108 protein-coding genes (2 of these 108 running past the window's edge) are annotated in these 115,343 nt (G+C 59.7%); 67 read left to right on the top strand and 41 right to left on the bottom strand.

The window, feature by feature from the left end:
• The 46 genes from flgJ to JOE39_RS10935 form a co-directional block, all read left to right on the top strand.
• Nucleotides 1–858, top strand: the 3' portion of a protein-coding gene (gene flgJ, locus JOE39_RS11160; protein WP_024663992.1) for a flagellar assembly peptidoglycan hydrolase FlgJ. 396 nt of this gene lie to the left of the window's left edge; only the last 858 of its 1,254 coding nucleotides appear in the window; its start codon lies off the left edge, out of view; the stop codon is at nt 856–858.
• Nucleotides 859–868: 10 nt separating this feature from the next.
• Nucleotides 869–2,929 (top strand): flagellar hook-associated protein FlgK, encoded by a 2,061-nt coding sequence (gene flgK, locus JOE39_RS11155; protein WP_003391318.1) that lies wholly within the window; start codon nt 869–871, stop codon nt 2,927–2,929.
• A 13-nt stretch (nt 2,930–2,942) separates the two neighbouring features.
• Nucleotides 2,943–4,535 carry a flagellar hook-associated protein 3 gene (locus tag JOE39_RS11150; protein ID WP_017279332.1) on the top strand — a complete coding sequence of 531 codons (1,593 nt, stop codon included), beginning with the start codon at nt 2,943–2,945 and terminating at the stop codon, nt 4,533–4,535.
• Nucleotides 4,536–4,624: 89 nt separating this feature from the next.
• On the top strand, nt 4,625–8,197 hold the full coding sequence (locus JOE39_RS11145) for a glycosyltransferase (protein WP_210077367.1): 3,573 nt from the start codon (nt 4,625–4,627) through the stop codon (nt 8,195–8,197).
• Between the two features lie 114 nt (nt 8,198–8,311).
• The gene (locus JOE39_RS11140) at nt 8,312–11,218 is read left to right on the top strand and encodes a TIGR00180 family glycosyltransferase (RefSeq protein ID WP_024663994.1); all 2,907 of its coding nucleotides are present in this window, start codon (nt 8,312–8,314) and stop codon (nt 11,216–11,218) included.
• Nucleotides 11,219–11,525: 307 nt separating this feature from the next.
• A complete protein-coding gene (locus JOE39_RS11135; protein ID WP_010425391.1) occupies nt 11,526–12,452 on the top strand; it encodes a ketoacyl-ACP synthase III in 927 nt (308 codons plus the stop codon).
• 327 nt (nt 12,453–12,779) lie between these two features.
• Nucleotides 12,780–13,628, top strand: coding sequence for a flagellin domain-containing protein (locus tag JOE39_RS11130; RefSeq protein WP_003316798.1), 849 nt, complete (start codon nt 12,780–12,782; stop codon nt 13,626–13,628).
• Between the two features lie 72 nt (nt 13,629–13,700).
• Nucleotides 13,701–14,093 (top strand): flagellar protein FlaG, encoded by a 393-nt coding sequence (locus JOE39_RS11125; RefSeq protein ID WP_003316799.1) that lies wholly within the window; start codon nt 13,701–13,703, stop codon nt 14,091–14,093.
• A gap of 83 nt (nt 14,094–14,176) precedes the next feature.
• On the top strand, nt 14,177–15,628 hold the full coding sequence (gene fliD, locus JOE39_RS11120) for a flagellar filament capping protein FliD (RefSeq protein WP_003422158.1): 1,452 nt from the start codon (nt 14,177–14,179) through the stop codon (nt 15,626–15,628).
• A 123-nt stretch (nt 15,629–15,751) separates the two neighbouring features.
• Nucleotides 15,752–16,141, top strand: coding sequence for a flagellar export chaperone FliS (gene fliS, locus JOE39_RS11115; protein ID WP_003316801.1), 390 nt, complete (start codon nt 15,752–15,754; stop codon nt 16,139–16,141).
• A 24-nt stretch (nt 16,142–16,165) separates the two neighbouring features.
• Complete coding sequence (gene fliT, locus JOE39_RS11110; RefSeq protein ID WP_003391333.1) at nt 16,166–16,462, top strand: flagellar protein FliT; 297 nt, start codon at nt 16,166–16,168, stop codon at nt 16,460–16,462.
• A 179-nt stretch (nt 16,463–16,641) separates the two neighbouring features.
• Nucleotides 16,642–18,117, top strand: coding sequence for a transcriptional regulator FleQ (gene fleQ, locus JOE39_RS11105; RefSeq protein WP_003422160.1), 1,476 nt, complete (start codon nt 16,642–16,644; stop codon nt 18,115–18,117).
• A 122-nt stretch (nt 18,118–18,239) separates the two neighbouring features.
• Nucleotides 18,240–19,454, top strand: a complete 1,215-nt coding sequence (locus JOE39_RS11100) for an ATP-binding protein (RefSeq protein ID WP_016568598.1) — start codon at nt 18,240–18,242, stop codon at nt 19,452–19,454.
• The gene (locus JOE39_RS11095) at nt 19,454–20,869 is read left to right on the top strand and encodes a sigma-54 dependent transcriptional regulator (RefSeq protein ID WP_122336114.1); all 1,416 of its coding nucleotides are present in this window, start codon (nt 19,454–19,456) and stop codon (nt 20,867–20,869) included. Before JOE39_RS11100 ends, JOE39_RS11095 begins: the two co-directional genes overlap by 1 nt.
• Before the next feature lie 242 nt (nt 20,870–21,111).
• Entirely contained in the window at nt 21,112–21,441 is a 330-nt protein-coding gene (gene fliE, locus JOE39_RS11090; RefSeq protein WP_192874395.1) for a flagellar hook-basal body complex protein FliE, read from the top strand.
• Between the two features lie 15 nt (nt 21,442–21,456).
• Nucleotides 21,457–23,241, top strand: a complete 1,785-nt coding sequence (fliF, locus tag JOE39_RS11085) for a flagellar basal-body MS-ring/collar protein FliF (RefSeq protein ID WP_024682836.1) — start codon at nt 21,457–21,459, stop codon at nt 23,239–23,241.
• Nucleotides 23,234–24,250, top strand: a complete 1,017-nt coding sequence (fliG, locus tag JOE39_RS11080; RefSeq protein ID WP_003316807.1) for a flagellar motor switch protein FliG — start codon at nt 23,234–23,236, stop codon at nt 24,248–24,250. The genes fliF and fliG overlap by 8 nt, the downstream gene beginning before the upstream one ends.
• 15 nt (nt 24,251–24,265) lie before the next feature.
• Nucleotides 24,266–25,084 (top strand): flagellar assembly protein FliH, encoded by an 819-nt coding sequence (gene fliH, locus JOE39_RS11075; protein WP_003344005.1) that lies wholly within the window; start codon nt 24,266–24,268, stop codon nt 25,082–25,084.
• Nucleotides 25,074–26,432, top strand: coding sequence for a flagellar protein export ATPase FliI (gene fliI / locus JOE39_RS11070; protein ID WP_003391356.1), 1,359 nt, complete (start codon nt 25,074–25,076; stop codon nt 26,430–26,432). The genes fliH and fliI overlap by 11 nt, the downstream gene beginning before the upstream one ends.
• Before the next feature lie 6 nt (nt 26,433–26,438).
• A complete protein-coding gene (gene fliJ, locus JOE39_RS11065) occupies nt 26,439–26,888 on the top strand; it encodes a flagellar export protein FliJ (RefSeq protein ID WP_002554288.1) in 450 nt (149 codons plus the stop codon).
• An 84-nt stretch (nt 26,889–26,972) separates the two neighbouring features.
• Nucleotides 26,973–27,320: an STAS domain-containing protein gene (locus JOE39_RS11060; RefSeq protein WP_003344003.1), complete on the top strand. Its 348-nt coding sequence runs from the start codon at nt 26,973–26,975 to the stop codon at nt 27,318–27,320.
• Nucleotides 27,280–28,986 carry a fused response regulator/phosphatase gene (locus tag JOE39_RS11055; protein ID WP_010425377.1) on the top strand — a complete coding sequence of 569 codons (1,707 nt, stop codon included), beginning with the start codon at nt 27,280–27,282 and terminating at the stop codon, nt 28,984–28,986. The genes JOE39_RS11060 and JOE39_RS11055 overlap by 41 nt, the downstream gene beginning before the upstream one ends.
• A gap of 34 nt (nt 28,987–29,020) precedes the next feature.
• The gene (locus JOE39_RS11050) at nt 29,021–29,377 is read left to right on the top strand and encodes an Hpt domain-containing protein (protein ID WP_003316811.1); all 357 of its coding nucleotides are present in this window, start codon (nt 29,021–29,023) and stop codon (nt 29,375–29,377) included.
• 111 nt (nt 29,378–29,488) lie between these two features.
• A complete protein-coding gene (locus JOE39_RS11045) occupies nt 29,489–30,892 on the top strand; it encodes a flagellar hook-length control protein FliK (RefSeq protein ID WP_210077369.1) in 1,404 nt (467 codons plus the stop codon).
• A gap of 585 nt (nt 30,893–31,477) precedes the next feature.
• The gene (gene fliL / locus JOE39_RS11040) at nt 31,478–31,990 is read left to right on the top strand and encodes a flagellar basal body-associated protein FliL (RefSeq protein WP_003343996.1); all 513 of its coding nucleotides are present in this window, start codon (nt 31,478–31,480) and stop codon (nt 31,988–31,990) included.
• Nucleotides 31,991–31,999: 9 nt separating this feature from the next.
• A complete protein-coding gene (fliM, locus tag JOE39_RS11035) occupies nt 32,000–32,968 on the top strand; it encodes a flagellar motor switch protein FliM (RefSeq protein WP_003422170.1) in 969 nt (322 codons plus the stop codon).
• Nucleotides 32,969–33,029: 61 nt separating this feature from the next.
• Entirely contained in the window at nt 33,030–33,488 is a 459-nt protein-coding gene (gene fliN, locus JOE39_RS11030) for a flagellar motor switch protein FliN (protein WP_003316817.1), read from the top strand.
• Nucleotides 33,489–33,929: a flagellar biosynthetic protein FliO gene (fliO, locus tag JOE39_RS11025; RefSeq protein WP_003343990.1), complete on the top strand. Its 441-nt coding sequence runs from the start codon at nt 33,489–33,491 to the stop codon at nt 33,927–33,929.
• A complete protein-coding gene (gene fliP, locus JOE39_RS11020) occupies nt 33,929–34,681 on the top strand; it encodes a flagellar type III secretion system pore protein FliP (RefSeq protein WP_003316820.1) in 753 nt (250 codons plus the stop codon). The genes fliO and fliP overlap by 1 nt, the downstream gene beginning before the upstream one ends.
• Nucleotides 34,682–34,706: 25 nt before the next feature.
• Nucleotides 34,707–34,976, top strand: a complete 270-nt coding sequence (locus JOE39_RS11015) for a flagellar biosynthetic protein FliQ (protein ID WP_002554277.1) — start codon at nt 34,707–34,709, stop codon at nt 34,974–34,976.
• 6 nt (nt 34,977–34,982) lie between these two features.
• Nucleotides 34,983–35,768 carry a flagellar biosynthetic protein FliR gene (fliR, locus tag JOE39_RS11010; protein ID WP_011268436.1) on the top strand — a complete coding sequence of 262 codons (786 nt, stop codon included), beginning with the start codon at nt 34,983–34,985 and terminating at the stop codon, nt 35,766–35,768.
• Entirely contained in the window at nt 35,769–36,905 is a 1,137-nt protein-coding gene (gene flhB, locus JOE39_RS11005) for a flagellar biosynthesis protein FlhB (protein WP_046266994.1), read from the top strand.
• A gap of 214 nt (nt 36,906–37,119) precedes the next feature.
• Entirely contained in the window at nt 37,120–39,249 is a 2,130-nt protein-coding gene (flhA, locus tag JOE39_RS11000; RefSeq protein WP_003343980.1) for a flagellar biosynthesis protein FlhA, read from the top strand.
• An 11-nt stretch (nt 39,250–39,260) separates the two neighbouring features.
• Complete coding sequence (gene flhF / locus JOE39_RS10995) at nt 39,261–40,589, top strand: flagellar biosynthesis protein FlhF (RefSeq protein ID WP_003422173.1); 1,329 nt, start codon at nt 39,261–39,263, stop codon at nt 40,587–40,589.
• Nucleotides 40,590–40,704: 115 nt separating this feature from the next.
• A complete protein-coding gene (gene fleN / locus JOE39_RS10990; RefSeq protein ID WP_003343974.1) occupies nt 40,705–41,538 on the top strand; it encodes a flagellar synthesis regulator FleN in 834 nt (277 codons plus the stop codon).
• On the top strand, nt 41,535–42,275 hold the full coding sequence (gene fliA / locus JOE39_RS10985; protein WP_003316826.1) for an RNA polymerase sigma factor FliA: 741 nt from the start codon (nt 41,535–41,537) through the stop codon (nt 42,273–42,275). Before fleN ends, fliA begins: the two co-directional genes overlap by 4 nt.
• 256 nt (nt 42,276–42,531) lie before the next feature.
• Nucleotides 42,532–42,906 carry a chemotaxis response regulator CheY gene (locus JOE39_RS10980; protein ID WP_161420660.1) on the top strand — a complete coding sequence of 125 codons (375 nt, stop codon included), beginning with the start codon at nt 42,532–42,534 and terminating at the stop codon, nt 42,904–42,906.
• Between the two features lie 19 nt (nt 42,907–42,925).
• Nucleotides 42,926–43,711 (top strand): protein phosphatase CheZ, encoded by a 786-nt coding sequence (locus JOE39_RS10975; RefSeq protein WP_003316828.1) that lies wholly within the window; start codon nt 42,926–42,928, stop codon nt 43,709–43,711.
• Nucleotides 43,712–43,744: 33 nt separating this feature from the next.
• Complete coding sequence (locus JOE39_RS10970; protein ID WP_210077371.1) at nt 43,745–46,006, top strand: chemotaxis protein CheA; 2,262 nt, start codon at nt 43,745–43,747, stop codon at nt 46,004–46,006.
• Nucleotides 46,007–46,056: 50 nt separating this feature from the next.
• Complete coding sequence (locus tag JOE39_RS10965) at nt 46,057–47,217, top strand: chemotaxis response regulator protein-glutamate methylesterase (RefSeq protein ID WP_003391381.1); 1,161 nt, start codon at nt 46,057–46,059, stop codon at nt 47,215–47,217.
• The gene (locus JOE39_RS10960; protein ID WP_003316831.1) at nt 47,217–47,957 is read left to right on the top strand and encodes a flagellar motor protein; all 741 of its coding nucleotides are present in this window, start codon (nt 47,217–47,219) and stop codon (nt 47,955–47,957) included. Before JOE39_RS10965 ends, JOE39_RS10960 begins: the two co-directional genes overlap by 1 nt.
• Before the next feature lie 6 nt (nt 47,958–47,963).
• Nucleotides 47,964–48,851, top strand: a complete 888-nt coding sequence (gene motD / locus JOE39_RS10955; protein ID WP_003316832.1) for a flagellar motor protein MotD — start codon at nt 47,964–47,966, stop codon at nt 48,849–48,851.
• Between the two features lie 45 nt (nt 48,852–48,896).
• Nucleotides 48,897–49,685 (top strand): ParA family protein, encoded by a 789-nt coding sequence (locus JOE39_RS10950; RefSeq protein ID WP_003316833.1) that lies wholly within the window; start codon nt 48,897–48,899, stop codon nt 49,683–49,685.
• Between the two features lie 75 nt (nt 49,686–49,760).
• A complete protein-coding gene (locus JOE39_RS10945; protein WP_210077373.1) occupies nt 49,761–50,663 on the top strand; it encodes a CheW domain-containing protein in 903 nt (300 codons plus the stop codon).
• A gap of 57 nt (nt 50,664–50,720) precedes the next feature.
• Nucleotides 50,721–51,200 carry a chemotaxis protein CheW gene (locus tag JOE39_RS10940; RefSeq protein ID WP_003343961.1) on the top strand — a complete coding sequence of 160 codons (480 nt, stop codon included), beginning with the start codon at nt 50,721–50,723 and terminating at the stop codon, nt 51,198–51,200.
• Nucleotides 51,201–51,602: a DUF2802 domain-containing protein gene (locus JOE39_RS10935; protein ID WP_003316837.1), complete on the top strand. Its 402-nt coding sequence runs from the start codon at nt 51,201–51,203 to the stop codon at nt 51,600–51,602. It abuts the gene before it with no gap.
• A gap of 524 nt (nt 51,603–52,126) precedes the next feature.
• On the opposite strand, the gene JOE39_RS10930 is transcribed toward JOE39_RS10935, so the two are convergent.
• Together JOE39_RS10930 and fnr are read right to left on the bottom strand one after the other, a co-directional pair.
• Nucleotides 52,127–52,675: an adenine phosphoribosyltransferase gene (locus tag JOE39_RS10930; RefSeq protein ID WP_003316839.1), complete on the bottom strand. Its 549-nt coding sequence runs from the start codon at nt 52,673–52,675 to the stop codon at nt 52,127–52,129.
• A gap of 61 nt (nt 52,676–52,736) precedes the next feature.
• Nucleotides 52,737–53,471: a fumarate/nitrate reduction transcriptional regulator Fnr gene (fnr, locus tag JOE39_RS10925; RefSeq protein WP_003316840.1), complete on the bottom strand. Its 735-nt coding sequence runs from the start codon at nt 53,469–53,471 to the stop codon at nt 52,737–52,739.
• 152 nt (nt 53,472–53,623) lie between these two features.
• Here fnr and JOE39_RS10920 point away from each other — a divergent pair, with 152 nt between their 5' ends.
• Nucleotides 53,624–54,091 carry a hypothetical protein gene (locus tag JOE39_RS10920; protein ID WP_024662695.1) on the top strand — a complete coding sequence of 156 codons (468 nt, stop codon included), beginning with the start codon at nt 53,624–53,626 and terminating at the stop codon, nt 54,089–54,091.
• Nucleotides 54,092–54,105: 14 nt separating this feature from the next.
• On the opposite strand, the gene hemN is transcribed toward JOE39_RS10920, so the two are convergent.
• The 12 genes from hemN to ccoN form a co-directional block, all read right to left on the bottom strand.
• Nucleotides 54,106–55,488 carry an oxygen-independent coproporphyrinogen III oxidase gene (gene hemN / locus JOE39_RS10915; protein WP_003316842.1) on the bottom strand — a complete coding sequence of 461 codons (1,383 nt, stop codon included), beginning with the start codon at nt 55,486–55,488 and terminating at the stop codon, nt 54,106–54,108.
• A 95-nt stretch (nt 55,489–55,583) separates the two neighbouring features.
• Entirely contained in the window at nt 55,584–56,267 is a 684-nt protein-coding gene (locus JOE39_RS10910; protein WP_032662653.1) for a sulfite exporter TauE/SafE family protein, read from the bottom strand.
• Nucleotides 56,260–56,463: a cbb3-type cytochrome oxidase assembly protein CcoS gene (gene ccoS, locus JOE39_RS10905; protein WP_003391392.1), complete on the bottom strand. Its 204-nt coding sequence runs from the start codon at nt 56,461–56,463 to the stop codon at nt 56,260–56,262. Before ccoS ends, JOE39_RS10910 begins: the two co-directional genes overlap by 8 nt.
• Complete coding sequence (locus tag JOE39_RS10900; RefSeq protein WP_210077376.1) at nt 56,442–58,916, bottom strand: heavy metal translocating P-type ATPase; 2,475 nt, start codon at nt 58,914–58,916, stop codon at nt 56,442–56,444. The genes ccoS and JOE39_RS10900 overlap by 22 nt, the downstream gene beginning before the upstream one ends.
• A gap of 2 nt (nt 58,917–58,918) precedes the next feature.
• Nucleotides 58,919–59,455: a FixH family protein gene (locus JOE39_RS10895; RefSeq protein ID WP_003391394.1), complete on the bottom strand. Its 537-nt coding sequence runs from the start codon at nt 59,453–59,455 to the stop codon at nt 58,919–58,921.
• Nucleotides 59,456–59,465: 10 nt separating this feature from the next.
• The gene (gene ccoG / locus JOE39_RS10890; RefSeq protein ID WP_046266911.1) at nt 59,466–60,878 is read right to left on the bottom strand and encodes a cytochrome c oxidase accessory protein CcoG; all 1,413 of its coding nucleotides are present in this window, start codon (nt 60,876–60,878) and stop codon (nt 59,466–59,468) included.
• A gap of 58 nt (nt 60,879–60,936) precedes the next feature.
• Entirely contained in the window at nt 60,937–61,389 is a 453-nt protein-coding gene (locus JOE39_RS10885; protein ID WP_003391397.1) for a type II toxin-antitoxin system VapC family toxin, read from the bottom strand.
• Nucleotides 61,389–61,640, bottom strand: coding sequence for a type II toxin-antitoxin system prevent-host-death family antitoxin (locus JOE39_RS10880; protein WP_002554250.1), 252 nt, complete (start codon nt 61,638–61,640; stop codon nt 61,389–61,391). The genes JOE39_RS10885 and JOE39_RS10880 overlap by 1 nt, the downstream gene beginning before the upstream one ends.
• 125 nt (nt 61,641–61,765) lie before the next feature.
• A complete protein-coding gene (gene ccoP / locus JOE39_RS10875) occupies nt 61,766–62,743 on the bottom strand; it encodes a cytochrome-c oxidase, cbb3-type subunit III (protein WP_032662646.1) in 978 nt (325 codons plus the stop codon).
• Nucleotides 62,740–62,931: a CcoQ/FixQ family Cbb3-type cytochrome c oxidase assembly chaperone gene (locus tag JOE39_RS10870; RefSeq protein ID WP_003316853.1), complete on the bottom strand. Its 192-nt coding sequence runs from the start codon at nt 62,929–62,931 to the stop codon at nt 62,740–62,742. Before JOE39_RS10870 ends, ccoP begins: the two co-directional genes overlap by 4 nt.
• 5 nt (nt 62,932–62,936) lie before the next feature.
• The gene (gene ccoO / locus JOE39_RS10865; RefSeq protein ID WP_003391400.1) at nt 62,937–63,545 is read right to left on the bottom strand and encodes a cytochrome-c oxidase, cbb3-type subunit II; all 609 of its coding nucleotides are present in this window, start codon (nt 63,543–63,545) and stop codon (nt 62,937–62,939) included.
• Nucleotides 63,545–64,987 carry a cytochrome-c oxidase, cbb3-type subunit I gene (ccoN, locus tag JOE39_RS10860; RefSeq protein ID WP_003391401.1) on the bottom strand — a complete coding sequence of 481 codons (1,443 nt, stop codon included), beginning with the start codon at nt 64,985–64,987 and terminating at the stop codon, nt 63,545–63,547. The genes ccoO and ccoN overlap by 1 nt, the downstream gene beginning before the upstream one ends.
• 696 nt (nt 64,988–65,683) lie before the next feature.
• Between ccoN and JOE39_RS10855 the strand changes: the two genes are divergently transcribed.
• Nucleotides 65,684–66,373, top strand: a complete 690-nt coding sequence (locus tag JOE39_RS10855) for an alpha/beta family hydrolase (protein ID WP_024664925.1) — start codon at nt 65,684–65,686, stop codon at nt 66,371–66,373.
• Nucleotide 66,374: 1 nt separating this feature from the next.
• Here JOE39_RS10855 and JOE39_RS10850 read toward each other — a convergent pair whose 3' ends face one another.
• From JOE39_RS10850 to JOE39_RS10840, 3 genes are all read right to left on the bottom strand, one after another.
• Nucleotides 66,375–66,833 carry a hypothetical protein gene (locus JOE39_RS10850; protein ID WP_210077378.1) on the bottom strand — a complete coding sequence of 153 codons (459 nt, stop codon included), beginning with the start codon at nt 66,831–66,833 and terminating at the stop codon, nt 66,375–66,377.
• Nucleotides 66,834–66,925: 92 nt separating this feature from the next.
• Complete coding sequence (locus JOE39_RS10845) at nt 66,926–68,518, bottom strand: hypothetical protein (RefSeq protein WP_210077380.1); 1,593 nt, start codon at nt 68,516–68,518, stop codon at nt 66,926–66,928.
• A 52-nt stretch (nt 68,519–68,570) separates the two neighbouring features.
• The gene (locus tag JOE39_RS10840; RefSeq protein WP_024693130.1) at nt 68,571–70,451 is read right to left on the bottom strand and encodes a hypothetical protein; all 1,881 of its coding nucleotides are present in this window, start codon (nt 70,449–70,451) and stop codon (nt 68,571–68,573) included.
• A 769-nt stretch (nt 70,452–71,220) separates the two neighbouring features.
• Between JOE39_RS10840 and JOE39_RS10835 the strand changes: the two genes are divergently transcribed.
• Nucleotides 71,221–73,086: an autotransporter outer membrane beta-barrel domain-containing protein gene (locus tag JOE39_RS10835; RefSeq protein WP_210078644.1), complete on the top strand. Its 1,866-nt coding sequence runs from the start codon at nt 71,221–71,223 to the stop codon at nt 73,084–73,086.
• A 64-nt stretch (nt 73,087–73,150) separates the two neighbouring features.
• Here the strand turns inward: JOE39_RS10835 and JOE39_RS10830 are convergent, their stop codons facing one another.
• From JOE39_RS10830 to acnA, 4 genes are all read right to left on the bottom strand, one after another.
• The gene (locus JOE39_RS10830; protein ID WP_003422193.1) at nt 73,151–73,675 is read right to left on the bottom strand and encodes a hypothetical protein; all 525 of its coding nucleotides are present in this window, start codon (nt 73,673–73,675) and stop codon (nt 73,151–73,153) included.
• 749 nt (nt 73,676–74,424) lie between these two features.
• Nucleotides 74,425–75,990, bottom strand: a complete 1,566-nt coding sequence (locus JOE39_RS10825) for a PAS domain-containing methyl-accepting chemotaxis protein (RefSeq protein ID WP_003422194.1) — start codon at nt 75,988–75,990, stop codon at nt 74,425–74,427.
• Between the two features lie 91 nt (nt 75,991–76,081).
• Nucleotides 76,082–76,879, bottom strand: coding sequence for a CPBP family intramembrane glutamic endopeptidase (locus tag JOE39_RS10820; RefSeq protein ID WP_210077382.1), 798 nt, complete (start codon nt 76,877–76,879; stop codon nt 76,082–76,084).
• Between the two features lie 124 nt (nt 76,880–77,003).
• Nucleotides 77,004–79,748: an aconitate hydratase AcnA gene (gene acnA, locus JOE39_RS10815; RefSeq protein WP_003391410.1), complete on the bottom strand. Its 2,745-nt coding sequence runs from the start codon at nt 79,746–79,748 to the stop codon at nt 77,004–77,006.
• Nucleotides 79,749–79,940: 192 nt separating this feature from the next.
• Between acnA and rlmM the strand changes: the two genes are divergently transcribed.
• Nucleotides 79,941–81,014 (top strand): 23S rRNA (cytidine(2498)-2'-O)-methyltransferase RlmM, encoded by a 1,074-nt coding sequence (gene rlmM / locus JOE39_RS10810; protein ID WP_003422195.1) that lies wholly within the window; start codon nt 79,941–79,943, stop codon nt 81,012–81,014.
• A gap of 101 nt (nt 81,015–81,115) precedes the next feature.
• On the opposite strand, the gene JOE39_RS10805 is transcribed toward rlmM, so the two are convergent.
• From JOE39_RS10805 to JOE39_RS10785, 5 genes are all read right to left on the bottom strand, one after another.
• On the bottom strand, nt 81,116–82,576 hold the full coding sequence (locus JOE39_RS10805; RefSeq protein WP_024664918.1) for an aldehyde dehydrogenase family protein: 1,461 nt from the start codon (nt 82,574–82,576) through the stop codon (nt 81,116–81,118).
• 186 nt (nt 82,577–82,762) lie between these two features.
• Nucleotides 82,763–83,620, bottom strand: a complete 858-nt coding sequence (locus JOE39_RS10800; protein WP_032623894.1) for a GNAT family N-acetyltransferase — start codon at nt 83,618–83,620, stop codon at nt 82,763–82,765.
• Nucleotides 83,621–83,658: 38 nt separating this feature from the next.
• On the bottom strand, nt 83,659–84,843 hold the full coding sequence (locus tag JOE39_RS10795; RefSeq protein WP_210077384.1) for an FAD-binding oxidoreductase: 1,185 nt from the start codon (nt 84,841–84,843) through the stop codon (nt 83,659–83,661).
• A 13-nt stretch (nt 84,844–84,856) separates the two neighbouring features.
• Nucleotides 84,857–85,255 carry a RidA family protein gene (locus JOE39_RS10790; RefSeq protein WP_057445658.1) on the bottom strand — a complete coding sequence of 133 codons (399 nt, stop codon included), beginning with the start codon at nt 85,253–85,255 and terminating at the stop codon, nt 84,857–84,859.
• A complete protein-coding gene (locus JOE39_RS10785) occupies nt 85,245–86,381 on the bottom strand; it encodes a DSD1 family PLP-dependent enzyme (protein ID WP_003316872.1) in 1,137 nt (378 codons plus the stop codon). Before JOE39_RS10785 ends, JOE39_RS10790 begins: the two co-directional genes overlap by 11 nt.
• Nucleotides 86,382–86,477: 96 nt before the next feature.
• Between JOE39_RS10785 and JOE39_RS10780 the strand changes: the two genes are divergently transcribed.
• The gene (locus JOE39_RS10780; RefSeq protein ID WP_003391417.1) at nt 86,478–87,362 is read left to right on the top strand and encodes a LysR family transcriptional regulator; all 885 of its coding nucleotides are present in this window, start codon (nt 86,478–86,480) and stop codon (nt 87,360–87,362) included.
• Between the two features lie 110 nt (nt 87,363–87,472).
• Nucleotides 87,473–88,075, top strand: coding sequence for a recombination mediator RecR (gene recR, locus JOE39_RS10775; protein WP_003316874.1), 603 nt, complete (start codon nt 87,473–87,475; stop codon nt 88,073–88,075).
• Nucleotides 88,076–88,096: 21 nt separating this feature from the next.
• On the opposite strand, the gene JOE39_RS10770 is transcribed toward recR, so the two are convergent.
• Both JOE39_RS10770 and JOE39_RS10765 read right to left on the bottom strand, forming a co-directional pair.
• Nucleotides 88,097–88,420, bottom strand: coding sequence for an EscU/YscU/HrcU family type III secretion system export apparatus switch protein (locus JOE39_RS10770; protein ID WP_057445659.1), 324 nt, complete (start codon nt 88,418–88,420; stop codon nt 88,097–88,099).
• Nucleotides 88,420–90,048: a flagellar hook-length control protein FliK gene (locus JOE39_RS10765; protein ID WP_057445660.1), complete on the bottom strand. Its 1,629-nt coding sequence runs from the start codon at nt 90,046–90,048 to the stop codon at nt 88,420–88,422. The genes JOE39_RS10770 and JOE39_RS10765 overlap by 1 nt, the downstream gene beginning before the upstream one ends.
• A gap of 189 nt (nt 90,049–90,237) precedes the next feature.
• Here JOE39_RS10765 and ccmA point away from each other — a divergent pair, with 189 nt between their 5' ends.
• Genes ccmA through JOE39_RS10715 form a run of 10 tightly spaced genes read left to right on the top strand, consistent with a single transcriptional unit; the run spans nt 90,238 to nt 97,628 of the window.
• Nucleotides 90,238–90,879 (top strand): cytochrome c biogenesis heme-transporting ATPase CcmA, encoded by a 642-nt coding sequence (ccmA, locus tag JOE39_RS10760; protein ID WP_024682911.1) that lies wholly within the window; start codon nt 90,238–90,240, stop codon nt 90,877–90,879.
• On the top strand, nt 90,876–91,547 hold the full coding sequence (gene ccmB, locus JOE39_RS10755; protein WP_003417786.1) for a heme exporter protein CcmB: 672 nt from the start codon (nt 90,876–90,878) through the stop codon (nt 91,545–91,547). The genes ccmA and ccmB overlap by 4 nt, the downstream gene beginning before the upstream one ends.
• 54 nt (nt 91,548–91,601) lie before the next feature.
• Nucleotides 91,602–92,405, top strand: coding sequence for a heme ABC transporter permease CcmC (locus tag JOE39_RS10750; RefSeq protein ID WP_003391426.1), 804 nt, complete (start codon nt 91,602–91,604; stop codon nt 92,403–92,405).
• On the top strand, nt 92,402–92,578 hold the full coding sequence (gene ccmD, locus JOE39_RS10745; RefSeq protein ID WP_003344186.1) for a heme exporter protein CcmD: 177 nt from the start codon (nt 92,402–92,404) through the stop codon (nt 92,576–92,578). Before JOE39_RS10750 ends, ccmD begins: the two co-directional genes overlap by 4 nt.
• Entirely contained in the window at nt 92,575–93,042 is a 468-nt protein-coding gene (gene ccmE / locus JOE39_RS10740; RefSeq protein WP_003391427.1) for a cytochrome c maturation protein CcmE, read from the top strand. Before ccmD ends, ccmE begins: the two co-directional genes overlap by 4 nt.
• A 3-nt stretch (nt 93,043–93,045) precedes the next feature.
• Nucleotides 93,046–95,019: a heme lyase CcmF/NrfE family subunit gene (locus JOE39_RS10735; RefSeq protein ID WP_032660838.1), complete on the top strand. Its 1,974-nt coding sequence runs from the start codon at nt 93,046–93,048 to the stop codon at nt 95,017–95,019.
• Nucleotides 95,016–95,552, top strand: coding sequence for a DsbE family thiol:disulfide interchange protein (locus JOE39_RS10730; protein ID WP_096133175.1), 537 nt, complete (start codon nt 95,016–95,018; stop codon nt 95,550–95,552). The genes JOE39_RS10735 and JOE39_RS10730 overlap by 4 nt, the downstream gene beginning before the upstream one ends.
• Nucleotides 95,549–96,019 carry a cytochrome c-type biogenesis protein gene (locus JOE39_RS10725; RefSeq protein ID WP_003316886.1) on the top strand — a complete coding sequence of 157 codons (471 nt, stop codon included), beginning with the start codon at nt 95,549–95,551 and terminating at the stop codon, nt 96,017–96,019. The genes JOE39_RS10730 and JOE39_RS10725 overlap by 4 nt, the downstream gene beginning before the upstream one ends.
• Nucleotides 96,016–97,209: a c-type cytochrome biogenesis protein CcmI gene (gene ccmI / locus JOE39_RS10720; protein WP_096138645.1), complete on the top strand. Its 1,194-nt coding sequence runs from the start codon at nt 96,016–96,018 to the stop codon at nt 97,207–97,209. Before JOE39_RS10725 ends, ccmI begins: the two co-directional genes overlap by 4 nt.
• An 11-nt stretch (nt 97,210–97,220) precedes the next feature.
• Complete coding sequence (locus JOE39_RS10715; protein ID WP_003316888.1) at nt 97,221–97,628, top strand: lipoprotein; 408 nt, start codon at nt 97,221–97,223, stop codon at nt 97,626–97,628.
• Between the two features lie 58 nt (nt 97,629–97,686).
• On the opposite strand, the gene JOE39_RS10710 is transcribed toward JOE39_RS10715, so the two are convergent.
• Together JOE39_RS10710 and JOE39_RS10705 are read right to left on the bottom strand one after the other, a co-directional pair.
• Nucleotides 97,687–98,685 carry a sulfate ABC transporter substrate-binding protein gene (locus JOE39_RS10710; protein ID WP_016568561.1) on the bottom strand — a complete coding sequence of 333 codons (999 nt, stop codon included), beginning with the start codon at nt 98,683–98,685 and terminating at the stop codon, nt 97,687–97,689.
• 103 nt (nt 98,686–98,788) lie between these two features.
• Nucleotides 98,789–99,622, bottom strand: a complete 834-nt coding sequence (locus tag JOE39_RS10705) for an ion transporter (protein ID WP_024662275.1) — start codon at nt 99,620–99,622, stop codon at nt 98,789–98,791.
• A 541-nt stretch (nt 99,623–100,163) separates the two neighbouring features.
• On the opposite strand from JOE39_RS10705, the gene JOE39_RS10700 reads away from it, so the two are divergent.
• Nucleotides 100,164–100,706, top strand: coding sequence for a GNAT family N-acetyltransferase (locus JOE39_RS10700; RefSeq protein WP_044313275.1), 543 nt, complete (start codon nt 100,164–100,166; stop codon nt 100,704–100,706).
• Between the two features lie 20 nt (nt 100,707–100,726).
• Here the strand turns inward: JOE39_RS10700 and JOE39_RS10695 are convergent, their stop codons facing one another.
• Genes JOE39_RS10695 through JOE39_RS10675 form a run of 5 tightly spaced genes read right to left on the bottom strand, consistent with a single transcriptional unit; the run spans nt 100,727 to nt 105,780 of the window.
• On the bottom strand, nt 100,727–102,160 hold the full coding sequence (locus JOE39_RS10695; protein ID WP_024961084.1) for an efflux transporter outer membrane subunit: 1,434 nt from the start codon (nt 102,158–102,160) through the stop codon (nt 100,727–100,729).
• Complete coding sequence (locus JOE39_RS10690) at nt 102,157–103,041, bottom strand: HlyD family secretion protein (protein WP_210077386.1); 885 nt, start codon at nt 103,039–103,041, stop codon at nt 102,157–102,159. Before JOE39_RS10690 ends, JOE39_RS10695 begins: the two co-directional genes overlap by 4 nt.
• The gene (locus tag JOE39_RS10685) at nt 103,038–103,247 is read right to left on the bottom strand and encodes a DUF1656 domain-containing protein (protein WP_044313274.1); all 210 of its coding nucleotides are present in this window, start codon (nt 103,245–103,247) and stop codon (nt 103,038–103,040) included. Before JOE39_RS10685 ends, JOE39_RS10690 begins: the two co-directional genes overlap by 4 nt.
• The gene (locus JOE39_RS10680; protein WP_210077388.1) at nt 103,244–105,331 is read right to left on the bottom strand and encodes an FUSC family protein; all 2,088 of its coding nucleotides are present in this window, start codon (nt 105,329–105,331) and stop codon (nt 103,244–103,246) included. The genes JOE39_RS10685 and JOE39_RS10680 overlap by 4 nt, the downstream gene beginning before the upstream one ends.
• Nucleotides 105,328–105,780, bottom strand: a complete 453-nt coding sequence (locus JOE39_RS10675; RefSeq protein WP_096113160.1) for a MarR family transcriptional regulator — start codon at nt 105,778–105,780, stop codon at nt 105,328–105,330. The genes JOE39_RS10680 and JOE39_RS10675 overlap by 4 nt, the downstream gene beginning before the upstream one ends.
• Before the next feature lie 538 nt (nt 105,781–106,318).
• Between JOE39_RS10675 and JOE39_RS10670 the strand changes: the two genes are divergently transcribed.
• Nucleotides 106,319–106,987, top strand: coding sequence for a polysaccharide lyase family 7 protein (locus JOE39_RS10670; protein ID WP_016568558.1), 669 nt, complete (start codon nt 106,319–106,321; stop codon nt 106,985–106,987).
• Nucleotides 106,988–107,006: 19 nt separating this feature from the next.
• Here the strand turns inward: JOE39_RS10670 and JOE39_RS10665 are convergent, their stop codons facing one another.
• Both JOE39_RS10665 and JOE39_RS10660 read right to left on the bottom strand, forming a co-directional pair.
• Nucleotides 107,007–108,395: a heavy metal sensor histidine kinase gene (locus JOE39_RS10665; protein ID WP_096113159.1), complete on the bottom strand. Its 1,389-nt coding sequence runs from the start codon at nt 108,393–108,395 to the stop codon at nt 107,007–107,009.
• Nucleotides 108,374–109,063 (bottom strand): heavy metal response regulator transcription factor, encoded by a 690-nt coding sequence (locus tag JOE39_RS10660; protein ID WP_002554192.1) that lies wholly within the window; start codon nt 109,061–109,063, stop codon nt 108,374–108,376. The genes JOE39_RS10665 and JOE39_RS10660 overlap by 22 nt, the downstream gene beginning before the upstream one ends.
• 170 nt (nt 109,064–109,233) lie before the next feature.
• On the opposite strand from JOE39_RS10660, the gene JOE39_RS10655 reads away from it, so the two are divergent.
• The 3 genes from JOE39_RS10655 to JOE39_RS10645 all read left to right on the top strand — a co-directional run bounded on the left by JOE39_RS10655 (nt 109,234) and on the right by JOE39_RS10645 (nt 111,301).
• Nucleotides 109,234–109,839 (top strand): hypothetical protein, encoded by a 606-nt coding sequence (locus JOE39_RS10655; RefSeq protein ID WP_003427552.1) that lies wholly within the window; start codon nt 109,234–109,236, stop codon nt 109,837–109,839.
• Between the two features lie 74 nt (nt 109,840–109,913).
• The gene (locus JOE39_RS10650; RefSeq protein ID WP_003427555.1) at nt 109,914–110,534 is read left to right on the top strand and encodes a cytochrome b/b6 domain-containing protein; all 621 of its coding nucleotides are present in this window, start codon (nt 109,914–109,916) and stop codon (nt 110,532–110,534) included.
• Nucleotides 110,531–111,301 (top strand): molybdopterin-dependent oxidoreductase, encoded by a 771-nt coding sequence (locus tag JOE39_RS10645; protein WP_003344155.1) that lies wholly within the window; start codon nt 110,531–110,533, stop codon nt 111,299–111,301. Before JOE39_RS10650 ends, JOE39_RS10645 begins: the two co-directional genes overlap by 4 nt.
• Nucleotides 111,302–111,484: 183 nt before the next feature.
• Here JOE39_RS10645 and efeO (JOE39_RS10640) read toward each other — a convergent pair whose 3' ends face one another.
• The 4 genes in view from efeO (JOE39_RS10640) to efeU are tightly spaced (at most 29 nt apart) and all read right to left on the bottom strand, a layout consistent with a single transcriptional unit that may run on beyond the window.
• Nucleotides 111,485–112,309 (bottom strand): iron uptake system protein EfeO, encoded by an 825-nt coding sequence (efeO, locus tag JOE39_RS10640; protein ID WP_003427240.1) that lies wholly within the window; start codon nt 112,307–112,309, stop codon nt 111,485–111,487.
• Between the two features lie 29 nt (nt 112,310–112,338).
• A complete protein-coding gene (gene efeB, locus JOE39_RS10635) occupies nt 112,339–113,661 on the bottom strand; it encodes an iron uptake transporter deferrochelatase/peroxidase subunit (protein WP_024649333.1) in 1,323 nt (440 codons plus the stop codon).
• 19 nt (nt 113,662–113,680) lie between these two features.
• Complete coding sequence (gene efeO / locus JOE39_RS10630; protein ID WP_096113157.1) at nt 113,681–114,892, bottom strand: iron uptake system protein EfeO; 1,212 nt, start codon at nt 114,890–114,892, stop codon at nt 113,681–113,683.
• A gap of 8 nt (nt 114,893–114,900) precedes the next feature.
• Nucleotides 114,901–115,343 carry the 3' portion of an iron uptake transporter permease EfeU gene (gene efeU / locus JOE39_RS10625; protein WP_024662311.1) on the bottom strand. The gene runs 412 nt beyond the window's last position, so the window shows 443 of its 855 coding nt (coding positions 413–855); the start codon falls outside the window, past its right edge; it ends in the stop codon at nt 114,901–114,903.

Genomic DNA, 115,343 nt, shown 5'->3' with positions numbered 1-115,343 from the left:
GCTGCGCCAGCCAAGACCGGCCTGGCGACCAGTGTCTACCAGCGTCCGTTGTGGGCCACACGCTCGGTGGCTGCCGATCAGGCGGCGGCTGCGGCATCGGCGTCCGGAGAAGGGCGCAATGACATGGCGATGCTCAACTCGCGTCGTCTGTCCTTGCCCGCCAAGCTCACCGATCGCCTGCTGGCTGGCATCGTGCCTTCCGCTACAGCGGCGGTCAGCAACAGCCCGGTACCTGCTCGCGCGACAGCCGGCAGCACAGGCAACAACGGCGACTGGACTCTTGATCCGAACCTGGCACCCGCGCCGGAGTACGTGCGCTCCATGGCCCAGCCACCGCTGGCACCGGCCAAGCGTGCGTTCAGCAACGCCGACCAGTTCGTCGAAACCATGCTGCCACTGGCCAAGGAAGCCGCAGCACGAATCGGCGTCGACCCGGTCATGCTGGTGGCGCAGGCGGCACTGGAAACCGGTTGGGGCAAATCGATCATGCGTCAGCAGGACGGCAGCAGCAGTCACAACCTGTTCGGCATCAAGGCGGCGGGCAGCTGGAAGGGTGCCGAAGCACGCGCGATAACCAGCGAGTTCCGCGACGGCAAGATGGTCAAGGAAACGGCGGACTTCCGTTCCTACGATTCCTACGCCGACAGCTTCCACGACCTGGTCAGTCTGTTGCAGAACAACAGCCGGTATAAAGAAGTGGTCAATTCGGCCGATAAACCGGAACAGTTTGTAAAAGAATTGCAGAAGGCCGGCTACGCCACTGACCCGGACTATGCCAGCAAGATTTCGCAGATTGCGAAGCAGATGAAGAGTTACCAGACTTACGCCGCTGCAGCGGGCTCTTCCACGACTTTATAAGGTTTGACTCATGTCGCTGATTTCAATTGGGCTCTCAGGTATCAATGCCAGCAGTGCCGCGATCAACACCATCGGTAACAACACGGCCAACGTGGATACCGCTGGTTACTCGCGTCAGCAGGTGCTGACCACGGCGTCGGCGCAGATCGCTCTTGGTCAGGGTGTAGGCTACATCGGTACCGGCACTACGCTGTCCGACGTACGTCGCATCTACAACGGCTATCTGGACACCCAATTGCAATCGAGCACCGCCCTCAGCGCGGATGCAGTGGCTTATTCCGGTCAGGCCAGCAAGACCGATACATTGCTGTCCGACAGTGCGACGGGGATCTCCGTGCAGCTGGCGGACTTCTTCACCAAGATGCAGGGCATCGCCACCAGCGCCACGCAGTCGGCCGAACGCTCGTCGTTCCTGACCCAGGCTGGCGCGTTGAGCGCACGCTTCAACTCGGTGTCGTCGCAGTTGTCCACGCAGAACGACAACGTCAACACGCAGCTCGACACGTTCACCAAGCAGGTCAACGAACTGACCACCACCCTGGCGAGCCTGAACAAGCAGATTACACAAGCGTCGGCGGGCAACGCCACGCCGAACACCTTGCTCGATTCGCGCAGCGAGGCGGTTCGTAAGCTCAACGAGCTGGTCGGTGTGAAGGTTGTCGAGAACAACGGCAACTTCGACATCTATACCGGCACCGGACAATCACTGGTCAGTGGCGGCACGTCCTACAAGATGTCGGCCAGCCCGAGCCCGTCCGATCCGTTGCAGTACAACGTGCAGGTTGCCTACGGCCAGACCCAGACGGATGTGACCTCGGTGCTCACGGGTGGCTCGATCGGTGGTCTGTTGCGTTATCGCAACGAAGTGCTGGTGCCCGCGACCAATGAATTGGGCCGTACCGCGATGGTGCTGTCCGATCAGGTCAACAGCCAGATGAATCAGGGTATCGACAGCAAGGGTAACTTTGGTTCGAACCTGTACTCCAGCATCAACAGTGCGGATGCCATTACCCAGCGCAGCATCGGCAAAACCACCAACAGTGTCGGCTCCGGCAACCTCAACGTGACGATCGGCGACACCAGCAAGCTGACCGCCAACGATTATGAAGTGACGTTCAGCGACTCATCGAATTTCAGCGTGCGCCGCCTGCCCAACGGCGAGAGCGTGGGGGCCGGTTCGCTGGCTGACAATCCGCCCAAGCAGTTCGAAGGCTTCAGTGTGAGCCTCAATGGCAACACGCTGGCAGCCGGTGACAGTTTCAAGGTCATCCCGACACGCACTGGCGCGGCGGGGATTTCGGTGGCGCTGACCGATGCCAAGGACATTGCAGCTGCGGCGCCCCTGACGGCAACGGCGGGTAGCAGCAACTCCGGCACCGGTGGCTTCACTCAGCCGGTGCTGAACACCAAGTCCAATATATACGACAGCACCCAGACCGCTGACCTGCGTAATGCGCTCAAATCCTCCACCCCGATGAAACTGGTGATGGGTGCTGCGAATAGCAGCGGCGTGCAGAGCTACACCCTGATCAATGCGAGTGGCGGTGCGGTGCTTGACCAGAATGGCAACGCCGTCGGCGGTTCGATCATTCAGGGCCAGGCCAACACGGTCAAGTTGAACGTTGGCTACACTGACACTACGACGACGCCAAGCAGCAAAACCGCTTTTGAACTGCAAATGACTATCTCCGGCTCGCCGGTTGCCAATGACACGTTCAGCATTGGCATGACCGGTGGTGGCTCGTCCGATAACCGCAATGCGTTGGCGGTGGCAGGTCTGCAGACCGCCAAGACTGTCGGCGTCATCAACGGTGGTGTGGGCACCAGCCTGTCCGGTGCGTATGCAAGTACGGTATCTGTGGTAGGTACGTTGGCCAGCCAGAGCAAGAACGATGTGACCGCCACTGCGGCCGTGGTCAGCCAGGCCAAGTCGTCGCGTGATTCGGTCTCGGGTGTATCGCTCGACGAAGAAGCGTCCAACCTGATCAAGTACCAGCAGTACTACACCGCCTCTTCGCAGATCATCAAGGCGGCACAAACCATTTTCAGCACGCTGATCAACAGTCTTTAAGGAATCGTGAGCCATGCGTATCTCGACTACCCAGTTCTTCGAATCCACGAACACCAATTATCAGCGTAACTATTCGAACCTGAACAAGACCAGCGAAGAGGTCTCCAGCGGCATCAAGCTCAATACCGCGGGCGATGATCCGGTGGGTGCGGCGCGCGTACTGCAACTGGCCCAGCAGAACTCCATGCTGACCCAGTACGAAACCAATATCGGCACGATCAATACCAACGTTGTGACTACCGAAACGACCCTGACCAGCATCATCGACACGATGCAGGCTGCGCGTGAGCAGATCGTCTCGGCGGGCAGTGGCGCCTTTACCGACTCCGACCGTCTCGCCAAGGCTTCGGCGCTCAAGCAGTACCAGAGCCAGATTCTGGGCTTGATGAATAGCCAGGACCCGAATGGTCAGTACATATTTTCTGGTTCCAAGGCGTCGACGCCACCGTACGCGCAGAACGCTGACGGCTCTTACAGCTACAAGGGCGACCAGACCAGCGTCAATCTGGCGGTGGGCGACGGCCTGGTAATGGCCAGCAATACCACAGGTTTCGAGGCCTTCGAGCAGTCGGTCAACACCACCCGTACGTCTGCCACGCTGCTTTCGCCTGCAACCGATGACGGCAAGATCGGCCTCAGCGGTGGTCTGGTGACGTCCACTCCGACCTATAACGCCAGCTACCAGGGCGGCGAGCCGTACACGCTGACCTTTCTCAGCGGCACGCAGTTCAAGATCACTGACGCCAGTGGCACTGACGTGAGTTCCGATACGTCGTCGGGTGGCAAGTTTTCCCACGGCTCGTTCGATGCCCAGACGTTCACCTTCCGCGGCGTGGAAATGACCCTCAACGTCAACCTGCCAGCCGCTGACCGGGTCTCGGACGCTACCGCCGATGCGGCGCTGACCAATCGCAGCTACCAGCTGGCATCGACACCGGACAGTGTTTCCACCGCGCGCAGCGCCGGCAATACGTCAACGGCGACCGTCAGCAGCTCTGCCGTGGGCAATACCGCTGCGGACCGGGCCGCGTTCAACAATACCTTCCCGACAGAAGGCGCGATCCTCAAGTTCACCAGTCCGACCGATTACGACTTGTATGCTGCGCCATTGACCAGCAGCAGCAAGCCAGTGTCCAGCGGCACCATGACCGGTTCGACGGCCAATGCTTCAGGGGTGAACTTCAATATCAGCGGCACACCGGCTGCCGGCGACCAATTCATCGTCGAATCCGGCACACACCAGACCGAGAACATCCTGAATACGCTGACAGCGGCGATCAAAGCCCTGTCGACGCCCACCGATGGCAACCTGGTAGCTTCGCAGAATATGACGGCGGCGCTGAACTCTGCACTGGGCAACATGAGCAGTGCCATCGAACAGGCCTCTACGGCACGTTCCAGCGGCGGCGCGCGTCAGCTGGCGGCAACCGCCCAAGGCACGACCAACGATCTGCTCAAAGGTAACAACACCACTGAGCAAGGCACTTACGTAAACGCCGATATCGTCGAGGCGACCACCCGCCTGACATTGCAGAAAACCATGCTGGACGCTTCTCAGCAGGTGTTTACCATGCTATCCAAGTTGAACCTGTTCAGTCAGCTTTGAGTTCTGACGTTGAGCATCCGCCGTCTTTTTTCAGCGGTGAGGGGGGCCACTCGACTGATGGGTCCCCAGCCGCTCGCGAGTCAGTCATAGTGAATTCAGTCCCTCTCGTCAGTATTGTCATTCCCTCCCTCAATCCGCGTTTTTTCCGCGCAGCGCTGCAAAGTGCGCTGGACCAGGTCTACGACAATCTCGAAATCATCGTCTGTGATGATTGCCGTAGCGACGAGATCAAGGCGATTTTCGACGAACTGGTGGCTCCCGACAGCGACCGGGCCCGTTACCTGCGCAACCCTCAGCGCCTGGGGTTTCAGGGCAACCTGCTCAAGGGGCTGGAGCAGGCGAGCGGCGAGTACATCAAGTTTCTCTGTGACGACGACCGCCTCTATAACTACTGCATTGCGTATCAGGCGCAAACCCTTGATGCCTACAAGGACGTCCAACTCGTCGTCAGCAAGCGCCATCTGGTGGATGTCGATGATTATGTCTTGCCGGCCCGCATGGAAAACGTCGGCCTCGTGCCCTACGACGCCGTGTTCAAGGGCGAGGACATGCTGGCGATTTTCGAGCGCACGCCGCGCAATTATCTGGGCGGTTTCAGTGGTGCGCTGATGCGTCGCGCCGATGTCCAGGAGTACCTGCCGTCCATTGCGCTGCCGCAAGGTTTCGTCGCGCTGCTGGATTTCACGCTGTTTATCTGCCTGCTGCGACGCGGCAATCTGGTGGTGCTGCACAGTATCCAGAGCACCGAACGCCTGCATCCGGGGCGCTTCAGCAGTCAGGGCGATATGCACCAGAAAGCCACCACCGAATGGGGCTGGCTGAACGAAATGCTCAAGGCGCGTAGCGGCGAAGACGCACCGGCTCAGGGCTGGGTGCGTTTTCTGCCTCTGCGCCGCGCGCACGAAGAGCCGCGCGAGTGGGATGAGGTCGGCCTTTACGGGGTGATGGCTGGTCGCCAGGGCATCATGATGAGCCGCGTTGGCAGCAGCAGTGACAGCTATGCAGAGCTTTACGCCGAATGGCTGTCCTGCCGCCGGTTTTCCGAGCCGCAAAAAAAACTGCTGGAACAGCGCATCGTCAGTTGGGCCTGGCAGCCACGTATCGTGCCGGTGATCATCGATGCGGATGGCGATGCCGAGGCCCTCGATATCACCTTGCGCAGCCTGGCCGAACAGGACTATGCCGCAGACTCGGTGGTGGTGCTGACCAACGCCAGTGTCGACGATCCGCAGGTGTTGCGTTTTTCTCTGCAGCCGGACTGGGCTCGGCAACTGAACGAAGTATTGCCATTGCTGGACAGTGCCGACTGGGTCTACCTGTTGCGCGCCGGTGACCGGTTGACGCAGCCAGCGTTGTTGATTCTGGCCGAGCGTATCGCCCAGATCCCCGGGCTGCTGTGTGTCTACAGCGACGAAGGCGCGCTGGTCGAGGACGAGTCCAGAGAGCCGATTTTCAAACCCGGCTTCAACCTGGACCTGCTGCGTGCCTACCCTTATGTCGGGCGCACGCTGGCGTTCGAACGTCGAAATCTGCTCGACATGGGCGGTTTCGATCCGGCCTTCGATGAACTCGCCCCGCACGATGTGATCTGGCGTCTGGTCGAAGGGGCCGGGCCACAGAGCATCGAGCACATCGCCGAAGTGCAGGTCGAGTCGCGTCTGGCATTCGCTGACTGGCTGTCACTGCCTGGTGTCATCAAGCACAGCGAGCCTCTGGTTGCAGCCCACCTGTCACGGATCGGCAGGGAACACGTGATTCATCACGATCAGTTGCCGTTGCTCAATCGCATCGAGTACGTTCACCCGTCGCAGCCTCTGGTCTCGATCATCATCACCGCCAGGGATCAACTGGGCGCCCTGGAGCGCTGCATAGACAGTTTGCTCAGCAACACCACCTACCCGAATTACGAAGTCCTGATCGTCGACAACGCCAGCGAAAGCGCCGAAGCGCGGGCATGGTTCACGGCGATGAGTGAGCTGGGCAGCGACAAGTTGCGGATTTTTTCCCTGTCCGCAGCAGGCAGCGAGGCAGCCGCCCAGAATCATGCCGCCGGTCAGGCGCGTGGCGATTATCTGCTGATGCTCAGCGCCTATGCCCTGATCCATCAGGCGGACTGGCTGCAGGGGCTGATGCACCATGCCCAGCGCCCCGAGGTCGGGATCGTCGGTCCACGTATCCTCAATCCGCAAGGCAATATTCTGTACGCAGGCATGGTCATGGGCATGGATGGCCTGGCCGGTCGGCCGTTCATCAATTTCCCTGCAGGTGCCAGTGGCTACATGCAGCGCCTGCAATTGACCCAGAACTGGAGTGCGGTCAGCGGCAATTGCCTGATGGTGCGCAAGGAGGTGTTCGACGCCGTCGGCGCACTGGAGGCGGCGACCTTCACGCAGGGGCTGCAGGATCTGGACCTGTGCATGCGCGTCGGGCACGAGGGTTACCTGATCGTCGGTACCCCGGATTCATCGCTGGTACTGGCCGAGCCTGCTGCCGCCGAACGTAACGAGACGTCTCGTCAGGTACTCGACAACGAGCAGAAATCATTCTTCCAGAAGTGGCTGCCGAAGATGGCCAGGGATCAGGCCTACAACCCCAACCTGTACCTCAACGAGGCGCTGTCGTTCACTCTGGACCCTGGTCTGCTGGCGGGCTGGAGCCCGTTCTGCACCCGGCATCTGCCGTCCATTTTCGGTATGGCGGTCAACTCCTCGGCGGTGGGGCACTACCGGGTCAGCCAGCCACTGCTGGAGTTGATGGCGGCCGGGCGGGTGGTTGGCCGAATGACTTACGAGACCGCAACACCGGTCGAAATAGAGCGCCAGTCGCCGGATGTCATCGTTTTCCAGGGCCGTTACACAGAAGCCAAGGTTCCGGACATCGAGCTGGCGAAGAACTACTCCAGTGCCATGCGTATTTTCGAGCTCGATGACTATATCGCCGATGTCCCCGAGCGCAACGAGCACAAGCGCAATATGCCGGACAACATTGGCGCCATGCTGCGCAAGGGCATAGGCTTGTGTGACCGTGTGGTGGTATCGACTCACCCGCTGGCCGAGGCGCTGTCGAGCATGCACAGCGACATTCGCGTCGTGCCGAACATGCTGGCGACCCACTTGTGGAGTAACCTCCGGACCCAGCGTCGCAGCTCGGACAAGCCGCGAATCGGCTGGGGCGGCGGCACCAGCCATCGGGGGGACCTGGAGCTGATTGCCGATGTGGTGCGCGAACTGGCTGATGAAGTCGAGTGGGTGTTCTTCGGCATGTGCCCGGATCTGCTCAAGCCCTACATCCATGAGTTCCATCCAGGGGTCAGCCTGAAAACCTACCCGGCCAAGCTCGCCAGCCTGAACCTTGATCTGGCCTTGGCACCGCTGGAATTCCATATTTTCAATGACTGCAAAAGCAACCTCAGGTTGCTGGAGTACGGCGCCTGCGGCTATCCGGTGATCTGTTCCGACACCGAGGCGTATCGCGGCCATCTGCCGGCGACCCGGGTGTACACCAACAGCTCGGAAGAATGGTTGCAGGCGATCCGCATGCACTTGTCCGACCCCAATGCCAGCTACCGCATGGGCGACGAGTTGCGCGAGACAGTACTGCGTGACTTCATGTTGCGCGGCGAAAACCTGCAGTATTGGGCCAACGGCTGGTTGCCGGACTGATCCGATCCGTTTGAACACGCACCAGCGGGTTGTCCGCTGGCACGGTCACGCTACGCTCTTGCTTCAACGCCCGCTGCGGTTGAAGGCGCAATCGATTCGTTATAAGGAAAGATCATGCAAAGCCATTCGGGAAATGAACACACCGCTTTGAATCAGCGTCTGACCCTGCTGTTGATGGCCAGGGACCAGCCAGACTTCCTGCGCCGCGCCTTGAAGTATTACAGCCAGTTTCCGTGCACCCTCATAGTGGTCGATGCGTCAGCCCAGCCTGATGCGGAGATTGCCGGCACAGCCGGCCTGCATTACCTGCACAGTGACGCGCTGGCCAGTGCCAGCCTTGGCGTCAGGGTCGCCGAGGGGCTCAAGCAGGTGACCACGCCCTTCGTGGTTCAGGCTCCGGTCGACAGTTTTCTGCTGCCTGATGCACTGAGCGCAGCGCTGAGCTTTCTTGAGGCCAACCCCACCTACGGCGTCTGTCAGGGCTACAGCCTGAGCTATCAGGCGCAGGTCGGTCAGGTGGACTATTTCCGTCGCGATCGCAAAACCTGCGAAGACTATGCCGCGGATGACGCGGGTGAGCGGGTTCTGGGTTTCATGAGTGAAAGCCTGTCGCTGCTCAGCGCAGTGACGCGCACGGAGCTGGCGCAGCAGTGGTTCACTTCGGTTACCGATGACACCGAGCCGCACTGGCAGGAAATCGGCCATATGAACTATCTGGTTGCGGCGGCCCGCCTGCGCATCCTGCCAATCGCTTATGCACTGCACTTCACCTCGGGCAAGCAGGCCGAGCTACGCCATGGCGCGGCCATTGCCGCCGCCGTCAGGCACACTGATCCCAAGGCCAGGGCCGCCCGCGATGCGTTCGCCAAAAAACTGGTCGCGCTGCTCGGTGAGGGCTCGGGCTTCGACGGCGCGCAGGGCGAACAGAAGATTCAGGCCGGTCTTGCCGCCATGGGCGAGTGCCTCAAGACCCAGGGCTTCCAGGGCGATGAGAAAATCATCAGTGCGGTGTGGAATGTCGGCCTTGAGCAATCGGACGCGCTCTTCGAGCCTCGCCAGTTCGTCGAAATGCCGTTTTACAACCAGGCACTGTTCGAAGAGCTGGCCAGAATCGAATTCCTCATCCATCTGATGCCAGCGGGCCGTTTGCAGCTGGAAGGGCTGGAAGCAGCGCTGCTCAAGCAGGCCGAGTTGTTGCGCGAGCAGAGCAACCCGGACGCCGAGGCGCGCATCAGCCGCTTGTGGTACGCCTACGAAACCTACGCTTTCAACCTCGGCGTCGTGAAGAGCCTGATCGCGGAATTGATCAGCGGCAAAGGCAAGGACAGCGAAAAGCAGATCGAACAGGTTTCGGCGTGGAGTCAGCGTCTGCAGGCGGCATCCGCTTTCGACAATGGTCGGCTGCTCGATAGCATGGCTTCCGGTCAACTGCTCAACTGGCTCGATTCGCGCGATCCGGCGCCTGAGGCCCTCAAGCAGATCAGCGACAAGCTCGCCAGCAAACCGGCCGGGTCGCAGATCGGTATCCTGTTGCTGGACCTTGAGGCTGACGTATTCAAGCTGCAGTCCACGTTCGACAGCCTGATCAACAGTCATTACAAGGCCTTCAGGGTGGTGGTGTTCACCACCGGGGAATTGCCAGCAGTGACCACGCTGCACAATACCCTGCACTTTGTGAAAGTCACCGAAAGCAATTACGTCGACAAGATTAATCAGGTCGTCAAACAGTCGCCCAGCGACTGGCTGATGCTAGCGCAGGCCGGCGAAGAGTTCACCCGCAGCGGTCTGCTGCTGGCCAGCGCCGAGCTGATCGATGCGACGCAGTGCCGGGCTGTTGCAGTGGATGAGGTTCAGCGTCAAGCCAATGGCACGCTGGCCCCGGTGTTTCGCCCTGGTTTCAACCTTGATCTGCTGCAAAGCCTGCCAGCATTGATGGCTCGTCACTGGCTGGTGCGTCGCGAGTTGCTGGTCGAGGCGGGTGGTTACTCGCGCGAGTTTCCCGAGGCGCTGGAATTCGATCTGTTGCTGCGCTTGATCGAGCAGGGCGGCATGAGTGGCCTGGCCCATCTGAGCGAGCCGCTGCTGATCTGTGATGCGCCCGAGCTGAAAGACAATCCGGACGAACAGAAAGCGCTCAAGCGCCACCTTGGCAAGCGCGGTTATCAGGCTGAAGTCAGCTCGGCGCAGCCTGGCACCTACAAGATCGATTATCGCCACGCCCACCGGCCGGTGGTTTCGATCCTGCTGCACAGCCAGGACAACCTCCCCGAATTGCAGCGCTGCCTGCAAAGCATTCTGCAACGCACCCGCTATCAGCGTTATGAAGTGCTGATCGGTGACAACGCCAGCACTTCTGCCGAACTGTCGACCTGGCTTGACCGGCAGGAGCAGGTGTCGGGTCGGGTGCGGGTGTTCCGTACCGAACAGCGCATGAGTCCCGCGACCCTGCGCAATCTGATCAGCCAGGAAGCCGGTGGCGAATACCTGATCCTGCTGGATGCCGAAAGTCAGATCGTCAATGTCGGCTGGATCGAATCACTGCTCAACCAGGCGCAGCGCCCGGAAGTGGGTGTGGTAGGCGCCAAGCTGGTGGATGGCGAAGGCGCAGTGACTCAGGCCGGTCTGGTGCTGGGTCTGAATGGCGGTGTGGGTTCGGGGTTTGTCGGTGAGCCCAAGACCGCCACCGGCTACATGCAGCGTCTGGTGGTCGAGCAGAACTACTCTGCCGTGTCATCGGCCTGCCTGATGATTGCCAAGGAGCTGTACAACACAGTGGGTGGTCTTGATGAGGAGGCATTCGCCGAAGCGCTGGGCGATGTCGACCTGTGCCTCAAGGCTGCGCAAGCCGGCTACCTGACCGTATGGACGCCGCATGTGCAGGTGGTGCATTCCGGTGTGCTGCATGCCCCGCAGCAGGCGCGCGAAGCATTGATGGACAAGTGGTCAGCGCAGTTCGCGCAGGATGAAGCCTACAACGTCAATCTGGATCTCCACGGCAAAGGCTTCACTCTGGCCGTTTGAGTCGTTCACCCCCGTAAAACCGGCTGCTTCGCGGCCGGTTCGTCACTTTGAAGGCTTCTTCGCAGGAAGCTGCCGGCAAGCATCAAGTGCATGTTCCCTCGACGCAAATTATCCTAAAGCATGCACACGGGAGTGACCTGCGGGTCATAAAGTGCATCTCCACTGTATTGTTTTACAGGGAGCGACATGCGCCTGACTTGCTTTAACCTGCCAAGCGCCCTGAAAATGTCCGTAAATCACCCCTATTCGGTAGCGCCCCGATTTCGTCGGGACGAAAAATGACCTGTTTACTCATCGGGAAGCCATGATGATTGGCATTAAAAGCATAGCGAGCTACGTGCCTGTTGCAGGTGTTGATAACTACGCTCAAGGCGCCAGATTCGGCAAGGATGAAGAATTCATCCTTGGGAAAATCGGCTCCACCTTCCTGCCGCGCAAAGACGCCGGCCAGGAAACCTCGGATCTGTGCGTTGAGGCAGCCAACACGCTGTTTGCCAATAACCCGCAGCTCAAGCGCGAAAGCATCGATGTGCTGATCGTCGTCACCCAGAATGGCGACGAGGAAGGGCTGCCGCATACCGCAGCCATCGTTCAGGACAAGCTGGGGCTGTCGACCAACGTCGCTGCATTCGACATATCGCTGGGCTGTTCCGGCTATGTGTACGGCATTTATGCGATCAAGGGCTTCATGGAGGCGGCAGGCTTGAAAAATGGCCTGTTGATCACTGCCGATCCGTATTCGAAAATTGTCGATCAGGAAGACCGCAACACCACCATGCTGTTCGGTGACGCGGCGACAGCCACCTGGATGGGCGAGGGTGCCGAATGGCAGCTGGGCAAGGCGAAGTTCGGTACCGATGGTTCCGGTGCGCCACATCTGAAGGTCAGTAACGGCATTTTCTTCATGAACGGTCGTCAGGTGTTCAACTTCGCACTGTTGAAAGTGCCGGCGCATCTGCATGAGCTATTGGCCGAGTCGGATCTGACTCCAGACGATATCGATGCCTTCTGTATTCATCAGGGCAGTGCCGCGATCGTCGATGCGGTCGCGCGGCGCTTCGAGGACAAGCCTGAGAAGTTTCTCAAGGACATGGTCGAAACCGGCAACACCGTGTCCTCCAGTATTCCGTTGCTGATCGAAAAGCATGTGCTTGGCTCTTCGTGGAAGCGGGTCGCCTTGAGTGGCTTTGGTGTGGGACTTTCCTGGGGCTCTGCAATTATCTATAAAGACTGAGTTCGACTCGTCTTACAAAGAACGCCTGCGGATAACTCCCCGGGCGTTTTTAAATTAAACTGTGATCTCCGTCACATTTTGAACTTCGCTACGCAACACGCTTGCCTCACCCTGTTTCTCACTGTCATCAATTCCTCTCTTTTTCGTCGTGTGATTTTGCCCCAAACCCTTGTTTTATAAGGGGTGTCACGGTGATGGCAAAATATTAAAAAAAAACACTCAAGCAACCTGCCATCGCGACGATAACTATTACGAAGGTTCTCTAGGCACACCCGGCGCTTGCAGGGGCCGGAAGCCACGTAGTACCAAACCAACGAGGAATTCATCATGGCTTTAACAGTAAACACCAACGTAGCATCGTTGAACGTCCAGAAGAACCTGGGTCGCGCTTCCGACGCCCTTTCGACCTCGATGACTCGTCTGTCTTCCGGTCTGAAAATCAACAGCGCCAAAGACGACGCTGCTGGCCTGAACATCGCCACCAAGATCAACTCGCAGATCAAAGGTCAGACCATGGCGATCAAAAACGCCAACGACGGTATGTCCATTGCTCAGACCGCTGAAGGCGCGCTGCAAGAGTCGACCAACATTCTGCAACGTATGCGTGAACTGGCTGTTCAGTCGCGAAACGACAGCAACAGCGCTACTGACCGCGTTGCGCTGAACAAAGAATTCACTCAGATGAGTTCGGAACTGACCCGTATCGCCAACAGTACCAACCTGAACGGCAAAAACCTGATCGACGGTTCTGCCAGCACCATGACTTTCCAGGTTGGCTCCAACTCCGGCGCCTCGAACCAGATCACTCTGACTCTGAGCGCCAGCTTTGACGCAAACACCCTGGGTGTCGGTTCGGCAATCACCATCGTCGGTTCCGACAGTGCTGCTGCAGAGACCAACTTCTCTGCTGCAATGGCCGCTATCGACTCGGCTCTGCAGACCATCAACAACACGCGTTCTGATCTCGGTGCTGCACAAAACCGTCTGACCAGCACCATCTCCAACCTGCAGAACATCAACGAAAACGCCAGTGCTGCACTGGGTCGTATCCAGGATACCGACTTCGCTGCTGAAACTGCACAGCTGACCAAGCAACAGACCCTGCAACAGGCTTCCACCTCTGTTCTGGCTCAGGCTAACCAGCTGCCATCCGCAGTACTGAAACTGCTTCAGTAATAGCGGCGTGAGTTTTAGCGGGGGAGTACTTAACAGTGCTCTCTCGCTTTTTTACTTTCTGAGGTAATGGTCATGGATATGAGTGTGAAGTTGAACGTGACTTATCCGGCCGTTCTACCGGTGAGTCAGGCCCCTGTGCCGGATGCGTCGGTTGACAAGCCTGCTGATAAGGCGCCCGTCGAGCGCGTTGCCGCAACGGCCGAAAGTAAAGGCTCCGGTCTGCACAAGGATGATTCCAAGGACGATGCCAAAGTCAAGGCAGCCGCTGAGGACATCCAGAAGTTCTTTCACGAGGTAAAGCGCAATCTCGAGTTTTCGATTGACGAAGATTCTGGCAAAGTCATTGTCAAGGTCATTGCCAGCGACTCGGGTGAAGTGGTAAGACAGATTCCTAATGCAGAAATCCTGAAGCTGGCCGATAGCCTGAGTGATGCGAACAGTTTGTTGTTTCGCGCCAAGGCTTGAACACCGGTACGGTATTTGTTGCAGGTTGCCCGGTGCTTTGAAAGCGCAGGAAAGCCGGCGGCATTCTTGAAGGGAGAAGTAACATGGCAAGTCCAATTTCAGCTTCAACAGGCTTGGGTTCGGGCCTGGCGATCGGCAATATCGTGACGGTTCTTGTCGACGCCGAGAAGACGCCCAAGCAAAACCAGATCGACAAGCAAAGTGCCTCAACGACTGCATCGCTGTCGGGTGTCAGTCAGTTGACGTCTGCACTGGCTGCGTTCCAGAAAACACTGGACACCCTTGCCAGTTCCACCACGCCTGCCTTTCAGGGCTTTGCTGCTACGTCTTCCAATGAAGCGGTGGTCAAGGCCACAGCGGGCAACACGGCAGTCAACGGCACCTACGCGATCAACATTAGCCAGCTGGCAACGCCTTCGAAGGTGGCTACCGCCGCGCTGAGCTCGACGCAGGCGAGTGCTATTCCGAGTGGTACTCTGAAAATCACTCAAAATGGCACTGATTACAACGTGGCGATCGACAAGACCTCGACGCTGCAGGAAGTGCGCGACAAGGTCAACTCGACGCTGCAGGGTAAAGGCATCACTGCCAACATTATCAACGACAACAACGGTTCCAGGCTGGTGTTCAGTTCGACGACCACCGGCAAGGGCAGTGACATTTCGGTGACGGGGTCTTCCGGCCAGGAAGCACTTAACATTGATGGCACCAAGTTGATGAGTGCCTCGGGTACTGGCGCCGGTGCGATTACCGATGTCGCCAAGGACGCCGCATTCACGGTCGATGGCTTGAGTCTGACCAGCAAGACCAATACCGTGAGCACGGCGATTTCCGGTCTGACATTCGAGCTGGTCGCGCCCAGCGCTTCTGCTGATCCTTCGGCATCGACCAAGGTCACGGTAGCCACTAATACCGATGGTCTGAAAACGTCATTGCAGTCGTTCGTCGACTCCTACAACACACTGGTTTCTCTGGTGTCGTCGTTGACCAAGGGCACTGTCGACAGTCAGGGTAAATACACGGCCGCCGCGTTGACCGGCGATTCCACGCCGCGTGCGCTGCTGGCAACGATACGTGACCAGATTGCCACGGCTACGTCGAATGCCGGCTTGAGTTCCCTGTCGCAGTTGGGGATCAAGACTCAACAGTCTGACGGCAAGTTGACGTTGAGCACTACCGAACTCACAACAGCGCTGAGCGACAAGAAGCTGGGCAGCCAGATTCAGGCGATGTTCACCGGTGTGACCAATGCTGACGGCACCAGCTCGGGTGGCTTGATCGCACGCATGAACACTGCGCTTGAGCCGTATACGAAAGCCGATGGCGTTCTGGCTGGCAAGACCACCAGTCTTAATAAGGTGCAGACGCGACTGGCCAATGATCAGGAGGCGCTCAACCGTCGTATTACGACATTGACGGCAACCCTCACCAAGAAATACAACGCAATGGACCTGGTCGTCGGGCAGTTAAAGGCAACGGCTTCAAGCATTACTTCTATTTTTGAAGCGATGAACGCGCAGAAAAACGCCTCGTAAAACAACAGTGCAGAAGTACCAGGAACCCGACGCTGTGTCGGGTTCTTGCTTTTGGGCTAAAGTTTCTGCGCACTGCGTCGATAGCTTGAGTATCAGTATTCTGGATTTGTTACGAGGCCCATTATGAATCCGATGTTAGCGTTGCGGCAGTATCAGAAGATCGGCTCCCAGGCTCAGACCTCGGAGGCCAGTCCTCATCGTCTGGTTCAAATGTTGATGGAAGGTGGCCTCGACCGCATTGCTCAGGCCAAGGGCGCCATGGCGCGCAGGGATATCGCCAGCAAGGGCGTGCTCATCAGCAAGGCCATCGACATCGTGGGCGGCCTGCGTGAGGGGCTGGATCTGGAAAACTCGCCCAGCGATGCGCTGGTCAGGCAGGACAGCCTCTATCACTACATGATGACGCGTCTGGCGGAAGCCAACGCCCGTAATGATCAGAAGATGCTCGATGAAGTCGCCGGCCTGTTGATCACCGTCAAGGAAGGCTGGGACGCTATCGGCACCCTGCAATAATCTGCTGGCCTGAGGAGAACAATAATGAGTGCTGCGCTCAAGCGTATCGAAGAAACCCGCGAAGCCTTGGTAGGCGCGCTGGCTGATCGTGACTGGGAGGCTATCGTCAAGCTGGACCTGGCATGTCGCGAGTGCGTCGACGCGGTGGTCGGCGAAGCGCCCGACGACGAACCTGCACTGCGCAGCAACCTTGAGGAGTTATTGGGTGTCTACAGGCAACTGATTGATGTTGCAACCGGCGAGCGTCAAGCGGTTGTCGAAGAAATGACTCAAATCCAGAATGCGAAGAGCGCGACGAAGGTATACCATCTGTTTGGTTAATGTTTAATTGTCATTTTTATTGTTCGACAAGAATTTCGCCATAAATTTGACTGTGTCCGTTTTTTTGACTTAACTAGTGATGTTTACTATTTTCTGGCGTCTCAAGGTTTATACAGCTGAGAAAGCCAAGCTGCCCCCCCAATCATGGGCATTGAGTTGACTAGGGAAGTTGCTATTGCATGTGGCGTGAAATCAAGATTCTGCTAATCGATGACGATAGCCAGCGCCGCCGGGATCTGGCGGTTATCCTGAATTTTCTTGGCGAAGAAAATCTCTCCTGTTCCACTCAGGACTGGCAGCAGGTAGTCGGCTCTCTGGCGTCTCCACGAGAAGTACTGTGCGTACTTGTCGGTAGCGTAAATGCACCGGGCAGCCTGCAGGGGCTCCTTAAGACCATCGCGGCATGGGATGAGTTCCTTCCGGTGCTGCTGATGAGCGAAAATTCCTCTGTCGAATTGCCCGAGGATTTGCGCAGGCGAGTCCTCTCTGCCCTCGAAATGCCGCCCAGCTACAGCAAGCTGCTCGATTCGCTGCACCGTGCCCAGGTCTATCGCGAGATGTACGACCAGGCCCGCGAGCGCGGCCGTCATCGTGAACCGAACCTGTTCCGCAGTCTGGTAGGTACCAGCCGTGCGATTCAGCACGTGCGGCAGATGATGCAGCAGGTCGCCGACACCGATGCCAGCGTACTGATTCTTGGTGAGTCGGGGACCGGCAAGGAAGTGGTTGCGCGTAATCTGCATTACCACTCCAAGCGTCGTGATGCGCCGTTCGTGCCGGTCAACTGCGGTGCCATTCCGGCCGAACTGCTCGAAAGCGAGCTGTTCGGACATGAGAAGGGCGCGTTTACCGGCGCGATCACCAGCCGTGCCGGCCGTTTCGAGCTGGCCAACGGCGGCACATTGTTCCTCGACGAAATCGGCGACATGCCGCTGCCGATGCAGGTCAAGCTGCTGCGCGTCTTGCAGGAGCGCACGTTCGAGCGTGTGGGCAGCAACAAGACGCAGAGCATCGATGTGCGCATCATCGCTGCGACGCACAAGAATCTCGAGACCATGATCGAGCTGGGTAGCTTCCGCGAAGACCTTTACTACCGTCTCAATGTGTTCCCGATCGAAATGGCGCCGTTGCGCGAGCGTGTCGAAGACATCCCGCTGCTCATGAACGAATTGATTTCGCGTATGGAGCACGAGAAGCGCGGTTCGATTCGTTTCAACTCCGCCGCCATCATGTCGCTGTGTCGCCATGCCTGGCCGGGCAACGTCCGTGAGCTGGCCAACCTGGTCGAGCGCATGGCGATCATGCATCCGTATGGTGTGATTGGTGTGGCCGAGCTGCCAAAGAAGTTTCGCTACGTCGACGACGAAGACGAGCAGATGGTCGACAGCATGCGCAGCGAGATCGAAGAGCGTGTGGCGATCAACAGCAATACGCCGAATTTCGCCTCTGGCGCGATGCTGCCGCCTGAAGGGCTCGATCTGAAAGACTACCTCGGTGGTCTTGAGCAGGGCCTGATTCAGCAGGCACTCGACGATGCCAACGGTATCGTTGCCCGCGCTGCGGAGCGCTTGCGTATTCGTCGTACCACGCTGGTCGAGAAGATGCGCAAGTACGGTATGAGTCGTCGTGAGGGCGATGAACAGGCAGATGATTGACGCCGGTTTTTTGTGCCAAAAACCAAGCCCCTGATTTTTCAGGGGTTTTTTTTAGGCACGGGGATTGCTAAGTCTCTCTTAACACACCGTTTACTGACGGTTCGCCACGAGAGAGATGAATCATGTCCCAGGCCGCCCAACTGACTTCCGCCCTATCTGTTCAGGCTCAGTACTCCCCGGAACTGGAAAGTCGTCAGGGGCTTGAGCAGGCATTCTCGCTGTTCAATCAAATGTCGGCGCAACTGACCAATTCCTACGGCGTGCTTGAAGCGCGTGTTACCGAACTCAAGGGCGAACTGGCGCATGCCGGCGCCCAGCGTCTTCAGGAACTGGCGGAAAAAGAACGCCTGGCCAACCGCCTGCAGAATCTGCTTGATCTGTTGCCTGGTGGCGTCATCGTTATTGATGGCATGGGCGTCGTGCGAGAGGCCAATCCTGCTGCCATCGATCTGCTCGGGCAGCCGCTGCTGGGCATGCTCTGGCGTCATGTGATCAGCCGCTGCTTTGCACCCCGTGAGGACGATGGTCACGAAGTCTCGCTCAAGGACGGTCGCAGGCTCTCTATTGCCACGCGTTCGCTGGATGCCGAGCCGGGGCAGCTGGTATTGATCAATGACCTGACCGAAACCCGTCATCTTCAGGAGCAGCTGGCCCGTCACGAGCGCCTGTCTTCACTGGGGCGTATGGTCGCTTCTCTGGCGCATCAGATTCGTACACCGTTGTCCGCTGCGATGATTTACGCCAGCCACTTGACCGAGCGGGAACTGCCGGTGGAAACCCAGCAGCGTTTCGCCGCGCGGCTCAAGGATCGTTTGCATGAGCTGGAGCATCAGGTTCGCGACATGCTGGTATTCGCCCGGGGCGAGCTGCCGCTGACGGATCGGCTGACCCCCGGAGCTCTGTTTCAGGCGCTGCAAAATGCTGCTGCGACGCATGTTCAGGGCTTAGCGGTGCGCTGGCAGTGCGACAGTATCGATGGCGAGCTGCTGTGCAATCGCGACACACTGGTCGGCGCACTGCTCAATCTGATTGAAAACGCCGTCCAGGCAAGCGCTGGCCGGACACTGCTGAAAGTTCACGCCTACAGTCGCGGCAATGAGCTGCGGATCTGCTTCAGCGATAACGGCAGCGGCATTGACAAGGCTGGGCTGGCGCGCATCGGTGAGCCATTCTTTACGACCAAGACCACCGGCACAGGGCTTGGTCTGGCTGTGGTGACGGCGGTGTCGCGTGCGCATCAGGGACGCGTGCATTATTTGTCGCGGGTCGGCCGTGGTACCTGCGCCATTATCAGTCTGCCGTTGATCCCGGCTTCCAGTTCGACAGGTACTAACTGATGCCGATCAATGTGCTGCTGGTCGAGGATGATCTTTCGCTCCGGGAAGCGCTTGGGGAAACCCTCGAGCTGGCCGGTTATGACTATCAGGCGGTCGGTTCTGCCGAAGAGGCGCTAGTGGCCGCCGACGCACAGCCCTTCAGCCTGGTGATCAGTGACGTCAACATGCCGGGCATGGACGGGCACCAATTGCTGAGTCTGTTGCGCAGCCGGCATCCGCAATTGCCGGTGCTGCTGATGACCGCGCACGGCGCGGTCGAGCGTGCGGTCGATGCCATGCGCCAGGGCGCTGCGGATTACCTGGTCAAACCCTTCGAGCCCAAGGCGCTGATCGCACTGGTTGCGCGGCATGCACTGGGTCGTCTGGAGCCTGCCGAGCGCGACGGGCCGATTGCCGTGGAGCCCGCCAGTATCCAGTTGCTGAACCTGGCCAGTCGCGTGGCGAAAAGCGACTCCACCGTGTTGATCTCCGGCGAGTCCGGTACTGGTAAAGAGGTTTTGGCGCGTTTCATTCATCAAAACTCGCCCCGTGCCGATAAGCCTTTTATTGCGATCAACTGTGCAGCGATTCCGGACAACATGCTGGAAGCCACGTTATTCGGTCATGAAAAGGGTTCGTTTACCGGCGCCATTGCGGCGCAGGCCGGCAAGTTCGAGCAGGCTGACGGCGGGACGATCCTGCTGGACGAGATTTCCGAAATGCCGCTGGGGCTGCAAGCCAAATTGCTGCGTGTGTTGCAGGAACGCGAAGTCGAGCGCGTAGGGGCGCGCAAGCCGATCGTTCTGGACATTCGCGTCGTGGCGACCACCAACCGCGATCTGGCGGGCGAAGTAGCGGCGGGGCGCTTTCGTGAGGATCTGTTTTATCGCCTGTCGGTATTTCCACTGGCATGGCAGGCGTTGCGTCAAAGGACTGCCGATATTCTGCCGTTGGCCGAGCGGCTTCTGGCCAAGCACGTCAATAAAATGAAGCACGCGCCGGTTCGTCTTTCTGCAGAAGCGCAGCAGTGTCTGGTGAGCTATCCATGGCCCGGGAATGTGCGGGAACTGGATAACGCAGTACAGCGGGCCTTGATTCTGCAGCAGGGCGGGGTGATTCAGGCGCAGGATTTCTGTCTGTCCGGGCCGGTTACCAGCTTGCCTGTTGCCGCACCCGCCGAGGCTGCAGCGGCTGTGACCGTCACTACCGTGGCGGAGAACGCAGGGACCGGCGTTAGTCCGGAATCTGCCGGCGCGCTGGGCGATGACCTCAGGCGTCATGAGTTTCAAATGATCATCGACACCCTGCGTTCTGAACGGGGACGTCGCAAGGAGGCTGCGGAACGCCTGGGTATCAGCCCACGTACATTGCGTTACAAGCTGGCGCAGATGCGTGACGCTGGAATGGATGTGGAAGCCTATCTGTTTGCCACATGAAGGAAGCACACTGATTGCCGTTCCCGATCGGCGGTCACTGAATATTTTTGCTGTGATGCAAGTCTGAAATACACCCGACGCCCCGTAAATAAGGGCGATTCGGCGTGATCTCGTGTCAAGTGACATGATGCACTTATCTGGTGTGGCAAATAGCCGCCATCTAGCTGGCATCGTTGTTGCTATACCTTCTGTACCCGCTGAATCAGTGTCAAAAATTTGCGGGCCTTACGAGAGATATGTCCATGAGCCAAGGTGTTGAATTTAATCGCTTGATGTTGGATATGCGGGCCATGCAGATGGATGCGATGTCTGCGCCCAAGCCCGTGTCCGGTGTGCAGGAAGCCGGTGCCAGCAGCTTCGCTGACATGCTTGGTCAGGCCGTCAACAAGGTCGCGCAGACCCAGCAGGCTTCCAGCCAGTTGGCCAATGCATTCGAAGTCGGCAAGAGCGGCGTGGATCTGACCGACGTCATGATTTCGTCGCAGAAAGCCAGTGTGTCTTTTCAGGCGTTGACCCAGGTACGTAACAAGCTGGTTCAAGCTTACCAAGACATCATGCAGATGCCGGTTTAAGGGACGTACTGAGTCATGGCCGAAGCAGCTGCCGATACCGTTCCTGCAAGAGCGGGCGCTTCCGAAAGAAAACCGTTGTTCGGTATGTCTTTTCTGGAAAATCTTTCCGAAATGACCATGCTGCGGCAGATCGGCCTCATGGTCGGTCTTGCCGCGAGCGTGGCCATCGGCTTTGCCGTGGTGCTCTGGTCCCAACAGCCTGACTATCGTCCGCTTTATGGCAGTCTGGCGGGCATGGACAGCAAGCAGATCATGGACACCCTGACTGCAGCGAACATCAACTACACCGTCGAGCCGAACTCCGGTGCGCTGCTGGTCAAGTCCGATGATGTGCAGCGTGCCCGCATCCAGCTGGCCCAGGCGGGCGTGGTACAGAACGACGCCAACATCGGCTTTGAAATCCTCGATAAGGATCAGGGCCTGGGCACCAGCCAGTTCATGGAAGCCACGCGTTATCGTCGCGGGCTGGAAGGCGAACTGGCGCGTACCATTTCTGCGTTGAACAACGTCAAGGGTGCGCGCGTGCACCTGGCCATTCCGAAAAGCTCGGTGTTTGTTCGTGATGACCGTAAGCCAAGCGCCTCGGTACTGGTCGAGCTGTACGCCGGTCGCTCGCTGGAGCCGAGCCAGGTGCTGGCCATTATCAATCTGGTCGCCACCAGCGTTCCCGAATTGAGCAAGTCGCAGATTACCGTCGTCGACCAGAAGGGCGCGCTGCTTTCTGATCAGGCGGAAAACTCCGAGCTGACCATGGCTGGCAAGCAGTTTGACTACAGCCGGCGCATGGAAGGCATGCTGACCCAGCGTGTGCAGAACATCCTGCAGCCGATCCTGGGTAATGACCGCTACAAGGCCGAGGTCTCGGCGGTGGTTGATTTCAGCGCTGTCGAATCGACCGCCGAAAGCTTCAACCCTGACCAGCCTGCCTTGCGCAGCGAGCAGTCGGTCAATGAACAGCGTTCCAGCAGCTCAAGCTCGGGCGGCGTTCCGGGAGCGCTGAGCAACCAGCCGCCCGGTCCGGCGACGGCTCCGCAGACTGCAGGTGCTGGTGCCGCCGGTGCTGCCGGCCCCATCGCGCCAGGCCAGCCCCTGCTGGATGCCAATGGTCAGCAGATCATGGACCCGGCAACCGGTCAGCCCGCATTGGCGCCATACCCGGCCGACAAGCGCGTGCAGTCGACCAAAAACTTCGAGCTGGACCGTTCGATCAGTCATACCAAGCAGCAGCAGGGTCGTCTGACCCGTCTTTCGGTCGCGGTAGTGGTCGATGACATGGTCAAGACCAACGCGGCCAATGGCGAAGTCAGCCGTGCTCCGTGGAGCGCGGCGGATCTGGCGCGCTTCACGCGTCTGGTGCAGGATGCCGTCGGTTTCGACGCCAGCCGCGGTGACAGCGTCAGCGTAATCAACGTGCCGTTCTCCAGCGAACGCGCTGAAGTGCTGCCTGAAGCGTCGTTCTATTCGCAACCCTGGTTCTGGGACATCGTCAAACAGGCTGTTGGCGTGATCTTCATCCTGATTCTGGTGTTCGGTGTGCTGCGCCCGGTGTTGAACAACATCACCAACGGCAAGCGCAAGGAACTGGCAGGTTTCGGTGGCGACGCCGAGCTGGGTGGCATGGGCGGTCTGGACGGCGAATTGTCCAACGATCGCGTAAGCCTGGGCGGTCCGCAGAGCATTCTGCTGCCGAGCCCGACCGAAGGCTATGACGCACAGCTGAATGCAATCAAGAGTTTGGTGGCTGAGGATCCTGGCCGTGTGGCTCAGGTTGTGAAAGAGTGGATCAACACTGATGAATGAACGAGCCATGGTAGCCAAACTCTCCAAAGTTGAAAAAGCGGCTGTACTGTTGCTCTCGCTGGGCGAAACCGATGCGGCTCAGGTGCTCCGGCACATGGGCCCCAAGGAAGTCCAGAAAGTGGGCGTAGCGATGGCGCAGATGCGCAATGTGCATCGCGAGCAGGTCGAAGAGGTCATGAGCGAGTTCGTCGACATCGTTGGCGATCAGACCAGCCTTGGCGTCGGTTCCGATGGCTATATCCGCAAGATGCTGACTCAGGCACTGGGCGAGGACAAGGCCAACGGCCTGATCGACCGGATCCTGCTGGGTGGCAATACCAGCGGTCTGGACAGCCTCAAGTGGATGGAGCCGCGTGCCGTTGCCGACGTGATCCGTTTCGAGCACCCGCAGATTCAGGCCATCGTGGTCGCCTATCTCGACGCCGACCAGGCGGGCGAGGTGCTTGGGCATTTCGATCACAAGGTCCGCCTCGACATCATCCTGCGCGTGTCGTCGCTCAACACCGTACAGCCAGCGGCTCTCAAGGAATTGAACCAGATTCTCGAGAAGCAGTTCTCCGGTAACGCCAACACGTCGCGTACCACACTGGGTGGTATCAAGCGTGCGGCCGATATCATGAACTTCCTCGACAGCTCGATCGAAGGTTCGCTCATGGACTCGATCCGCGAGGTCGACGAAGACCTGTCGGTGCAGATCGAAGACCTCATGTTCGTCTTCAACAATCTTTCCGATGTGGACGATCGCGGTATCCAGGCGCTGCTGCGCGAAGTATCCTCGGACGTGCTGGTACTGGCCCTCAAGGGCTCGGACGAAGCGATCAAGGAAAAAATCTTCAAGAACATGTCCAAGCGTGCCTCCGAGCTGCTGCGCGACGACCTGGAAGCAAAAGGTCCGGTGCGTGTCAGCGATGTGGAAACCGCCCAGAAAGAAATCCTCACCATCGCGCGTCGTATGGCCGAGGCCGGCGAGATCGTACTCGGTGGCAAGGGTGGCGAGGAAATGATCTAAGGATTCAGCCGACTCATGTCCAGTTCCAATAAAGAATCGGCCAGCGACCTCATTCGCGCCAAGGACGCCGGGTTGCTCGATATCTGGGCGTTGCCCAGCTTCGATCCGCACGTCGAGCCCGAACCTGAACCGGAGCCCGAGCAGCTCGACGAACCGGCCGAGATGGAAGAAGTGCCGCTGGATGAAGTCCAGCCACTGACCCTGGAAGAGCTGGAAAGTATCCGCCAGGAGGCCTGGAACGAAGGCTTTGCCACCGGTGAAAAGGAAGGTTTCCACAGCACTCAACTAAAAGTGCGTCAGGAGGCTGAGGTCGTTCTTGCGGCAAAAGTCGCCAGCCTGGAACAACTGATGAGCAACCTGCTGACACCTATCGCCGAGCAGGACACCCAGATCGAGAAGGCCGTCATTCACCTGGTCGAGCACATCGCGCGCCAGGTGATTCAGCGTGAACTGGTTACCGACTCGGCACAGATTGCCAGCGTCCTGCGCGATGCCCTCAAGCTCTTGCCGATGGGCGCGCAGAACGTGCGAATTTTCATAAACCCTCAGGATTTTCTGCTGGTCAAGGCCATGCGCGAACGTCACGAGGAGTCCTGGAAGATCGTCGAAGATGAAGACCTGCTGCCGGGTGGTTGTCGGATCGAAACCGAACATAGCCGTATCGACGCCAGCGTCGAAACGCGCATCGCCCTGGCAATTTCCAAGATGCACGACCAGTTGCATGAGCAGGTAACCCATCCTGCGGCAGCCGATCTGAGTATCGATCTGCAAGCCTCGCCAGGTACAGTGCCTACTGCTGACGAATCCGACGCGGACACCCTCGATGCGCCTTGATCGCACCAGTTTCGCCAAGCGCCTCGGTTCCTATGCCGAGTCAATCAGCCTGCCTGTCCAGCCCGTAGTGGAAGGCCGCCTGCTGCGCATGGTGGGTCTGACGCTTGAGGCCGAGGGCCTGCGCGCGGCGATGGGCAGCCGCTGTGTGGTCATCAATGACGACAGTCATCACCCGGTGGAAGTCGAAGCCGAAGTGATGGGTTTTTCCGGTGGCAAGGTGTTTCTGATGCCGGTCGGCAGCGTGGCCGGCATCGCGCCTGGCGCACGGGTTGTGCCGCTGGCCGATACCGGTCGGCTGCCGATGGGCATGAGCATGCTGGGCCGGGTGCTCGATGGCGCTGGTCGTCCGCTGGATGGTCGCTCGCCGATCAAGGCCGAAGACTGGGTGCCGATGGATGGCCCGACCATCAACCCGCTCAAGCGTGACCCCATCAGTCGGCCGCTGGATGTCGGCATTCGGTGCATCAACGGTTTATTGACGGTGGGCCGCGGTCAGCGTCTCGGGCTATTTGCCGGTACGGGCGTGGGTAAGAGTGTGCTGCTCGGCATGATGACGCGCTTCACCGAGGCGGACATCATCGTCGTCGGCCTGATCGGTGAGCGGGGCCGTGAGGTCAAGGAGTTCATCGAGCACATCCTCGGCGAAGAGGGCCTGAAGCGTTCGGTCGTCGTCGCTTCGCCTGCTGATGATGCGCCACTGATGCGCTTGCGTGCAGCGATGTATTGCACACGAATCGCCGAATACTTTCGTGACAAGGGCAAGAATGTCCTGTTGCTGATGGACTCCCTGACCCGTTTTGCTCAGGCTCAGCGGGAAATTGCGCTGGCCATTGGCGAGCCGCCAGCCACCAAGGGTTATCCGCCCTCTGTCTTCGCCCGTTTGCCAAAGCTGGTGGAGCGCGCTGGCAATGCCGAGGCGGGTGGTGGTTCGATCACCGCGTTTTACACGGTGCTCTCGGAGGGTGATGATCAGCAGGACCCGATTGCCGACTCGGCGCGTGGTGTGCTCGACGGTCACATCGTACTGTCCCGGCGCTTGGCCGAAGAGGGGCATTACCCGGCCATCGATATTGAAGCGTCCATCAGCCGGGTCATGCCTGCGGTGGTCAGCCCTGAACACATGGCGCGTGCCCAGCATTTCAAACAGTTGTGGTCGCGCTATCAGCAGACCCGCGACCTCATCAGCGTCGGTGCTTACGTGGCCGGTGGCGACCGGGAAACCGACATGGCGATCGCGCTGCACCCGGTGCTGGTGCGTTACCAGCGCCAGGGCCTGCGTGAAAACGAAAGCATAGAAGGCAGCAGCGAGGCGCTGGCGTCGATTTTCGCACCAGCGCCTGGCGGCTGATAAGCCATGGCCCAGAGTCGAGCGGCGCGTCTGGCGCCGGTGGTCGAGATGGCAGAAGCCGCCGAGCGAACCGCCGCCCAGCGCCTTGGGCACTTCCAGGGGCAGGTCAACCTTGCCAATAACAAGCTGCAGGAGCTTGACCAGTTTCGTCAGGATTATCAGCAGCAATGGTTGCAGCGCGGCAGTGCCGGGGTTTCCGGGCAATGGTTGCTGGGCTACCAGCGCTTTCTCAGTCAGCTCGATGTCGCCGTTGCCCAGCAATACAAAAGTCTCGAATGGCACAAGGCCAATCTGGATCGGGCGCGCAGCGCCTGGCAGGATTGCTATGCGCGGGTGGAGGGCTTGCGCAAGCTGGTGCAGCGCTACATGGACGAGGCGCGCAGGCTGGAGGACAAGCGCGAGCAGAAATTGCTCGACGAGTTGTCGCAGCGTCTGCCTCGCCATGAACAATTCTGACGTTTGACTCAATCAGACCCGCAGCAATCTCTCTGGCTGGTCTACGCTATCAATGTCTCGGTGATGAAACACCTCGAGGTTCCCATGACAGTCACTTCCAAACTTTCTGACGATGGCCGGACGCTGATCCTTGAAATCGAAGGACGCTTCGATTTCAACTCCCATCAGGCGTTTCGCGCTGCCTATGAGGACCATCCGCAGTCATTGAATTACGTGGTCGACCTGCGCGGTACGCATTATCTGGACAGCTCGGCGCTGGGGATGCTGTTGCTGCTGCGCGATCACGCTGGCGGTGACAAGGCGTTGGTGCGCCTGGTCAACTGCACGCCTGATGTGCTGAAGATTCTGGCCATTTCCAATTTCTCGAAGCTGTTCGAATTGAGCATACCCAGTGCAGTCAGCCCCGAAAAAACTGTGCATTCTGATCGCTGATGACAGCACCAGTGACCGCTTGCTGCTTTCAACTATCGTTGCGCGGCAGGGTCACCGGGTTCTCAGCGCGGGCAACGGTGTCGAAGCGGTTGCCATCTTCAAGGCCGAAAGCCCGCAGTTGATTCTGATGGACGCCATGATGCCGGTCATGGATGGTTTCGAAGCGGCGCGAAGAATCAAGGCAATGGCCGGCGAATCGCTGGTGCCGATCATCTTCCTGACCTCGCTCACCGAAGGCGAAGCGCTCGCACGCTGCCTGGATGCCGGTGGCGACGATTTCATGTCCAAGCCTTACAACCCGCTGGTATTGGCCGCCAAGATCAACGCCATGAACCGCTTGCGGGTATTGCACGAAACCGTCCGCCAGCAGCGTGACCAGATCGCCAGGCATCATGAGTATCTGCTCAATGAGCAGCGTGTCGCCAAGGCGGTGTTCGATCAGATCGCCCACGCCGGTTGCCTGGGGGCGAGCAATATCCGCTACCTTCAGTCTCCCTACGCATTGTTCAACGGCGACCTGATGCTCGCCGCTTATACGCCAGCCGGGCACATGCAGGTGCTGCTCGGGGATTTCACCGGACATGGCTTGCCGGCGGCGGTGGGTGCCATGCCACTTGCCGAGGTGTTCTACGGCATGACCGCCAAGGGCTATGGTCTGGTTGAAATCCTCCGTGAAATGAACGCCAAGCTCAAACGTATCCTCCCGGTCGACATGTTTTGTTGTGCGACGCTGCTGTGTATCAATCTTCCGCAGCGGCAGGTTGAGGTCTGGAGTGGCGGCTTGCCGGACGGTTACCTGTTGCGCGGCGTGCAGGGCGAGCATGTGCCGCTGGCTTCGAATCATCTGCCATTGGGTGTATTGAGCGTCGATGCCTTCGATGCGCGCACCGACGTGTATCCCTTGGCACCGGGTGATCGCATATTTCTGTTGTCCGACGGCGTGCTCGACACCAGTAACAGCCAGGAGGAGCTGTTCGGTGCGCAGCGTCTGCGAGAGGTTCTGTCTGCCAATCGCGAACCGCAGTTGCTGATCGAAGAGATCCTCGAGGCGCTCAACGAATTTGGCGGCAAGGCGCGTGACGATGTCAGCCTGCTGGAAGTCAGCGCTGTCGAGGCGCCGCTGAAAAGTCTGCCAGCGATGATGTATTCGGACAGCGGCGCATCCAGCCCGCTGGACTGGTCGGCCAGCTTCGAGTTTCGTGCCTCGACCCTCAAGCGTTTCAACCCACTGCCTTATGTGCTGCAACTGCTGCTGGAGGTTCATGGCCTGCGTGATCAGGGGGCCGCACTGCACATGGTGCTTGGCGAGCTGTACAGCAATGCGCTGGAGCATGGTGTGCTAGCGCTGGATTCGTCGCTCAAGCACGATGCAGCAGGTTTCGCGCTTTATTACCAGCAGCGCGCAGAGCGTCTCGACAGGCTGCAGTCCGGCTTCATCCGGGTGACCCTGCAGGTCGAAACGGTCGCGCAGGGCGGTCGGCTGACCCTCAGCGTCGAGGACAGCGGCCAGGGATTCGATGTGGAAAAGATCCGGACGCCGACGTCTGCCAGCAATGAACTGTATGGTCGCGGACTGCACCTGGTCTGCGAATTGAGCCGCGAGGCCAGGTGGTCCAGGGATGGCAGGACCGCCTGCGTGGAATTTTCCTGGAAGGGAGTGGCATAATCCTCGCCTGGAGTCTTGATCAAGGAGTGAACAAGTGTCGATTCATCTGGATTACAGCGTATTGAATGCCTTGCAGGAGGTCATGGAGGACGAATATCCGACCTTGCTGGATGTTTTTCTCAAGGATTCCGAGCAGCGTATCGCGCAACTGCGCCTGGCTGTGGGGTCGCACGATCCTGATTTTCAGGAGTTGAGCCTGACCGCTCACAGTTTCAAGGGCAGCAGCAGCAACATGGGCGCCTTGCAACTTTCCGAGCTGTGTCGTCAGCTCGAGGACCAGGCTCGCCAGCAGCAGTTCGCAGGCCTGGCAGAGCTGATTCGCACGATCGACAGCGAATACATGACGATTCGCGGGCTGTTCAATTCCGAGCGGCAGCTGTTCGTCAGTTGAGTCCTGACTTCACCCCCTTGATTCCCGTTACCAAGGATCATTTAAAAATTGGCCCGCATATTGCTAGCTACTCCGGTAAGGCGATAACCAGCAGCTGATGCGGAGACCGAAATGCCCCTTGCTACCAATGCGCTTCTTCAGGCCACAACCTCTGTGACCGCCAGGTCCGGTGTGGCCAATAATGCGGTCAAGTCTGCTGACAGCAGCAAGGACGGGGCCTCCAGCTTTTCCAATGTCTATGCAAAGCAGGCCAAAGACACTGCCCCTGCGCGGGAAGATGCGCCAGTAAAGCCAGCTCGCGACAAGACCGCGCCTGACAAGGACAAGGTCGCCGCCGGCAAGGACAAGCCTGCAAGTGATCAGGCAAATGCCGCCGACAAGTCGAGCGTTGCCGATAGCGGCAATGATTTGCCAGCCAAGCCGGCTGCTGCAGATGATGACGCGGGGCATTCTGATGCTAAACAGGATGATGCACAGGCCTCTGCCGATCCGGCGTTGACTGAGGGCCAGGCGGTCGTCGATCCGACCCTTGATCCGGCATTGCAGGCAATGGTCGCACAGGCTCCCGGGGCCCCTGTAGCCAAGGTGCCACCCAGTTCGGAAGTCGTCACTGCGCCAGTGGTCTCGGCGCTCACCACCACTCAGGCGGCACCGCCGGCCGTGGTTGAAGACGCCTTCAACCCAGACGCCGATCCGCTTGATGGTCTGGATGCCGTGCAGTTGGCGCTGGAAAACGCCACTGCCAAAACCCAACTGGCTGCGCAGAATGCCCAGGCTGCCAACAAGGCGACGCCGAGCAATGCTGAAGCTGACCCCAATCAAAATATCGTCAATAACCTGTCGGTCTTGAGCGAGCAGCTTCCGTCCGAAGGCAGCAGCACTGAAAGCAGCGACAAGTCGTTCAGTGGTTTGATCGGTGAGGGACTGAAGGATGTCAAAGGCGCCGCCGGTGACACGCGCGTCGACAACTTTGCCGATCGCCTCGCTGCGCTCAGCCAGGCCGCGCAACCCGTACGTGCAGCGGCGGCACCGGCTGCGCCCTTGATGAACCAGCCGTTGGCCATGCATCAAAGTGGCTGGACCGAAGGCATCGTCGATCGCGTCATGTACCTGTCGAGCCAGAACCTCAAGACCGCGGATATCAAGCTTGAGCCTGCCGAACTCGGCCGTCTGGATATCCGGATCAACATGGCGCCTGAGCAGCAGACCCAAGTGACCTTCATGAGCGCGCACCTGGGTGTCCGTGATGCGCTGGAAAGCCAAATGTCGAAGTTGCGTGAGTCGTTCGTGCAGCAGGGGCTTGGCAACGTCGACGTGAATGTCTCCGATCAGTCGCAACAGCAGGCCCAGCAACAGGCTCAAGAGCAGGCCAGTCGCGCCCAGCGCAGCGGTCGTGGTGGGGGCAGGAGCTCTGGCGATAGCTCGGATGAAATCGCAGGCGTCGATGCGGCCATCCCTGTCAGCCAGCCAGCGGCACGAGTGATCGGCACCAGTGAGATCGATTATTATGCGTGAGGCAAGTCTGTCCTGATCTGATTCTCCTGCCAACGCTTCGCGCAGGCACGGAGTTCTTGGTGCTCCGCATCACAAATCGTCGATGCGAAACAATGTTATGCCTTCCACGCAGTCGCTGCTAACGCAGTGCTTTTCGACCGCGGTGGCACAGACGACGCAGAGTGCGACGTAAGTGACGGCTGAGTCTTGGCGCTGATCCGGCGACCCCCGGATCAGTGACAGGGCGAAGGAACCCGACGAAGTCGGGCCGGAAACGGAGCTGCGGGTTTTGCCTACTTTGGCCCCATCAAAGTGACTCGCCGAGGGGCGAAAAGGTGACCTGAGCCGAACCTCAATCCACCTGACAAAGAAAAACCGTTGTGTGACGCAGAGCGTCACGACCTGCATTCCCACGCGCGTGAGGAACGATAGTCATCAGCTACCGCGCCGCGCCTTCAACGCCTGTATAAGAGTCACCATGCCCTTGCGCCCAAGCGCGTAACCGTTTGTGTCCAATACATCCCCGTTTCGTACAACTCTGGCATAACACTTGCTCTGCCTCTGTCACGTATTGAAGAACCTCTTGAATAGTGACGGATTATTGGCATGGCGCAGAGCGAAGAAGTTAAAGACCCCGCGACCACAGGCAAAGGTAAAGGCAAGCTCAAGCTCATTATCATTGCCGTCGTGGCGTTGCTGCTGGCGGTAGGCTTGTCGGTGGGCGCGACCTGGTTCCTCATGCACAAGAGCGAAAGCAAGGTAGACCCAGCGGCGGCCGCAGCGGCAGCGAACGTCAAGCCCGTGGCGGTGTTCGAGCCGATGACCCCGGCCTTCGTGGTCAACTTCAACGCCAATGGCCGCCAACGCTACATGCAGGTGAGCATCACCATGCTGGGTCGAAATGCAGCCGACATGGAAGCGCTGAAGGTACACATGCCATTGATCCGCAATAATCTGGTCATGCTGTTCGCAGCCATTCCCTTCGAATCACTGGCTTCGCCGATCGGCCAGGAAATGCTGCGTCAGAAAGCGACCGCCAGTATTCAGGAAGTCGCACAGAAAGAACTCGGCAAGACTGTGATAGAACAGCTGCTCTTCACTAACTTCGTATTGCAGTAGGACTCTCACATGGCCGTGCAAGACCTGCTCTCCCAGGACGAGATCGATGCGCTGCTGCATGGCGTCGACGATGGGATGGTCCAGACTGACAACAACAGCGAACCTGGCAGTGTCAAAAGTTACGACCTGACCAGCCAGGACCGGATCGTCCGCGGACGCATGCCGACGCTGGAAATGATCAACGAGCGATTCGCTCGCTACACGCGTATCAGCATGTTCAACCTGCTGCGCCGCTCGGCGGACGTGGCAGTGGGCGGTGTTCAGGTCATGAAGTTCGGTGAGTACGTGCATTCCCTGTACGTGCCGACCAGCCTCAACCTGGCCAAGATCAAGCCGCTGCGAGGCACCGCGCTGTTCATTCTCGACGCCAAGCTGGTGTTCAAGCTGGTGGATAACTTTTTCGGCGGTGACGGGCGTCACGCCAAGATCGAAGGCCGGGAGTTCACGCCGACCGAACTGCGTGTCGTGCGGATGGTGCTGGATCAGGCGTTTGTCGACCTCAAGGAGGCCTGGCAGGCGATCATGGAAGTGAATTTCGAGTACATCAACTCGGAAGTGAACCCGGCCATGGCCAACATCGTCGGGCCGAGCGAGGCCGTAGTGATTTCCACCTTCCACATCGAACTCGATGGCGGTGGCGGCGACTTGCACGTGACCATGCCGTACTCGATGATCGAGCCGATCCGCGAAATGCTCGACGCCGGTTTCCAGTCCGATCTGGACGATCAGGACGAGCGCTGGGTCAACGCGCTCAAGGAAGACGTGCTGGATGTCAACGTGCCGCTCACCACGACCATCGCCCAGCGCCAGTTGCCGTTGCGGGACATCCTGCACATGCGCCCTGGCGATGTCATCCCGGTGGAACTGAGCGACTCGCTGGTCATGCGTGCCAATGGCGTACCTTCATTCAAGGTCAAGCTTGGCTCGCACAAGGGCAAGATGGCCCTGCAAGTAATCGAACCTATAGCGCGACGCTGACCTTTCAGGTCTGCGTCGGAAATTGTTGCGTAACTGAAATACTGCGTGCAGAGGACAACCGATGGCTGATGAAAACGATATGACGTCTGCTGAAGACCAGGCATTGGCCGATGAATGGGCTGCTGCATTGGGCGAAGCTGGCGACAGTCAGGCTGATATTGATGCGTTGCTGGCTGCGGACGCCGGCAATTCGGGTAGCCGGATGGCTATGGAGGAGTTCGGCAGCGTGCCGAAAAGCACCGGTCCGGTTTCTCTGGATGGTCCCAACCTGGATGTGATTCTCGACATTCCGGTGTCGATTTCCATGGAAGTAGGCAGCACCGACATCAACATTCGTAACCTGTTGCAGCTCAACCAGGGCTCGGTGATCGAGCTGGATCGTCTGGCAGGCGAACCCCTGGATGTGCTGGTCAACGGCACACTGATCGCGCATGGCGAAGTGGTGGTGGTCAACGAAAAGTTCGGCATCCGTCTGACCGACGTGATCAGCCCGAGCGAACGCATCAAGAAGCTGCGCTAAGTGAGGCGCTGGCTGAGTGTTTTGCTGACCCTGCCATCGCTGGCCTGGGCTGCCGAACCCGCCGCTCAGGCGGCACCTGCGCAAGTGGCCAACACGGTCTCCGGCGGCATGGGCGGGCAGGTGGTGCAATTGCTGTTCGGTCTGATCCTGGTGATTGGTCTGATTTTCGTGCTCGCCTGGCTGATGCGCCGGGTGCAGCGCGTCGGGCCGAACAGCAATCAGGTGATCGAGCTGGTGAGTTCGCGCGCACTGGGCCCGCGTGATCGGCTGGTGCTTGTGCAGATCGGTAATGAACAAGTGCTGCTGGGCATTACGCCCGGGCGAATCACGCCTCTGCATGTGCTCAAGGAGCCCGTACAGGTGCCGGTGCGCGAGCAGGCTACCCCTGAATTCGCTCAGCGCCTGATGGAGCTGATGGGCAAGGATAAGGACAAGAAGTGATGGGCGCCTTGCGTTTCCTGATACTGCTGTTGCTGGTCATGGTGACGCCTGCTGCGCTGGCGGCCGATCCGCTGTCGATTCCGGCGATCACGCTGTCCAACGGTGCCGATGGTCAGCAGGAGTATTCGGTCAGCCTGCAGATTCTGCTGATCATGACCGCGCTGAGCTTCATTCCGGCGTTTGTCATGTTGATGACCAGCTTTACGCGAATCATCATCGTCTTCTCGATCCTGCGTCAGGCCCTCGGTCTGCAGCAGGCGCCGTCGAACCAGATCCTCACCGGCATGGCGCTGTTTCTGACCATGTTCATCATGGCGCCGGTCTTCGACCGGGTGAATCAGGACGCCTTGCAGCCTTACCTGGCGGAGAAGCTTTCCGCGCAGGATGCGGTGGCCAAGGCGCAAGTGCCGATCAAGGACTTCATGCTGGCTCAGACGCGCACCAGCGATCTCGAATTGTTCATGCGCCTGTCCAAGCGTACCGACATTCCGACCCCGGATGCCGCGCCATTGACTATTCTGGTTCCGGCGTTCGTGATTTCGGAACTCAAGACGGCGTTTCAGATCGGCTTCATGATCTTCATTCCGTTTCTGATCATCGATCTGGTGGTGGCCAGTGTGCTGATGGCGATGGGTATGATGATGCTGTCGCCGCTGATCATTTCTCTGCCGTTCAAGATCATGCTGTTTGTGCTGGTGGACGGCTGGGCGCTGATTGTCGGCACCCTGGCTGGCAGTTTTGGTGGCGTATGAGCCGTTTTACTGAGGAGTCTGCCCGATGACGCCGGAAGTAGCCGTCGATCTGTTCCGCGAGGCCCTGTGGCTGACCACTGTGCTGGTCGCGATTCTTGTGGTGCCGAGCCTGTTGTGCGGTCTGCTGGTGGCCATGTTTCAGGCGGCCACGCAGATCAACGAACAGACCTTGAGCTTCCTGCCGCGTCTGCTGGTGATGCTCGTCACCCTTATCGTCATCGGCCCGTGGCTGTTGAAAATATTCATGGAATACATGCTGTCGTTGTACACCAGTATTCCGACCCTGATCGGCTAGCACCGCATGCAGCCGATGCTTGCGCTGACCGATACCCAGATCAGTACCTGGGTAGCCAGCTTCATGCTGCCGCTGTTTCGCATCATCGCGTTGCTGATGACCATGCCGATCATCGGCACCACGCTGGTCCCGCGTCGCGTGCGCATGTACCTCGCCGTGGCGATCACCGTAGTGGTCGCGCCTGCGCTCCCAGCCATGCCGCCCGTGCAGGCGCTCGACCTGAGCGCGCTGTTGCTGATCGGTGAACAGATCATCATCGGCGCCGGGATGGGCTTGTCGTTGCAGTTGTTCTTCCATATTTTTGTCATCGCGGGACAGATCATCTCGACGCAGATGGGGATGGGCTTTGCGTCAATGGTCGACCCTACCAACGGTGTTTCCTCCGCCACCATTGGTCAGTTCTTCACGATGCTGGTCACCCTGTTGTTCCTGGCCATGAACGGCCATCTGGTGGTGCTGGAGGTTCTCGTCGAGAGCTTTACCACGATGCCGGTCGGCAGTGGTTTGCTGGTCAATAACTTCTGGGAGCTGGCCAACGGGCTGGGCTGGGTACTGGCTTCGGGTCTGCGACTGGTATTGCCTGCGATCACCGCGCTGCTGATCATCAACATCGCCTTCGGGGTCATGACCCGCGCCGCGCCGCAACTCAACATCTTTTCCATCGGCTTCCCGCTTACGCTGGTGTTGGGCATGGTCATTCTGTGGATGACCATGGGTGACATGCTCAATCAGTATCAACCGATCGCAACGCAGGCCTTGCAGGCGTTGCGCGATATGGTGAGGGCTCGTTGAATGGCAGAAAACGAGAATGGCCAGGACAAGACAGAAGACCCCACGGAAAAAAAGGTCAAGGACTCACGGGCTGACGGCCAGATCGCGCGCTCCAAGGAGCTGACCACGCTGGTGGTGATGCTGATGGGGGCGGGCGGGTTACTGATGTTCGGCTCTGATATCGCCCTGATGATGTCCGAACTGATGCGTGACAATTTCACGATATCCCGTGAAACCCTGATGGACCAGTCCTACATGGGCAAGGCGCTGCTCAGTTCCGGGATGCATGCGCTGGTCGTGGTCCTGCCGTTTCTGATCGCCATGCTGGTTGCCGCACTGGTGGGGCCGATCATGCTCGGTGGCTGGTTGTTCGCAACCAAATCGTTGATGCCCAAGTTCAGCCGGATGAACCCGGCAGCAGGGCTCAAGCGCATGTTCTCGCCGCATGCGCTGGTCGAGTTGCTCAAGTCCTTCGGAAAATTCCTGATCACTCTGGCAGTGGCGCTGGTGGTCCTGAACAATGAGCGCAAGGATCTGGTCGCGATTGCTCACGAGCCGCTCGAGCAGGCCATGATCCATAGCCTGGTGGTGGTGGGCTGGAGCAGTTTCTGGATGGCGTGCGGCCTGATATTCATCGCGGCGGCGGATGTGCCGTTCGTGTTGTATGAAGCGCACAAGAAATTGCTGATGACCAAGCAGGAAGTGCGCGACGAGCACAAGAACAGCGAGGGCAGCCCGGAGGTCAAGCAACGTATTCGTCAGTTGCAGCGTGAAATGTCGCAGCGGCGCATGATGGCCTCCGTTCCCGAAGCAGACGTGATCATCACCAACCCGACACACTTCGCCGTCGCCCTCAAATACGATCCCGAGCAGGGCGGGGCGCCGATGTTGCTGGCCAAGGGTACGGATCTGGTGGCGCTGAAAATTCGTGAAATCGGCGCGCATAACGAGATCCTGATTCTGGAGTCTGCGGCACTGGCGCGTTCTATCTACTACAGCACCGAGCTTGACCAGGAAATCCCCGCCGGCCTGTATCTGGCGGTCGCACAGGTGCTGGCCTACGTCTACCAGATCCGCCAGTTCCGCGCCGGTCAGGGCAAGCGCCCCGACCCTCTGGGCGACATCAGGATTCCTCCCGACCTGCAGCGCGACGCGTAGCCCGCTCTCCCTTCGTTGCCGGCAGACCACCATCTTGCCCATGCTCCACGTGGGCATGCCGTTCCGGGCGGTCCGCGCTCCGGTTTAACCTGGCTTGTGTCTCTAAAACCTTACCGCCGCTGGCTTTGTAAAAGTTGGACAGCTTTTTGCAACAGGGTCGATACAGGGCGCCATCGGCGTCAATGTTTTGATCTAGTGCGCAGGTAACGAATCAGTGGATCGCTCTCAATTACTCAGTAGCGCACGCAGCAACATCACAGGCCTGGGCCGTGGTCAGTTGGGCGTTCCGTTGTTGTTGCTGATCATGCTGGCAATGATGATGTTGCCCATGCCGCCGTTCCTGCTGGACGTACTTTTCACGTTCAACATTGCACTGTCCATCGTCGTGCTGCTGGTCTGCGTATACGCCCTGCGGCCGCTGGATTTTTCTGTGTTTCCGACCATTCTGCTGGTCGCCACGTTGCTGCGTCTGGCGCTGAACGTGGCTTCCACCCGGGTGGTGATGCTTCACGGCCAGGACGGCCACGCCGCGGCGGGCAAGGTGATTCAGGCCTTCGGTGAAGTGGTGATCGGTGGCAACTACGTCGTCGGTATCGTGGTGTTCGCGATTCTGATGATCATCAACTTCGTGGTTATCACCAAGGGTGCCGGCCGTATTTCCGAGGTAAGCGCGCGCTTCACCCTCGACGCGATGCCCGGCAAACAGATGGCGATCGACGCCGATCTCAACGCCGGTCTTATCGACCAGCCGGAAGCCAAGCGCCGTCGTGCCGAAGTGGCCCAGGAAGCCGAGTTCTACGGGTCCATGGACGGTGCCAGCAAGTTTGTACGCGGTGACGCGATTGCCGGCCTGCTGATTCTGTTCATCAACCTGATCGGCGGCATGCTGGTCGGTATCTTTCAGCACAACATGACCTTCGCCGATGCGGGTCGCGTTTACACCCTGTTGACCATCGGTGACGGTTTGGTGGCGCAATTGCCATCACTGCTGCTGTCCACCGCTGCCGCGATCATGGTGACCCGTGCTTCCGGTTCTGAAGAGATGGGCAAGCTGATCAATCGCCAGATGTTTGCCTCGCCCAAGGCGCTGGCTGTATCTGCCGCCATCATGATCGTGATGGGTCTGGTGCCAGGCATGCCGCACTTCTCCTTCATCGGTCTTGGCCTGGTGGCCGCAGGTGGTGCTTACCTGCTGTGGAAGAAAGACAACCAGGTGAAGGTCGAGGCGCTGGCCGAAGTGCAGCGTCAACAGGACCTGCTGCCGTCACCGACCCGCGTTCAAGACTCCAAGGAGCTGGGCTGGGATGACGTCACGCCCATCGATATCATCGGCCTGGAAGTAGGTTACCGCCTGATTCCGCTGGTGGATCGCAATCAGGGTGGTCAGTTGCTGGCGCGTATCAAGGGCGTGCGCAAGAAGCTCTCGCAAGAGCTCGGTTTTCTGATGCCCACCGTGCACATTCGCGACAACCTTGATCTGGCGCCAAGCGCCTATCGTCTGACACTGATGGGCGTGATTCTGGCCGAGGCCGAGATCTACCCGGATCGCGAGCTGGCGATCAACCCCGGTCAAGTGTTCGGCACCCTTAACGGCATCACCGCCAGAGATCCGGCGTTTGGTCTGGAAGCCGTGTGGATCGAAATAAGCCAGCGCAGTCAGGCTCAGTCGCTGGGGTACACGGTGGTCGATGCCAGTACTGTAGTGGCGACTCACTTGAACCAGATTCTCTACAAGCATTCGCATGAGCTGATCGGCCACGAGGAAGTCCAGCAATTGATGCAATTGCTGGCCAAAAGCTCGCCCAAGCTGGCTGAAGAGCTGGTACCTGGCGTGCTGTCGCTGTCCTCGCTGCTCAACGTGCTGCAAGCGCTGCTGGCTGAACACGTACCTGTCCGGGATATTCGCAGCATTGCAGAGGCTATCGCCAACAACGCCGGGAAGAGTCAAGATACCGCCGCTTTGGTGGCCGCGGTGCGCGTGGGTCTGAGCCGCGCAATCGTCCAAAGCATTGTAGGCGTTGAGCCGGAGCTGCCTGTTATCACTCTGGAACCAAGGTTGGAACAGATATTGCTCAATAGTTTGCAGAAGGCTGGTCAGGGTCAGGAAGAAGGCGTTCTTCTTGAGCCAAGCATGGCTGAGAAGCTCCAGCGTTCGTTGATCGAGGCCGCCCAGCGTCAGGAGATGCAAGGGTTGCCGGTAATTCTTCTGGTAGCAGGGCCTGTCCGGGCGATGCTGTCACGATTTGGACGATTGGCTGTACCGAACATGCATGTTCTGGCGTACCAGGAAATTCCGGACAACAAGCAAGTAACCATCGTAGCGACTGTCGGGCCAAACGGCTGAGGTAGTGAGTCATGCAAGTTAAGCGATTTTTCGCCGCCGATATGCGTCAAGCCATGAAGCTGGTTCGCGATGAGCTGGGCGCTGAAGCGGCCATCATCGGTAACCGGCGCATTGCCGGTGGCGTAGAGCTGACTGCTGCTCTGGATTACAAGCTGTCCGCCCTGGCACCGCGTGTGCCGAACATGGAACTGGAAGACGAGCTGCGCAAGACTCAGTCGCGCATCGTCTCCGCCCAGGCCGAATTGAACAACCGCAGCGACAGCGACGCATCGATCAACCTGCAGCTGTTTTCCGGCAAGCCGGCCAACCCTGCCGATACGCACATTGAGCCGACGCTCGAAGAGCCGCCGCGTCCATTCGCGTACGCACCGGCACAGGCCGCCGAGCCTGCCATTGGCCAGCGCGCCTATGACTCGATGCGCTCCGAATTGAACGGCCTGCGTGAGTTGCTGGAAGTCCAGCTCGGCTCGCTGGCCTGGAACCAGCTGCAGGGCAGTCGTCCGCAGCAGGCCAACCTTTGGCGTCGCCTGCAACGTGTCGGCCTGTCCGGCCCGCTGTCACGCGACCTGCTGTCGATGATTCCGGAGATTGACGAGCCTCGTCAGGCCTGGCGCATGCTGCTGGCGCACCTGGCCCGCATGATCGCCGTACCCGAAGTCGAGCCGCTCGAAGAGGGCGGCGTGATTGCAATGGTCGGTCCTGCCGGAATGGGCAAGACCACCACCCTGGCCAAACTGGCAGCACGTTACGTGCTGAAGTACGGCCCGCAGAATATCGCACTGGTCAGCATGGACAGTTTCCGCATCGGCGCGCAGGAGCAGCTCAAGACCCTTGGGCGCATCCTCAACGTACCGGTCACCCATATCGATCCTGGCCAGTCTCTGGTTCAGGCGCTGGAACCGCTGCTGCGCAAGCGCGTGGTGCTGATTGACACCGCCGGCCTGCAGGCCAGTGATCCTGCGCTGCGCATGCAGCTGGAAAGCCTCGCGGGTCGCGGCATCAAGTCGCGTAACTATCTGGTACTGGCAACCACCAGCCAGAAGCAGGTGCTGACAGCCGCGTATCACAGTTACAAACGTTGTGGCCTGGCCGGATGCATTCTGACCAAGCTTGATGAAACTGCCAGCCTTGGTGAAGTCCTGAGCCTGGCGATCAGTCACGAACTACCTGTGGCCTACCTCACGGACGGACCACGTATTCCTGATGACCTGCATACTCCGCGTCGTCATCAGTTGGTAAGCCGCGCTGTGAGTGTGCAGATGCAGGACGAGCCTAGCGAAGAAGCAATGGCTGATATGTTTGCTGACCTCTATCACACCCCTGGCAAGAGAGTGGGTTAAGTGATGGATATTATTGGAATGTCCCTGCGTCAACGGTCTGCCATACAGTGTTCATTTGCGAACGTGCAGCCCTCGATGTGGTTTCGGTCTACGCAAGACAAGGTAAAGAAATAACATGGGCAGCATGCATCCCGTACAGGTTATCGCGGTGACCGGTGGCAAAGGTGGCGTCGGTAAGACTAACGTGTCAGTGAACCTTTCACTGGCCCTCGCCGAGCTTGGCCGTCGCGTCATGCTGCTGGACGCCGATCTGGGTCTGGCCAATGTCGACGTGCTGCTTGGGTTGACGCCCAAACGCACGCTTGCCGATGTCATGGAGGGGCGTTGTGAGTTGCGCGACGTGCTGTTGCAGGGGCCGGGCGGGGTTCGAATCGTACCCGCCGCTTCCGGCACCCAGAGCATGGTGCATCTGTCGCCCGCCCAGCATGCGGGCTTGATCCAGGCGTTCAGTGAGATTGGCGACAACCTCGATGTGCTGGTGATCGACACAGCCGCCGGTATCGGTGAGTCGGTGGTCAGCTTCGTGCGCGCCGCTCAGGAAGTGCTGCTGGTGGTGTGCGATGAGCCCACGTCGATCACCGATGCCTACGCCCTGATCAAACTGCTCAACCGCGATTACGGCATGAACCGCTTCCGGGTGCTGGCCAACATGGCACAGAGCCCGCAGGAAGGGCGCAACCTGTTCGCCAAACTGACCAAAGTGACGGATCGTTTTCTCGATGTTGCACTGCAGTATGTAGGTGCCGTGCCGTACGACGAGTGCGTACGCAAGGCGGTACAGAAACAGCGCGCTGTTTACGAAGCATTCCCGCGTTCCAAATGTGCACTGGCCTTCAAGGCCATTGCCCAGAAGGTTGATACCTGGCCGTTGCCAGCCAATCCGCGGGGTCATCTCGAGTTCTTCGTTGAGCGACTCGTTCACCAGACCAGTGCAGGGCCTGTGCAATGACTGCGAGCGGCTACCAGATGTACAGCAAGACTTCCCGTAATTCACAGTACGAGTTGATCGAGCGCTATGCGCCATTGGTCAAGCGTATCGCTTATCATCTGCTGGCGCGCTTGCCGGCCAGCGTGCAGGTCGAGGATCTGATCCAGGCTGGCATGATCGGCCTGCTTGAAGTCTCCACCAAGTATGATTCCACCAAGGGTGCGAGTTTCGAGACCTATGCTGGCATTCGCATCCGTGGTGCGATGCTCGATGAAGTGCGCAAGGGTGACTGGGCGCCACGCTCGGTACACCGCAATACGCGCATGGTCAGCGACGCAATTCGGTCAATTGAAGCTAAAACCGGCCGTGACGCTAAAGATCACGAGGTTGCGGCCGAACTCCAGTTGAGTCTCGATGATTACTACGGGATTTTGAATGACACCTTGGGCAGCCGCCTCTTCAGTTTCGACGACCTGCTGCAGGACGGCGATCATGAAGGGCTGCACGAGGATGGCGCAAGCGGATCGCTTGAGCCGTCGCGCGACCTGGAAGACGAGCGCTTCCAGGCTGCGTTGGCCGATGCAATTGCCAATCTGCCAGAGCGCGAGCGTCTGGTGTTGGCGCTGTACTACGACGAAGAGCTGAACCTCAAGGAAATCGGAGAGGTTCTTGGGGTCAGCGAATCTCGGGTCAGTCAGTTACACAGCCAGTGCGCAGCTCGTTTGCGAGGGCGTTTGGGGGAGTGGCGAGCGCGTTGACAGGCAATGTGCGGTCCTTGGCCGCATGTTGGTTGCAAGCCGGCTGTGCAGAGCGTTACGTGGTAACAGGATGGACTCGTCAGAAGCCTGTCAGGCATTGCCTTGATGGGCTTGTTTCTCAGGTCCTTGCCTGTTGTTGTGCCAAGCCCGTCGTCGTTTCGTACAGCCGGAGGTGTGCTGTGCCAGTATTGAGTGAACAGCGTGTTCAGGTGCTGAACGCGTTAAAGACTGCTTGGAGGTCGAATTGGACAAGAACATGAAAATCCTCATCGTTGATGACTTCTCAACGATGCGGCGGATCATCAAGAACCTTTTGCGTGATCTGGGGTTTACCAACACATCGGAAGCGGATGATGGTCTGACCGCATTGCCGATGCTGCAGAGCGGTGCCTTTGACTTTCTGGTGACGGACTGGAACATGCCTGGCATGTCCGGTATCGATCTGCTGCGCGAAGTCCGCAAGGACGAACGCCTCAAGAGCCTTCCCGTGCTGATGGTCACTGCCGAAGCCAAGCGTGAGCAGATCATTGAAGCTGCCCAGGCTGGGGTGAACGGCTATGTAGTCAAGCCATTCACTGCCCAAGCCCTGAAAGACAAGATCGACAAGATCTTTGAACGCGTCAATAGCTGATGCAAGCCGCGAGGGCGCTATGGATAACAATGATTCGATGGCCGACTTTGAGTCGACCTTAAAGAGACACGCGCAGGAACTTGTCACCAGCCTTGAAAAGGGTCGTTTCGGTGACGCTGTGCAACTGATTCACGAACTCAACCAGACACGCGACCGCGGCCTTTATCAGGAAGTGGGCAAGCTGACTCGTGAGCTGCACAGTGCAATCGTAAACTTTCACATCGATCCGCACATGCCTCAAGCCGAGGAAGTGTCGCAGATCACGGATGCTACCGAGCGCCTGTCGTATGTGGTGAGGCTGACCGAGAATGCGGCCAACCGCACCATGGACCTGGTGGAGGAGAGTACGCCGGTCATGAACGGCCTGAGTTCCGACGCCAAGGCGTTGAGCGACGACTGGGGACGTTTCATGCGCCGCGAAATCGGTGCCGAAGAGTTCCGCGAGCTGGCCAAGCGGGTCGATGGTTTTCTGACGCGTACCGAGAAGGAAACCCATCAGGTTTCCGCGCATCTCAACGACATTCTGCTCGCCCAGGATTACCAGGACCTTACCGGTCAGGTTATCAAGCGAGTGACGCAACTGGTCACTGAAGTCGAGAGCAATCTGCTCAAACTGGTGCTCATGGCCAGTCATGTCGATCGCTTTGCAGGCATCGAACATGACGAACAATCCATCCTCGATGAAAAAGATCCTAAAAAACATCTCGCTCAGGGTGAAGGTCCGCAGATTCATGCCGATAAACGTGAAGACGTCGTATCCGGACAGGATGATGTAGACGATCTGCTATCGAGCCTCGGCTTCTAAGGTCTGTTGACGGTTAATTTTAGGGAGCACCCCATGAGCTTCGGCGCCGATGAAGAAATCCTTCAGGATTTTCTGGTAGAGGCCGGCGAAATTCTGGAGCAGTTGTCAGAGCAATTGGTCGAGCTGGAAAGCCGACCGGATGATGCTGATCTGCTCAATGCAATTTTTCGCGGTTTTCACACTGTAAAAGGGGGCGCCGGCTTCCTCCAGCTCCATGAGCTGGTGGAGTGCTGCCACATCGCCGAAAACGTGTTCGACATCCTGCGTAAGGGTGAACGTCGCGTCGATTCCGAATTGATGGACGTGGTCCTGGAAGCACTGGACACCGTCAACAGCATGTTCGGTCAGGTACGTGAACGGACTGACGTAACTCCGGCGACGCCAGAACTGCTGGCCGCGCTGGCGCGTCTGGCCGAGCCACAATCCGCCGATGAAGTAGCGGCTCCTGAACCTGAGCCGGTGGTTGAAGTCCAGGCTGCTGCTGCGGTTGCGGAGCCAGCCGCTGGCGACGAGATTACCGATGATGAATTCGAGGAGTTGCTCGATTCGCTGCACGGCTCAAGCCCGGTATCTGCAGCGCCTGCAACGGCGCCAGCAGCGGTTGCGGCTGCGCCGGCGGGTGATGAAATCACCGATCAGGAATTCGAATCCCTGCTTGATCAGTTGCATGGCAAAGGCAAGTTTGCGGCTGACGCTGCTCCTGCTCCGGCACGTGCACCTGTGGCGCAGGGCAGTGCAGCGCCTGCCGGTGATGAAATCACCGACGACGAATTCGAAGCGTTGCTCGATCAACTGCACGGCAAAGGCTCGTTTGATGGCGCCGTAGCGGCTCCGGTAGCTGCTGCACCCGTAGCCGTTGCTGCCAAGGCACCCGCTGCTGCTTCGGACGAAATCACCGATCACGAATTCGAAAGCCTGCTCGATGAATTGCATGGCAAGGGCAAGTTCGAGCCTGAGGCGATCGTTGCCAAGGCGCCTGCTCCGGTCGCAGCGGCTGCTCCGCCACCTCCTGCTGCCAAGCCTGCTCCAGCACCTGCTGCTAAAGCCGAGCCGGCCAAACCCGCGGCGGCTCCAGCCCCTGCGCGCACTCCTGCGCCTACCGGCGAAAAGCCGGTGGCGACAGAAGCCGAAACCACGGTTCGTGTCGATACCGCCCGACTGGACGAGATCATGAACATGGTCGGCGAGCTGGTACTGGTGCGTAACCGTCTGGTGCGCCTGGGTCTCAACAACGGCGATGAAGCCATGTCCAAGGCAGTTTCCAACCTGGATGTGGTGACTGCCGATCTGCAGACTGCGGTGATGAAAACCCGCATGCAGCCGATCAAGAAAGTCTTCGGCCGCTTCCCGCGTCTGGTCCGTGACCTGGCTCGCCAGCTCAAGAAAGAGATCAACCTGGAACTGGTCGGTGAAGAGACCGACCTTGACAAGAACCTCGTAGAGGCGCTTGCCGATCCACTGGTCCACTTGGTGCGTAACGCAGTCGACCACGGTATCGAAACGCCGGAAGAGCGCGAAGCCACGGGCAAGTCCCGCGGCGGTCGTGTGATCCTTTCGGCAGAGCAGGAAGGCGACCATATCCTGCTGTCGATTTCCGATGACGGCAAAGGCATGGACCCTAACGTACTGCGCTCCATTGCAGTGAAGCGCGGCGTCATGGACAAGGATGCAGCCGATCGGTTGAGTGACACCGATTGCTACAACCTGATCTTCGCGCCGGGCTTCTCGACCAAGACCGAGATTTCCGATGTGTCGGGTCGCGGTGTGGGCATGGACGTGGTCAAGACCAAGATCTCCCAGCTCAACGGCTCGATCAACATCTACTCGACCAAGGGCCAGGGTTCGAAGATCGTCATCAAGGTGCCGTTGACCTTGGCGATCATGCCGACCCTGATGGTGATGCTGGGCAACCAGGCTTTCGCTTTCCCGCTGGTCAACGTCAACGAAATCTTCCACCTGAACCTGTCGACTACCAACGTGGTTGATGGCCAGGAAGTGGTGATCGTACGTGACAAGGCCTTGCCGCTGTTCTACCTCAAGCGCTGGCTGGTCAGTTCGGCGGCTCACGAGGAGCAGCGCGAAGGGCACGTGGTAATCCTCACGGTCGGCACTCAGCGCATCGGCTTTGTCGTCGATCAACTGGTCGGTCAGGAAGAAGTGGTCATCAAACCGCTGGGCAAGATGCTGCAAGGTACGCCGGGTATGTCGGGCGCCACCATCACCGGTGACGGTCGCATCGCCTTGATTCTCGATGTACCCAGCATGCTCAAGCGTTACGCCGCACGGCGTATCTGAACCCGGGGTCGCGGGCAGCCTGGCTGCCTGCGGCACCTATTGGAGTGTTTATGGCAGTCAAGGTCCTGGTGGTGGATGATTCCGGTTTTTTCCGCCGCCGCGTTACGGAAATTCTTTCTTCGGACCCCAACATTGTAGTGGTCGGCACCGCCACCAACGGCAAGGAAGCGATTGAGCAGGCGCTGGCGCTCAAGCCGGATGTCATCACCATGGACTACGAAATGCCGATGATGGATGGCATTACGGCAGTTCGCCATATCATGCAGCGTATCCCCACCCCGGTATTGATGTTCTCGTCGCTGACGCACGAAGGTGCGCGCGTGACGCTGGATGCTCTTGACGCCGGTGCGGTGGATTTTCTGCCCAAGAATTTCGAAGATATCTCGCGCAACCCGCAGAAGGTCAAGCAACTGCTGTGCGAGAAAATCAACAGCATCTCACGCAGCAATCGTCGTTCCAGCGGGTTCGGTTCAGCCAGTGCAACTCCGGCAGCACCGGCTCCGTCGACGTTGACCAGCCGCGCTTCTGCGCCAGCCCCGGCACCCGCCAGGGCGGTGCCGTCACGCACGGCAACACCCGCTGCCGCTTCGGCCGCCCCGGCCCATCATGCGCCGGCGCACCCGACGACGTCAGGCACGGCCAAGCGCAAGGCCTACAAACTGGTGGCCATCGGCACGTCAACGGGCGGCCCGGTCGCACTGCAACGCGTACTGACCCAACTGCCAGCCAACTTTCCGGCACCACTGGTGCTGATTCAGCACATGCCTGCGGCGTTTACCAAGGCGTTTGCCGAACGTCTCGACAAGCTGTGCAAGATCAGCGTCAAGGAAGCGGAAGACGGCGACGTGCTGCGTCCTGGTCTGGCGCTGCTGGCACCGGGTGGCAAGCAGATGATGGTTGACGGACGCGGCACGGTGAAGATTCTGCCGGGCGACGAGCGCCTCAATTACAAGCCCTGCGTCGACATCACCTTCGGTTCTGCCGCCAAGTCCTACGGCGATAAAGTGCTTTCGGTGGTCTTGACCGGTATGGGCGCCGACGGCCGCGAGGGCGCGCGTTTGCTCAAGCAGGCTGGCAGTACCGTGTGGGCTCAGGATGAAGCGAGCTGCGTGATTTATGGCATGCCGATGGCCATCGTCAAGGCTGAACTCGCGGATGCGATCTACAGTCTGGACGACATCGGTCGGCACCTGGTAGAGGCCTGTCTCTGATGGATGTACTGAGCCTTATCGGTCTGATCCTGGCGTTTGTCGCAATCATTGGTGGTAATTTTCTCGAAGGCGGGCACCTCGGTGCCTTGCTCAATGGTCCGGCGGCGCTGATCGTGTTGGGCGGTACACTCGGTGCTTCGCTGCTGCAGTCGCCGATGAACGCGTTCATGCGTGCCATGAAAATCATCCACTGGATCATTTTTCCGCCACGTATCGATCTGCCTGGCGGTGTCGATCGAGTGATCGGCTGGAGCATGACCGCTCGCAAAGAGGGCTTGCTGGGTCTGGAAACCGTAGCTGATTCCGAGCCCGACGGTTATTCGCGCAAGGGCCTGCAACTGTTGGTCGACGGTGCAGAACCCGCCGCGATTCGCAGCATTCTTGAAGTGGATTTCATCACGCAGGAAACCCGCGATATTCAGGCTGCGAAAGTATTCGAAAGCATGGGCGGCTACGCGCCGACCGTGGGTATCATCGGCGCAGTCATGGGCCTGATCCATGTCATGGGCAATCTGGCTGATCCCAGCCAGCTGGGCAGTGGTATTGCGGTGGCCTTCGTCGCCACCATCTACGGCGTGGCCATGGCCAACCTGATCCTTTTGCCAGTGGCGAACAAACTCAAGGCCATTGCCCACCGTCAGGCGCGCTACCGCGAAATGTTGCTTGAAGGTCTGTTGTCCATCGCCGAGGGTGAAAACCCGCGCTCCATCGAACTCAAGCTGCAAGGCTTCATGGAGTAACAACGCATGGCTCGCCGTCGTCAGGTCGAAGAACATGAAAATCACGAACGCTGGCTGGTGTCGTATGCCGACTTCATTACCTTGCTGTTCGCGTTTTTCGTGGTGATGTACTCGATTTCCTCGGTCAACGAAGGCAAGTACAAGATCCTGTCCCAGGCATTGGTCGGCGTATTCAACGACACTGAACGCACCATGAAGCCGATCCCCATCGGTGAGCAGCGCCCGGTCTCGGTCAAGCCTGCCGAGCCCCTGGTCAAGGACAGCGAGCAGACTGACGCCGGTATAGGTCAGGCGTCCGATGACCCGTTGCAGACCATTGCCCAGGACGTGCGCGATGCGTTCGGTGACCTGATCAAGTCCGATCAGATGACGGTGCGTGGCAACGAACTGTGGATCGAGATCGAGCTCAACTCCAGCATGCTTTTCGGCAGCGGCGATGCGATGCCCAGCGACAAGGCGTTCACCATCATCGAAAAGGTCGCCGGAATCGTCAAACGCTTCGACAACCCGATCCATGTGGAGGGCTTTACCGACGACCAGCCGATCAGCACTGCACAATTCCCGACCAACTGGGAGCTGTCTTCGGCGCGTTCTGCCAGCATTGTGCGCATGTTGGCCATGGACGGCGTCAATCCGGCGCGACTCGCTTCGGTGGGCTACGGTGAATTTCAGCCGATCGTTCCCAACACCAGCACGGCCGGACGCGCCAAGAACCGCCGTGTAGTGCTGGTTATCTCGCGCAATCTGGACGTTCGCCGCAGTCTGACCAGCGCTGGATCGGCCAATGTGCAGCCTGATGCTGCATTGCGGCGTGCTGGCACACAAACTGCACCGGTGCCAGCAAAGCCGCCGGTACGCGCGAACGCCGTCAATTCTCCGTCACCCGCCCCCTAAACATCGTATCGGTATGGTCGTCGCTGTACGCAAGGAAAACAATTAATGAGAGTCTGGGCAGTAGCCAACCAGAAAGGTGGAGTCGGAAAGACCACCACGACCATTGCCCTGGCCGGTTTGCTGGCCGACTCAGGTAAGCGCGTGGTTGTGGTCGATCTGGACCCTCACGGCTCCATGACCAGTTATTTCGGGCATAACCCGGACGAGCTGGAACACAGCGCTTTCGATCTGTTTCTGCATAAAGGTGCTGTGCCGGACGGTCTTCCCGGCCAGTTGTTGCTGCCTACCAGCGATAAACGCATCTCGTTGATCCCCTCCAGCACCGCGCTTGCCACGCTGGAGCGCCAGTCACCCGGCCAGAGCGGCCTGGGTCTGGTTGTCGCGAAAAGCCTGGCTCAGTTGTGGCAGGATTTTGACTATGCGTTGATCGACAGTCCGCCGCTGCTGGGCGTTCTCATGGTCAATGCACTGGCGGCCAGCCAGCAACTGGCGATTCCGGTGCAGACCGAGTTTCTGGCCGTGAAAGGTCTGGAGCGCATGGTCAATACGCTGACCATGATCAATCGTTCGCGCAAGGTGCCGTTGCCTTACACCATCGTGCCGACCTTGTTCGACCGCCGTACCCAGGCATCGATGGGCACCTTGAAACTGTTGCGCGACAGCTTCCCCGAGCATGTCTGGCAAGCCTACGTGCCGGTCGATACACGACTGCGCGATGCCAGCCGTCTGGGGCTTACGCCGTCGCAGAACGACAGCAAGAGTCGTGGTGTGATCGCTTACCGGGCATTGCTCAAGCATATGCTCGCCGAGCAGCTCAATGCGCAGGTGGCCTGACGTGAACGTCTACTCTTTCTGCATTGTTTGCTCAAGTGATGCCTCAATGCGGCCGATAACTGTATCAGGCTGCACATGCTCCATTTTTCGTTGGGCCCCGGTATGAACCGCCCTGTAGAAGTAGCAACACGACCCAAACTGGCTTTGCAGTCCTACCTGGACGCACTGCTGTACGACGCGACTGAAGTGCTCGAAGAGCCCGTCAGCAGCATCGATGAATTTCAGGCGGCTGTGCTCGAAGAGCAGGCCTTTGATGCGCGGATGCAGGCGCAGATCAAGCCGCTGGCGGTCGCGGTTGCCGCGCCGGCTCCGGTGGCTGTCGAGGTGCAGGTCCTGGCGCCTGCGCCAGTGGTTGAAGTCGCTCCGGTGATCGTTGCCGAAGCGGTGCAGGTTGAAGAGGCTCAGGTTGAAGAGGCAGTGCCAACCGTTGCGCTGGTGGAACCGGTCGCCGAGTTGAGCACGCTGGCAGCCCAGCGTACCCCTACACCACCGCCGACCAGTGATGGTCGTCCGGCATGGGCTGCCGAGCCGTTCGAATGCCTGTTGTTCGATGTGGCCGGTCTGACACTGGCGGTGCCGCTGGTGTGCCTGGGGTCGATTTATCCGCTGGCAGGGCAGGAGCTAACGCCGCTGTTCGGTCAGCCGGACTGGTTTCTCGGGATCCTGCCGTGTCAGGCAGGCAACCTGAAAGTGTTGGATACCGCGCGCTGGATCATGCCTGATCGCTACCGCGACGATTTTCGCCAGGGATTGCAGTATGTGATTTCGGTGCAGGGATACGAGTGGGGGCTGGCGGTGCATCAGGTCAGCCGTTCGTTGCGTCTTGATCCGAACGAGATCAAATGGCGCGCGCAGCGAGGTCATCGTCCATGGCTGGCGGGTACGGTCATCGAGCATATGTGCGCGTTGCTGGATGTAGCAGAGTTGGCCGAGCTGATAGCCAGTGGTGCGGTCAAGCAGTTGAACAAGTCGAAATAATCATGGGTCGATGCCAGTGGCGTCACCTGCAAAGAACACACGTGAGGGGTTGGGGTTATGAATAAGTCGTCTGCACAAGGTTCCGAAGATCCTATTCTGCAATGGGTTACGTTCCGCCTGGACAACGAGTCCTACGGCATCAACGTAATGCAGGTGCAGGAAGTGCTGCGCTACACTGAAATCGCCCCGGTGCCGGGTGCGCCAAGTTATGTGCTGGGCATCATCAACCTGCGCGGTAACGTCGTGACCGTGATCGACACCCGTCAGCGTTTTGGCCTGGACCCGGTTGAAGTCAGCGACAACACGCGTATCGTGATCATCGAAGCTGACAAGCAAGTGGTCGGTATTCTGGTCGACAGCGTTGCGGAAGTGGTTTACTTGCGTCAGTCAGAAGTTGAAACTGCGCCTAACGTCGGTAACGACGAATCGGCCAAGTTCATTCAGGGCGTTTGCAACAAGAACGGCGAACTGTTGATTCTGGTTGAACTGGACAAAATGATGTCCGAAGAAGAGTGGTCCGATCTGGAGAACATCTGATTGATCTTTGAGGTAGCTGTCGTCTTTCTGGGCATTCTCTGGGTAGTGACCCTGTTTATGTTCCTGGCCCATACCAGGCGTCAGCGCAAGCTCGACGCCGAGCGTGATGAGGCGGCTGCCTTGCGGGATCAGCGGATCAAGGAGTTGGCCAGGCGTCTGGACAACTACCAGAACGGTACGGTGCGCATGGGCGAAGCGTTGCATGAGCTGCGTGCCGTCGTTGCGCCGTTGCCGGACAAGCTCACCGCTCTGGAGCAGCGCGATCCCTCCACGCTATCCTTCGCCCAGGCCGCCCGTCTGGTCGGCATGGGTGCCAGCATCGACGAGCTGACCCAGTCCTGCGGCCTGACCCAGGCCGAAGCGCAACTGATGACCAAACTGCACGGTAATACAGCGAGCTAGTTTCTTTTCCCTGCACGCCTGCGCTGCACACCCAAGGTCGGACGCAGAGCGTCCAGAACTGCATTCCCACGCTGGAGTGAGGAACGATAATCTTGTAACTCTCGTGCCAGCCACTCCGCGTTGGCATGCCCTCCGTAACGCTTGGCGTCATAAATTTCCGGCGCGGCACAAGATCATGCCTTAACTGTTAATGCTGCCTAAAATGCTTTTTTATCGCGATGGCACAGACGACGCAGGGTGCGACGTAAGTGACGGCTGAGTCCTGGCGCTGATCCGGGGGTAGCCTGGCAGGACGCCAGGCTAGCCGCACCGGGCCATGGATGGCCCGTTGCGGCGACCCCCGGATCAGTGACAGGGCGAAGGAACCCGACGAAGTCGGGCCGGAAACGGAGCTGCGGGCTTTGCCTACTTTGGCCCCATCAAAGTAGGTCGCCGAGGGGCGAAAAGGTGACTTGAGTCGAACCCCGATCCACCTGACATCGCAGAACCGCTGTGCAACGCGGAGCGACGGTCAGCGCCCCGTCTTACTGCTCGTCCAGCGCAAACTCGGTCAGGCAGAACGTCGGGATCTTCAGGTCGTTAAGACGCTGGGAGCCGCCCAGTTCCGGCAGGTCGATGATCGCAGCAGCCTCGTACACTTCGGCACCCATACGGCGGATCAGGTTGGCAGCGGCGATCAGCGTGCCTCCGGTCGCGATCAAGTCATCGAACATGATGACCGAGTCACCTTCACACAGACTGTCGGCATGCACTTCCAGATACGCTTCGCCGTATTCGGTCTGATACGCCTCGGACAGTACATCGGCAGGCAGTTTGCCTTGTTTGCGGAACAGCACCAGCGGCTTGTTCAATTGATACGCGACCACCGAACCGATCAGAAAACCCCGCGCGTCCATGACGCCGATATGGCTGAACTCGGCATCGATGTAGCGCTGCACGAAGCTGTCAATCACCTGACGGGTGGCCTTGGGCGACTGGAACAGGGGCGTGATATCGCGGAAGACCACGCCCGGCTTGGGGAAGTCCACGACCGGGCGGATGAGGGATTTGAAGTTCGATTGATCGAAAGTCATCAGGGGATTCCATGGCAGTTTTGGCCGACAGTTTAAGCCGACCCGCCAAAGATCGCACGTTTCAGCTTTGCATCGACCCGCCAGCCAGTGCGCACAGCTCGATGGGGGCGAGGATGTGAATCTCTTTGCCCTCGGCAGAAATCAGCTGATTTTGCTGGAACCGGGTAAAGACACGGGACACGGTCTCGACTGCCAGACCCAGGTGATTGCCGATTTCGTTGCGCGACATACTCAGGCGGAACTGATTGGCCGAAAAGCCTCTGGCGCGGAAGCGTGCAGACAGGTTGATCAGAAACGTGGCGATACGCTCATCGGCGGTCTTTTTCGAGAGCAGCAGCATCATTTGCTGATCGTCACGGATCTCACGGCTCATGACGCGCATCAACTGCCGACGCAGTTGCGGCAGTTTCGCGGAAAGCTCGTCCAGACGCTCGAAAGGGATTTCGCAGACCGACGTGGTTTCCAGTGCCTGGGCCGAGACTGGGTAAGCCTCGGCGTCCATGCCGGACATGCCCACCAGTTCGCTGGGCAGGTGAAAACCGGTGAGCTGTTCTTCACCGCTGTCACTGATATTGAAGGTTTTCAACGCCCCGGAACGCACCGCATAGACCGACTCGAAGGTGTCCCCCTGACGAAACAGAAATTCGCCTTTCTTCAGCGGGCGGCCGCGTTTGACGATCTGGTCAAGGCAGTCCATGTCTTCGGTATTCAACGAAAGGGGCAGGCACAACGGCGCGAGACTGCAATCCTTGCAGTGAGCCTGGTTTTGCGCGCGCGACTTGACTGGCTCGGACATCACTTAATTCCTTGTGGGAAATCACACATAAGCCGTAAGGGTAACTCACCCGTGCTTGTCGGGGCCAGCCTGCAAATCGGTCGGCGTCGTCAAGGTTACAGGTTGCCTGCCGATAACCACGTATTCCTTCAGCCAAGCCAGGATGCCTCGTCATGTCCACGACACTCCCGTTGATCAGCAGCATTACGATACGGACTGCGACCTCGCAGACCACCTACAGTAACGCCGAGCAAATCACTACCGAGGCGTCGGCAAGCGAGACAAAGGCCGTACAGGTCAATTTGTCGGCAGAAGGCAAGGCGGCTGCGTCATCGTCTTCCAGAAACGCTGATATCGAACAGAGCGGCCTGCCTGGTTCCGTGCAGAAGATCCTCAAGGCGATTCGCGAACTTCAGCGCAGGATCGAGGAAACCATGGAGCAGATCCAGAAGGCGCTGAATGACCCCAGCCTGAGCCCCGAGGAGCGAAGGACCAAGGCTGCGGCGCTACAGACCGTGCTCAGCACGTTGCAGGCGCAAGTGAGCAATTCCACGGCCGATCTGTCGTCGCTCATGAACAGCCTGGGCTCCAGTGACGCCGACAAGACCAAGGCGGGGATGCTGGTTCTGGCCAAAATGTAGCACCCGGCCGCAGGTCATATCACCTGGGAGAACTGCTGTCTGTTCTGCCGGGTCAGGTAAGTATCGAAGACCATGCACACTGCGCGTACCAAAAGGCGGCCTGCCGGTCTGACTTCAATGCCCGTCTCGCTCAGCGTAATCAGCCCGTCGCTGGCCATGCCAAGCAGTTGCGGCCACGCTTCGCTGAAATAGTCCCTGAAATCGATGCAAAAAGTCTTTTCGATCTCGCCGAAATCCAGCGTGAAGTGGCAGATCAACTGCTGAATGATCGCGCGCCTGATGCGGTCGTCATCGTTGCAGATCAGCCCGCGTCGGGTTGCTGGCTGGTCGCTGTCCAGCAGCCTCAAGTACTCGTTCAGGTCGCTGCTGTTCTGGCTGTACAGCTCGCCGACCTGGCTGATGGCCGAGACACCCAGGCCGATGAGGTCGCAGTGACCGTGCGTGGTATAGCCCTGAAAGTTGCGCTGCAGGGTCAGGTCTTCCTGAGCGGTGGCCAACTCGTCGTCGGGCAGGGCGAAATGGTCCATGCCGATGTAGCGATAACCGGCGTTGCCCAATTGCTCGACGGTGCGCTCCAGCATCAGCAGTTTGCTTTCTGCATCCGGCAGGTCTGCCACGTCGATGCGCCGCTGCGGCATGAAGCGCTCGGGCAGATGCGCATAGTTGAACACCGACAACCGATCGGGCTGCAGATCGATGACCTTGTCCACGGTGTGGCTGAAGGTTTGCGGATTCTGTGTGGGCAGACCGTAGATCAGATCAATATTCACCGAACGAAATTGCAGCGTGCGCGCCGCTTCAACGATTGCGCGGGTCTCTTCCAGGCTCTGCATGCGGTTGATCGCCCGCTGCACCGTCGGGTCGAGGTCTTGCACGCCCAGGCTGACCCGGTTGAAACCCAGCTCGCGCAGCAGCCCCATCGTCGACCAGTCGGCTTCGCGAGGATCGATCTCGATGCCATAGTCGCCGGAGTCGTCGTCCAGCAGGTTGAAATGCAAGCGCAGCTGCGCCATCAAGCGGCGCAGTTCGTCGTGACTGAGAAAGGTCGGCGTACCGCCGCCCAGATGCAGTTGCTCCACCACCTGACCGGGCGCCAAGTGACAGGCGAGCATCTGTATCTCGTGCTCGAGCCGTTGCAGGTAGGCCTGAGCGCGTCCGCGATCCTTGGTGATGACTTTGTTGCAGGCGCAGTAGTAGCAAATGTTCGCGCAGAAGGGCAGATGCACGTAGAGCGATAACGGACGTGACGCCTTGCGGCTTTCGCGCAGCGCGTGCAGCAGGTCGAAGGCGCTCACTTGGGTATGAAACTGCACCGCTGTCGGATAGGACGTATAGCGCGGTCCGGCCACATCGTAGCGATGGATCAGGTCTGAATCCCAACGAATGGCGTCAAGCATGCGCGCGTTTCCCGGTCCGGCTGGCGATATCGCGAGCATACGCAGGAGGCCGAGGGTCGGCGTTGATGTGGATCAAATGGCAAGAGTTGCCGGCCTCAATGCCCCATCAGCCAGTGCTGATGCGGGCCTGGCAAGGTCCAGATACCGAAGACCATCACCAGCAAGCCTCCCGCCATGCGCACGCCACGTTTGCGCAGCAAAGCCGTGGTGCGTTCGGCAGCCAGGCCGGTGGCCAGCAGAACGGGCCAGGTGCCCAGCCCGAAGGCCAGCATCAGCAGTGCACTGTCGAGAGGGTTGCCCTGGCTGGCGGCCCACAGCAGGGCGCTGTACACCAGCCCGCAGGGCAGCCAGCCCCACAGGGCGCCGAGCAACAAGGCGCGCGGCACACTGGACACCGGCAACAGGCGACTGGCCAAGGGTTGCAAATAACGCCACAGGCCTCGGCCGAGACGCTCTATATAGGTCAGTCCGCTCCACCAGCCGGCCAGGTACAGCCCCATCATGATCAGCAACACGGCGGCGACGATGCGCAAGCCCGTCGCCAGCGGACTTTGCGCCACAGCCCAGCCGACCAGTCCGGAACACAGGCCGGCTGCGACGTAGCTGAGAATGCGCCCCAGGTTGTAGGCCAGCAGCAGACGAAACCGGCGGCTGCGCTGTTCCTTGGGGATGGCCAGCGTCAGGGCTCCCATCAGGCCGCCACACATGCCCAGACAGTGGCCGCCGCCGAGCAGCCCGAGAATGAACGCCGAGAACAGCATCGAGGCGAGTTCAAACATCGCGTTTCTCGTCCGGGCCCGGTTGGGGAGACTCAGGCGGGGCATGCTCCACAGGCGGTGTGTCGTCGAACAATATGCTGTGTGCCGGACCGTCCATGTCGTCGTACTGACCGCTGTCCACTGCCCAGAAGAACACGTAGATCGCCACGCCCACCAGCAATAGAGCGGCAGGAATCATGATGTAAAGCGCGGGCATGAAACCTCCGGGGCAGATGGGGAAACGGGCGCACGACGCGGCAGGCGGGTCAGGCGCAAGGCGTTGAGTACCACAGTCAGCGAACTGAGCGACATGCCGATCGCCGCCCACACCGGAGTGATCCAGCCCAGCGCCGCGAAGGGCAGCATGAGGCCATTGTACAGAACGGCCCAGAGCAGGTTTTCGATAATGACGCTACGCGTGCGCCGGGCCAGATTCAGCGCGTCGATCAGCACCGGCAAACGGTTACACAGCAGCACGGCGTCAGCGCTGGTTTTGGCGAGGTCGGTGGCCGAGCCCATCGCCACACTGATGTCGGCTGCTGCCATGACCGGTACGTCGTTCACTCCGTCACCGATCATCAGCACCTTGCGCCCCTGAGCCTGAAGCTGGCGCAGCACCTCCAGCTTATCGTCCGGGCGCATGCCGCCACGCGCCTCGTCGATGCCCAGCGCCTGCGCGACACGGTCAACCATCGGCGAGCTGTCACCAGACAAAAGCAGCGTCTTCCAGCCTCGCGCCCGGCACGCGTGTAACAGAGTGCCTGCATCCTCGCGCAGTCGGTCGTCCAGTACCAACCATGCGAGTGGGCCCTGCGTATCGCCCAACAACAGCCATTGGCCGGAACGCTCGGTTGGCAAGGGTGTTTCAGCACCGCTCAGCGCACAGACGAAGGCCGCCTCGCCGATGCGCAGCAGATGCCCGTCAACACGACCTTGCAGGCCCAGTCCCGGTGTGCTGAGCACCTCTTCGGCAGCCGTTGGCGCTCGACCGAAGGCGCGGGCGATGGGATGCTCGGAGCGGTTTTCCAGGGCTGCCGCCAGTTCCAGGCAGCGATTGGCGTCCAGCTCGCGCAACGGGTGAATGCCGCGCAGTGTCAGGCGCCCCTCGGTCAGGGTGCCGGTCTTGTCGAAGATGACCGTATCGATCTGGTTGAGGCCTTCGAGCACATGACCCCGGGTCAGCAGCAGACCAAGTGTGTGCAGCGTGCCGGTCGCCGCAGTCAATGCAGTCGGCGTCGCCAGCGACAGTGCGCAGGGGCAGGTAGCGACGAGCATGGCCAAAACGATCCAGAACGCGCGCGATGCGTCCAGCTGCCACCAGATCACCCCGATCAGCGCGGCCGCGATCAGCGAAAACAGCAGAAAAGTCTGTGCTGCACGGTCAGCGATCTGCGCGAGTCGGGGCTTTTCTGCCTGCGCGCGTTCAAGCAGTCGGACAATGGCCGAAAGACGGGTTTCGTGGCCCAACGCCGTCACGGCAACGGTCAGCGGGCTTTCGACATTCAGCGTTCCTGCGGTGACCGCATCGCCCACACTGCGCATCTGTGGCAGGTATTCGCCGGTCAACAGCGATTCATCGACACTGGAGTGACCCTCGAGGATTTTGCCATCGGCCGGTATCACTGCACCGGGCTGCACCAGCACCCGATCAGCCAGGTGCAGTTCGCTGAGCATGATGCGCTGGCTCTGGCCGTCATCGCTGAGGCGCAGGCATGAGGCGGGCAGCACGTTGACCAGTTGGGCCGTGGCCGCCGCCGTGCGCTCGCGAGCCCGGCGTTCCAGGTAACGTCCTGCCAGCAGGAACAGCGCAAACATGCCGACTGCATCGAAATACAGTTCGCCAGCGCCGGTGACGGCGGTCCAGATCCCTGCGGCGTAGGCCGCGCCTATTGCCAGCGACACCGAGACATCCATTGTCAGGTGACGGCTGCGCAGGTCGCGCCACGCGCCGCGAAAGAACGGCGCGCAACTGTAGAAGACGATCGGCGTGGTCAGAAACAGCGCCACCCAGCGCAGTATGGTGTGCATCTGCGGGCTGAGGTCGATATTGAACTCCGGCCAGGTGGCCATGGTTGCCATCATTGCCTGAAACCACAGCAGGCCGGCGACGCCCAGTTGTCGCAACGCCAAGCGATTGTCACTCGCCATGCGCTCGGTAGCGCGGTCGGCCTGCCATGGATGGGCGACATAGCCAATCGCGTGCAGTTCGTTCAGCAATTGGCTGAGGGCAAGCTGGTCGGCGTTCCAGCGCACCAGCAGGCGATGAGTGGATAGATTCAGCCGCGCTTCGGTCACCGCGGGCAATCGCCCCAGGCGTTGCTCGATCAGCCAGCCGCAGGCCGCGCAACTGATGCCTTCGACAAGCAGGGTGGCCTCTGAGAGGTCGCCGTCGTGGCGCACGAACGGCGCCTGTACGTCGGGGCGGTCGTAGAGCGCCAGTTCATCGAGCAATTGGCTGGGCAGGCTTTCCGGGTTGGCCGAGGTTTCACTGCGATGGCGGTAATAGTTGTCCAGACCGCTCGCGACGATGGCCTCGGTTACTGCCTGGCAACCGGGGCAGCACAGCTGTCGGGTTGTTCCGAGCACCACCGCGTTGAAATGGCTGCCCGCCGGAACCGGCAGGCCGCAGTGGTAGCAGTGCAGCGGCGCGGGGGAGGAGGGCCTGGCCACGTTCAGTCTTTCCGGCGTTGCGCGGCTTGCAGGGGCTCGTCACCCAGGGTCACGTCATTGGTGCCGATCTGTTCTTCCTCGAACAGGCGCCAGGTCTGCTCGCCTTCGACACCCAGCAGTTCCACAAAACGCCGACCGTTGACCTTGTCCTGCAACTGACCGATGTAACGGCCCGGTTCGGACGGGCTGCGGGTCAGGAACACCCGGCGGTCACTGTCAGGGCGCGTGGGTGAAATCAGGTTGAGTTCCAGACGCTCCGGGTTGCTGTTGCCACTCAGGCGCAGTTCGACTTCGCCGGTCAGCTCATCCATGTTCAGGCGCGCGTGCAGCTTGAGGGTCTGGGCGAGCACTTCGCGATTCAACGAGCGATTGATGCCCTTGCCGGCCTCGTAATAGTTATCGGTGACCAGCGGATCCGGGTGGGTCACGGCGATGAACACCATCGACAGGCTCAAGGTCACCGAGCCGGTCAGGATGGCGATGATGATCCATGGCCAGAGGTGCCGGTACCAGGGGCTTGCAGCAGTCGCAGCGGGCATGACGGGGCTCTTAACGAATAGGTGGGCCAAGAAAGCGGCTTTGGGTCTCGACCTGTGTATCGCTGTCGATGTCCTTGAGGGTAAAGGTTACCTCGTTGCTGTGCGACGGTAGTTTTTCCGGCGCGCTGGACAGCTCCACCGGCAGGCTGACGATTTCACCCGCCGGGACGCTGATTTCCCGACGGCCCTGCAGTTTCAGGTCCGGCAGACCGTTGGCTTGGAACACATAGGTGTGGTCCACCTGATCCTTGTTCATCACTTTCAGGCTGTAGACGTTTTCGATCCGGCCTTCGGCGTTTTCCCGGAACAGCATGCGGTCCTTGCTGACCTCCAGGCCCACCAGCGTACGCATCCAGAAAGCAGCCGTCAGCAGCGCAATCATCAACAGCAAGACCAGCGCATAACCGATCAGGCGCGGGCGCAGGGTGCGGGTGCGTTGCCCGGACAGGTTGTGCTCGGTGGTGTAGCGAATCAGGCCGCGAGGGTAATCCATCTTGTCCATGACCGTATCGCAGGCATCGATGCACGCCGCACAGCTGATGCACTCCACCTGCAGGCCGTCACGAATGTCGATGCCGGTCGGGCAGACCTGCACGCACATCGTGCAGTCGATGCAGTCACCCAGCCCCAGTGCCTGAGGATCGGCTTCCTTCTTGCGCGGGCCTCGGGCTTCGCCACGATTCTGGTCGTAGGAGATGATCAGCGTGTCCTTGTCGAACATCACGCTCTGGAATCGCGCATAGGGGCACATGTAAATGCATACCTGTTCGCGCAGCCAGCCGGCATTAAGGTAAGTGGCCAGGGTAAAGAAACCGACCCAGAAATAGGCCCAGCCATCCGCCTGGCCCGTGAACAGATCCACGCACAGCGTGCGAATGGGCGAGAAATAGCCCACGAAGGTCATACCGGTGGCAAACCCGATCAGCAGCCACAGGCTGTGCTTGGCGAATTTGCGCAGCATTTTGCCGGCACTCATAGGGGCATGGTCGAGCCTGATGCGCTGGTTGCGGTCGCCTTCAGTCACTTTCTCGCACCACATGAAGATCCAGGTCCAGACACTCTGTGGGCAGGTATAGCCACACCAGACCCGCCCGGCATAGACGGTGATGAAGAACAACCCGAACGCTGCAACGATCAGAATGCCGGACAAGAGGATGAAGTCCTGCGGCCAGAACGTTGCGCCGAAGATGTAGAACTTGCGTTCCGGCAGGTTCCACCAGACCGCCTGATGCCCGCTGCGACTCAGCCAGACCGTGCCGAAAAAGATCAGCAGCAACAGCGCGCCGCCGAGCATCCGCACATTTCGAAACAGGCCTTTGAACGCGCGGGTCTGGATTTTCTGGCGCGAAGCATAGAGGTCGGTGAATTCGCCGCCTGTTTCGGATGCCGGGGTGATGTCGTGTACTGGAATCTGCTTGGTCATCGATGAGTCCAGCGGCCTGGCTCCGGCCGACACAGGTCAGGCAGGTTCATATCCGCGTTCAACGTGATGCACGTGAATATACGGCCGCTTCTTCATTCAACTGGCTGACCCAGGGATTGAGCAACGCGACCCCGCACGACTGAAAGTCCATTGTGTTGCGTGTGACCACGGTCATGCCATGTACCAGCGCAGTGGCGGCTATCAGCGCATCGCATTCGCTGCGCGGGTCGGGAACGTGCAATTGCGCGCAGCGCCTTGCGACCTGGGTGTCGACTGTCAGGATACGCCCGGCGAATGCTTTCAATACGTGCTGGTCGAGCCACATTCGCAATACTGCGCCTTGTGTCGGGTCGCGGCGTTCGATGCGCAGGATACCTGTTTCGAGTTCAAGAATCGTGATGGACGAGATGAACAGGCTGGAGGCCATCTGTGTTCGCGACCAGCGCAGCACGTTGGCGTCTGCAGTGCGCTTCCTGAGCTCTGAAACCACGTTGGTGTCGAGCAGGAACATCAGGACAGATCAACCTGTCGGGGCGTGATCACGGCGCGCTGAGGCTCGAATTCGATATCGATGTCAGTGGGCATTATCAGCATGTCGGCGATGCTTGCCGCGCTGCCGGTCAGCTTCAGGTAATCCTCGATGCAAAGCAGCACATGGGCCGGGCGGCCGCGGTCGGTAATGAACACCGGGCCTTCATTAGCCGCTTTCTTGGCCCCGCTGGTGTCCTGATTGAATTCACGGCTGGAGAGGGTAGTGGTCATGTGTGCGACTTCCAGAATGAGTAGACAGGGTGTCGTGGTCATCAATGAGTCTAGTCATGTAGAGATGTAACTACAAAGAATTTGTTCTTTCAGAATGCTACAACCCCAGGCTGACCGGCGCCCTGTCATCTGGATTCGGCTGGTGGCTCTTGACGGGACAGGCTGTAAACATAGGCAGCCAGAATATGAACCCGGTCATTGCCTTGCAATGCTTGCTGAGCAGGCATCTGGCCCTGGCGGCCATCACGAATGGTCTGCTGCAACTGAGCGAAGCTGGAGCCGTAGATAAACGCGTTGGGGTGGGTCAGGTCCGGCGCGCCGAGAATCGGCATTCCTTTGCCCTCTGGCCCATGACAGGCAACGCACAGGCTGGCGAAGGTCTTCTGTCCTGCCACCGGGTCAGCCTTGGCATCCTGCGGTAGCGCGCGCGCGTCCAGTTGCGTCAGCACATAGGCCGCCACATCGCGAACCCCTTGTTCGCCAAGCACGCCGCCCAGGGCCGGCATCACGCCCATGCGCCCGGCGAGGATAGACGTCTTGATCGCCTGCGCATCGCCGCCCCAGCGCCAGTCGGCATCGGTCAGATTGGGAAAGCCATAGGCGCCTTTCGCGTCAGAGCCGTGGCAGACCGAGCAGTTGGACGCGAACAGGCGTGCGCCGATTTTCAACGCCTGCGGGTCTTTCGCCACTTCCTCGACGGGCATGGCGGCGTACCTGGCAAACAGCGGCCCGTAGCGGGCTTCGGCGTTTGCGACTTCCCGTTCCCATTCATGGATACTGGTCCAGCCTTGCTGGCCGTCGGAGAATTGTGTCTTGCTGTCCTGGTCCCGGTATTCATAACCGGGCAGCAAGCCCTGCCAGTTGCCCAGGCCCGGGTACAGGAGCAGATACCCCAGGGCAAAGACGATGGTCGCTACGAATAGATAGAACCACCATCTGGGCAGCGGGTTGTCGTACTCCTCGATACCGTCGAATGTATGGCCGACGGTTTCATCCGTGGGTTCGTCGGGCTGACCTTTGCGCGTGGACACCAGCAGCCAGAGCATTGCGATGAGGGTGCCCAGGGTCAGGACCGCGACGTAAAGGCTCCAGAACGTGCTCATGACCGGCCTTCCCGTTCAGCCTTGGCATTTTCGACCTTGCCGATGGCCTCGGGGTCATCCGCGAAAGGCAGCAAGGTCGCGTCGTCGAAGTCTGCCTTGCGGGCAGGGCTGAACACCCACAGCATCAGGCCGATGAAGGCGACCATCACGACCAGTGTGCCAAGGCCTCGAATCATTCCGATGTCCATCATGATCACCGTTTGCTCTTGATGAGCGTGCCAAGGCCTTGCAGATAGGCCACCAGCGCGTCCATTTCGGTCTTGCCCTGCACCGCAGCCGCCGCACCGGCGATATCCGCGTCGGTGTAAGGGGTGCCGAGGGTACGCAGCACCTGCAGTTTTTTTGCAGTCTGCGTGCTGTCGATTGTCTTCTCTGCCAGAAACGGATAAGCCGGCATGATCGAGGTCGGGACCAGGTCGCGCGGGTTGTTCAGGTGTACCCGGTGCCACTCGTCCGAGTAGCGACCGCCGATCCTTGCCAGGTCCGGCCCGGTGCGTTTGGAGCCCCACAGGAAGGGATGGTCCCAGACACTTTCGCCTGCCACCGAGTAATGCCCGTAGCGCTCGGTTTCGGCGCGCAACGGGCGGATCATCTGCGAGTGGCAACCGACGCAGCCGTTGGCGATGAACACATCACGGCCTTCCACCTCAAGCGCGCTGCGTGGCTTCATGCCCTCGATAGGCTGGTTGGTTACGTCCTGAAAGAATAGCGGGACGATCTGCGTCAGCCCACCGATGCTCACGGCAATCACCATGAAGAAGGCCAGCAGGCCGATGTTTTTTTCCAGCGCATCGTGCTTCATCAATGCGCTCCTGCGACTGCGATGCGGGTGGCCGCTGCTGCCGCCTGAGGGTCAGAGGCACGTATCGTGCGCACGACGTTGTAAGCCATCAGCAACATGCCGCTGGTGAAAATGGCGCCACCGATGGCCCGCACGATATAGCCCAAGTGGCTGGCCTGCATGGTTTCGATGAAAGAGTAGGTCAGCGTGCCGTCGTCGTTCACCGCGCGCCACATCAGGCCCTGAGTGATGCCATTGACCCACATCGAGGTGATGTACAGCACGGTGCCGACGGTCGCGAGCCAGAAGTGCGTGTTGATCAGACTGACGCTGTACATGTGCGGGCGGGCGTAGAGTTTCGGAATCATGTGGTAGACCGACCCGATGGTAATCATCGCGACCCAGCCCAGTGCTCCGGCGTGGACATGGCCGATGGTCCAGTCCGTGTAGTGCGAAAGCGAGTTGACGGTCTTGATTGCCATCATGGGGCCTTCGAAGGTCGACATGCCATAAAAGGCCAGCGAGACCACCAGAAAGCGCAGTATCGAATCGGTCCGCAATTTATGCCACGCGCCCGACAGCGTCATCATGCCGTTGATCATCCCGCCCCAACTGGGGACCAGCAGAATGATCGACATCACCATGCCCAGCGACTGCGCCCAGTCCGGCAGGGCGGTGTAGTGCAGATGGTGCGGGCCGGCCCAGATATACAGGGTAATCAATGCCCAGAAATGCACGATGGACAAACGATAGGAGTAGACCGGGCGCTCGGCCTGTTTGGGCACGAAGTAATACATCATGCCGAGAAAGCCGGTGGTCAGGAAAAACCCGACGGCATTGTGTCCGTACCACCACTGGATCATGGCATCGGTCGCACCGGCATACGCCGAATAGGATTTGAACAGGCTGACCGGCAACGAGATATGGTTGACGATGTGCAGCATGCCGGTTACGACGATGAACGCGCCGTAAAACCAGTTGGCGACATAGATATGCCGGGTGCGGCGTTTGACGATCGTACCGAAAAACACCACTGCGTAGGCGGCCCAGACAATGGCCAGCAGAATCGCCACCGGCCATTCGAGCTCGGCATATTCCTTGGTAGTGGTGTAGCCCATCGGCAGGGTCACGATGGCACCGACAATCACGGCCTGCCAGCCCCAGAAGGTAAAGGCCGCCAGACCGTCGGAAATCAGCCGCGTCTGGCAAGTGCGTTGCACTACGTAATAGGAGGTGGCGAACAGCGCACAGCCGCCGAAGGCGAAGATCACCAGATTGGTGTGCAGCGGGCGCAGGCGTCCGAAGGTGGTCCATTCAAGGTCCAGGTTCAGCCCTGGCCAGACCAGCTGCGAAGCAATGAACACGCCCAGGCTCATGCCGACCACACCCCAGACCACGGTCATGATGGCAAACTGGCGCACCACGGTGTAGTTGTAGGTTGTCGGACTGATTGTTGTGCTCATTGCAGACTTCCACGATTCAGAGGGTTACCGCAGACGTAATCGGGCCAGGGCGATGCAGTGCTGGAAATGGCATCGAAGCACACCGAAAAGGCAGGGGCAGGAACAGACAGGCACATCAACGAGCGTCAAAAGGGTTGCGGCAGACGCGTGTTGGCGAGTTTAACTTTGAAACAGGGGTGTGGGAAGTCGCAGGCTTTGTACGAAAAGTGGCTGTGTTTGATGATGCTGCATTGAGAGCAGGCTCAGAAGGTATTCCGCACCCCGTTGCAGGGTGCGGAGTTCACGCATCGCCGCTGGACTGGAATACAGCGGTGGCGATCTTCGCGTACAGACGAGTTGATCAGGACTCGCGCAAAGACTGTCACGTCTATTCAGTCGGCAGTAACACCTGTCATTGCCCAGCAAGTTGGCCTGAGCAGGCATATGACTCTGGTGACCGACTCAGCGGTGTTGTTGCACGTGTGCGCGTCCAGTGCCGTCAATGAAGCCGCCCGGCGGTGTCGAGTTTGGGGCGCTCATTGTCTCGGTGCTTGACCTTGTGCACCTTGACACAGTACCCAGGCAGACCTGAATGGTGGCTGTCCGACGTGGCAGGGCATGTCGATGCACCGTGCGCTCGCGATTCGTGCGGGATGCACAATCCTGTTCGCCGTTATAGTAGCGGGCTACTCTGTGACCCAACTGAATGAGGCAACCATGAGCAACGGCTTGAAGCCTGTTATCGGTACCGATCAATGGCTGAGACTGGCCAGTGAAAGAGGCTGGCTGTGGACGCCGGCGCAGCCTGCGCATGTGCTGGACACACCGACCCTGCTGCTGGCGCATGGTGCAGGCGCACCCATGGACAGCGACTTCATGAACCGCATGGCGGCTGATCTGGCGGCGCAAGGTATCAGCACCCTGCGCTTCGAGTTCCCCTACATGGCGCAGCGGCGTCAGGGCGGCAGCAAGCGTCCACCCAATCCACAAGCACAACTGTTGGAATGCTGGAGAGAGGTGTTCACCTGCGCCCGTGCTTACATCCCCGGGCGTCTGGCGGTCGGCGGCAAATCAATGGGAGGGCGGATGGCCAGCCTGGTCGCCGATGAGCTTGAGGTCGATGCGCTGGTGTGTCTGGGGTATCCGTTCTACGCCGTTGGCAAGCCAGAAAAACCACGCGTGGCTCATCTGGCCGAACTGAGGACGCCCACGCTGATCGTTCAGGGCGAACGCGACGCGCTGGGCAATCGAGAAGCCGTAGAGGGTTATGCATTGTCCAGTGCCATCCGGTTGCACTGGTTGTCGACAGCCAATCACGACCTCAAACCCCTGAAGGTCGCGGGTATCAGCCACGAGCAATGCCTGACTGAATCCGCGAGAGAGATTGCCGGGTTCCTGCGCACCTGAGTCACCGGCAATACAGGTCGAAGGCGCCGTCGGTCACATCAAGGTTGATGGACGACATATTGAAACTGAACTCGCCCCTTATCCGCAGTGTGCAGGGGTTGGCTTCAAGCAGCACCAGCCGGCCGCCCTGGAAATGCGCCGAGTGGTAGACGGTGTTCTTCCGGTGCAGCGTTTCGGTGTAGATCACCTTGATCTGCTCATGATCGATAAGGTCGTGGCCGCCGGGCTCAAGATCGCGATCCAGAAACAAGCCGATGGTGGTTCGTCGGCTGCCCACCTTGCCATCGGCGATGACCTGCCATATCCAGTGAGCGGGGGGCTGTTCCAGCTCCGATCTCAGTGTCAGTCGACCTGTCAGTGAGGACGTCCTGAAAGGTTGTGTGTTGATGCTCGCGGCAAAGCGGTCTTCGAGAACAACAGGGTGGACGCAGCGTTGGCGTGAGGGCGTCGGTCGGTGCATGGGCTGAACCTGGGAAGCTCCTGAAAGCGGTGACAGGGCGTTACACCTTTAGCGCAACGCCCTGCCGGATTAACAATGGGTTCAGCAATCGATCATCTGATGCCTACGCCAAGACTGGAATTGTGACTCTTCAGTTTGAAGTTGCCGCCAGTGACCATGTTTTTCACGTAATACCAGTTCCATCCGCCGATACCGGCGCTTGAAACAGTCGACGACCAATAATTGCCTTTGCCCATCGGCCAGCGATTGCCATACAGGGCGTGGATATCCACCAGCTCGTGGATGGTTGGAATCCTCGCGCCGTTGTTGCCCGCGTTTTTGCTGATCTGAGAAAAGCTGCCGCTGCCCAGGCCGATGCAATGGATGACGCCGGTGACGGTCACCGTGTATTGCTTGCTCGCGCCCAGCGCATCGGTCGCAGTAATGATGGCCGTGCCTTTGCCTCGAACCGAGGTCAGACCGTTGTTGTCCACTTTCGCGACCAGCGGGTCGCTCGAGGTGTACTGATAGGGTGCCTGTCCGCCACTGGCCTGACGCTGAACGGTGGTGTCGGCCGGGAAGTTCGGCAACAGGTCCGGTGAGCCCGGAAGCAGATACACCTTGCCACCCAGCGTGACCGGCGAAGTGTCCAGCACCAGCTCGGGCTGCGCCGCCAGAATCTGCAAGGCCAGCGTGCCGGATACCTGAACCAGACCGTTGACGCGATTGACGACATAAGAAATCGCCACCGTCTGCCCGGCGTTTGCCGTCACCAGCGCCGCAGCAAACACTACCTCCAGCGTCTTGCCCGCGTCCGCGCCGGTCAGGGTTTTTTCCCGGGTGTCGTTACCGTTGGGCCCTTGCCACTGTGTGATGACCTGGTCGCCCGCTTGCAGATTGGCCGTGGCGTCGATCACCACGGTTGCACCGGATGAAGCGTTGGCCGGGTCGAGCGTGGTGCCGATGGCTTCTTTCAGGGTGGGGGTGGGGAGGGGCGTTACGTGCGTGAGTTGCAACTTCACGTCCACAGCCTCAGAGGCCATTGACAGATTCCCTGCCAGGTCTGTGACGGTGTAGTAAACCGGCGCCTCAATGTCGCCGATCAACTCCAGAAACGATCGGGTGAAGTCGACCATTGTTCGCCTGAGACCTACGTCATCCTTGCTCACCACCGCCATAGGACCGGGTAGATCATTCCAGTAAGTGCGGACAACATCGCCCTCCTGCATGCCGTTGTAGCTGGCAATTGTCCCTGAAAGCACGTTGCCCATGGTTTGCAGTTCGTCGGAGGTCAGACCGTTCTGTGTCTGCGCGGGAAAAATGATGGGAGCCAGCAGCGGATCGCCAGGCGGGGTAAGGTCTACGATTACAGCTGTCTCGGCAGAAAACTCGACGACCATATTAATCGGGTTTTCGACCGCGTAAGCCACCGAGTGACGGCCTTCCTTCAACAGCTCGGGTGGAATGTGCAGCATGAGGTCGTCACCTGGCATCTGCGAAGGCAGTATCTCTTTCTTGAGACCAATAAGCACTCCGTCGAAGTACAGCTGATAGGTATAGCCGGGGCGCGCGCCTTGCCATACGTTCAACAGCACTTCGAGGGGCGTGTTCAAACTGTCGACGGGTAATAGTCCATCGTTCAAGGCGGCTGCGATGACAGGCGCAGTCAGCACGTTTTCTTTTTTTTCAGTCGCGGCGTTATACATGGGGCGTTCCTTATAAGTGTAAAAGTTGCGGGCCTCGTGAGCCCGCAACGGCTTAGCGACTCAGACAGGTAAAGTCGGTAGGTTTAAGCATGTGCACGACGACGCGAGTGACCGTGGAATTTGCCGCACTTTGATTGCTGCCTTCGACAGGGTCGACGGTATAACTCGCCTCCGCAAACCCTGTGCAAATAAGAAGTGTGTTGATCTGAGGGACCGTGAATACATGCCCTTGCACAACATCCACTTCATCCAGCTTACGAGTCGCCACGTAGGTAGCGGCCTCAATGGGATTATTGGAATCGTCAAATCCCTTGAAGGTGAAGGTGATCTTCTGACCCTCGGCAATGTTTACATACGGTGAAACTTTTACATCTGCACCGTCCGGATTTTCATTGGGGCCCAGCACTCCGTTTGGCGTGAGATTGAACGTGGGTCCGGTCAATCCGTTCTCGCCACCGGGTTGCTCTTCTCGAGACCGTACTGTTACAGGCTGCATCGGACTCGTCATGCTGTTCGGGTTTCCTGTACGCGTGACGGTGAAGTACACGGGAATGGCTTCGCCGGTGCCTTGCAACTTCATCAGCTCATTGTCAATCGGAATGATCAGGTCTCTTGCCGCTGCAACGTCGCTCGACCGTATTTGATACCACTGCGGTTTTACCTGATTGCCCCAGTACAGGTTCAGGTCATCATTGATTTCGAACCCCGTATTCCAGGCCACCACCCCTCTGCCGTTCAACTCGTAATCGTCTTCATCGATGAAGTTGTCCTGGGTGTTCGGGTTTTGTACGCTCGTCCCTTGTACCGTCACGTTGTTCAAGGGGGTGGGGAAGGGAAGTGTTGTAAAAACGTCTATGTGGGTGTCCAGCGACGTGCCAGTCAGTTCGCCGTTGCGAAACACTTCATAATGAACCGCTGTGTCGCCTTGTGGACCCTGGACGATGGCCTCGAATGGCAACTTCAAGGTCAGTATGACAGCCTCATTTTCGTCGCCAGGCGTAACGAACACAGGGGTCAGTGGGTTATTGATGCCCCAGAATAGCTGGATGCTATCAAGCGCTGCCGCGCCTGGATAATGCGGGATGTCGACCACTACTTCCGCCTGCGCTTCCAGATAATCGACCAGATCGCCTACCGCCTGATCAATAACAGGTGCCGGATAATCGGAGGGCAAGTCTTTCAGTCTTAATTTCACCGGGACGGTGTTCGAGAGGATTGAAGGATTGCCCGCACGGTCGATGACCTGATAGCACACCTGCTTTTCTTCCTCCCCCAACGTTTGCAGAAACGCTCGTGTAAAAGTGACCGAGACCTTGTCCAGTCCCATGTCGGTTTCGTTGACGACAGCAGTGGGGCCTACGATATCTCCCCACCTGGTCAGGATGCGGTCATGCTTGGCCATACCTGTGTAGCCGGCAATCTGTACATCAAGTTGGCCACCCAGTTGATCGAGCTCGGCAGCAGTCAGACCGTTCTGAATCTCGGCTGGAAACTGTATGGCAGCAAGCTCCGGAGCGCCTGGCGCTGTCCGGTCGATCTGAATCCGGAAAATTTCCGATTTCTGTTCTGTCTGATTGATCGGATTAACAACGACGTACGCGACATCGTGGAAACCTTCCAGCAGCAGTTCGGACGGGATCTCCAGTTGCAGAGGGTCTCCTGGTGCATGTGAGGGCAGAATCAGTTTTTGGGGGCCGGTCGCGATACTATTGAACAGCAGTTGATATGTGTAACCAGGAAGCGCGGCTGGCCATACAACGAGGTCGACCGTCAACGGTTGAGATGCCTCAGCGACCGGTATGAGTCCTGGCGTATCTTGATCATGAAATGCGACTGCAATATCAGGGGCAGTCAATACAAGATTCAAGTTTCGACGTCTGTTTCCGGGAACTGAAACAGGTGTTGAGAGATAGCGTGTTGAGAGATTTTCCATGTGTAGAAGCCTTTTTTATTAAAAATTTTGTAGGGAGTTTCCTACTTTTGTCGAACGAGTTTTTGTATGAGGTTTTTGTGATGAGCTCTTGATGAACGCGCCACTTATGTCCTCAGTCACGATTGGACGTAATAGGGTTTTTGTAAGTTGGTCAAGTGGGTGTGCAGGTATTTCTTAATTCTTTTGCGAGTTTTTTTGCTTGACGCTCATGTAGAATCTCGCTGTAAGAAGCTTCTTATATTATTTTGGGATTGCTCCTACGTACTTGATATTGAACAGGTTAAAAGTTTGTGAGCTAAGTGGGCTACCTTTCCATTCTCAATGAACGAGGAGATGGACGGTGTCTTGTAGAGAAAATAATGTCGTTAAGTCGCGGGGTGGCGCGTTTCAGCTTGCCGTGATTGCCTTTGGCGCTCTAGCTAATGTGCAGGCGTCGGCAGCGGCATCGGGCGATAATAATGGTCTGCCTTTAGACTCCAAAATAGTCAGCGGAGTGTTGCCGGCTGAAGAGTTGCCAGATGAAACCGTCAGACGGCGTGAAATCATTACCGTAGGTCCTGATACGCCCTTTGATTCTTACCACATCATTGATCAAAGTGTTCTTAATGTTGTCGGTGGGCGAGTAGACTTTGTTGGCGTGAGAAACGCTACGGTCAATATTGAGTCCGGCGTGGTGGAGAGTGGTATCAGCCTCACCGATGCCTTGGGTAATCTCTCCAACGCTACCGTAAAAAACGCGACAGGTGTCGGCATCGTTCTTCAGGGAGTGATCGGCGCTATCAACCCTGGTTCCTCGGTATCGGCTCATTCAAGCGAGGTATCGGGCTCTGGCTATGGCATTGCAGTCGGGATGTGGGGCGCGCTGAATATTTTTAATACCGATGTGCGCGGATTTGCGTCGCAAGGCAAGGGTGGTCAGGGAATTTTTGCTTCTGGCGCCAATGTGCTGATCGCTGACAACAGCCATGTCACAGGCGACATGAATGGAATCAATCTGGTAGATGGATCTGGCAACGGAGTAGTGGACGGAAACAAGTCCGTCACTGTGATTGACCGGTCGATCGTCGAGGGGCTGGGCGGGGCCGCTATCAAAGTAAACCAGCGCGTCGCATTCGACATCGAGGCCGACATAGCTGTGCAAAACCAATCCGAGCTATGGTCCGGGAATGGCAACCTGCTGGAAGTGGAAGATCACAGCACCGCCAACTTCAACGTCGACAACAGCACCCTCAATGGCAACCTTGTCGCCGATGACACCAGCACCCTGAACATCACGCTGCAAAACGGCGCGCAATTGAACGGCGACATCGTCAATGGCAGCCGTCTGGCGATTACCTCGGGCAGTCACTGGCAGATGCAGGGCGACAATGCCGTCAGGTCGCTTTCCCTGCAGGGTGGCAGGGTTTCGTTTGCTGACGAAGGGTTTCATACCCTTTCGCTGAATGAGTTGTCAGGGGCTGGCACGTTCGGCTTGCGCGTGGATCTGGACAACGGCGTCGGAGACCTCATTGACGTCAACGGCCAGGCCAGTGGGCAGTTCGGCTTGCGGGTGCGCAACACGGGGGAGGAGATTGTGTCTGCCGACATGGCACCGCTCAAGGTGGTGCATACCGAAGGTGGCGACGCGCAATTCAGCCTGCTGGGCGGACGGGTCGACCTGGGCGCCTATTCGTATTTGCTGGAGCAGCAGGGCAATGACTGGTTCATCGTCGGTAAACACAAGGTCATAAGCCCTTCGACCCAGAGCGCGCTTGCCCTTTACAGTGCGGCACCTGCCATCTGGATGAGTGAGCTCTCTACCTTGCGTTCGCGCATGGGTGAGGTTCGTGCAAGCGGCAGGGCGGGCGGCTGGATGCGTGCCTATGGCAACAGGCTGAATGCCACGACCAGTGACGGTGTTGACTACCGGCAGAAACAAAGTGGCCTGTCGCTGGGTGCCGATGCGCCCGTCGAGGTCAGCAACGGCCAACTGGTAGTGGGTGTGCTGGGAGGGTACAGCACGTCCGGTATCGATTTGAGCCGTGGCACTACGGGTAAAGTCGACAGCTACTATGCAGGCGCCTATGCCACCTGGCTGTTGGACGAAGGCTACTACGTTGACGGCGTGCTCAAACTCAACCGCTTTCGCAACAAGGCAGATGTTGCCATGAGCGATGCAAGCAAGGCCAAGGGTGACTACACCAACAACGGGGTAGGGGGATGGGTAGAGTTCGGCCGCCACATAAAACTGGCGGAAGATTACTTTCTCGAACCGTTCGCTCAGTTGTCCAGTGTCGTCGTTCAGGGACAGGAACTGCGCCTGGACAACGGCATGAAGGCGAAGAACGACCAGACCCAATCGGTATTGGGCAAGGTGGGCACCTCGCTGGGCCGCAGTGTCGCGCTCAAGGATGGCGGGGTATTGCAGCCTTATGTGCGCGTCGCCGTTGCACAGGAGTTTTCGCGCCGCAACGAGGTGAAAGCCAACGATGTGAAATTCGATAACAGCCTGTTCGGTTCGCGCGGCGAACTGGGAGCCGGGGTATCGGTGTCGCTGTCCGAGCGTATGAAACTGCACGCAGACTTCGATTACATGAAAGGTCGGCATATCGAGCAACCCTGGGGAGCGAATGTAGGGCTACGCCTGGCATTCTGATTCTTAAGGCCAGTGCCTGAGCAACACCAGAGCCCCCGGTGAATGATCACCGGGGGCTTTTCAGTTAATGATCGGTGAACCTGCGTTTGCGTTGTCTCTGTCGGGAGGTGACAGGCACCGCGTAGTTGACGTTCACCCGTAGCACTGGCGATGTGCCGATCAGTCGATGATCACGATAAAGCTCGTAATACAGATCAACCAGACCGTACTGAATATAGGGCGTAAAAGTGTAGGAAATGCACAGCACACGTATCACGCTGTTTTCGCCTACCCGATGAAAAAGCGTTGTCGATGACAGGTTTTTTCCCCAATAAAAACGGATTTCGTCACCCCAGCACATTTTGACTGACCCTGGGATATGAATGGTAATGCCCGCATGTGCCTGTTCGTGACTGATGGAATCAGGATCGATGTCAGGCAGCACAGGTGCTTTCAGCGTATCGGAAATATCGGATGGAAGATGGAGGGGGCTCGCGTGTCGGTAGAGGCTCTTGTGGGGCGGGGCTTCTTGAACAGTGATCGCGCTGTTGGGATTATTTTGTTCTTTTTGGGTGCGCGCCGCTACATCCGTGGATTGTTCTTTATCCATCGTGAACTCTTTTATTGACATTAAGTTGAGTTGTTATGTGCGTGCCGGCAGTTGTCGGCAACGGAAATATTACAAGGCACATAAGTGTTCAGGTCAAGTGTCTGCCGATATCAAAGGTAAGCCAAGGTTGTGCGAGGTTGTGCAGTTACATTTGGTATCATGTGCATAGTGAGTTATCGCTCGTTAGTGTCGGAGATGCTGTAAATAAAGGGTGTGGCTTGATATGTGCATTTTTCCAGGGCTTTTTAGGCATGAATTAACTGTAGGACATTAACTACAGATAAGTCTTACAAAAGGTGAAAAATTAAGTTTTGGCTGAATTCCCACTCCTGCGTAGGAATATTCACTCAGCTTTATCATTAGGGTCTCGCACGCGTTAGCATGCGAGGCCGTCAAGGTTGTGAGCCAAAATGTAGGCTACTGTGCTTAAATCTGTATTGAAAGTGCCGGGGTCTCCAGGCCGAGCAGGAACGCTTTGTTTAAAACGATCTGCATGTCGGCGTAACGGGTAATAGATAACTACCGCATCACCTGAATTTCAACTAATCTGAGTAAGCGTTCACTGTCAATAGACAAAAATCATGCATGGCTGCTACTGAAGATTTTAAAGAAATATCCTACACAGTCTTCAGATGGCTTTTAAGATTTCGTCAGATTTGAATAGACTGTTAACAGTGCATACTACTAATGCTCATAAAAAAGCCCCGACCAACCGAAGTTTGTCGAGGCTTGGCATACAGTCTCAGGCCTTAGCGATTAAACCGCTCTACCAGTGAATACTGTGAGTTGGCCGTGTCGGTCAGTTCGCCACTTAATACCGCAGAGCGACGCGCTTCGTCAGAGGTCTGGTCTGCCAGGCTGGCGATGGTGGCGATGTTGCGATTGATTTCCTCGGCCACGGCACTTTGCTCTTCCGTGGCGGTGGCGATTTGCGTGGTCATGTCGGTGATATTGGCGACAGCCTCACTGATGCCCACCAGCGCCTGATCGGCCTCCAGTACCCGGGCAACGCCTTCTTCGGCCTGACGGCGACCGGTGTCCATGGTGTGTACCGCGTCGGTTGCGGTCTGCTGCAGTTTGGCGATCAGGCCATGAATCTGCCCGGTGGACTCGGCGGTGCGTTGCGCCAGCTGGCGCACTTCATCTGCCACGACGGCAAAGCCGCGACCCATCTCACCGGCGCGCGCTGCTTCGATCGCGGCGTTAAGGGCCAGAAGATTGGTCTGGTCGGCGATGCCTTTGATCACATCGACCACGCCGCCGATTTCATCGCTGTCCTTGGCCAAGCGGGTCACGGTCAGGCCGGTTTCGCCCACCGAGGTGGACAGGCGCTGAATGGCTTCGCGGGTTTCACCGGCGATATCGCGCCCGCGACGCGTCAGTTCGTTGGCCTGCTGGGTGGCGTCAGCGGCACGGTTTACGTGGCTGGCGACTTCCTGAGTGGTGGCGGCCATCTGGTTGATGGCGGCGGCAACCTGCTCGGTTTCCACACGCTGACGTTCCAGCCCGATCGAACTGGCATTGGCCAGCGAGTTGGACTGACGAGCCTGACTGTTCAGGTGTTCTGCCGTGTCCTGCAAACGCGTCAGGCAGGTTTTCATGCGCGCTTCCTGGCTGAGGATCGACATTTCCAGGCGCGCTTGCGGGCCACGGCTGTCGGTGTACATCTGCGCGATCAACGGGTCGGAAGTGGTCTGCTCGGCCAGGCGCAACAAGCGTTTGGTGCCACGCTGCTGCCAGGAAAGCCCCAGCAGGCCCAGTGGTACCGACAGTGCCGCAGCCAGGGCAAACCCCCAGTGTGAGTTGAGCCACACGCCGATCAGGAAGCTCAGTTGGCTGACCAGAATGAACGGCAGCCAGTCCTGAAGTACCGGCAGCCACTTGTCGCGGTTTGGTACGGCGCTCTTGCCCTTGTTGAGGCGGGTGTAAAGCGCCTCGGCACGGCGGATCTGTTCGGCGGTCGGCTTGATACGTACCGACTCGAAACCCACCACCTGGCGGTTTTCCAGCACCGGCGTCACGTAGGCATTGACCCAATAATGGTCGCCGTTCTTGCAGCGGTTCTTGACGATGCCCATCCACGGCTGCCCGGACTTGAGCGTGGTCCACATGTGCTCGAATACAGCAGGCGGTACATCCGGATGACGCACCGTGTTGTGCGCCGCACCCACCAACTCAGCCTCGCTGTAACCACTGATGTCGACGAAGGCATCGTTGCAATAGGTGATGGTGCCGCGTGTGTCGGTGGTGGAAATCAGTCGTTGTTCGGCAGGAAATGTCCGCTCATGTTGAGTGACAGGCTGGTTGTTGCGCATGGGATTTCGATCCTTCGATCCGGAAGACTATGGCGTGGTTATCGGCGGGCACGTCGATAAATTGAGCGGCGTGCGACAAGTGACCGTAGAGTCAGCCCTGGCGGGCCAGCATGGGGTAGGTGAACAGCCCGAAATGCACGAGGTTCAGGCCCAGATGGCTGATGACGGCGGCCTGCAGCCCGCCGAAACGAAATGCGATGCCGTACCCCAGGCCCGCCATGCTCGCCAATGCTACCCATTGCGGGCCGGCACCTGCGTGCGCAAGTCCGAACAGGCCGGCAGCGAGGGTGATCGATAATGCCGTCGCATACCTTGAGCCCTTGAACAGGCGCATCAGGCTGCCTTGCAGATAAGCGCGGAAAAACAGCTCTTCGGTCAGGGTCACCAGCAACAGATTGTTGAGCAGCCATATCAGGCCTTGGTCAGGCCATTTCGGTGTCCAGCCGACGACGTTCAACATGACCGCAGCGGTCATGCAGAACGCCGACGTCACAATCAGCGCCAGAAGCCCGGTTTGCAGTGAATGGGCGACGTCAACCTTAGGCAGAATCCAGGGGCAGGCCAGTATCAGCCAGAAGCCGATCAGCGGCTTGTCCAGACTCAGGTCCATGGAGAACAGCGCGGCATCGGCACTGAATCGCGTTGCTTCGATGACGTTGGCGTTATTGAAGCCAGGCGCCAGGTGAAAGGCCAGCGCCAGACCGGTCACGATGAACAATCCGTGGCCACACGGGCGGATGGAGGAATAAGAGGATCGCGCCACGCAAAACCAGGCAATGAACAACGCGCCAAAGCTCAGCGCCGCCGAAGGGTCAAGGTTGCCGTGGAACAACGCCAGCGCGTAGCCGCTGCTCAGGAGGCAGAAAGTCAGCCAGTGCCTTGTGGTCATGAGTAAGTCCTGCCTTGAGAGCGGGGAATTCTATCCGGCGTTCAGCAGGGCAGGGGCGAGATTATAGAAATTTTCATGCTGGGGCCTGACCCTTAAACAGGGTGCAGGCCCTATTCAGCGGGTATCAGGACGCGATCAGCTGGCGCAGCACGTAATGCAGAATGCCACCTGACTTGAAGTATTCCACTTCGTTAAGCGTATCGATACGGCACAGCACGTCGACGGTTTCCTTGCTGCCGTCTTCGCGTTCGATATGCAGGGTCAGGCTCATGCCCGGCTGCACGTCTGCGTTGGTCAGCCCGGTGATCTTCAGTGTCTCCTTGCCGGTCAGGCCGAGGGTCTTGCGCGTCTGGCCGTTCTTGAACTGCAATGGCAACACGCCCATGCCCACCAGGTTCGAGCGGTGAATCCGTTCAAAGCTTTCGGCGATGACCGCCTTGACGCCCAGCAGGTTGGTACCTTTGGCAGCCCAGTCACGGCTTGAGCCCGTGCCGTATTCCAGACCGGCAATGATCACCAGCGGCGTGCCTTCTGCCTGATAGCGCATGGCTGCGTCGTAGATCGCCAGCTTCTCGCCGGAGGGCACATACACCGTGTTGCCACCTTCTTCGCCACCGAGCATTTCGTTGCGAATGCGGATATTGGCAAACGTCCCGCGCATCATCACTTCATGGTTTCCACGGCGCGAGCCGTAAGAGTTGAAGTCCTGGTACTTGACGCCTTTCTCCTGAAGGTAGCGCCCGGCAGGACTGTCGGCCTTGATATTACCGGCGGGTGAGATGTGGTCGGTGGTTACCGAGTCGCCCAGCAGGGCCAGGATGCGCGCGTTTTCCACGTCTTCGATAACCGGCAGCGGACCGTCGATGCCGTCGAAGAACGGCGGGTGCTGAATATAGGTGGAATCGTCCTGCCAGACGTAGGTGGCAGCCTGCGGCACCTCGATGGCTTGCCATTGTTCGTCGCCGGCAAAGACTTCGGCGTATTCCTTATGGAACATGCCGGTGTTGACGCTGGCCACGGCGTCGGCGATTTCCTGCTGACTCGGCCAGATATCACGCAGATAAACCGGCTTGCCGTCTGCACCTTCGCCCAGCGGCTCGCTGCTGATGTCGATGCGCACCGAGCCTGCCAGCGCATAGGCAACTACCAGGGGGGGCGATGCCAGCCAGTTGGTCTTGACCAGCGGATGGACGCGGCCCTCGAAGTTGCGGTTGCCCGACAGTACCGACGCAACGGTCAGGTCGGACTGCTGAATGGCTTTCTCGATAGGCTCCAGCAGCGGACCGGAGTTGCCGATGCAGGTGGTGCAGCCGTAACCGACCAGATCGAAGCCCAGGGCGTCGAGGTATTGGGTCAGACCCGCTGCGTTGTAATAATCGGTCACCACTTTGGAACCGGGAGCCAGCGAGCTTTTCACCCACGGCTTGCGTTTCAGGCCTTTCTCGACGGCTTTTTTCGCGACCAGCCCGGCTGCCATCATGACGCTGGGGTTGGAGGTATTGGTGCAGGACGTGATCGCTGCGATCACCACGGCGCCGTCTTTCAGGTGATAAGTCTGGCCGTCGTATTCATATTGGGTTTCGCCACTGACCTGAGCCTCGTTGCCAACCGCGACACCGCCGCCGCCTTCGCTTTCCAGCCGACCTTCATCGACCTTGGCAGGCTTGACCTGCAGACCGAGGAAATCGCTGAAGGCCTTGGAGACATTCGGCAGTGCTACACGATCCTGAGGGCGCTTGGGGCCGGCAAGGCTGGCTTCGACCGTGCTCATGTCCAGTTCCAGGCTGTCGGTGAACACCGGTTCCTGCCCCGCCAGACGCCATAGACCCTGAGCCTTGCAATACGCTTCGACCAGCTTGACGGTTTCGTCGGGGCGACCTGACAGACGCAGGTAGTCCAGCGTCACGTCATCGACCGGGAAGAAGCCGCAGGTCGCGCCATATTCGGGCGCCATGTTGGCAATGGTCGCGCGGTCGGCCAGCGGCAGATCGGCCAGGCCGTCGCCGTAGAACTCGACAAACTTGCCGACCACACCTTTCTTGCGCAGCATCTGGGTGACGGTTAGCACCAGGTCGGTGGCGGTGATGCCTTCCTTCAGTTTGCCGGTCAGCCGGAAACCGATCACTTCCGGGATCAGCATTGACACCGGCTGGCCGAGCATCGCCGCTTCGGCTTCGATACCGCCCACGCCCCAGCCCAGCACGCCCAGGCCGTTGATCATCGTGGTGTGCGAGTCGGTACCGACCAGGGTGTCCGGGAACGCGTAAGTGCGGCCGTCCTCTTCCTTGGTCCATACCGTGCGGCCCAGGTATTCGAGGTTCACCTGATGGCAAATGCCGGTGCCGGGTGGCACCACGCTGAAATTATCGAAAGCGCTCTGGCCCCAGCGCAGGAACGCGTAGCGCTCGCCGTTGCGCTGCATCTCGATATCGACGTTCTCGCCGAAGGCTTCGGCGTTGCCAAACTTGTCGACCATCACCGAGTGGTCGATCACCAGGTCCACCGGGGAAAGGGGGTTGATTCGCTGCGGATCGCCGCCGGCCTTGGCCACGGCCGCGCGCATGGCGGCCAGATCGACCACCGCCGGTACGCCGGTGAAGTCCTGCATCAGGACGCGGGCGGGGCGGTATTGAATTTCCCGGTCCGAACGACGCTCGGTCAACCAGTCGGCGAGGGCCTTGAGGTCGTTGCCGGTTACCGTCTTGTTGTCTTCCCAGCGCAGCAGGTTTTCCAGCAGCACCTTGAGTGACATGGGCAGCTTGTCCAGATCGCCCAGTGATCGGGCGGCTTCCGGCAGGCTGAAGTAGTGGTAGGTCTTGTTATCGATTTCGAGGGTTTTAAGGCTCTTCAGGCTATCGAGGGAGGGCATGAATGTCTCCTTTGAGGAATGTTCTCCGAACATCGGTTTACGGGCTCCATGTGCATCAGGTCGGGAGCGCCGCATCAGGCTTCAAGTTCTGTGGACTGTTCGGCCGCACCAGTGGTTCCTGGATTGGGCTATCATGCGCGGCTTTCAAGTCTGCGGGGTTACGCCCGAGTGCCCACTGCCCAGGAGTAACCCATGAATACACTGTTTATGCACTGCCGACCCGGTTTTGAGGGCGAAGTCTGCTCGGAAATAGCCGATCACGCCGCGCGTCTGGACGTGGCCGGGTATGCCAAGGCCCGTCCCGACACGGCCTGCGCCGAATTCATCTGCACCGAGGCGGATGGCGCCGAACGGTTGATGAACGGTCAGCGCTTCGACAAGCTGATCTTTCCCCGGCAGTGGGCGCGAGGTCTGTTTCTCGAGTTGCCGGAAACCGATCGCATCAGCGTGATTCTCGCGCAGCTGGCGGCGTTTCCTACCTGCGGCAGTCTGTGGCTGGAGGTCGTGGATACCAACGACGGCAAGGAACTGTCGAATTTCTGCAAGAAGTTCGAAGCGCCGCTGCGCAAGGCCCTGACTCAGGCAGGCAAACTGGTGGATGACCCGCGCAAGCCGCGTCTGCTGCTGACCTTCAAGAGTGGTCGCGAGGTGTTTCTCGGTCTGGCCGATGCGGACAACTCCGCCATGTGGCCCATGGGCATCCCGCGCCTCAAGTTTCCCCGCGAAGCGCCAAGCCGTTCGACCTTGAAGCTTGAAGAGGCCTGGCACCACTTCATTCCCAGAGACCAGTGGGACGAGCGCCTTTCCGGCGACATGACCGGCGTGGACCTGGGTGCCGCGCCGGGCGGCTGGACGTATCAACTGGTGCGCCGCGGCATGCTGGTGACCGCCATCGATAACGGGCCGATGGCGGAAAGCCTGATGGACACCGGGCTGGTGCAGCATCTGATGGCGGACGGCTTTACCTACAAGCCTCGACAGCCCGTGGACTGGATGGTCTGCGACATCGTCGAAAAGCCTGCGCGCAATGCGGCGCTGCTGGAGACCTGGCTGGGTGAAGGACTGTGCCGCGAAGCGGTGGTCAACCTCAAGTTGCCGATGAAACAGCGCTACGCTGAAGTACGCCGACTGCTCGACCGCATCGAAGAGGGCTTTCAGGCGCGAGGGGTACGGGTGTCCATCGGCTGCAAACAGCTCTACCACGACCGCGAAGAAGTCACCTGCCACCTGCGCAGGCTGGACGTGGCCAAAGCGGCGAGAAAGTGATTTCTCACTCTTGTTTCGCACGCTCCAGTGATTATCGTGCCAATGCCGCGTTGGCACGATCCTCACAATCAGCAAGAATTAGCGCGCATCACAAACCCCACTCAGCCAAACCCCACAATAGCCTTGGTCTCCAGATACTCTTCGAACCCCTGCACGCCGTACTCGCGACCGTTGCCCGAGCGCTTGTAGCCGCCAAACGGGGCCATCGGGTTCCAGGCGGGGTAGTTCAGGTGCACCTGCCCGGCACGAATGCGCGAAGCCACCGCGCGTGCCTGCTCGAGGTTTTGCCCCTGGACATGCGCACCCAGGCCATAGACCGTATCGTTGGCAATTGCGATAGCCTCCTCAATCGTGTCGTAGGCAATCAGGCACAGCACCGGGCCGAAAATCTCTTCCTGGGCGATACGCATCGACGAGTCCACCTCGGAAAACACCGTTGGCCGGGTATAGAAGCCTCGCTCATGGCCCTGCACCCGTCCCGGCCCGCCGCACACCAGCTTCGCGCCTTCGCTCAGCCCGGCATCGATCATCGCCTGGACACGGTGAAACTGCGCCTCGTTGGCGATCGGGCCCAATACCGTCCCCTCCAACTGTGGATCGCCCACAACAATGGCTGCGGCCGTTTCGGCAGCCAGAGCCTCGACTTCCGCCAGTCGGTTTCTGGGCACGATCATTCGCGTCGGCGCGCTGCACGACTGACCCACATTGCGGAACGCGGCCATCACGCCGGGCGGCACGGCTTTGGCGAAGTCGGCGTCGGGCAGCAGGATATTCGGTGATTTGCCGCCCAGTTCCTGAGTCACTCGTTTAACCGTCGGCGCGGCGGCTTGCGCCACCAATGCGCCTGCCCGGTTGGAGCCGGTGATCGAGATCATGTCGATATCAGGGTGGGCCGCCATCGCGCCGCCGACCTCGGGGCCGCTGCCATTGACCAGATTGAACACGCCGGGCGGCAGACCCGCGTCATGCACCAGTTGCGCGAACAGCAGAGCGCTCAAGGGTGACAATTCGCTGGGCTTGAGCACCACCGTGCAGCCGGCCGCGATGGCCGGGGCGACTTTGGCGGTGATTTGATACAGCGGCCAGTTCCACGGTGTGATCAGCCCACACACACCAATGGGCTCGCGTTCGATCGCCGTGCCGCCTTCGACGGTATGGAAGCGGTAGCTCGCCAGCAGGTCACGTGCGACACGCACGTGTTCTGCGGCCAGCGGCACCTGCATGGCCCGCGCCGAACTGATGGATGCGCCCATCTCCAGCGAGATCGCCTGCGCCAGTTGTTCCTTGCGCTCGATAATGAGCTCGTAGATTCGGCCGATGACCTGTGCCCGGGCGTGTGGCGAGGTGCCGGACCAGCTGGCAAAGGCTGCCCGCGCTGCCGCAACCGCACGGTCGACATCGGCGGCCGAGCCACTGGCGACATGCGCCACCACCTCTTCGGTCGCAGGGTTGATCACCGCGATACTGACCGGGTCGAGCGGGGCGGACCAACCACCATCAATATAGAGTTTCAGCGCGGTGTCCGGATCAACGTGATGGCTGTTCAAGGACTGTGAGGTCATCCAGCGGGCTCCCTGGAGCAATAGTGGTCAAGGCCAGGCCCTTTACGGTCAGGCCGTTCGATACCCATAAGCTAACAAAGCAGTCTGGATAAAAAGCGCCGATCTGCCGGGTTGCAAAGAATAATCTGCTGTATGCAACCCGCTAACATGGCGGACCTGTTTCGGCCGTTTACCCGCGCTGGTGACTCAGCCGATCGCCTGAGTCACCAGCGCGAATTGCTGCACATCCGGGTTCGAGGCAGGCGGCGTCCCGAGCACCATGCGCGGTGCTCTGTCGACACACGGCAGCCCCAGGCTTTCGAGCCACGGCGCCAGCCCGCAGTCAGTCAGAATGTCGAAGCGCACGAACAGACCGGGTATCTGTTGCAACAGGTGTTCAATCAATCGTTGTGCCTGATCGACATCACGGGCAACCACCGGACCGATGATATGACCGCGCCCGAAACGGCGCAGCAGGGCGATGCCTTGCAACCGGCCTGCGTGTTCAATGCCGACCGCCTGTTCTGCATCGTGCAACAGATCAGTCAACACGGCAGTGCGATCCAGGCCGCTGCCCGCGTTGGCCAGTCGGATCAGTTCTGCGTGGTCGGTCGCGCCCAGCGTACGAATCGGCAGGTCGTCTTTCGCTGGCGCCATGCCTGACAGGTCGGCAACGCCCTGATGCTGCTGGATACGCGCGAAGTCAACGAAACCCAGGCTCTGGTAAAGCGGCGCGCCCAGTTCCGTAGCGTTGAGGATCGGCGTGCGCGGTGCCGTCGCGTCGAGACACAGCTTCATCAAGCGGCGACCGATGCCTTTGCCCTGATGATCATCGCGGACGATCACCAGCCCGATCGAGGACCAGTCGCCCTGATGGCAGGTAAACGCCACGCCAACCAGCTGGCCATCGTGCTCTGCGACAAAACCCTCGGAAGTACGTTGCACCATCGCCCAGTCCTGTTCGCGGTGTGGCCACTTGAGGCTCACTGAAAGGGCATGGGCTGCCGGGATATCCGCCGCAGTCACCGGGCGATACTGGTAGTTAGCGTCTGAGGTTGCAGGCATGGCGCCTCCGTTGCGATGGGGTGGGTGAGTGGTTGGGCTCATACCAGCTTTCCGGTGCTCATCAGGCTGGACATGAGCGGCATCTCGATGGCGGTCGGGTCGGTGAAGCGGCGAATATCGAACGGGCTGATCAACGTGCGCGTGCTGCCGGTGCTGATCAGCTCGGCCATGACGTCACCGACGCCGGGACCAAGCTGAAAACCATGGCCGCAGAAGCCAAACGCGTAGAACAGGCCGTCGACTTTGCCGCTGCGGCCCATGATCGGCAGCGAGTCAGGTGTGTAACTCTCGATGCCGCTCCATACGCGGATGATGTTCAGCTTTTCTGCGCCCGGTAGCAGGCGTTTCATCTGTTTCATCTGGTTGATCAGGCTCTCCGGCTTGAAGTAGGCGCGGCGGTTGAGCATGTCCGGTCTATTGCGATTGCCGCCCCCGATGATGATGTTGCCGCGCGGGATCTGTCGGAAATAGATCACTTCTTCCTTGATCCTGGTAAACACCCCAATCACCGTCGGCAGTGCGTAAGGTACCGGTTCTGTCACCGACATCTGCGGTCCGTTGGGCTCAAGAGGTACAGACTCGCCGAACTGCTCGGCGAGCCTGGCACCCCAGGCACCGGCAGTGATGAGCAACTGTTCGGCGACGAATAGCTGTCCATCGGCGGTGGTGACTTGAAACTCGCCGCCGACCTTCTGTACCTCGGTCACTTCAGTGCGTTCTTCGATTCTTGCCCCCGCACGAATCGCCGCGCGGGCGAACGCGGGGGCTGCCAGCCTTGGGTTGGCGTGCCCGTCATGGGGCGCATAGGAACCGCCTTTGACTTGTGCACCGAGAAACGGAAAACGGTCGTGCAGCGCCTTGCCGGAAAGGATCTGCAAGTCCAGCTCGCGGGCTTGCGGGGCGGCGGCATAGGCCTCCAGTTCGGCGATTTCGTCTTCGCGATAGCACACGCGCATATGCCCGCTGGGAATGAATTCCAGGTCTTCGCCGATCAGCTCCGGCAGGCGCTTCCACAGTGCCCAGGAGCGATTGGACAGTTCCAGCTGGCCGAGAAACCGTCCCTGACGGCGCACGTTGCCGAAATTCACGCCGCTGGCGTATTGGCCGATCTGGTCGCGCTCCAGCAGGGTGACCGAACGGCCGTGCTGGCGCAGAAAAAACGCGGAGGACGCGCCCATGAAGCCGCCGCCGATAATCAGGACATCGCTTTTTTGTGGGGTCATGAAGGGCTCCCGGTCATGTTGATTGGCTGCAACGCGCCAGCGCTTCGATCTCGATCAGGTAGCCGTGGTGCAATTCCGGAACCGGCACCACCGCGCGCGCAGGGCGATGTTCGCCCAGATAGCCCGCGTAGAGGCGGTCGAAGGCAGGCCAATGCTGGACGCCGGCGATATAAATGGTCACTTTCAGCAGGTCATCCGTATTGCATCCCGCCGCGCCAAGGATGGCCAGCAGATTGTCCAGCGCGACCGCAGCCTGGACCTCGAACGGCTCGCCGACGCTGTGACTGCCATCGGCGCGCACCGGCAGTTGTCCGGAAACATGCAGCATGCCTTGATGCAGCATCGCCTGCGAATAATGCCCACCGGGTGCTGCGGCCAGGGACGTACTGATCGGTTTCATCTCACCAGCCATGCAGGCGACTCCAGGTATGGATTGCGCCTTCGCTGTCGCAGGCGTGGTAGTCCGGGAATTGCGCGCCGGTGGCACAGGCGTGGTTGGGCAGAATGCGCAGTCGGCTGCCGATGGGAAAACGCTCGCTGATGTCGGCCTCGCTGCCCGCAGCAAGCGTGATGATGCCGTGCTCCTGATTGGCACCGGTGACCCGTGCACCGTCGATCCATTCACCGCTTTCGCTGCACACCTGGCCGTAGCCGAAATCCTCACTCTGGCGCTGCGTGCCGCGATCGCGGCTCATGGCCATCCAGCCTGCGTCAACGATGATCCAGCCCTTGTCCTGCTGATGGCCGATGACCGTGGTCAGCACGCTCAGGGCCAACTCATCTGCCTGGCATACGCCAATGTTGTGCATCACCAGATCGAAGAACACATACACCCCGGCGCGAACTTCGGTCACGCCGTGCAGGCTCTGCGCCGAAAGTGCCGTCGGCGTTGAACCGATGCTGACGTCCGCACAGGGCAGTCCTGCCTGACGAATCCGCTCGGCGGCGCTGACGCAGAGCCTGCGTTCCTGTTCGGCGAGGGCTTGCAGTGCTGCGGGTGTGTCGAGGTCATAACTGGACCCGGCATGGGTCATTACCCCACGCAGTTGCATGCCACCGTCGACCAGCGTGCTCGCGACCTCGACGAGCGAGGGGTCGTCGACGGTCAGGCCGGAGCGATGACCGTCGCAATCGATTTCTATCCAGACGTCGAAACGTTCGTCATGCGCCTGGCCGAAGGCGACAATTGCCCGGGCAGCCGTCACGCTGTCGGTCAGGATGCTCAGGCGGCAACCCTTGCGCCGCAGTCTGAGTGCCTGCTCCAGCTTGCCGGGTGCAATGGCGACGGCATAGAACACGTCATCGATGCCCTCGGCAAAGCAATGCTCAGCCTCCTTCAGCGTCGACACCGTGACACCGCTGGCACCCGCTGCAATCTGCGCCTGTATGACCGGCAGGCATTTGCTGGTCTTGACGTGCGGGCGCAAACGCACGCCCAGCTCGTTCATGCGTTGTTGCATACGCTGGATATTGTGCTGCATGCGCGACACATCGAGCAGCGCGACAGGCGTATCGAGAGAAGACAGGGAAGCTGACATGGAAAGCGCTCGTGTGGCTGGGTACGGCAGCCACTCTACGCAGCGATGATGAAGCTGTGGTTCAATGCATGATCATCAATCCTTAAGCTGAAGTGAATGATTGCTATCGAAGACCTGCGTCTGGCCGTGACCCTGTCGCGCTGCGAATCGCTCAGTGCTGCCGCCAGAATCCTCAACGTCTCGCCGCCGGCGTTGTCGATGCGCTTGCGCAAACTGGAGACGCAACTGGGCATCACCCTGGCCAGTCGCGACGCCAGACGCCTGAGTCTGACCGCTGATGGTGAGCGTTTCGCCCGCGAAAGCGCACAGTTGCTGGAGCAACTGGAGGCACTCCCGGAGTCTTTCAGGCAGCGTGATGAACGGCTGGTGGGCACGCTGCGCCTGGCTGCGCCGTTCGGTTATGGACGCCAGCGCATTGCGCCGCTGCTGGCGCGCTTCGCCAGGCTGCATCCGCAGTTGTGTCTGCAGCTGGACCTGCGCGAAACACCCTGGCCGGACCGTCACGACAGCGATGCGGTGATACACATCGGCAGCCTCAACGACAGCCAGTGGATCGCCAGGCCATTGGCACAGAATCATCGCTGGCTGTGCGCCAGCCCCGCATATATCGAGCAGCATGGTGTGCCCTCGACGCCCGATCAACTGGCTGGCCATCGCTGCATCTGCATTCGCGAAAACGATGAAGACGTCACCCTCTGGCACCTGAGCAAGGGCCAGACGAAAAAGACCCTGCGCATCGAGCCCGCGCTGCTCAGCAACGACGGCTCGGTCGCCCGGCGTTGGGCCGAACAGGGGCTGGGCATCGTGTTGCGCTCGCAGTGGGACGTCAGCGACGCCATTGCCAGCGGCAGGCTGGTGCGGGTGCTTGCCGATTGGCAACTGGCCAGTGCGCCGATCAACCTGCTGGTGCCTGTACGAAAGCATCGCAGCGCACGGGTACAGGCGTTGACCGAGTTTCTCGAGACAGCCCTGAAAGCCTGATTCGGCAAAGCACCGGCACGCTGTTGGTCGCTGTGTTGAACACCTTAATTGACGCTCACGGCAACGCGCGGGTATAAACCGCGTCTTGTGTTTTTGTCGGATTTTTCTCCATGAGCTTCAGCCCCCTGATTCGCCAGTTGATCGATGCCTTCCGCGTGCTGCCGGGCGTCGGTCAGAAAACCGCCCAGCGCATGGCGTTGCAGTTGCTGGAGCGCGACCGCAGCGGCGGTTCGCGGCTGGCGCAGGCACTGGGGCAGGCGATGGACGGCGTGGGTCACTGCCGCTCGTGCCGCACGCTGACCGAAGAGGAACTCTGCCCGCAATGCGCAGACCCGCGTCGCGATGACACGCTGTTGTGCGTGGTCGAAGGCCCGACGGATGTCTATGCGGTGGAGCAGACCGGCTATCGCGGTCGTTACTTCGTGCTCAAGGGGCACCTGTCGCCGCTCGACGGCCTGGGACCGGAGGCCATCGGCATTCCGCAATTGATGGAACGCGTCAGCCAGCAGGGCACCTTCACCGAGGTGATCCTCGCGACCAATCCAACGGTGGAAGGCGAAGCGACCGCGCATTACATCGCCCAGTTGCTGCATGACAAGGGCCTGGTCGCATCGCGCATTGCCCACGGCGTTCCTCTGGGTGGCGAGCTGGACCTGGTCGACGGCGGCACGCTGGCGCATTCGTTTGCAGGGCGCAAGCCGATTGCAATGTGATACCGGCCAGCGCTTATGCAGTCAGTAGCGCGGCGTAATATCGCGCTCGACAGGTGGCGCGTTCGGGTCCTGACCAGCCGGAAACTTGCCTTTCAGGTGCCAAGCGAACGCGATGATTTCGGCAATCGTGCGGTACAGCGGCTCGGGAATACTGTCGCCCAATTCCATGCGGGCCAACAGCTTGACCAGTTCAGCGTTCTCATAGATGGGCACTTCGTATTCGCGGGCAATGGCCAGAATCGCCTCGGCCAACTGGTCGTCGCCCTTGGCGCTGAGCGTCGGGGCGTGCTGGCCGTCATAGCTGAGGGCAAGAGCCTGGCGCGGAGTGTGTTCGGGTAGGCTCATCAGGCGTTCTCGTCGATCCAGCGTTGTTCGAGCGCGGTACGCGGACCGCTTGGTGGTGCGCCGTGGCTGCAGGCCAGTTCGCCCACTGCCAGGCCGCAGGCTATCAGCCGTTCGCGCAGATACCCCAGCTCATGTTCGATCAATGCCGCGCTGTCGGGGCGCTCGGCCCACAGCTGGCTGGACAGCGTGCCGCGCAGTAACTGCGCATGCACCTGCAAGGGGCCCAACGGCTCGAGATCGAACGCCAGGTCGACTTTCCAGAGCTTTTCCCGGGTGTCCTTGATCTCGATACCATCACGGTCTTCGGCCGCGTCCTGATCGGGCGTGTCTTCACGCTGCACCTTGACCTGCAAGGGCACGATGTCGTGGGCGTTGCGCATCGGCACTTCCAGCTGCCAGGTGGTCACCTGGGTGCCGTCGGCGTTGGTGCGCGTTTGTTCCAGCCCGCCCAGTTGATGGCTTTGCAGGCGTGAGACAGCAGCCGCAGCGAGCTTGAGGAGGATTTCCAGATCATCCTCTTTCTCGCCACCGCTGACCGTGCGCGACGGCAGCGGAAAAATGCTTGGCTGAGTGCGTGCCGCGACCAGGCCGAGGGTGCCCAGCGCATTGCGGATTGCATTGGGCATCGTGCGCGCCAGGGTGTTGGACGCCGCCGCTGCGCCGTAAGACATATTGTCCGGCAGGCCGGGCAGGATCTGGGCGATCAGACGCATCAGGTTGGCCTTCATGTCCGGTAGCTGCTGCGCCGGGTTCAATCCGGCCAGCAGTCTGGCTTCCAGAAACACGCCACTGGCGTTCAGCGCCTGGGCCACGCCCTTAGGTGTGGTCATCTGCTCGACGTCGGGCAGGTCGGCGAGCAACTGATTGATACTGGCCAGCAGCGGCGCGCTGATGGCCGGGCTGGTGCTGGTCGGGCTGCCGGACTGCAGGTTTTGCAGGGCATTGATCAGGGTGTCCAGCGAGCCTTGACGATTTTGCTGTGCGGACAGTTGCTGCGCCACGGCCAGTTGGTCGAAACGACCGGGCAGGGCCACGAAGTTGAGTGCCTGATTGCCTTGTACCTGAGCGCTCAAGAGGCTGCCAACCGTCAGCGGCTGCGGGCTCTCGATGGTCAGACTGGAACCCGCCAGCGCCGTGTTGAGCAGCATCACGATGGAGCGGTAGATGGGCGTCGCCGCAGCGGGGTTCTGGGTGGCCAGTTGATTGACTGCCTGAGCGATCACCTGGCTGGTCATGACTTTGCCTTGCAGCAGCGTGCCGACCGGTAATTGTTGGGTATCGATGCTGGTCATCGAGTTTTTCAGCGCGCCGTTGAGCTGCTGCAGCGTCAAGGTCAGCTCGTTGGCCGACGCCTGCGCCACTTGCAGCAGGCTGCCGGGCGTGAACGGGACGCTGCTGGTGACCGGTAAATTGGTCAGGCTGCCGTTGGCGAGCACCAGCCGCAACAGCAGCTGGAAGTTCTGGTTGACCTGCTTGAGGGTCAGCACTTCGGCGTTAGCGGTTTCGCCTTCAGGGATCAGATTTTCCGCTGATTGCAGCATGGTCAGCACTTGCGCGGGGGAGATGCCGGCGCGCAACAGTGTCAGGGTGGCGTTTGTTGCCGGAACGCTGGTGATGTCGCCTGTCATTGAACTATCAACCCGAGGAAATTGCCCCTTTGATAACAGGACTCGCATGTATAATACCGGCCGAAACCGGACCAGCCGCCATTAACTTCTCTTCATGTAACGGCCGTATCAATCCCGACTTGAACCGCGTTTTACTCTGTATGTCTCTGTTTTGGCACATTTCGCGACGCAAAGCACTGGAAACGCTTCATGATCCCAGCCACCCCATTTTTGCAAGCGACGGCTCTGGCGTGTGAGCGGGACGGGCGGATGCTGTTCGAAAACCTCGATCTTCATCTGCACGCGGGCGACATGCTGCAGATCAGCGGTCCCAACGGCTGCGGCAAGACCAGCCTGCTGCGCCTGCTGTGCGGGTTGATGCAGCCAACGGCCGGGCAGGTGGTGCTCGACGCGCAACCAGTGGATCGTGGGCCCGCGGCACCGGGCAGCAAGCTGTTGTGGATCGGTCATGCGCCAGCGCTCAAGGATGTGCTGACGCCGCTGGAAAACCTGTCCTGGCTCAGCGCCCTGCACCAGCCAGCCGATGCCGGCGCGATAGCTACCGCGCTAGATGCGGTCGGCCTTGCAGGTTTCGAGGACGTGCCCTGTCACACTTTGTCGGCCGGGCAGCAGCGTCGCGTCGCGCTGGCACGTCTGTATCTGCCGGGCCCGCCACTCTGGCTGCTCGACGAGCCGTTTACCGCGCTCGACCGCCAAGGCATCGAGCAACTGGAGAAACACCTCGCCGAGCACTGTGAACACGGCGGCATGATTGTCATGACCACCCACCACAGCCTGAGCCGTCTGCCCGCGGGCTATCGGGACCTCGACCTGGGGCAGTGGTCAGCATGAGCAATGTGTTTGTTCTGCTGATGCTCCGTGAGGTGCGGCTGCTGGCGAGGCGTCCGGCAGAGCTGGCCAACCCGCTGGTGTTCTTCGCGATCGTGGTCGCCCTGTTCCCGCTGGCGCTGGGGCCGCAGACGCAATTGTTGCAAACCTTGTCGCCGGGGCTGGTCTGGGTGGCGGCACTGCTGGCCGTGCTGCTGTCGCTGGACGGGCTGTTGCGCAGTGATTTCGAGGACGGCTCGCTGGAGCAGTGGGTCCTTTCGCCGCACCCGCTGGCCCTTCTGGTGCTGATCAAAGTGCTGGCACACTGGGTTTTTTCCGGGCTGGCACTGGTACTGTTGTCACCTTTGCTGGCCTTGATGCTCGGTCTGCCGGTGCAGTGCCTGCCGGTGTTGATGGTTTCGCTGCTGCTGGGCACCCCGGTGCTCAGCCTGCTGGGGGCATTGGGCGCGGCGTTGACCGTGGGTTTGAAGCGTGGCGGCCTGCTGCTGGCATTGTTGATTCTGCCGCTGTACATCCCGGTGCTGATTCTGGGCAGTGGCGCGTTGCAGGCCGCGCTGCAGGGCATGCCGGCGACCGGCTATCTGCTGTGGCTGGGCAGCCTGGCGGCGCTGGCGATCACCCTGACACCCTTTGCGATAGCCGCTGGCCTGAAAATCAGCATCGGCGAATAATTGAGGTTCCGGGATCGAGACTTCGATGCCGGTCAACACCCTGGATGCACCCTGATGAAAAGCAACGCCATGAAAAGCAGCATCGGTTTGGCCTGGCTGCACACGCTCGGCTCGCCGAAAGGGTTTTACCGCGTCAGCGCACGCCTGCTGCCTTGGCTGAGTGTTGCCGCTGTGCTGTTACTGGTCATCGGCATGGTCTGGGGCCTTGCGTTCGCGCCGCCGGATTACCAGCAGGGCAACAGCTTCCGGATCATTTATATCCACGTACCCGCCGCGATGCTCGCCCAGTCCTGTTACGTCATGCTGGCCGTGTGCGGGGTGGTCGGGCTGGTCTGGAGAATCAAGCTGGCCGATGTCGCACTGCACTGCGCTGCACCGATTGGCGCGTGGATGACCGCGCTGGCGCTGGCGACCGGCGCGATCTGGGGCAAGCCCACCTGGGGAGCATGGTGGGTCTGGGACGCGCGACTGACCTCGATGCTGATTCTGCTGTTCCTGTATTTCGGCCTGATCGCGCTGGGCAATGCCATCAGTAACCGCGACAGCGCCGCCAAGGCCTGCGCGGTGCTGGCCGTCGTCGGTGTGGTGAACATTCCGATCATCAAGTATTCGGTCGAGTGGTGGAACACCCTGCACCAGGGGTCGACGTTCAGCCTCACGGAAAAACCCGCCATGCCGGCTGAAATGTGGCTGCCGCTGCTGTTTACCACGCTGGGTTTCTACTGCTTGTTCGGCGTGCTGTTGATGATGCGCATGCGTCTTGAAGTGCTGCGTCGCGAAGCGCGCACCCAGTGGGCCAAGGCCGAGATTCTGCGCAGCCTGGGCCACACGACAGCGCAGTCGGAGAACACGCTTTGAGTTTTGCATCGTTCAGCGATTTTCTTGCCATGGGCCGCCACGGCGTATTTATCTGGTCGGCCTACGGTTTGTGCCTTGTGGTGCTGCTGATCAACGTGGCGTTGCCGCTATGGGCGCGGCAGCGGTTTCTGAAACAGCAGGCACGTCGCCTGAAGCGGGAGAATCGCCCGTGAACCCGCTGCGCAAAAAACGCTTGTTGATCATTGTCGCGCTGCTGGCCGGTGTCGGTCTGGCCGTGACCCTGGCCCTCGGCGCCTTGCAGGAAAACATCAACCTGTTCTACACCCCCAGCCAGATCGCCAATGGCGAGGCACCGCTGGATAGGCGCATTCGGGCTGGCGGCATGGTCGAAAAGGGCTCCTTGCAGCGCTCGGCCGATTCGCTGGACGTGCGTTTTGTGGTCACCGATTTCAACAAGTCGGTGACCATCACTTATCGGGGCATTCTTCCCGATCTGTTTCGTGAAGGGCAGGGCATCGTGGCGCTGGGCAAACTCAATGCACAGGGCGTAGTGGTGGCCGATGAAGTACTGGCCAAGCATGACGAGAAATACATGCCCCCCGAGGTCACCAAGGCGCTGCGTGACAGCGGTCAGGCGGCACCGGCTGTGCCTTCCACACCCGTCAAACAGGGTTGATCGATGATTCCCGAACTCGGCCAGCTGGCCATGATTCTGGCATTCTGCTTTGCGCTGGTGCAGGCCATCATTCCGCTGATCGGCGCATGGCGCGGTGATCGCTTGTGGATGAGCCTTGCCCGTCCGGCAGCCTGGGGCCAGTTCAGCTTTCTGATCTTCGCCTTCGGTTGCCTGACCTACGCGTTCATGATTGATGATTTCTCGGTTGCCTACGTTGCACAGAACTCCAACACCGCGCTGCCTTGGTACTACAAGTTCAGCGCCGTGTGGGGCGCGCATGAAGGTTCGTTGCTGCTTTGGGCATTGATTCTCGGTGGCTGGACCTTCGCCGTGTCGGTGTTTTCCCGGCAACTGCCGCAGGTGATGCTGGCGCGGGTCCTCGCCGTGATGGGCATGATCAGCCTAGGTTTCCTGTCGTTTCTGATCCTCACCTCAAATCCGTTCGCGCGTCTGTTGCCGCAGATGCCCGCGAATGGACGTGATCTGAACCCGTTGTTGCAAGACATTGGCCTTATCGTGCATCCGCCGATGCTGTACATGGGCTATGTCGGCTTCTCCGTAGCCTTTGCGTTCGCCATCGCGGCCTTGCTCGGCGGTCGACTCGACGCTGCCTGGGCGCGCTGGTCTCGTCCGTGGACGCTGGTGGCCTGGGCCTTTCTCGGCATCGGCATCAGCCTGGGCTCGTGGTGGGCGTATTACGAGTTGGGCTGGGGCGGCTGGTGGTTCTGGGACCCGGTGGAAAACGCCTCGTTCATGCCCTGGCTGGTCGGCACTGCACTGATTCACTCGCTGGCGGTCACGGAAAAACGTGGCGTATTCAAGAGCTGGACGGTATTGCTGGCCATTGCTGCGTTTTCTTTGAGCCTGCTGGGCACCTTCCTGGTCCGTTCCGGGGTGCTGACCTCCGTGCACGCCTTTGCCTCGGACCCGGCACGCGGTGTGTTTATCCTGATGTTCCTGCTGGTCGTGGTGGGTGGCTCGCTGACCCTGTTCGCGATTCGCGCACCAGTGGTCAAAAGCCAGGTCGGATTCGGCCTGTGGTCGCGGGAAACCCTGCTGCTGGGCAATAACCTGTTGCTGGTGGTTGCTGCGTCCATGATTCTGCTGGGCACCCTTTATCCGCTGGTGATCGATGCCATGAGCGGCGCCAAGATGTCGGTCGGCCCGCCGTACTTCAATACGCTGTTCGTGCCGTTGATGGGCTTGTTGCTGGTGGTGATGGCGGTCGGCGTACTGGTGCGCTGGAAGGACACGCCGCTGAAATGGCTGCTTGGCATGCTGGCCCCGGTACTAATCGGCAGCGTCGTCCTGGCGGTGCTGGCCGGTCTGCTGCTGGGCGATTTCCAGTGGGCGGTGCTGGCGACCCTGATGCTCGCCGCCTGGGTGCTGCTGGCCGGGGTTCGCGACCTGCTCGACAAGACCCGCCACAAGGGTCTGCTCAGCGGCGCACGCGGTCTGACCCGCAGCTATTGGGGCATGCAGCTGGCGCACCTTGGGATTGTCGTGTGCGCGCTGGGGGTGGTGCTGTCGAGCCAGAACAGCGCCGAGCGCGATTTGCGCATGGCCCCTGGTGAGTCCACCGAACTGGGTGGGTATACCTTTGTCTTCGAGGGTGCCCGGCATTATGAAGGGCCGAACTTCACCTCTGATCGGGGCACGGTTCGCGTGTTGCGCGACGGCGTTCAACTGACCGAACTGCACCCGGAGAAGCGCCTCTACACCGTGCAGCAGTCGGTGATGACCGAAGCGGGCATTGATGCCGGTTTCAGCCGGGACCTGTATGTCGCCCTGGGTGAACCGCTGGGCGATGGCGCGTGGGCCGTTCGGGTTCACGTCAAACCGTTTGTGCGCTGGATCTGGCTGGGCGGCCTGCTGACCGGCCTGGGCGGGGTGCTGGCGGCGCTGGACCGGCGTTATCGCACCCGGGTAAAGAACAAGGTGCGCGAGGCGTTGGGTTTGTCGGGAGCAGCACAATGAGACGCTGGGTCATGGTGCTGCCACTGGTGCTGTTTCTGGGCGTGGCGGCGTTTTTGTATCGCGGTTTGTATCTGGACCCCGCCGAGCTGCCCTCGGCACTGATCGGCAAGCCTTTTCCGGCATTCTCGCTACCGGCGGTGCAGGGTGAGCGGATGTTGAGCCGTGCCGATCTGCTCGGCAAACCTGCGCTGGTCAACGTCTGGGGCACCTGGTGCGTGGCCTGCCGGGTGGAGCATCCGGTGCTGACCCGGCTGGCGCAGCAGGGCGTGCTGATCTACGGCGTGAATTACAAGGACGTCAACGCGGACGCGCTGAAGTGGCTCAAGGAATTCCATGATCCTTATCAGTTGAATATTCGTGACCAGGACGGTTCTCTGGGCCTTAACCTGGGGGTGTACGGTGCGCCGGAAACCTTCCTGATCGATGCCCAAGGCGTCATTCGTCACAAACACGTCGGGGTTATCGACGACGCAGTGTGGCGCGAAAAGCTTGCCGCGCGTTATCAGCAACTGGTCGATGAGGCGCGGCCATGAAGCGCTGCCTGATGATCGTCCTGTTCAGCGTGCTGTGTTCCGGCATCGCTCACGCGGCCATCGACGCTTATGCCTTTCGCGACGATGCTGAGCGCGCGCGCTACAGCGAACTGACCCGAGAACTGCGCTGCCCGAAATGCCAGAACCAGGACATTGCCGACTCCAATGCGCCGATTGCCGCTGATTTGCGCAAGGAAATCTACCGCATGCTGGGCGAAGGGCAGAGCAATCAACAGATCATCGATTTCATGGTCGATCGCTATGGCGATTTCGTTCGCTACAAGCCGAGCCTCAATGCACGCACCTGGCTGCTGTGGTTCGGGCCCGCCGGCCTGCTGGTTGGCGGGTTTGTGGTGATCGGCCTTATCGTTGGCCGCCGCCGCAAGGCACAATCCGCACAGACCGACGAGCTTTGCGAAGATGAGAAGCAGCGTCTTGCCACCTTGCTGGATGAGCACCGCCCATGATCGACTTCTGGATGGCTACCGGGCTGTTGCTGATGGTCGCGCTGAGCTTTTTGCTGATTCCGCTGCTGCGCGGCCATCGCGCGCAACGGGAAGAAGACCGCACAGCTCTGAATGTGGCCTTGTATCAAGAGCGGTTGAGCGAGTTGCAGGTTCAGCAGGAGCAGGGCGTGCTGTCGGTGGCGCAATTGCAGTCTGCACGTGCCGAAGCAGCGCGTGAGCTGCTTGCCGACACCGAAGGCGCCGAGCCTGCCCGCACATCGCGTCTGGGCAAGCCCCTTCTGGTGCTGGCTGCGCTGCTGGTCCCGGTGTTGGGGCTGGCGGGCTATCTCCAGCTGGGTGCCAGTGACCGGGTTGAACTGAGTCGCGAATTCGCTCGACCACCCACCTCGCTGGCAGACATGACCCAGCGCCTTGAGCGCAGCGTGCAGGCTCAACCGGATTCAGCCGAAAACCTGTATTTTCTGGCGCGCAGCTACATGGCGCAGAACCGTCCGGGTGATGCCGCGCAGATGTTCGAGCGCTCGGTGGCGCTGGCCGGAAGGCAGCCCGAGTTGCTCGGGCAGTGGGCTCAGGCGCTGTATTTCGCCAGTGGCAAACACTTCACACCCCAGGTGCAGGCGCTGACCGACGAAGCGCTGCAGGCTGACCCCAAGGAAGTCACTAGCCTTGGCCTGCTCGGGATTGCCGCGTTCGAAACACAGCGCTATCAGGCGGCGGTGGATTACTGGACCCGGTTGCTTGCAGCACTGCCCGCAGATGACGCATCGCGTTCGGCACTGGAAGGCGGTATTGCCCGCGCCAGAGAAAACCTCGCCAAACGCGTGGCAAACGCGGCGCCGGCGGTGAAGACTAAATCGATAAAAATTCATGTCGAGCTGGCTGCGGCGCTTCAAGGCAAGGTAAGGCCGAACGACAGCGTGTTCATCTTCGCCCGCGCGATCAATGGCCCGGCAGCGCCTTTGGCGGTCAAACGCATTACCGCGGCGGACCTGCCTGCCTACGTGGAACTGAGCGATGCCGACGCAATGATGCCGCAACTGAACCTGTCGAACTTTGCGCAAGTCCAACTGGTTGCGCGAGTGTCTCGCGCAGGGCAGCCAACCACCGGTGAGTGGGTCGGCCGCAGTCAGCCACTGGCCAGTGATACTGCGGCGCAGCAGGCGTTGACCATTGACAGTCCGGATAACTAGAGAATTCGCTTATGTACCGTACCGCACGCATCACCTTGTTGGGTCTGGTCGTTGGCCTGAGTGCCTGTGCTGTCCAGCATCCGGCACCGCCACATAGCCAGGATCCTATCCTTAACCTGCCGGGTGGCCAGCAGCCCGGCGCACCGCGTCCGAGTAGCGCGCCTTCGGAGCCTGCCAAGGCGCCTGCCGCAGCGCCGAAGTCCTCGGCCAGTTTCGCGCCGCCACCGGGCGGCGGCAGCCACTGGGACCCGCGCCTGGGCGTGTACGTGATGGACGATCAGCCTAATACCTTCTATCGCCAGCGCACTTACTACCAGTGGAATGACGGCTGGAGCTGGGCAACCAGCCCCAACGGTCCGTGGCAGGCGACTGATGTCAGTGGCGTGCCGGCAGGGCTGGGCAAACAGTTCAGTAAATGATCCAGGCTCAATAAAAGCGGCGACCTCGAAGGTCGCCGTTTTGCATTGCCTGAGCGGTTTATTTGCCCGGATAGATCTGGTCGAACACACCGCCGTCGATGAAGTGGGTCTTCTGCACCGTGCGCCAGTCACCGAAGGTTTTCTCCACCGAGAGGAAGTCCACTTTCGGGAAGCGATCGGTGTACTTGGCCAGCACCTGCGGATCACGCGGGCGCAGGTAGTTTTTGGCAGCGATCTCCTGGCCTTCCGGTGACCACAGGTATTTCAGGTAGGCTTCGGCCAGGGCGCGCGACTGCTTCCTGTCCACCACCTTGTCGACCACACTCACCGGTGGCTCGGCTTCTGCCGACACGGAGGGGTAAACCACTTCGAACTGATCGCGACCGAATTCGCGGGCGATCATTTCCGCTTCGTTCTCGAAGGTGACCAGCACGTCGCCGATCTGGTTGGTCATGAACGTTGTGGTCGCACCACGGCCGCCGGTATCAAGGACTGGCACATGGCTGAACAGATCACCGACGAATTTCTTCGCCGCCGCTTCATCGCCGCCTTTTTTCAAGGTGTAACCCCAGGCCGAGAGGTAGGTGTAGCGGCCGTTGCCCGAGGTTTTCGGGTTGGGCACGATGACTTCCACGCCATCCTTGATCAGGTCCGGCCAGTCTTTGATCGCCTTCGGGTTGCCCTTGCGCACGATGAACACCGTGGCCGAGGTGAAGGGCGCGCTGTTGTTCGGCAGGCGGCTGACCCAGTCTTCCGGCACCAGCTTGCCATTGTCGGCCAGGGCGTTGATGTCAGTGGCCATGTTCATGGTGATCACGTCAGCCGGCAGCCCGTCGATGACCGAACGCGCTTGCTTGCTCGATCCGCCGAAGGACATCTGCACGGTCACATCTTCATTCTTCTCGTCTTTCCAGTGTTTCTGGAAGGCGCTGTTGTAGTCCTTGTAGAAATCACGCATCACGTCATAGGAGACGTTGAGCAGCGTTGGAGCTGCCTGGGCAGCGCTGGCAAAAGCCAGGCCGGCGGCCAGTAGCGAGGCGGCGAAGAGTTTATTCACTGCAGGGTCCTTGAGATGAAGAGTCGTGTGATCAGCCTGATGGCGTAATGCCGCGACACTATCAGCATCGCGCCTGCGGTTTAAAGACCGAAAAGATCTTTGCTTATACCGTGTGCTCTGTTTTTTTGAACAATTGATTGCCGCAGCGTGAGCAGAACGCCGCGCCGTGCTCGTGAAGGTTTTTCGAGCACACCGGGCAGTCGTGTTTCAACTGCTCGCCGCGCATGGCGTTGGCCAGCTCGGCGGTGAATATCCCGGTGGGCACGGCGATGATCGAGTAACCGGTAATCATCACCAGCGAGGAGAGCATCTGGCCGAGTGGAGTCTTGGGCACGATATCGCCAAAGCCCACCGTCGTCAGGGTCACGATAGCCCAGTAAATGCCTTTGGGAATGCTGGTGAAACCATGCTCCGGACCTTCGATCACATACATCAGCGTGCCGAACACGGTGACCAGCGTAGACACCGTGACCAGGAACACGATGATCTTCTGCTTGCTGCCACGCAGCGCCGCCAGCAGGTAATTGGCCTGCCGCAGGTAGGTGCCGAGCTTGAGCACCCTGAAAATCCGCAGCATACGGATGATCCGCACGATCAGCAGGTATTGCGCATCGCTGTAATAGATAGACAGCACGCCCGGCACGATCGCCAGCAGGTCCACCAATCCGTAGAAACTGAATGCGTACTTCAGCGGCCGCGGCGAGCAATACAGGCGCAGCATGTATTCGATGGCAAACATCAGCGTGAAGCCCCATTCGATCCATGCGAAAAGCATCGCGTAATCACGATGAATACTCTCGATGCTATCGATGATAGTGACCAGCAGACTGAGCAGAATCGCGACCAGCACCGCCTTGTCAAACGTCCGCCCGGCAGGCGTATTGGCCTCGAAAATAACAATATGCAACCGCTCGCGGCGGCTGAGAGAGCTGTCCATGGTGCTTCCCGAATCAAAGATCGGGAGAGCCTAGGAGCATTGTGTGGTTGAGTGCAAGCGCACAATACTTGCGGGAGCGAGCCGGGCGACGCTTCGCTTGATGGCGAAAAGGCCGTTACAGCGCCCGTAAAGGTGACCTGAGTCGAACTTCAATCCACCTGACAAAGAAAACCGCTGTGTGACGCGGAGCGTCACGACCTGCATTCCCACGCGGAGTGAGGAACGATAGTCAAAATCGCCGCCACTGCCACCGAAATGCTTTTCGATCACGGTGGCACTAACGACGCAAATTGCGACGTAGGTGACGGATCAGTGCCAGGGCGAAGGAACCCGACGAAGTCGGGCCGGAAACGGAACTGCGGGTTTTGCCTACTTTGGCCCCATCAAAGTAGGTCGCCGAGGGGCGAAAAGGTGACCTGAGCCGAACCCAAATCCACCTGACAAAGAAAAACCGCCGTGTGACGCAGAGCGTCACGAACTGCATTCCCACGCTGGAGCGTAGAAACGATAATCCGGGTAGTGACTGACACGGGGAGTAAACATGCAGTATGCAGGCGAGAACTTTTCTCTCAGAAAATTGGCATTTGATGATGCCGAGCTGATCAACCGTTATGAAAATACCCATCGCCAGCATCTGCAGCCTTGGGAACCGCTAAGGGACGATGACTATTTCATTCTCGAAAACGCCCGGTCAAGGGTCCAGCAGCAATGGGAAAGCATGCAGGTCGGCAGCGCGTTTTTTTTCCTTATCACCGCTCCGGACGGAGAATTGCTGGGACGCTGCAGCTACACCAACATCGTGAGAGGCGCTTTCCAGGCCTGCAACCTCGGCTTCTCACTGGCAGAAACCGCTCAGGGGCAGGGCTTGATGAAAAGGTCACTGGAGGTCACCAATCGCTACTGCTTCGAACACATGGGCCTGCATCGAATCATGGCCAACCACCTGCCACACAACCTGAAAAGTCAGCGACTTCTGCAGTCGCTTGGCTTCGAACAGGAAGGCTATGCCCGTGCCTACCTGAAAATTGCCGGCGTCTGGGAAGACCATGTCCTCAGGGCACTGATCAATCCGAACCACGCCTGATGGCGAGGCGAACGCCCATCCTACTGCTGCGCCACGTCATCCTTCTCCCAGCCGCCGCCGAGAGCCAGAAACAGATTGATCTGCCCCATCGCCACCTGCGTGTTGGCTTCGGCCATCTGCGCGCGTACGTCAGTGTAAGTGCGCGTAGCCTGCAGATCGGCGAGGAACGAGGCGCGTCCGGCCTGATAGAAACGGTGTGTCTGGTCAGCCGCTTCCTTGGCAGATTGCTCGGCGTCTTTGAGCGCGTCGCGGCGGTCGAGCAGGGCGGTGTATTGCGCCAGACCGGTCTGGGTTTCACGGATGGCATTGAGCACCACACCGTCAAAGCGCGCCAGCGCAGCTTGCGCCGAGGCTTCGGCCTGATGGATGCGGGCGCGTGAGCCGTTGGACGGGATAGTCCAGTTCAGCAGCGGCCCGAAGCCCCAGCGATTGGCCGCCGGCTTGCCAAGGTTCTCGATCAGGCCGGTGGTGCCAATGCTCGCGCCGATGCTGATGTCCGGATACAGCTCGCCGGTGGCAACGCCGATCTCGGCAGTCGACATCGCCAGATGGCGTTCAGCCTGACGCACATCCGGGCGGCGTTTGAGCAGTGCTGCGCCGTCGCCCACCGGCATGACCTGCGCAATATGCGGCAACTGGTTGCAGGTGCTGACCCCGGCGGGCAGTTGCTCGACAGGTTTGGCCAGCAACATCGACAGGCGGAACATCGCAGCCTGACGACGCGCCTCGTAACGGGGCATTTCGGCGCGCAATGACTTGAACTGCGTCTGCGAACGAGTGACCTGGGTTTCATCGCCACGCCCGGCATCACGCAGGCGCTGGTTGAGGGACACACTCTGTTTTTGCAATTCCAGCGATTCGCGGGCGATGTCGAGCTCTTCATTGGCCGCACAAATCTGCGTGTAGGCGCGCACTACATCGGCGACCACCGTGATACGTGCCGTATCCACCGCCGCCTGATTGGCATCGACATTGGCCTGCGCCGCTTCGATGCCACGCTGCAAGGTGCCGAACAGATCGAACTGGTACGAAGTGGTCAGACCCACGTCGCCGACATTGGCCACCGGCACCTTGTCGGTCAGCAGAAACGCCTCGCCAGACTCCTGCACGCGCTGCGCGCCGATCTTCGCACCGTTGGTAAAGCCGCCGGCCGCCTCGGCTTCCGAGGTCTGATAGCGGGCACGCTGCAGGTTGGCGGCAGCGATGCGCAGGTCGGTATTGGAAGCGATGGCTTGGCCCACCAGCTCATCCAGACGCGCATCCTGGTACAGGCGCCACCAGTGAGCAGGCACCGGGGCCGAAACCGTGTTGACCGAGCGACCAGCCAGTTCACCCTGCAAGTCAGGGCGATTGATCGCGCCGTCTTTGGGCAACTGGTAATCCGGACCGACCATCTGGCAGGCCGACAGCACGGCGGTAAAGCCGAGCGCGGCCACGCGTAAAGCACGTTTCATCGGCTGCGCTCCTGCGTGTCGGCGATAATCGACACCGTCGCGGTACGCCCGGCAATCATGCGAAAATCGGCAGGCACGTCATCGAAGGCAATCCGCACCGGAATCCGCTGCGCCAGACGCACCCAACTGAAGGCCGGGTTGACGTTGGGCAGCAGGTTCGAGCCGCTGCTGCGATCGCGGTCTTCGATACCGGCAACGATGCTCACCACATGGCCGGTCAGCCGCGCGTTGTCGCCGATGACACGGATGTCGACGCCCTGGCCGACATGGATGCCATCGAGCTTGGTTTCCTCGAAATAGCCATCGATGTGGAACGACGTCGAATCGACCACTGAGAGCACCGGACGCCCGGCAGTGACGAACTCATGTTCGCGGGGGGCGCGGTCGTTGAGGTAGCCGTCCACCGGACTGCGGATCACCGAGCGATCCAGGTTCAACTGCGCGGCATCCACCGCAACCTTTGATTCGCCCAGTGCCGAAAGGGCTCGGGCTTCGCGTGACTGGCTTTCTTCCAGTTGTTCGCGGGCGACCAGATTGCCCAGGCCCCGGTTACGTTTGTTCTCACGGCGTGCCTGCTCCCAGGTTTCCTGACGTTCGGCGACCGTCGCCTGCGCCTGGCGCAGTGCCAGACGGAAGCGGTCCTGATCGATGGTGAACAGGACCTGGCCCTTGTGCACAGGCTGGTTGTCAGTGACTTCGACCTTCTGGATCAGCCCGGACACGTCCGGTGCGATCTGCACGATGTCGGCGCGGATATGCCCGTCCCGCGTCCACGGTGCATACATGTAATACATCACCATGCGCCATACGACCACGGCGGCCAAGGTGACAACCAGCAGGGTCAGGACCACACGGCCCAGTGTCAGTATCGGTTTTTTCATGTCATCAGGTATCGACTTAGAGTATCCACGGCGCCGAGCAACAAAGCGTATAGACCTACGTTGAACAAAGCCCGGTGCCAGACCAGACGGTAGAAGTGGGCACGCGACAGCATCGTGTGCACGACCAGAAACAGCAGATAGGCGATGCCCATCATCGCCAGGAACGTGGGTATGAAGATCCCGCTGATATCCAGATCACCGATCACAGGGGCGCTCCATCGATGTTGTGCGGCAGTTGCTCGGTCAGTTCGCCGCCCACGGTGACGATTTCGACCCCCGGCAGCAGCGCCAGGCGCAGGCCGCTGAGAGCATGCAGCAGGTGCAGTCGGGCCGGGTTGTCGCCCATCTCCTGATCGGTCAGTGAACGGCGTGCGCGGTCCATGGCCATCAGCAGGCCTCTGGGCGCCGGCAGCCGTTCACCGGCCTTGCGGCACTGTTTGAAATAGCCGCTGACTTCGTCGATTACCTGACGCAGCAGTACCTGGGCCCCAGGCGTGGCACGGCGGGTGTAGGCCAGCAGGTCGAGCATGTTCAGCGCGACGCGCAGTTCACGCAGGGCAATCCCGGTGTCCTGGGCGGTGAGCGTCAGGCGCGGCAGTTGCTGCATCAGGCGGTCGAGCATTTGCACGCCCATGCGCCGATGCTCGGCCAGCGAAGCGTTTTCACTGAGACTGGCGATGTCACGCCAACTGAAACGGGTCAGACGCTTGACGGCCAGTTCGACGCCGAACGGGCGGAACACCAGGGTCCAGATGAAGGCGAACAGCAGCCCGGCAGGACCCGCCAGGTTGGAATTGAGGAAGTTCATGAAGTCCGCGTCATAAGCGCTCTGGATACTGATGAACGACGAGGTGTTGACGATGGTCAGCAGCGTGCCGAGAAAGAAGCGCGGCTGCACGGTCAGGGTCCCGACGCATATGAACGGCACTGCGAAGGCCAGCACCAGCATCGGGAAGTCACGCAGGTTGGGCAGCACCACAAACAGGTACAGGCTGGCGAACACCACCGAGAGCAGGGTCCAGAAGAAGAACCGGTAGATTTGCGGAGCAGGGTCGTCCATGGCGGCGAAGAAGCTGCACGACACCGCCGCCAGTGCCACGGCACTTGCGCCGTCTTTCCAGCCGAGCAGAATCCACAACACCGACGCGGCGATGATCGCCAGTACTGTCGAGGTCACCGAATAGAGCATCAGACCGCGGTCGAGAAACGGGGTCAGCCGGCCCAGGCGCCAGTGGCGATAGACCGCGCGCCACTGTGACTGATCGTCGGTCTTGATCGCGTATTGCAGGGTTCGGCAATCCAGCCACAGATCGATCCACTCACCCAGCCTGAACAGCGTATTGGAAAGCAGCAGTTGATTGCGGTCGTCCAGTTGCGCGGAGTCCGGTTGCAGGCTCTGCAGATCGCGGTGCAACTGCTGCCATTGCTCCACCTGTGGCCCGTCGGCAGTGCTTTCAAGCCAGTCGCAAGCCTTGTGCAACAAGGGTTTGAGGCTGGCCAGCAGCTCGGGCGTGCGTCGCTCCAGCGCCCACAGCGCGTCGTCCAGCGCATCGATGACCGGCAAGAGGTGGATCATCCGGCCGCGCAGTTCATTGGCGTTGCGCACGGTTTGCTTGCGGGCGCCTTCGTGGCTCAACTGGCCGATCATCATTTCCAGCGAGTTGAAGCTGCCGACCATCGAATTGCGCAGCGTACCGATTTCTTCGGGCTGACAGGTGCGGCTGATAAAACGCTGACTGTAGGTCGCGGCATCGCTGAACCACTTTTCCGTGGTGGCCTGAAACACCGGCGCCAGGCGTCTGGGCCAGAACATCGCACCCACGACAGCGGCGCAGATGATGCCGAGAAAAATCTCTTCGGTACGCGACACCGCGATGTCGAATACAGCCTGCGGGTTGTCGACCACCGGCAGCGAAATCAGCGGCATGGTGTAGCCGGCGAGCATCAATGCGTAGCTGTTGGCGGTGCGCAAGTGCAGGGACAGAAACAACAGGGTACCGGTCCACAGCCCGACCACGATGGCCAGCAACAACGGCGTCTGCACGAACATGGGCACCAGCACGACCGAGGCCGCTGCACCGGCCAGGGTTCCGGCTGCTCTGTACAGGGCCTTGGAACTGGTCGGGCCGACGAAGGGGCTGGAGACGATGTACACCGTGGCCATTGCCCAGTAGGGGCGAGGCATTTCCATCAATAATGCGATGTACAGCGCCAGCATCGACGCGCCGAAGGTGCGTACACCGTAGAACCAGTCGCGTGCAGGTGGAACGCTGGAGAAAAATCCGTTCAAGCCTGGCCCCCGTGTTCGCGCTGCGCCGCATCGGCAAACGCCTGTAACACCCGCAAGGTGGCCTCCAGGTCGGCAGGTTGCAGCCCGTGCAGCACTTCGGCACGCAAGCGGGTCAGCTCGGCTTCGATGGCACACGCCAGTGCGCGACCTTTGCGCGTCAGGCTCAAGGCCTTGGCGCGGCGGTCATTCGGATCTTCGGTGCGACAAACGATATCGGCCTTGCACAATTGGTCGAGCAGACGCACCAGCGTCGGGCTCTCCATGCCGGCCGCCTGGGCGACTTTTACCTGATGTGCGCCATCGCCCAGGCGTGCGATGGCCAACAGCGGACCTGCGCAGGCTTCGGAAATGCCATAGGTCACCAGCGTGTTCTGGCAGATGCGTCGCCATTGGCGAGACGCGGCCACCAGGCCACTGCTGATTGTCCGATGCAGGTATTCGACAGACATGGAAACACCAGGAATTTAGTTAGGAGCAATATTGTTAGTAGGGATATAAATAGCTTGCTAACTAATATCCCGTAACAACTGCTTACAGTCAACCCGAAGCTGCCCGGCGGAGGCGCTTTCTTTCTAACCCGTTAAAAACGTGTTTTGAGACGACGTGACGCTCTAAAAGGGTCGCCTTGGTACGCTTCAAGCGGCGGAAGTTCATTTATCCTGAAGATAATCGCTACCGTCTGTCGGTAATTTGCGGTTTTTCGCGCTGTGGCGGACTCGATACATTCAAAAAAATGACGCGCTTCACAAAACACTTCTTCACGTTAATCAACGCTTGTAGCTCGACAGTGGCACATTGCTGCACTGCAACAATTGATATCGGAGTGATGGCATTGGCTATTTTTAGACGTTTTGTTGACGCCAAAGCGTTGTCGGGTCTGTTTTAAAAATAAACGATTAAGCCGATAGTCTGGATGACCAAACGGGCCAGCACACCCGTTCCAGAGCCATTCAGTTGGTGCGTGATACGCACCTTGCGAGCTACGCGATGATCGACCTTGCTACCTGGAATCTCTCCGTACCTGTCGGAAGCCCCGCGACCATCATCGAAACCCCCAAATTGGTAAAGGGCTATCGGGATGGCTATTTTCAATCCGGGGATACGCTGTTCTTCTGGGCGCCGGTGACGGGTTCAACCACCGAAAACGCCAAGTACCCGCGTTCCGAATTGCGCGAGACGACTTCAGACGGAAGAGTCTTCAACTGGGCCTATTCCAGTGCCGACAACTTTCTGCGCGCCACCCTGGAAGTTGATCAGGTGCCTTCCAGCGGCAAGATCGTGATCGGTCAGATCCACTGCTACCAGAGCACCGAACCGCTGCTGAAGGTGGAGTATCAGTACAAGGAGAAGCTGCAGACCGGTAACATCGTCGCCAAGTTTCGTCGTACGCCGGACTCGGAAATCGAGGTCATCACCATCGCCCAGGGTGTGCCGCTCGATAAGCAGTTCAACTACACCATCAACCTGTCGCCATCTGGCGATCTGACGGTCAATGCCTTTGACGCAGTCTGGTACGCCAAGCTGGATTCAGCCTGGGCCAGCAAACTGTTCTACTTCAAGGCAGGGGTCTATACCCAGGACAATACCGGCTACACCACGGAAGGCGGCTCGGCCACCTTCTACAAGCTGGCCATTGCCCACGAGAAAAAGAATTGATCCTCGCGCACCGCAGGCTTCAGGCCGCCGGGAATATCAGACTGAAGCAGATTCTGCCGACGGCGGGTTGATCGACTTCGACCCGACCGCCGTGCAGTTGCATGATTGCCGTGACGATCGCCAGCCCCAGGCCGTTGGAATCCGAACGCTCATGGCGTGAGGCGTCACCGCGATAGAAACGATCGAACAAGCGCGCGAGTGTGGCTTCCGGCAGCACCGGTCCCTGGTTCTCCACATCGATCTTCCAGTGCCTGTCCACAGCCGTCACCCGCATCAGAATCTCGCTGTCTTCATCGGCGTAGCGAATCGCATTGGCGACCAGATTGCTCAATGCACGCCGCAGCAAAATCGGATCGGCCAGCAGCGTGCCTTGTCCGTGGGTGCTCAGGGTCAGATTGCGTTCTTCGGCCAGCCCCTCGAAATAGCCGGCGACCCGTTGCAGCTCATCATGCAGATCCAGCGACTGACGTTCCAGCGCGGCTTGGGCTTCGTCCGCCCGTGCCAGAAACAGAATGCTTTCTACCAGCCGCGAGATGCGCTCCAGCTCTTCCAGATTGGAGGCCAGTAGCGCCTGATATTCATCGGCGCTGCGGTTCTGGCGCAAGGCGACCTGACAGTGGCCCATCAGCGAGCCGACGGGTGTGCGGATTTCGTGGGCCAGATCGGCAGAAAACTGCATCAGGCGTCGGTAGCCATCGTCCAGACGGTCAAGCATGGCGTTGAAGGCGTCGCTCAGTTGTTGCAGCTCGACGGGCGTATCGCGGCTGTCGAGGCGTTTGTGCAGGCTGGCCGGGGTGATTGCGGCGGCATGGGCGGCCATTCTGCGCAGCGGACGCAAGCCGCGACGCAGCAGCACATACCCCAAGGCTGCGGTGATCAGAAACGCCAGGGCCACGGCTATATAGATGCGCTGACGGAAGCTGGCGAGCATGGCCATTTCCTTGACCATCAGGTGCGCGGCCTGCAAACGTACTTCGACACCGTTGGACATCACCTGAACGGCAGCAGCGCGTAACGGCACGCCTTGCAGGCTCATGCCGCTGCGCAGGTCGTCGACCCGCAGCGGCTGGTCCTGCGCCACGGTCGGCAGCTCCGGCAGGGGCGCGTGCTGCGGGTTGACCGAGATCACTGGTGATTTGCCTGGCTCGCCGATGATGAAGATATCTTCTTCGCTGTCGAGCATGTTCTCGAACAGCTGCGGACTGCCTTTGAGGTTGTCCATGGTCAAGTCATAGCGCAGCAGCTTGCGAAAGTGGTCCAGCCGCGCGAGCACGGCATGGTCGCTGCGCTGCATGACCGTTTCTTCGATTGACTGATACAGGTACAGGCCTGCGCCGCTGACGGTGAGCATCGCCACCAAGGCAAAGGCCAGGGTCGAGCGCAGGGTCAGGGAAGGCTGGCGTCGCATGGCCGCACCTCGCACACATAACCGATGCCACGCACGGTGTGGATGAGTTTGACCGGGTAGGGCAGGTCCACCTTGCTGCGCAGGCGCTTGATGGCGACGTCCACGACATTGGTGTCGCTGTCGAAATTCATGTCCCAGACTTCCGAGGCAATCTGTGCCCTGGACAGTACGTCGCCTTCGCGGCGCAATAAAAGGTGCAACAGGGCGAACTCCTTGTTGGTCAGCACGATGACCTGTTGCTGGCGCGTTACGCGGCGGCGCAGCAGGTCCAGTTCCAGATCGGCCAGATGAAAGTGGTCCGCCTCGCGTACCACGCCCCGGCGCAGGATGGTGCGGATGCGCAGCAGCAGTTCAGTGAAGGAAAACGGCTTGACCAGATAATCGTCGGCACCCAGTTCCAGGCCGCGAATCCGGTCCTGCAACTGGTCGCGCGCGGTCAGAAACAGCACTGGCACGTCCTGCCGGGCGCGCAGTACTTCGATGATTTGCCAGCCATCGATGCCCGGCAGCATCACGTCCAGCACGATCAGGTCATAGCGGTTTTCCAGCGCCAGGTGCAGGCCGTCGGCCCCGTGCTGGGTCCAGTCCACCTTGTAGCCGGACTCACCCAGACCCTTCTTCAGGTACTCGCCGGTTTTGGTGTCATCTTCAATCAGCAGGATATGCATCGTTTTGTCCGCTACGCTTTTGCCTGCACCCATGGTGCGCCGATGCCGGAGTCTAACCAGTTGCCGACAAGGTGTCCGACGAATGACAAAAATGTCATTGCCCGGTCATTCTGCGGTGCCGGTAGCGGTGCAAAGATGGGTTTCAGATCTCACCTGCCAAGGAAGTACCGATGAAGACTGCACTCTCTACTACATTCGGCCTGCTGTTGCTCAGTGCCGCTGTCATGACCCAGGCTGCCGACATGAAGGTGGTCAAACCGATGCGTGGGACCGTCGACAGCGTCAGCGCCGACACCCTCGATTTCACCACCCGTTCGGGTCAGCACGAAAGTATCAAGCTGACTGACAAGACCGGTATTCGTCTTGTGTCCGAAGCTGACTTCAAGCAAATCAAAGGCGACAGCTTTGTCGGTTCGGCTGCCATCCCGCAGGCGGACGGCACGCTGAAAGCGCTGGAAGTGACCGTTTTTGAGGCGAGCCTCAAAGGCAGTGGCGAAGGTCACTATGGCTGGGAAAACGCTGATGGCAGCACCGGCACCATGACCAATGGCACCGTTGGCACGTTGGCTGGCACCGATGGCCGCACGCTGACCGTCAAATACGAGGGTGGCGAGAAGAAACTGGTGGTGCCGCAGGATGTGCCTATCGCCTACGTCGAGCCAGGCAAGGTCGACCAGTTGACCAAGGGCGCCAAGGTCGTGGTGTTCCCGGCTGACGACGGCAAGTCCGCTCGTGGTGTGGCCGTCGGCAAAGGCGGTTTCACCCCGCCGATGTAATCACCGCCAGAGCTGTCAGGGGCGCAAGGCTGCCCCTGACAGCCTTTTCCAGGCCTGATCAGAGGGATCTCGACATGAAAACCCGCCCCATCCATCCGTGGCCGGTGCGCCTGACCCACTGGGTCAATGCCGTGGGCATGGTCTGTATGTTCATGAGCGGTTGGGCGATCTACAACGCATCGCCACTGATGCCGTTCACCTTTCCCAAATTCTTGACACTCGGCGGCTGGCTGGGCGGTTCCATTGCCTGGCACTTCGCGGTGATGTGGCTGTTGGTCATCAACGGTCTGATTTATGTGTTGTATGGCGTGTTCAGCCGCCATTTCAAACGCGACCTGTTGCCGGTCCGGCCGTCCGAAGTGACGCGTGACATGAGTGACGCGTTACGTTTTCGACTGGTCCACGTCAAAGGCCGTTACAACGCCGTGCAACGGTTGATGTACTGGTTGGTGCTGGCCATGGGCGTGCTGGTGGTGCTGTCCGGTCTGGCTATCTGGAAACCGGTGCAGTTTCAGGAGCTGGTCAGTCTGCTGGGCGGATTCGATTTCGCCCGTTGGGTACATTTCGGGGCGATGACCGCCATCGGCGCGTTCGTCATCGTCCATCTGCTGCTGGTCGTGCTGGTGCCCAGTACTTTGCTGCCGATGATTACCGGCGGCCGCCAGCCGAACGAAGACGGAACTGCGCAATCATGAACGAACCACGTAAACGCATCACTCAGCGTATCCGCCTTGAGCCCGCGCAAGAGCGCCAGCTGGTCGATATTCAGCGCCGCTCGTTTTTGCGCGCCGGGCTGACCGTGGGCGCGATGTCGATGCTCACAGGCTGCAACCTGCAGGATGGCGATCAGGTCGATAAAGTGCTGTGGGCCATGTCGCGCTGGAATGACCGGGTTCAGGCCTGGCTGTTCAACGGCCAGAAGCTGGCGCCGACCTACAGCAAGGCGCAGTTGACCAATCCGTTCCCGTTCAATGCGTTCTACCCTGAATACAATGTGCCGGAGCTGGACCTTTCCGATTACCAACTGGCGGTGTCGGGGCTGGTGCGGGACAAGCAGCCGTGGACGCTGGAGGCGCTGCGCAAACTGCCGCAACGCACGGACATCACGCGGTTGATCTGCATCGAGGGCTGGAGTGCGATAGGGCAGTGGGGCGGCGTGCCGCTGAAGACGTTCCTGGAGTATATCGGCGCTGACACGACGGCGCGTTTTGTCGGTTTCAAGTGCGCGGACCGCTATTACTCGAGCCTGGATATGCCCACTGCGTTGCATCCGCAGACGTTGCTTGCGCTGGACTTTGGTGAAGTGGCGCTGCCACCTGATTACGGTTACCCGTTGCGGGTGCGGGTGCCGACCAAGCTTGGCTTCAAGAATCCCAAGCACATCGTGGAGATTTTCGTCAGTAACGAGAATCCTGGGGGGTATTGGGAGGATCAGGGGTACAACTGGTTCAGCGGGATCTAGGAGCGGACGCAGAGCGTCCCGAACGGCATGCGACGCAGAGCGTCGCACGATGGCGGTAGTGAGATTATCGTTCCTCATGCTCCGCGTGGGAAATGCAGTTCGTGACGCTCTGCGTCACACTCAGGTGCAGTGACCACCGGGCAGGGCAAAGAGCCGCACCTTGGGCAGGCGCGGCGCTTCAGATCAATTCAGGCCCAGTTTGCCGCGCAGGGTCGAGAGGTCTTCTGCCAGGGTGTTGACCGGGCCGATCAGGGCTTTGCGGTCGTTCTCTTTGACCTTGTCGTAGGTTTCAAAGCCACCGTCCTTGGTCTTGTACTTGGCGAGGATTTTGTCCACGGTGGCGAAGTTTTTGTCGACTTTGCTCGAGAAGGCTTTGTCCTGCTGTTCGATCTGCGGGCGGAACAGGTCGACGATTTTCTTCGCACCATCGATGTTGCCCTGGAAGTCATACAGGTCAGTGTGGCTGTAACGGTCTTCTTCGCCGGAGATCTTGGTCGCTGCCACTTCTTCCAGCAGGGCTGCGGCGCCGCCGACGACTTTTTCAGGCGGGAAGGTCAGTTCGGCCACGCGCTTTTCCAGGTCTTTGACGTCGCTCAACAGCTTGTCGGCGATAGGGCCCTGATCCTTGGTGGTGTTCTGCGAGAACAGCGCATACTCCAGGCGATGGAAGCCGGTGAAGTCTTCCGCCGTAACGCCTTGTTCATGGTCGTCGACGCGTGAGTCGATGGACGCGTCCAGGTCACTGAACAGTTCGGCAATCGGCTCTACCGACTCGTAGTACACGCGAGTAGGGGCGTAGAGCTTTTTGGCTGTCGCGATGTCGCCTTTTTTCACGGCATCGGTGAATTTCTGGGTGTGGCTGACCAGTTCTTCGATGTTCTCGGTCACGTAGATCTTGTAGTCCGACACCGGGCCTACCAGATCCAGCGGCGCGGTGGCGGCGAAGGCCGCCAGTGGAGTCTGGAGCAGGCCAAGGGTCAGGAGCAAAGCCAGGGGCGTCTTTTTCATGAGTGTCTTCCGGGTCAGGAGTGGATAGGTCATGCGTTTTGAGTGGACGATACGGCCGCCAGCAGCGAGCGACCGATGAAATCCTGGTCGCCGGTTACCCCCGGGAGGGTGAAGAAATAGCCGCCACCGACCGGCTTGAGGTACTCCTCCAGCGGCTCGCCGTTAAGCCGGCTCTGTACCGTAATGAAGCCTTTTTCCAGATCGGCCTGATAGCAGATGAACAGCAGGCCCATGTCCAGTTGACCGTTCTTGTTCACTCCATTGGAGTAATTGAACGGGCGGCGCAGTATCAGGTTGCGCTGGCTTTCGGCGGTACGCGGGTTGGCCAGGCGGATGTGCGAATCCAGTCGGGTTTTCTTGCCTTCCGGGTCGGCTGCGTAGTTGGGCACATCGCTCTCGACTTTGCCGTCCATGGGCGCGCCGGTGCTTTTGCTGCGGCCGAAAATCGACTCCTGCTCCTGCAAGGGCGTGCGGTCCCAGCGCTCGACGAAGTTGCGGATGATGCGCACCGCCTGATAGCTCCCGTTGGCGGCCCAGGCCGGTTCGTCGCTGCCCGGCTGCACCCAGACCAGTTCGTTCATGGTCTTCTGGTTGTTGGAATCCGGGTTCGCCGAGCCATCTCGGAAACCCAGGAAGTTGCGCGCGCTTTCCGGCGGCTGACCGGGTTTCTTCGGTGCCTGGGGCGGCACGGTGCCTTCCTGTTTCCAGCGCACCAACAGCAGGTCGGGCAGGTTCTTGACGATGTCGCGCAGCGCATGGATGTTGCTGTCGGCAGTGTTGGCGCAGAACTGAATGCTCAGGTCGCCATGGCAACTGGCCGGATCCAGCGCATCGTTGGGGAAACCGGTCATGCGGCTCAGGCGTTTCGGCTTGATTGGGGTCAGACCGAAACGCTCGTCGAACAGCGACTCGCCTACCGACACGGTGATGGTCAGGTTGTCCGGGGTCACCACCGGACCGAGAATGCCCGAGTCCGGCGGTGGCAGTTTCGGATCGATCTCCGGCACCGGGCCACCGGTCATCAGGAACGCGATGCGCTCGTTCAGGGTGCGAAACAGACGTTCCAGGTCCTCACGGTCGGCGGCCAGAACATCGAACGCTACCAGCATGCCCGCAGCAGGGCGCGGGTTGACGATGCCGCTCTGATGCAGGCCGTGAAACTCGTTGTGGTCCTGCGTTTTCTCACTGTTCGGCGCTTCGGCGACCTGCGCAGGTGCTGCGGCAAGTGCGTTGCCACTCAGGCTGCTGCCAGCCAGCGCGGCCCCTGCAGCGCCGAGCCCCATCAGAACGCGGCGGCGTTGCAGGGAGGCCGGAGCATTGCTCGTGTCTGAATTGCTGTCCGGATTTTTCATCGTGCTGTGCTCCAGTAAATCAAAGGCCGGAGAGGCCGAGTGCCGGGTCGATGCCATTGAGCGCGTCAGCCAGAGCGCCAGCCTTGGCGGCGATCTGCTGACGCTGCGCCTTATCCACCTGATCGTAGGGGCGTACGCCGCCATCGGCGCTGCTCAACGCATCGAGCGTGGTGTCCAGATCAGCCATGGCTGCGTCGATCTTCTGCAACAGATCACCCGCACTGCGGGCCAGCAACGGCCGCAGCAGGTCGACGATCTTGCGGGTGCCGTCCAGGTTGGCGGCAAAGCCGTTGAGGTCGCTGTGGCTGTAGCGTTCCTCTTCGCCGTTGCTGCGTACCTCAGCCAGGCTGCGCAGGGTGCGCGTGGCAATGGCCGCCAGCTGTTCGGGCGCCAGCGATTGCGCCATCAACTGTTGCTTGAGCTGGGTGACGTCGGTTTGCAGACGCTGCGCGACCGGCGCCAGGCCCTCGACGCTGTGTAGCTCGTACAGGCCATATTCAATTCGGTGAAAGCCGCCGAAGCCAGGATCCTGTTCACGTTTCTCGTAATAGTCGGCGCGGGCATTGATCGCATTGTCCAGCTCGGCAAGGCGCTGTGCAGCCGGTGCGATGCGCTGGTAGACGGCGCGGGCGGGCAGGTAGGCCGCCTGGGCGGCGCTCAGGTCGCCGGCATCAATGGCCTGTTGCAGGGCGGTGACGGCCTTGATCAGCGCCGAGCTTTGCAGGCTCAGGTACACGCGGTACTCGGAGAGCGGCCCGATGAAGGCGGTCATGGACGGACGCGCCTTGGCCTTGGCGTCGGACTCTGCCGTCGGCGTGACGTGCAAGGTGCCGCGCGGATTACTCAGCAGACCGCAAGTAATCGTGTAATCACCGGGCGTCAGGTTGGCATTGATCACCTGGCTCAGCCCTGGCGCGATGTTTTCCCGCTCTTCAATCACCAGCACGCCATCGAGAATTTCCCATTCGACGGCGCGTTCCGAGCGGTTGACGATGCGAAAGGCGTTCTTGCCCGCAGCGACCGTCAAGGCGTTCGGTTCGCAGTTATGAGCGTGGATATTAACCACGGTCTCAGTACCGGCATTGGCCGCGCGCTTTTTGGCCGCGACCTGCGAGGCGTAGTAGAACAGCCCGCCTGCGGCGATCATCAGGATCACTGAGCCGGCGACTGCCAATCGCAGGACACGGGGCGGCCGGGCTTTCCCGGAAGGCCCTGAGGGACGGTTAGACATGGAGGCCCTTATTCGTTCGTAACAGAAGATGTGTTTGGCTGCATGACCTTGCCAGCGGCCGGGGTGTGCGGCTTGAAGAACAGCAGCAGCGCCCCGATCAGATAAATCAGGTAGGCAGTCAGGGTGCTGACCGTCGGCGCGTCCTGGTAACCGAACATGCCCGCCAGTACCGAACCGGCAGGGCCATCCATCGGCAGCAGCGCACTGATGTCGAAAACCACTTCCTGCAGGTGATTCCAGACCCCGGCTTCATGCAGTGCCTGGACGGAGTTGGCGAGGATGCCCGCCGCCACTACCAGAATGAACAACCCGGTCCAGCGGAAAAACAGGCTCAGGTTGAGGCGCATGCTGCCGCTGTAGATGGCCACACCGAAAGCGACTGCCAGTAACAGGCCGAGCAGGGCGCCCAGCGGCGCGCCGGAGCCGTCGCTCTGCTGGAACACGGCGAGCA

This window comes from Pseudomonas sp. PvP100 (assembly GCF_017833055.1).
GTDB classification, from domain to species: domain Bacteria; phylum Pseudomonadota; class Gammaproteobacteria; order Pseudomonadales; family Pseudomonadaceae; genus Aquipseudomonas; species Aquipseudomonas syringae.
The sequence above is the reverse complement of the archived record's forward strand: the minus strand, read 5'-3'. Positions and strand labels throughout refer to the sequence as shown.

Coding starts and splice junctions, on each gene's coding strand:
- flgK (WP_003391318.1), top strand. CDS start 869: ATGTCGCTGATTTCAATTGGGCTCTCAGGTATCAATGCCAGCAGTGCC.
- JOE39_RS11150 (WP_017279332.1), top strand. CDS start 2,943: ATGCGTATCTCGACTACCCAGTTCTTCGAATCCACGAACACCAATTAT.
- JOE39_RS11140 (WP_024663994.1), top strand. CDS start 8,312: ATGCAAAGCCATTCGGGAAATGAACACACCGCTTTGAATCAGCGTCTG.
- JOE39_RS11135 (WP_010425391.1), top strand. CDS start 11,526: ATGATTGGCATTAAAAGCATAGCGAGCTACGTGCCTGTTGCAGGTGTT.
- JOE39_RS11130 (WP_003316798.1), top strand. CDS start 12,780: ATGGCTTTAACAGTAAACACCAACGTAGCATCGTTGAACGTCCAGAAG.
- JOE39_RS11125 (WP_003316799.1), top strand. CDS start 13,701: ATGGATATGAGTGTGAAGTTGAACGTGACTTATCCGGCCGTTCTACCG.
- fliD (WP_003422158.1), top strand. CDS start 14,177: ATGGCAAGTCCAATTTCAGCTTCAACAGGCTTGGGTTCGGGCCTGGCG.
- fliS (WP_003316801.1), top strand. CDS start 15,752: ATGAATCCGATGTTAGCGTTGCGGCAGTATCAGAAGATCGGCTCCCAG.
- fliT (WP_003391333.1), top strand. CDS start 16,166: ATGAGTGCTGCGCTCAAGCGTATCGAAGAAACCCGCGAAGCCTTGGTA.
- fleQ (WP_003422160.1), top strand. CDS start 16,642: ATGTGGCGTGAAATCAAGATTCTGCTAATCGATGACGATAGCCAGCGC.
- JOE39_RS11100 (WP_016568598.1), top strand. CDS start 18,240: ATGTCCCAGGCCGCCCAACTGACTTCCGCCCTATCTGTTCAGGCTCAG.
- JOE39_RS11095 (WP_122336114.1), top strand. CDS start 19,454: ATGCCGATCAATGTGCTGCTGGTCGAGGATGATCTTTCGCTCCGGGAA.
- fliE (WP_192874395.1), top strand. CDS start 21,112: ATGAGCCAAGGTGTTGAATTTAATCGCTTGATGTTGGATATGCGGGCC.
- fliF (WP_024682836.1), top strand. CDS start 21,457: ATGGCCGAAGCAGCTGCCGATACCGTTCCTGCAAGAGCGGGCGCTTCC.
- fliG (WP_003316807.1), top strand. CDS start 23,234: ATGAATGAACGAGCCATGGTAGCCAAACTCTCCAAAGTTGAAAAAGCG.
- fliH (WP_003344005.1), top strand. CDS start 24,266: ATGTCCAGTTCCAATAAAGAATCGGCCAGCGACCTCATTCGCGCCAAG.
- fliI (WP_003391356.1), top strand. CDS start 25,074: ATGCGCCTTGATCGCACCAGTTTCGCCAAGCGCCTCGGTTCCTATGCC.
- fliJ (WP_002554288.1), top strand. CDS start 26,439: ATGGCCCAGAGTCGAGCGGCGCGTCTGGCGCCGGTGGTCGAGATGGCA.
- JOE39_RS11060 (WP_003344003.1), top strand. CDS start 26,973: ATGACAGTCACTTCCAAACTTTCTGACGATGGCCGGACGCTGATCCTT.
- JOE39_RS11045 (WP_210077369.1), top strand. CDS start 29,489: ATGCCCCTTGCTACCAATGCGCTTCTTCAGGCCACAACCTCTGTGACC.
- fliL (WP_003343996.1), top strand. CDS start 31,478: ATGGCGCAGAGCGAAGAAGTTAAAGACCCCGCGACCACAGGCAAAGGT.
- fliM (WP_003422170.1), top strand. CDS start 32,000: ATGGCCGTGCAAGACCTGCTCTCCCAGGACGAGATCGATGCGCTGCTG.
- fliN (WP_003316817.1), top strand. CDS start 33,030: ATGGCTGATGAAAACGATATGACGTCTGCTGAAGACCAGGCATTGGCC.
- fliP (WP_003316820.1), top strand. CDS start 33,929: ATGGGCGCCTTGCGTTTCCTGATACTGCTGTTGCTGGTCATGGTGACG.
- JOE39_RS11015 (WP_002554277.1), top strand. CDS start 34,707: ATGACGCCGGAAGTAGCCGTCGATCTGTTCCGCGAGGCCCTGTGGCTG.
- fliR (WP_011268436.1), top strand. CDS start 34,983: ATGCAGCCGATGCTTGCGCTGACCGATACCCAGATCAGTACCTGGGTA.
- flhB (WP_046266994.1), top strand. CDS start 35,769: ATGGCAGAAAACGAGAATGGCCAGGACAAGACAGAAGACCCCACGGAA.
- flhF (WP_003422173.1), top strand. CDS start 39,261: ATGCAAGTTAAGCGATTTTTCGCCGCCGATATGCGTCAAGCCATGAAG.
- fleN (WP_003343974.1), top strand. CDS start 40,705: ATGGGCAGCATGCATCCCGTACAGGTTATCGCGGTGACCGGTGGCAAA.
- fliA (WP_003316826.1), top strand. CDS start 41,535: ATGACTGCGAGCGGCTACCAGATGTACAGCAAGACTTCCCGTAATTCA.
- JOE39_RS10980 (WP_161420660.1), top strand. CDS start 42,532: ATGAAAATCCTCATCGTTGATGACTTCTCAACGATGCGGCGGATCATC.
- JOE39_RS10975 (WP_003316828.1), top strand. CDS start 42,926: ATGGATAACAATGATTCGATGGCCGACTTTGAGTCGACCTTAAAGAGA.
- JOE39_RS10970 (WP_210077371.1), top strand. CDS start 43,745: ATGAGCTTCGGCGCCGATGAAGAAATCCTTCAGGATTTTCTGGTAGAG.
- JOE39_RS10965 (WP_003391381.1), top strand. CDS start 46,057: ATGGCAGTCAAGGTCCTGGTGGTGGATGATTCCGGTTTTTTCCGCCGC.
- JOE39_RS10960 (WP_003316831.1), top strand. CDS start 47,217: ATGGATGTACTGAGCCTTATCGGTCTGATCCTGGCGTTTGTCGCAATC.
- motD (WP_003316832.1), top strand. CDS start 47,964: ATGGCTCGCCGTCGTCAGGTCGAAGAACATGAAAATCACGAACGCTGG.
- JOE39_RS10950 (WP_003316833.1), top strand. CDS start 48,897: ATGAGAGTCTGGGCAGTAGCCAACCAGAAAGGTGGAGTCGGAAAGACC.
- JOE39_RS10945 (WP_210077373.1), top strand. CDS start 49,761: ATGCTCCATTTTTCGTTGGGCCCCGGTATGAACCGCCCTGTAGAAGTA.
- JOE39_RS10940 (WP_003343961.1), top strand. CDS start 50,721: ATGAATAAGTCGTCTGCACAAGGTTCCGAAGATCCTATTCTGCAATGG.
- JOE39_RS10930 (WP_003316839.1), bottom strand. CDS start 52,675: ATGACTTTCGATCAATCGAACTTCAAATCCCTCATCCGCCCGGTCGTG.
- fnr (WP_003316840.1), bottom strand. CDS start 53,471: ATGTCCGAGCCAGTCAAGTCGCGCGCGCAAAACCAGGCTCACTGCAAG.
- JOE39_RS10920 (WP_024662695.1), top strand. CDS start 53,624: ATGTCCACGACACTCCCGTTGATCAGCAGCATTACGATACGGACTGCG.
- hemN (WP_003316842.1), bottom strand. CDS start 55,488: ATGCTTGACGCCATTCGTTGGGATTCAGACCTGATCCATCGCTACGAT.
- JOE39_RS10910 (WP_032662653.1), bottom strand. CDS start 56,267: ATGTTTGAACTCGCCTCGATGCTGTTCTCGGCGTTCATTCTCGGGCTG.
- ccoS (WP_003391392.1), bottom strand. CDS start 56,463: ATGCCCGCGCTTTACATCATGATTCCTGCCGCTCTATTGCTGGTGGGC.
- JOE39_RS10895 (WP_003391394.1), bottom strand. CDS start 59,455: ATGCCCGCTGCGACTGCTGCAAGCCCCTGGTACCGGCACCTCTGGCCA.
- ccoG (WP_046266911.1), bottom strand. CDS start 60,878: ATGACCAAGCAGATTCCAGTACACGACATCACCCCGGCATCCGAAACA.
- JOE39_RS10885 (WP_003391397.1), bottom strand. CDS start 61,389: ATGTTCCTGCTCGACACCAACGTGGTTTCAGAGCTCAGGAAGCGCACT.
- JOE39_RS10880 (WP_002554250.1), bottom strand. CDS start 61,640: ATGACCACTACCCTCTCCAGCCGTGAATTCAATCAGGACACCAGCGGG.
- ccoP (WP_032662646.1), bottom strand. CDS start 62,743: ATGAGCACGTTCTGGAGCCTTTACGTCGCGGTCCTGACCCTGGGCACC.
- JOE39_RS10870 (WP_003316853.1), bottom strand. CDS start 62,931: ATGGACATCGGAATGATTCGAGGCCTTGGCACACTGGTCGTGATGGTC.
- ccoO (WP_003391400.1), bottom strand. CDS start 63,545: ATGAAGCACGATGCGCTGGAAAAAAACATCGGCCTGCTGGCCTTCTTC.
- ccoN (WP_003391401.1), bottom strand. CDS start 64,987: ATGAGCACAACAATCAGTCCGACAACCTACAACTACACCGTGGTGCGC.
- JOE39_RS10855 (WP_024664925.1), top strand. CDS start 65,684: ATGAGCAACGGCTTGAAGCCTGTTATCGGTACCGATCAATGGCTGAGA.
- JOE39_RS10850 (WP_210077378.1), bottom strand. CDS start 66,833: ATGCACCGACCGACGCCCTCACGCCAACGCTGCGTCCACCCTGTTGTT.
- JOE39_RS10845 (WP_210077380.1), bottom strand. CDS start 68,518: ATGTATAACGCCGCGACTGAAAAAAAAGAAAACGTGCTGACTGCGCCT.
- JOE39_RS10840 (WP_024693130.1), bottom strand. CDS start 70,451: ATGGAAAATCTCTCAACACGCTATCTCTCAACACCTGTTTCAGTTCCC.
- JOE39_RS10830 (WP_003422193.1), bottom strand. CDS start 73,675: ATGGATAAAGAACAATCCACGGATGTAGCGGCGCGCACCCAAAAAGAA.
- JOE39_RS10825 (WP_003422194.1), bottom strand. CDS start 75,990: ATGCGCAACAACCAGCCTGTCACTCAACATGAGCGGACATTTCCTGCC.
- JOE39_RS10820 (WP_210077382.1), bottom strand. CDS start 76,879: ATGACCACAAGGCACTGGCTGACTTTCTGCCTCCTGAGCAGCGGCTAC.
- acnA (WP_003391410.1), bottom strand. CDS start 79,748: ATGCCCTCCCTCGATAGCCTGAAGAGCCTTAAAACCCTCGAAATCGAT.
- rlmM (WP_003422195.1), top strand. CDS start 79,941: ATGAATACACTGTTTATGCACTGCCGACCCGGTTTTGAGGGCGAAGTC.
- JOE39_RS10805 (WP_024664918.1), bottom strand. CDS start 82,576: ATGACCTCACAGTCCTTGAACAGCCATCACGTTGATCCGGACACCGCG.
- JOE39_RS10800 (WP_032623894.1), bottom strand. CDS start 83,620: ATGCCTGCAACCTCAGACGCTAACTACCAGTATCGCCCGGTGACTGCG.
- JOE39_RS10795 (WP_210077384.1), bottom strand. CDS start 84,843: ATGACCCCACAAAAAAGCGATGTCCTGATTATCGGCGGCGGCTTCATG.
- JOE39_RS10790 (WP_057445658.1), bottom strand. CDS start 85,255: ATGGCTGGTGAGATGAAACCGATCAGTACGTCCCTGGCCGCAGCACCC.
- JOE39_RS10785 (WP_003316872.1), bottom strand. CDS start 86,381: ATGTCAGCTTCCCTGTCTTCTCTCGATACGCCTGTCGCGCTGCTCGAT.
- JOE39_RS10780 (WP_003391417.1), top strand. CDS start 86,478: ATGATTGCTATCGAAGACCTGCGTCTGGCCGTGACCCTGTCGCGCTGC.
- recR (WP_003316874.1), top strand. CDS start 87,473: ATGAGCTTCAGCCCCCTGATTCGCCAGTTGATCGATGCCTTCCGCGTG.
- JOE39_RS10770 (WP_057445659.1), bottom strand. CDS start 88,420: ATGAGCCTACCCGAACACACTCCGCGCCAGGCTCTTGCCCTCAGCTAT.
- JOE39_RS10765 (WP_057445660.1), bottom strand. CDS start 90,048: ATGACAGGCGACATCACCAGCGTTCCGGCAACAAACGCCACCCTGACA.
- ccmA (WP_024682911.1), top strand. CDS start 90,238: ATGATCCCAGCCACCCCATTTTTGCAAGCGACGGCTCTGGCGTGTGAG.
- ccmB (WP_003417786.1), top strand. CDS start 90,876: ATGAGCAATGTGTTTGTTCTGCTGATGCTCCGTGAGGTGCGGCTGCTG.
- JOE39_RS10750 (WP_003391426.1), top strand. CDS start 91,602: ATGAAAAGCAACGCCATGAAAAGCAGCATCGGTTTGGCCTGGCTGCAC.
- JOE39_RS10735 (WP_032660838.1), top strand. CDS start 93,046: ATGATTCCCGAACTCGGCCAGCTGGCCATGATTCTGGCATTCTGCTTT.
- JOE39_RS10730 (WP_096133175.1), top strand. CDS start 95,016: ATGAGACGCTGGGTCATGGTGCTGCCACTGGTGCTGTTTCTGGGCGTG.
- JOE39_RS10725 (WP_003316886.1), top strand. CDS start 95,549: ATGAAGCGCTGCCTGATGATCGTCCTGTTCAGCGTGCTGTGTTCCGGC.
- ccmI (WP_096138645.1), top strand. CDS start 96,016: ATGATCGACTTCTGGATGGCTACCGGGCTGTTGCTGATGGTCGCGCTG.
- JOE39_RS10715 (WP_003316888.1), top strand. CDS start 97,221: ATGTACCGTACCGCACGCATCACCTTGTTGGGTCTGGTCGTTGGCCTG.
- JOE39_RS10705 (WP_024662275.1), bottom strand. CDS start 99,622: ATGGACAGCTCTCTCAGCCGCCGCGAGCGGTTGCATATTGTTATTTTC.
- JOE39_RS10700 (WP_044313275.1), top strand. CDS start 100,164: ATGCAGTATGCAGGCGAGAACTTTTCTCTCAGAAAATTGGCATTTGAT.
- JOE39_RS10695 (WP_024961084.1), bottom strand. CDS start 102,160: ATGAAACGTGCTTTACGCGTGGCCGCGCTCGGCTTTACCGCCGTGCTG.
- JOE39_RS10690 (WP_210077386.1), bottom strand. CDS start 103,041: ATGAAAAAACCGATACTGACACTGGGCCGTGTGGTCCTGACCCTGCTG.
- JOE39_RS10675 (WP_096113160.1), bottom strand. CDS start 105,780: ATGTCTGTCGAATACCTGCATCGGACAATCAGCAGTGGCCTGGTGGCC.
- JOE39_RS10670 (WP_016568558.1), top strand. CDS start 106,319: ATGATCGACCTTGCTACCTGGAATCTCTCCGTACCTGTCGGAAGCCCC.
- JOE39_RS10665 (WP_096113159.1), bottom strand. CDS start 108,395: ATGCGACGCCAGCCTTCCCTGACCCTGCGCTCGACCCTGGCCTTTGCC.
- JOE39_RS10660 (WP_002554192.1), bottom strand. CDS start 109,063: ATGCATATCCTGCTGATTGAAGATGACACCAAAACCGGCGAGTACCTG.
- JOE39_RS10655 (WP_003427552.1), top strand. CDS start 109,234: ATGAAGACTGCACTCTCTACTACATTCGGCCTGCTGTTGCTCAGTGCC.
- JOE39_RS10650 (WP_003427555.1), top strand. CDS start 109,914: ATGAAAACCCGCCCCATCCATCCGTGGCCGGTGCGCCTGACCCACTGG.
- JOE39_RS10645 (WP_003344155.1), top strand. CDS start 110,531: ATGAACGAACCACGTAAACGCATCACTCAGCGTATCCGCCTTGAGCCC.
- efeO (WP_003427240.1), bottom strand. CDS start 112,309: ATGAAAAAGACGCCCCTGGCTTTGCTCCTGACCCTTGGCCTGCTCCAG.
- efeB (WP_024649333.1), bottom strand. CDS start 113,661: ATGAAAAATCCGGACAGCAATTCAGACACGAGCAATGCTCCGGCCTCC.
- efeO (WP_096113157.1), bottom strand. CDS start 114,892: ATGTCTAACCGTCCCTCAGGGCCTTCCGGGAAAGCCCGGCCGCCCCGT.